This is a genomic window from Paenibacillus sp. FSL M7-1414 (genome assembly GCF_038003195.1).
GTDB classification, from domain to species: Bacteria; Bacillota; Bacilli; order Paenibacillales; family Paenibacillaceae; genus Paenibacillus; species Paenibacillus amylolyticus.
Window position 1 is genome coordinate 5,363,447 of the sequence record NZ_JBBOOS010000001.1, and the last position, 115,343, is coordinate 5,478,789.

A 115,343-nucleotide genomic window follows, 5' to 3' on the forward strand; every position below is an offset into this window, starting at 1 on the left:
ATATTCAGGCAATTCTTTCAACAGTTCGTTGGACATCAGATTAGTCATGGATACATACACACGCGCCTGATGTTTGGCTGCAATGGCAACCACCTCTGCTGTCTCTTCCACGCTAAAGCTGCCTGGAAGACGCATGCCGAATCGATCATCTCCAATGACCAGAGCATCTGCTCCAGCCTGGAGCAGCACTTCTGCCTCTTTCACATTCGCTGCTGTAACGAGCAGTTCATGTTTCTTACTCATATAATCCCCTCCGCTTATTGCGCAGCCTTACTTTTGGCTATATTTTGCTGGTGTTCCTTATACGTTTTGGCAAATAGATGTCCAGACGAGCCATCCTTTTTTGTCACATAGAACAGATACTCCGAAGCTTCCGGATTTAGCGCTGCCTCAATGGACGGAAGACTTGGACTGGCAATTGGACCGGGTGGCAAGCCTTTGTTCAGATACGTATTATAGGGACTTTTCACCTTTAGATCCTTGAAAAACAATCGTTCCTTCGGTCTGTCGAGCAGATATTGCACGGTAGCATCAATCTCCAGCTTCATATCCTGATTGATCCGATTGTAGATTACACCTGCAACCAGAGCACGTTCCTCGTCCACTACAACTTCTTTCTCCACGAGTGACGCGATCGTCAGCAGTTCATGTAGGGAAAGGTTCTTTTCCTGGAGCTTGGCTTCCAAATCAGGAATGGAATTAATCTTGGTCTGGAATTCTTCCAGCATCCGTTGCATCACATCATGCGTGGAACTTCCCTTTTTCAGCTCATACGTCTCCGGGAATAGATACCCTTCCAATACGTAGCGAAGTTCTTCATCCACTGGAATGTCTTTGATGATATCTACATCAAAGGCCGAAGGATCATTGGCCAGCTTGATGAATTCATCCCGATCTACAACATGCTCATAAGAAAGCTTACCCGCCATTTGCAGAACGTTATAACCCTCCGGAATCGTAAATTTCACCATTTCTTCCGGTACAACTTCACCACTACTCAGCTTGCTAACAATCTCATCATATGTCACGCCAGGATTCATTGAATATGTACCCGCCATGAAATTAGAACCTAGTTTCTTCCACTTTAAATACCCTTTGAAGGTTAACCCGCTTCGGATAAGGCCTTCTTCTTGAAGCTGATCCGCGATTTTCGAAGTTCCCGATCCGCTCTTAATCTCGAATACGACCGGTTCTGTAGAAGCTTCCACAGGACGCATCATACTCCACACGTAACCGCCTGCGCCTCCGACAAGAACTACAATGATAAGCAGTATGACTACAATTGCTTTCCCTTTCAAAAAAGAAACAACTCCTTTACACAACCAAAAAGAGCGGACTTCTCCGCCCTCCCGGTTTCTTCAATTTGAAGCTGATTTAATCTTCGTCAATGGGGAGTGTACACTCATCATACAGTTCCGAGATGTTCTCCCACTCATCATCATCGTCGATCGTAACTAACTCTGGCATGATCTGGTCTTCACTTCCAGGTGATACCCGCAGAAGTTCAACCTCGTCATAAGGTCGCAACGAACTGCGGAGCACCGCGTACTGCTGACCGTTCACTTCGAACTCAGCCAACAAGTCATACGGTTGTGATTTACCGTTCTCTTCCTCGAGCTCAACATGAGCACCGAATGCCAGACGCAGTGAATCTGTCCATTTCAGGTCTTTGCGGCTATATTCCGTCATTTAGTTCGCTTCCTCTTCATCTTCAGCAAGAAATGTATTAAACGTCTCCTCGACGATATCCCATTCGGCATCATCTTGGATGACGAAAAGTTTAATATCGTCGCCCTCTTCTTCATAACGGAATGCATATACATCCGTTTCGCCATCTTCAGGTTCAACCGGAGCAACCATCATGTACTTGGCCTCCGAACCATCTACTTCAAACTTCATGATGACTTCAAATTCCTCTTCATTACCCTCGTCATCCGCAATGTAAATAATTTCCGCTTCTTCTTCCATACCCAGTTGATCTTCAGCCATTGTTGATCCCCCTCACCTTCTACTATTGGCATCCAAATAATTTTGCAAAATCAAGCTTGCGGCCATTTTGTCCACAACCTGCTTGCGTTTTTTCCGACTGACATCCGCTTCAATCAGCGTACGTTCTGCTGCCATGGTTGTCAGCCGTTCATCCCAAAGGTGAACAGGTAAATTCAGTTCATCCCGCAGGCGATCGGCAAAAGCAATGCATATCTCACCGCGCGGTCCTACGGTGCCGTTCATGTTTTTGGGAAGTCCGACTACGATCTCACTAATCTCATGCTCACGCACAAGTTCGGCAATCCGAGCGAACTCGCCTTCATCACGGCGGCGTTCTAGCACTTCCAATCCCTGGGCAGTCCAACCGAAGGCGTCACTCGCGGCAACTCCGATTCTTCGGTCCCCATAGTCCAAACCTAATATTTTCATCCATGCTCTCCCATCCTGGGGCCTGCTCAGGTCGATTACGAATAATCGCCTTCTCAAGCTTCAGGCTGTCTTCTGTCGGTTCATTTCCCGCTGCCTGCAAGGCTGCAACACAGCGGAAGCGGCGTACATTACCGGTGATTGGCCAGATAGGAACGTACAAGCTCTTCAATCAGCTCATCGCGCTCCTTTTTACGGACCAGACTACGTGCGTTGTTGTGACGAGGAATGTATGCCGGGTCTCCGGAAATCAGATACCCAACAATCTGGTTGATCGGATTATACTCCTTATCGACCAATGCATCATATACCGTGAGAAGAATCTCTTTGGATGATGCTTCCTGTTCGTCACCTTTCACATTAAATTTAACCGTCTTATCCATGGAGTCCATTGATGACACCTCGCTCCTGCATGAACATGGGGACCATGTCCTGCCGAATTGATTTCTGTTTATATAATAACATATTCTGACTGCCACAAGTAAACAAAGGATAAGGCAATTGTGTTTTTTGCTTGTCCTTTACTGGCTTCAGCATATTGCATCATTCGATTCCACACGCTCTCGGGTACAAAAAATAAACGAACAGAACCATTTCGATTTATTTTTTGACGATTGAAAGCCACTCAATGGATTTATGCATTATGCCCGCTAACCAGCGAAACTGCCAGTTTCAGCGCTTCATCCAGCTTGGTCGCATCCTTACCTCCGGCTTGCGCCATATCTGGACGTCCACCGCCACCGCCGCCGCAAACTGCTGCGACTTCTTTGACGATTTTGCCTGCGTGTAATCCTTGTTTTACTTGTTCAGCAGGTACTGCTACAACAAAATTCACTTTGCCGTCCGCTGGAGCACCCAATACGAGTACCGCGTTAGGCAATTTTACTTTCAACTCATCTGCCACTGTACGCAACGCATCCATGTTCGGAGCATCTACGCGTGCTGCCAGCAATTGTGTATTTCCTGCTTGTACCACTTGATCGGTCAATTGACCCGCTTCCATGGCACTCAGCTTGCTTTGCAGGGATTCAGTCTCTCTGGCTGCTTCTTTAAGTTGTTGGTTCAGACCTTCAATCCGTTTAGGTACATCAGCCACATTTGCTTTGAGCAGTGCTGCTGATTGTTTAAGCAGTTCCAACTGGCTTTCCACATACAGATATGCGCCACGGCCAGTTACAGCTTCGATCCGGCGTACGCCGGAGCCAATTCCGCTCTCGCTCACCAGTTTGAAGATTCCAATCTCTGAAGTATTATTTACGTGACAGCCGCCACAAAGTTCCAAACTGTAGTCTCCAACTTGAACGACACGCACAATATCTCCATATTTTTCGCCAAACAGGGCCATCGCACCCATTTCTTTGGCTTCATCAATAGCTTTCAGCTCGATGTTCACGTTCAGACGATTCCAGATCTGTTCGTTCACTTGACGCTCAATTTCTGTCAACTCTTCCGGCGTAATGCTGCCGAAGTGAGAGAAGTCAAACCGCAGACGCTGTGGCTCTACGAGCGATCCTGCCTGGTTTACGTGTGTGCCGAGCACATCTTTGAGTGCCTTGTGCAGCAAGTGGGTAGCCGTATGGTTTTTGATAATGTCGCCACGTTTCGCTGAGTCTACTTCGGCATTGATCACATCGCCTACACGCAGTTCACCAGACTCCACAGTCACCAGATGTACATGTTGTCCAAGTGGAGCTTTGAACAAACCTTGTACTTTTGCTGTTACACCAGCACCTCGCAGCAAGCCCTGATCACTCACTTGACCGCCACTTTCCGCGTAGAACGGAGTCTTGTCCAGAACAACCTGACACGTCTGTCCTTCGCCTACAGATTCAACAAGGGCGTCACCAGCTACGATGGCTACCACTTTTGCTTCCGTCAACAGGTCAGTATAACCAACAAACTCGCTTTTAACCTCCAGATCAGCAAGTGGTCCGCCTTGAACTTTCATGCTCTCGTTCTCTTGACGCCCAGCACGTCCAAGCTCACGTTGTTTCTGCATGGAAGCATCAAATCCTTCTCGGTCCACAGTCAGACCATGCTCTGCTGCATAATCTTCTGTCAGGTCAAACGGGAAACCGTACGTATCATACAGCTTGAAAGCTTCAGGTCCGCTAATAACGGTGCGTCCTTCGGATTTGGCTGTGCCGCTGATATCAGCCAGAATAGCCAGACCATCTGTAAGTGTTTCGTGGAAACGCTCTTCCTCGGTTTTGATTACTTTGGCGATGAACTCCTGTTTGTCTACTACCTCAGGGTAGTACATGCCCATCACTTCACCAACGGTTGTTGTCAATTCATACAGGAATGGACGGTCAAGTCCAAGCACTTTTCCATAACGAACTGCACGGCGAAGCAAGCGACGGATGACATATCCACGTCCTTCATTACTTGGCAGAACGCCATCACCTACTGCAAAAGCAACCGTACGGATATGATCGGCAATGACTTTCAATGCAACATCAATCTCTACGCTGTCGTTATATTTCACACCCGCAAGAGCGGCTGTTCTTTGAATCATCGGTTGGAACAGGTCTGTGTCGAAGTTGGAATCCACATTTTGCAGAATGGAAGCAAAACGCTCCAAACCTGCACCTGTATCAATGTTTTTGTTAGGAAGCGGTGTGTAGCTGCCGTCCTTGTTATGGTTGAACTGGGAGAATACCAGATTCCATACTTCCAGGTAACGTTCGTTTTCCCCACCTGGATACATTTCAGGATCGCTCATGTCGTTTCCGTAAGCTTCGCCGCGGTCATAGAAAATCTCGGTACAAGGTCCACATGGGCCTTCGCCGATATCCCAGAAGTTTTCATCCAATTTAATGATACGCTCAGCAGGCAGTCCTACTTTTTCGTTCCACAGTTTGAAAGCTTCTTCATCTTCCGGATATACCGTTACGGAAAGACGTTCCGGATCGAATCCGATCCACTCTTTGCTGGTCAAGAATTCCCAAGCCCATGTTACGGTCTCCTCCTTGAAGTAATCTCCAATAGAGAAGTTGCCAAGCATTTCGAAGAACGTATGGTGACGACGCGTTTTACCAACATTCTCAATATCATTGGTACGGATACATTTTTGGGAGTTCGCTAGACGCGGGTTCTCCGGCTTCTCACGTCCGTCAAAATATGGTTTGAGCGGTGCCATACCTGCATTGATCCACAAAAGAGAAGGATCGTTGTGAGGTACGAGCGATGCGCTTGGCTCGATTTTGTGACCTTTACTTGCAAAAAACTCTATCCATTTGGACCGGATTTCACTGGCTTTCATACTGGATGCCCCCATTAAATTATAATAGTCCGTTGCGTATTCGCTCCGGTTGGTCAACATTGTTTTTGTAAAAATAAACACAAAAAACGCCCCTGAATAATCAGGGACGATGTTATCGCGGTACCACCCTGGTTATTGCTGTTTATCCCTTGCTGCCCGGACAAACAAACAATCTCCTCGTTCATGCGAAATAACGGTCGCTCCCGGCAGGGTTGTCCTGCACTCCGAAATTAGCTTTCCGCCGCTTCATCTTTCAAGACTCTTCCAGCCATCAGTTCAGGCTCACCCTGATCCGATGAAGTCTATTCTCTGAGGAAAGGAACCCTCGGCGTACTTTATTTCATCATCGATTTCATGTTCTCAACATACACACTCATTATATCGGTAGCACAAGCGGGTGTCAACGCGGCCTCGTTGATGTTTTAACCCTGCTATTTAGTCGGTCCTTCGTTTGATGTAATAGGCGAAAAAGTGTTGCACAATCACCTTCAGCACGGCAAAAACAGGTACTGCCAAAATTAAACCTACAATGCCTGCCAATTCACCTCCGACGAGCAGTGCAAATATAATCGACAGTGGATGCAGATGCAACGTACGTCCCACCACCTGAGGAGAAATAACGTTACTCTCCAACACCTGGCACAGTGTGTTCACAATGGCAACAAGTAGTACCATTTTAAACGATACGGTTGATGCCATGACCACAGCAGGAGCAGCTCCAAGGAACGGCCCCAAGTAGGGCACAATGTTAAACACAGCTACAATGCTTGCAAGTAGCAGGGCATACGGCATATCAATGATGATATAACCAATGTAGGCAAAGATACCAATAATGACACAGACAATAAACTGTCCCCGAATGTAGTTTCCCAGTGCAGTATCAATCTCTTTCATCACCGAGACAATCGCTTTACGACGTGAACGCGGAAGATACGCCACAATGGTGCGCTCAAACACCTCAAAGTCTTTTAACATATAAAAGATCAGAAATGGCACGATAAACACATTGAATAACACATTAATGGTCGCCCCGATATTGTCCATGAGCACGGTAATCCCCTGAGTTAGTCGATCCTCCATCTGAAAAAACCAGCTGTTCATGCCTGTTCGCACACTTGGCGGCATTAATTTGTGATCCATATTGTTCATCAGGCTCTGGGCACGCATGGACAGTTCCGGCATATGCTCGTTGAGTTCTCCCAGCTGTTCAATCAATACCGGAATGACATTCATCAGAATGACACCGAGGCAGGTCAGGAAAAAGGCATATATGAGTAGTACCGCAATCGTACGCGGCACCTTGCGCCCTCCCAGCATGCTGACAATCGGATTAAGTACATAGGATATGATAAGGGCTACGATAAAGGGTGCCAGCACTGTTTTCAGGAACGCATATATGTTAAGCAGTAAAGGCCGCAGCAGCCAGATAAAATATAAAATAATTAATCCGAGCAGTAGCCAGATGGCGTAACGGAACAGCTTGTTTTTGGTTAATTGCTCCACTTGCATCTCTCCTTTTGGACTGGCTCTGAGAGTCAGTATATGTAGGAAAGGTAATATTTATTAACACAGCGCAGAAGTGGAAAGGAGCAATCCGAACATTTTTTTCTTGAACCCAAAAAACGCCTCCTTCATTAGAGAAGGAAGCGCATTTTGCAGTACGGGTTAGCATATAATCATACATACACCAGCCGAACCACTATGTAACCGCATCTATATACATCTGCCAACAATTAACGACAGCCTCCCATGACAGACATTGTCATGAAACCGCATATAGAGGAAGTTATTCTGCTTATTAAGAAGAAGCGTGAAGATGAGGGAAGTCTTGTGGCAGCTCGTCCCCGAAAAACAGATCATCCAGGGAACTCAGCGTACCGTCTTCTTCCACCTGATATACAGACATTTTCTCACCGTTCACCGTTAATTCGATAAAGCATCCCCAGCAATAAAACTGGTGGGAACCAATTTTCCCGATATCTTTGGAACTACAGTTTGGACATTTCATATTCATTCACCTATCCATTAACAGAATGAATGGCATTTTCCAAGCGTTGTTCACTCAGAGACGGCACCATAATGGCACTTTCCCCGATGGACATATCGCTTGTACATGGCAGCCATTTGCGGCCCTCGATCAGATCGGACACAAAACCGTCCGTAATTTCAATCCCTATTATTGTATTTCCCAACTCTTGGTCAAAATAAACATCGGAGACACGCCCAAGCAGCAAACCTTCTTCGGTGAGCACGGACATCTCCTTCAATTTAGACCGACCGAGGAGGTACGTGTATTTTATGTCGTCGGCTCCCGTCTTGCGGACAGCCTGTTGATTACGGATCATGACGGCATCTTCGCCGTAGGCAACGATATCTTGCCACTGCACGATTTTGACATGATTGGTAAACAGACCTTTGTTCTCAAGCTCAATGCCTTCGATCTCCCAATCATCATTCACAATGAAATCCTGGATTTTACCGACCTGCTTCCCGTCCTCAACATCAAAAACGGCAAGTCCGATCATTTCCTGAAGCTTCATCGCTGGGTCCCCCTCATCTTCTTATCATTAAATAGGCGCGGCGCTATTGCTAGGTATGCCCAAAGTTGATGAGTGGCAATCAGACGCCGATCATCAAAACCGCTTCTATCCAACCGATGAAATGGAACTTCTTCCCTCCTTCTGTTCCATGTGTAAAGTTCCCCTTAGGGTCTATTACGCAGTCGTCCAAGAATGGTTCCAATTTTTTCGGCGGTTATCATGATTTCTTCCGTAGTATTACCCAATCCCCAGCTAAATCGAATCGCAGAGTGTAAAAATGTTTCAGGCAATTTCATCGCTTTGAGCACATGAGAGACTTCGAGTGAACCGGAAGTGCAGGCAGAACCGCTTGCAACAGCAATCCCTTCCATATCCAGATTCATTAACATCGTCTCTGTGGACACTTCCGGAAAGCTGATATTCAGGATGTTTGGCAGCGTATGCTCCAAGTGTCCATTCACGTGAAAGTGCTCCGTACCCACATGAATTTCAAGCTGTTCCAACAAAAGTTTACGCAATTCCGAATCATGCTGACGATGCGCCTCCGTCTGTGCTGATGCAATCTTGAGAGCCTCTGCAAATCCGGTAATACCTGCGATATTTTCCGTACCAGCCCGACGCTGACGCTCTTGCAACCCACCGTGAGCTCTTGCTTCCAGCACAATTCCTCGCCGTACATAGAGTGCACCCACGCCCTGAGGTCCGTTGATTTTATGCGCAGAGAAGCTGATCAGATCCACAGGCAGTTCCTTACAGGAAATATTCTGGCTGCCCAGAGCCTGAACCGCATCGGTATGGAAAAGGATATTATGCTGACGGGCAAGCTCACCTACCTCGCGAATCGGCTGAATGGTGCCCACTTCATTGTTGGCATACATCATGGTAATCAGCACCGTATCCGGCCGAATGGCCTCTTGCAACTCATCCAGATTTATTCGTCCATGACGATCCACAGATAGATAGGTCACTTCATAACCTTGCCGCTCCAATTCCTGACACGTATGCAAGACAGCGTGGTGCTCAATTGCGGTTGTAATGACGTGTTTCCCCTTATCCTGCCTGGATGAGACTGCTCCAAAGATTGCCAGATTGTCGCTCTCCGTGCCGCCTCCGGTGAATACCAATTCGTCCGGGAAACAGCCCAAAGACGCCGCAATGACATCCCTTGCTCCGCTGACAGTCCGTTTGGCCTCACGCCCAAAGGCATGGATACTTGATGCATTGCCAAATTGTCCTGTCATGACGTTCATCATCGCTTCTGCGACTTGTGGATGCATAGGTGTCGATGCGGCGTGATCCAAATAAATTCGTTTCATTTATCTTCACCCCGTTATATGTTAGATTTCTATCTCATGGCAGACTGTCAAAATTGGAAACTGAAACGGATGCTCTATTGTCACATCTTCGTGTATAATGTTATATATCCATTTCAAAAAGGAGAGAGAGACATGAGTGATCCCATTCTCGGGCAGATTCTGAATCAGCTTCAACAAATGGACAAACGATTCGACAGTATCGACGTACGTCTTGAAAAGATGGAAGACAGACTGAATACCATGGAAAGCAGATTGGACACCATAGAGGAACAAACTAAAAACATTCCGCTTCTTCAACAAGCTGTTCTGGAAACATTGACAGTTACGAAACGTCTTGACGCTTCCCAATCCGCCTCTGAACGCAAAGTAACTACCGAATTGAATACCCATCAGCACAGTATTGATATTTTGAATCGCCGTCAGTTACGCATGGAAGCTGATATAGAAACCTTAAAAAGTCGCTGATTCACAAGTGATCCAGTTAAGTTCACACTTGACCATCTTGTAAATCCCGCGGCTGAATACATAGCCCTGCTCAATTAAAATGATCTGTAGAAATTGAAGAACAAAGTACCCATTTGCATGTCTAAAGCCCCCAAGTTGGGGGCTTTATTGTGTCTTGTGTGATGCGAATTAGTGACCTTAAATGTAGAACATATAGCTATCTTTTTTGTCCTGATCCTGGAAGGTAATCAGGTCTTTCAGTGTTGTGGAATCCAATACTTCCGCAATCCCGTCACGAATACGCAACCACAGATCACGTTTCGCCGGATCATCTTCCTCTGTGAAATCTACTGGAGAGATTGGCCCTTCCAGTACACGGATTACATCGCCTGCAGTCACGGTTGCAGGATCACCCGCAAGGATATAACCGCCGTAAGCACCTCTAATGCTTTTCACCAGTCCTGCATTACGTAGTGGAGCAATCAGTTGCTCCAAGTAATGCTCCGAGAGCTGGTTGCGCTCAGCAATGCTTTTAAGTGATGTAGGGCCTTCGCCTATTCTGGCAGCAAGCTCCATCATGATTGTGAGGCCGTAACGGCCTTTTGTCGATATTTTCAAAGGAGTCACCTCTTTCAATTTTCAGAAACGATTGGAAACTTTATATTTAATCCTATGGTCCATGACCGTCTATTTCACGATCTGTCCACAGCGGAGATGCATTGAGATTAGCATAAACCTTCTAATCCTCCGTATTCCGATCATAACCCTCAGCTAATGTTAACATATCTGCATGCTTTATGGAAAAGAAAGATTGACGATATTCCAAAATGTGCGCCTGTGGTGGACACTATCCAAAATTGGCCGGGTGTATCGTATCTTGAGTCCGGTTATGCTAGAATAAGAAACGAAACACATTTATATATAGAAATGGTGATAACGATGTCCAAAACAATTGAAAATACACGGGTCGTCGTTGGCATGTCCGGAGGTGTCGATTCTTCCGTTACCGCACTGCTGCTGAAAGAGCAGGGGTACGATGTCATCGGCATTTTCATGAAAAACTGGGATGACACCGACGAGTTCGGCCACTGTACCGCTGAAGAAGATTCAGAGGATGTACGCCGCGTATGTGAACAGATCGGCATTCCTTACTACACTGTCAACTTCGAGAAAGAATATTTTGATAAAGTATTTACCTATTTCCTTGATGAATATAAGTCGGGTCGCACGCCAAATCCGGATGTCATGTGTAATCGTGAGATCAAATTCGGTGAATTCCTGAACAAAGCTCTGGATCTCGGCGCAGATTATGTAGCTACAGGACACTATGCTCGCCTGATTGAGGAAGATGGCACACTCAAGTTGCTTCGTGGTGTGGACAACAATAAGGATCAAACGTATTTCCTTAACGCACTCAATCAGAACCAGCTGTCCAAAGCCATGTTCCCGATTGGTCATCTGCCCAAACCCGAAGTACGCAAAATCGCAGAAGCGGCTGGTTTGTATACTGCCAAGAAAAAAGACAGCACAGGTGTCTGCTTCATCGGTGAGCGTAATTTCAAAGAGTTCCTGAGTAACTATCTGCCTGCCAAAGGCGGAGACATGGTTGATATCGCAACCGGTGAAGTCAAAGGTCGTCATGACGGTCTGATGTACTACACACTTGGACAGCGCCAAGGTCTTGGCATTGGCGGTTCCGGCAATGGTGAACCTTGGTTCGTTGCAGACAAGAATCTGGAGAAGAATCAACTGCTTGTTGTTCAGGGCGATGCCCATGCAAGCCTGTACTCCACAGGTCTAACCGCAACGGGTGTGAACTGGATTGCTGGTGCAGAGCACATGCCTAATGTGCCATACCGTTGTACTGCCAAATTCCGCTATCGTCAGCCGGATCAAGGTGTAACATTGACCTGGCAAGAAGATGGAAGTGTCGATGTCCAATTTGACCAGCAGCAAAAAGCCATTACACCAGGACAAGCCGTTGTTTTCTACGACGGAGAGGTCTGCCTGGGTGGGGGTACGATCGATCAGGTGCAAAAAGTACCTGTACCCGCAATGCAATAATAGAGCTTGTCCATTAAAATGCGGATTCGGATTATACACAATACCGTGTATCCCTATTAAAAAAGCCGTCTTTCATGTATACCATGATTTTTTTAGGTGTCCTATCTTACGAATAGCATCAAACAGCACTGTATGGCATTTTTGAAGCTGTCCTATCTTAATGTTTTTAACAATATTAGAAATGGTTATGTGGTCTAAATGTGGTCTTTGGTGGTCCGTCATTTGCCTGCTCCATACCATCTTTTACGCCCAGTCCGTAAGCCTTTGAAACAATTAAAGACTTGCGTTCATAAATAACATATAGTTCTTTAATAATTGCTTTATTTTCGTTACCCATCACACAAGATAACACGTCCATTGCATTAGCAAAATCTTCATCAATGTCCGATACAATTTCATTGTAAGTGATATCAGGATCGCAATTCAAATCATATACACCTAAACTGTAAGTTTGTTTTCTATCATTCATCATTAAATCTTCCCCCTGTCCAATTCTCTTGTTGTTTTTACTAGCGCTGTACAAGCGTGTTATAATTTTTTTGAAGCGCTATTTATAAAGGAGCAAAGATGAAGTGAATGTCTCCCGTGGGAGGTGTTTACTCGGTGATTTCATTGATTCACGAGGCTGGACGCAAGCGAAATACGCTGACTTAGTAGGTAGGCATCCAAGAGTTATATCGCATTTCTGTAAAGATGAACGTGTGATGCTACCTGAAGACTTGAAGATCGCCTCGCTTGTATTCAAATGTCCTATGGATGCCTTTTATGAATGGAAAATTGAAATCAGTAATATCGAGTAAACGGCGGTTTTTACCCCGCCCTTCCTCGGAGATTTAAGAGCAAATTGCTCTTAAACAGCGTCGCGTAATCACTTGTTTTCGCCAAGAAGTCGGTTTGGTAAAACCGCACTCCTTCCTTGATTTCCAAATAAATCATATCACATGAAATTTGTGGAATATGTCGAAGGATGTCACATTTTATATGTTCTTCCCATAAACCTATACTAGGATCGAAATTTCTTGACAATCTCAATTGTTTTATGATATAAGAAAGCCCGATTATCCACTGGATATCGGGCTTATCTCATTTTATCTCGGACAATCTCCATATGGATTTTGTTTTTTGCAATTTCCCGCTGCAAGCCACCACTAAAATGGGCCATGAGGCCAAATCTTGTTTCTTCTATTTTTTCCACTTGGTCCATGTTTACAAGCAACCCGCTATCTAATTGTACAAGATTGGGGAATAATTGTTTAGCGCCCTCATATTTGCGAGCATCTGTAAAAGATATTTTGCTTGTATGATAATGTGGAACCAAATAATTCTTAACTGGACTGAACATGTCAATATAACAGAGATCAGTCAAACTGTAGAAATCATATTCCCCTATCTCTTTGTCATTCATTGTTCTCGATCCAGCGATACGGTATTTTAGTTCATCCATAGATTCACACTACTTTTTCAACTTTTTAAGCGCCTCCGGCATTGGTTGTGAGCCGATGAACACTTTCATGCTATCTACATTATCGGCAGCTTCCTTCTCGATTTTTAGTGAAAGCATTTTAGCTTTTTTTTCATTCATGCTGTGCACCCCCTTTCATTCGTTGCATCCATACCAGTAATATCTGCGCGGCCAAAACAAATACAACCTCAACTGATAGGATGCTTATGTTAGCAAGACAGACAATAACTATTGACCAACGTGATAAATCGGCATTGATTATCATGTAAAAAATGGATAAGAGTATGCTTAATATTACCACAGTGAATATACTCATGGGAATTACAGGTGCCATGGAAAATAAAGACACAGATACGATGGTGCACATGGTCAAATTAAGGTGTAGACCGCCAGTAATTTTCCGAGCAAATGCAAATGTACTCATCGCAATGATCGAACCTATTAAATGTCCAGTGAACCAGGATAAAATCAGAGTTAAAATGATAGTGGAACGAAAATTTAATTTCCGGCCCACTTCATAGGCAATAACTTCCGCATTTGCTGGTGGATACGCTCTCTTTATGGACATAGCATACTTACGAGAGATTGTTTCAATCAATTTGCAAATCCCTCCGGTTTGAGAAGTAATAAGAAATACCGAAACTCAATAACGCTGCCGGCACCAACAAAACAATCATGTAATTAAGCAATAGCACCATGGCAAATGAAACGAAGATTAGTCCACCAATTGTAGTAATTAAAAGCCCTTTGTTTTTCTCATAATTGACTGCAATATTGAAATCATGTGGCGGTAAAGGTATGAACGAGAATCCCCAGCGGAACAGCGTCATCATAGATGCGACAATGTAGGCAATGCATATCGCTGTGATCTGTAGCAATTGCACCTTGTATCCATGTGTTTCCACAATGACTGCTTGGGCATTTCCGCCGATAGCCATGTAACCCATAGCTAACGCCAACTGAATAGCAACATACGCGCTCATTCCCGCGCTAGATATGAGAGCCGCGTAAAATAGCTTGATCTCCAGTACATAACGCATAAAAAGTATAACCAGGAGCATTAACACCGCAGTATCTATCATTGGCAAACCAATTACAATCCTAATAAAATATGAAGCTACTGCGGCCACAACAGAAAAGACAAGTTTCTCCCATAATCTGTCCCTTACTGGCAAACGATAAAGCCTTAACATTAAAGCCAGAACAGCAAATACATCAAACGCGCCGATTAAGATATAAGCAATTACCCCCACTTAAAACCCTCCACTTTAATAATGACTCAATTATAATAGATGGAGTGGCAATTACATAGCCAATTAAATACAAATGGCTATGTGGAGGCCGATATAATTTCAGCCAATGGAATATATCGAATATCGTCATCTAACATCAACTTAACTCGTCGTGCAGGAACGTCTAGACCCACAACCACACCGGATACATGCACATCATCGAACGGATTGAATACCACTAAATCAACGGTGCAACTACTGCTATAAGATTCGCCCAATGTAACACTGATCTGTTGTATCTCCTGCTCATCTAATTCCGGTTTCACACGTCTTTTCTGCTCCTTGATGTGAGCCAACCATGCTTCCCTGTGCTCGGGCAATATCATCCGCGAAGATTCAAACAATCCGTTTCCTGCCAACTTGATGCTCATGCTAACCCCTCCTTAATAATCAGTCCAATAACGTACATCGTTTGACCGTTCTGGCGCTTTAGGTATCTGCGGCTTATCGCCTTCACGCTCCCAGCCCTCCAGAATGACGATATTAGCCGTGTCCGGCTTATCATCCCATTGTATGTACCGCTCAGCTATGAGCACATCCAAAGCCGCCATAACGTCCGGCTGATCCTTACCTGTCTTGTTCATCAGATCGTGTATGGTAGGGAATACACGCCGTACACCTTTGTAGTTATATAAGATCCGTAATACCTTGCGTTGATAATCCGTAAGCATACAATCACCTCGGGTTTATTATATGCGAACAAACGTTCTTTTATCAATAACAAAAAAAGACATCTCCAGCGTTGTACCAGAAATGCCTTGCTCTCTATTCAATTATGAACTGTATCCGGGCACCGTCCGGATAATCACTGAGTTGGTGACCCACCCAACTTCCTGCGCCCCGGTTATCTTTTGGGCTTATATGCTTGATGTGTGCACCCTCTCCACCCTCGGCACACATCGCCATGGGCCATTCATCACGATCATAACCCTTCTTGGTGTCTACACCTCGCAACGACAGATCCCGGTTATTGTCTGCGCCATCTCTATCAATCGTACATGTGTCTGAGTGTCCAGCTGCCACAGCCTCTTTAATGTGTAGCGCTGTTTCGGGATAGCGTTCTGAAGGGAACGTAATGGTGAAGTCTGGTGCTTGTTGCTCGATTTGCGTTACCTCTGAGCGCGGCTCTACTTGGTAAACACCAAAAGCCACCGCTGCCGCAATAATTAAACCTATTATGTACTTGACCAACCTATACACCTCCACATGAATAATGCCCCGCCAGCTGTTGCGCTAACGAGGCATATTACCGATGCTTTCGGATTCTATATCTATAGTAATGCAATTCGACATTTTTGTAAATTGTTTCAATTAATTATAGAAACATTTTCCTAGGTCTGATAGACTATATCCATAATACATATATTGGAGGAATCACCTTGAAGAAAGCTTTATTACTACTCTCTGCACTCATGCTTACAGCAGCACTTACAGCTTGCGGAACAGAGACGGCAAGCACACCAGCTGCCGTAGAAACTAAAACGGAAGCTCCTGTAGCTGAAACAACGGTCGCCACAACAGAAGAAACGAAGAAAGATGAAGCAAAAACAGAAGAAGTGTCCAAAGAAGATAATGTACCACGGGAACATAAAGCCGCTTTAAGATCGGCCCAAACCTATGCAGAGACAATGCACATGTCCAAGGCAGGCATCTACGATCAATTAACTTCCGAATACGGAGAGAAGTTTGATAAAGAAGCAGCTCAATACGCTATGGATAACATTGAGATCGATTGGAAAGAGAACGCACTAAAATCAGCGCAGAATTATGCAGAGAGCATGAATATGTCAGATTCGGGTATCTACGATCAGTTGACATCAGAATACGGTGAGAAATTCACGAAGGAAGAAGCTCAATACGCGATTGATAATTTAAAATAACGGAGGCTCATTATGAAATTAGGATTCCGGAAGCCATCGCTTAAGAAGCGCCTGTCAGCCAGGACCAGTATCAAGCGTCAAATCATACATCGGTCCGGACTCAAAATGCCACGTGGTTATGGATGGCTCCGGAATCCGAAACGAGCTATCTATAACAAGGTGTACCGCAAGACTTCGTTTGATATTTTCAAGGTAATCAAAAAGCTGTTCAAATAAAAATAAGGCCCTGCCAGCTATGTGCTGATAGGGCCTTTTGTATTCCCAAGCGATTGGGATTATTTCTTGATGTTATTCAGCAAACGACTAACGACAACCGCCATTTCCTCGCGTGTGATCGGCGCACCTGGTCGGCTGCCATCAAAGTATCCCTTGTCTGTTAGATCCGCCCACACCACCTCTGCCCATTTACTTGGAACGTTGATATCTCTTTCCTGTGTCACTGGCTTGTCCTCCCCCGCTTTTCTTTTCAGGCCCAGGTATGAAGCAATCCCCTGTACATGACCATCAATGATTGCATTGATCACACTGGCCTGCTTGAGACGATCCGCATCCGCCGCAACATCAACAAACAAATTTTCCGTTAATACGGCAGGCATCTTGGATTCACGTACCATGTGCAAGTTCTGGGCCTTAATGCCCCGATCAATACCCCCAACCTCGCCTGTGATGGCCTTGTGTAGTGCGTTTTGAAGCTTGATACTGTTTTGGGATGCCGAAGTATACCGGAAAGATTCAAACCCGCCCTTGCCCCCACCAGCGTTGCAATGGATGGATACCAGGATATCAGCACCCGCAGTATTGGCTTTGCTTGTCCGCTCCTTCAATTCCAAGAATACGTCCGTGGATCTGGAAAGCAACACCTGAACATTCTCATATTCCGCTTCCAAACGATCCTTGATGCCAAGCGATACCTTCAGTGCAATATCCTTCTCTTGGACTCCATTTCCGACTGCTCCGGGGTCCTTACCGCCATGTCCTGCATCGATCCATACTTTAAACATCTGTACCAGCTCCCTTTTTAGCTTGCTTGATGAATTGATTACCGTAGACGGCCACAGCACCTACCAGGATGCCTTGTACCACGCTCTCCACGGTAAGTCCAAGGATCAAAAACACGAACGCGATAGCCACCGCTGTAACGATGAAGATAATCGTCCAGTCCGGTACCTTTGGTGTTTGCTTGAGAACGTACCCAATCACCCAACAGGCCGCCAACACGATCAGCAGCCTACCATCAATTAATCCCTGAATAATTTCCCATTGCATAATCTATGCGCCTCCAATATCTTCTTTTCGGTCAATCCGTTTATGGGCTTGCTTGGCCGATTCCTCAACCCGCGTGACCCGCTCCGACAATGCATCTACACGCTGCGCCTGAACCCTTTGTTCAAGTCGGATATCATCAACGCCGCGCTTTATGTAGTCCACATCTGCGCGTTGCAAGGCATCAGCTCCCGCCTCTTGGATAATGTCTTGTCTAAATGATCTGGTACGTCCAGACCACCCTAAGATGAGACCGCTAATAGCGGCGACTACACTGATCAGTACCGTCCATTCCATCCTGCTCCCCCGTCTCTATCTGAATATGAAAAAGACCCCTGACCACTCCAGAGGGCAAAAAAATAGCGCACCACTTGGGTACGCTTGCTAAATTCCTTCAGTTTTCTCTAAAATGTAATCCTCGACAGCTTGACGATAATCGGTATTGGTGATGTCATCAAGCAAGTAAACTTCACCAGTCTTAGGATTTAGTCCTTTATTCAAAATTCTTTCCGCCGCAATACGCACCACTACATCGTTCACCATTACAAAATCCCTCCTGTATTTTCATTGGCTAATAATAAAATTTGATCTTCCAATTCCCTCATTTTCTCTTCTGGAGTCAATTCGGGATGAATCCTTTTAATGACTGGCTTTTTGGTTTCTGGATCGACTTTCTCAATATAATAGATGTTAAGATCGATCTCATCATATTTTAAATCAATGTGCTCTAATTTTGTGATTTCTTTCCGCGGAGAACCGTCACTTGGCATGAAAGAAAGTACAATCTCCCCATCTTGGTCATATATGATTCTCATACCTGTTTGCATTGTGTTGTCACCCCCTTTCCTATCTCTATATATTGTAATTCCTAATTTATGGTGTGAGTTAATGTCGCAAGCTTTCCCGGCTCACAACGTCACAGCCTCCCTTTTAATTCCCTATCTAAAAAATTTCTAAACTCGGAAGGCCTCCCACGTCACGCTTGTACTCCAGTTAACTGGCAATCTAAAACCACCATCGTTAATATAAGCCTGGTTAGTGGTAGTAAGGGTTCCAGTAACTTCATATACCCAATAACAGTAATATAAATATCCTCCCTCATTAACAGATGACACGGTTTGGTTGAAATCTTCATAAAGATTGTAGTTTTGCCCACTCGTGCCGCTGTTTGCTACTGGTGCGGATTTTCTCGAATCGTAATTATAAATGGACTGCCTCATTCCGTAATTGGATGCACTCGCGTCCGTAGGAGTTACGATTATTCTGTTCGGCCTAAAACCCAACCCCGATACGGTTATGTGGTTTGAATTCCTAGCTCCGTAGTTGTGCGAAAATTGTATAGCGCTACTGGATGGAATCACTTCGCCCGTTGCAAATCTCTTAAAAACCTCTGGGTCAACTACAGGTCCATCCAATCCGTAATTATCCAATGAGTAACTATCTATCCCTGGCATTATGTCACCTCTTTGCCGCTGATGTAATAACTCACGTTAACAGCAGATGCAGTAGCTGTTATCGCCTCTCCCGCATGAAGGACCTGATCAAGAAAAGGGATAGTTATTGTGTCGTTTGCTTTTATGACATGTCCACCAATAACATAGGTGCCTCCAAATAGGAAACTAACTGTTATGTTTGATGTAGTATTATTACAAATGGTCAATGCCTTTACTATGGTGTAATTATTAGAGTTGTTTGAAGGAACTGTGTAGGCTACCGTTGACGAAGTACCGATCAAACCTCTACCTAATCTTTTTGTCACCGCCGCCATCTATAACGCCCCCCATAGGTTTTCTTCTGGTGTTTGTAGTACCCATGCAGTCCATGTTGTACCTATTTTTTGTCTGACATAAAATGTTGATGTGTTGTATTGTGTGGCTGTTTGCATTATCAAACCCGAAGCAGTTGGATTTTGGACTCTGACATCAACAAACCAGTTGTTGAAAGGTAAGTCTGTGGGCGAGTTGCTTGGCAAAGAGCAATAATATAGTCCAGGGCCTGTCAACGTGTTCAAGTTGACACCATTAGCCGGAGCTTTCAAAACTCCGTTGTCTTGGGTAAGTGGGAACTTTTGCCACGCCTTATCGTCTACATAAATCTGTGCTGCTAATCTCGCATCATTTAAAGCCTTTTCAGTAGGCGCAACACTTTGGGAATCTCCGTCAATTTTATTTGATAGTTGCACTTTACCTTTTACCGTAAGAGATGCATCCGGTATATCCGCATCTCCGATTTCCCCTCGAAGCTCTTCAACCAGATTATCCACATAGCTTTTTTCAGCCGCTTTCTCCTGAAGCTCTTTCAGAGCCAAGTAGCTCCAATTCAGGTGCCAGTTGAACCACTGAGCTGGTGGCTTCATGCCTGGCTGAAATCCCGTCTGTTTCTGTGTTGCTGAAGGTTCCACCCCAGGTGCGTTCCATTCAGGCAGTTTCTGTGTAAATGACACGTTATAGCCCCCTTTCTAAATCGGTAAATTCGTTTCCGTTCCTGCTTGGTATACGGCGCCAAGACTGCCGCCAATTGAATCATCGTTAACGTCACCAAACCCCGTTGCTGAATCATAAGATTCTGGAAGGCCTCCAAACTCGAATGTGCCCTGTAACTCAATACTCTGGACACTCACCCCGGCAGCTACCGTCTTGGCTATGATCTGCACGAACTGATTCAACTCAATGCCGGATGAGGCCAAGCGTTCAAGCGGAAGACGCATCAGGGATATTGCAGCCGGTTCCGGATCAAGTGGATCGTGGAACTTTTGAGTTATTTTGATATCCGAATAACTGGCACCCACGGCCAAGGCGATAACCCGAATGATTGTATTAACGTCACCTTTGCTCAAGTTCCGGGCTATTTTGGATTTGATCATGATCCGGTACACATCGTCAGAGGCCGCGCCGCGCTTCTGGCCCACGTTTCCGCCGATCAGATCCAGCGTTGTTCCCTTGGCCTTATCGATATCGCGCCAGTCCTCAATCTTTTCGAATCCCTCTTTTAAATCATTGATTGGTTCGCTCACGATCCGGAGAAGCTTTCCGATATTGCTATCAGGATTCTTCGTGAACACATCCGTTAACTTCCGGATTAGATCAGTTGATGAAATCATCTGTAACCACCTCAATCCAACCAGCTTCGGTCTGAGCAACTTGGGACGACTCAATTGGAATATTTCCCGTTGTATACGTTGTGCCATCCTGTGACATTTCCAAGGATACATCTTCAACCCCTGCAATCTTGTATAAGGTCGAAGCCAAGCGCATTAAGATAACGTCATCGTTCATGGACAATCCGGTATACACTGTGCCATCCATATCCTCGCCGCCGATAAACTGCACGAGTGCTGAAACCACCTGCTTATCTCCATCTGCCGGATATTCAGCTGATTTATATATGTGGGCTTTAATATGGATCGGTACCACCTCAGCACGAGAAAATGAAACAGGTTGTTCGTTCCCGCTCAGATCCTTTAAAACTACGGTTGTGTCACCATACGACTCTATTCCGGCTGATCCCACGCCATGAATGGCCGTTGCGATATCCACGTCTTCACCGCCAAGTACATAGGCCTGATAGGACTTCGGAGGCCGTCCGGTGGAATCAACATCCTTAGAGCTATTAATAATGACAGCCGCAGCACGTACACCAGCCACACGCAGGATAGCCCCTCTTATGCTATCCCCTGTAGCCGATCCACCTCCTGCTACAGACAGTCCGAACAGCTCCCGAAACTCAGGGTCCGTTTGCTTGGCTCGTCCGCCTGCCGTGGCCGTTACGTTGGTTACTGCCGTGACATCTGGGTTGGGATTAACGATCACGGAAATCTGTCCAGCAGCAACATTGCTACCTGTGCCTGACTCTAACGCCTCAATGGCTACAATCGCTTTGCCTGTAGAGTCAAACACAGCAGGATCAAGTGTTTCGAACTGGATATCTCCCTCAGTAGCAATCAGGAATCCTTCTGCTTGGGTGTATCCCGGCGTTCCTGTCAATGTCACGGTTCCAGTTGCATATTGGTCCAGAACACGGGATACGCCCACATATGGACCCAGACGGTCCAAACTATTACCTTCTGCTGTATTTACATATCCGCTGTAGTACACATTTTCAGCAAGGGCATGGACGATAGATAAGAACCAAGCAAAAAGCCGCAGGATGATACCCAGCGGCGATTTTTCAGAGGTATTCACTTTTTCGCCCCATGCTTCCTTGGCCTTATCTTCCATTTCTTCGAATAGATCCACGAAACGCTTCCTCTTGAAGCCCGTTTCATCCAACACCGATATCCACCCCCTCCTGCTGAACAATCTCACCATTGGTTCCGGTAGCCACGAACGAAACGCTCATTGTCCGCTCTTGCCGATTAATTTCAAAAGTTACATCCTCAACGCTCTCGATCCGTTCATCTGTAAGCAACGCTCGGATTAATTCGTCCCTGGCTGCTTCCTCATGAAAATCCTTCCCTAGAAACATATCAAAGTCTATCCCGACCTCCGGATTCAAAAACCACTCTCCTGTTCGGGTTCCGAGAGTAATCGCACAGCACTGTGCTACTTCTTCAGTCCCTTCCACAAGCAACAAATCTCCGTTTTCGAATTGAATATCACCATCAATAAGTTTTAGAGACTGCATGGAAACACCCCCACGATAACAGCGTCATTTCGGTCATGGGACCGTGTAGTGTTGGGCTTAGCCACAGAACCAGTTAAGGTATTCCGGAGCTCGCCATCCGCAAAGGATACAAACACAATATCACCTGAAGCCAGGTCTGGCTTACACACCTTTTTTGCCCCGTCAATATTTAGCTTCTGCCCCAGCGCCTGCACATTCAGGATCATGGCCGGTTCATCTTCTCCTGTCTTAATCAGAGGCAGAACATCAGCAGTACAAGAGGACTCGTCAAATGTGATAATCCTGCAAGGCAAACCCACATGAATATCAGACATGGCCTTATCAACTAAAGACTGCAATAGAGTCGCCATTGATGCCGCTGGGTCCAACTTGCTCATATAACCGCCTCCATGTCCGTCTTGAAATCTCCCGTCCGGCTAAATGTATGCGATCCGCTCCGGACGTACAGACGACCATTCCAAGCCCTGCTCTTTAAGTCAATGGCCGAAGCGGTTGTAATTCGATATTGTAGTTGGGATGACAAGTTATACCCCTTCGCTCCGCTTTGCTCAAATGCCGCTGGAGTACCGATTAATCCCGTATCCGAATTGAGTGCAAACAGATCATCCGCACCACGCCGCAGGCTTCGAACATACAACTTACCTTTGTTGATATAGCAACTCGTTCCGCAGTCTTTGCACACCTTGGATATGATGTCCGTTACCGCCCCTTTAGCGCTATATCCGTCCTGGTATCTGTAATCCTGGTTTAAATCCATTTGAGCAATTGGAAGACCGATATAGGCCGCCATTTGTTTAATGATCTTGCTGCCCAAAGTGTTTTTCGCAAAAGCAATTTCTTTAACCTGTCGTTTGGACAAGTCGTACCCGTCCAAAACCCTGATATTGGTGATTTTGTCCACGCCTGACCATGCGGTGGCAACTTGGGATATGTAGCCGTGAAGAATCACCCCAATGTCACCCTTGTAGCCTGCATTGATCATCAAAACATTGTTCCTCTTGATATTGTTCAAGGTCGTATCTGACAGGTTCCAGATTTTTATTTCGGCTTCGTTGGGCAGTGGATCGTTATCAAACGGAACCACTCCTTCGATGTTGTAATCTGCCATTGAAAACTTCATATTTTCAGTCATGACCTCAAGCACACGGCCAAAATTCTTATTCATCTTCTTCACCTTCAGTGTTGATCAAATATAAAAAGACGCTCTCAGAGAGCGTCCGCCAGTTAACAATGCTTTCAGTTTCGGATTGATCGTATGGAACGATCGGAACCCTTGGGAATCGGTTATCAATGACGTCATAAAATAAAGTCATACCATACACCAACTTCTCGCCAGTGGTGAGCACTTCCCCGTCCTTCTCCAGATCCACCGTGAAATAATCAAATTGTTCATTATAGTGGACCTCGAACGTGAAAATCTCATCCTCAAGTGAGATATCAAAGCGATAGGGAATCAAATCCTTTTCAATATCAACGTATTCCATAGACCCTCCTACGCCCAAGGGCTACCAGCTTTGAATTTAACCTTCTTCACTGGTTCTTTTTCCTTTTTCGTCTTTTTGTCCTTATCTTTTTTTGGTTTCGAACTGGCCGTAGAACTCTTTCCCTTGGACGTCTTGCTTTTATCTTTCTTCTGCTTCGTGCCTGAATTGACGATTTTAATTGCCTGAGCCTTGATCGGCGTAGGCAACTTTTCCACGTAAGAAGACTTCGCAACTCGGACCTCATTGAGGGTGAATGATATCGTGAATCCGTCCGCGATTTTGTAAGAGTGACCTGTTGCCAAACCGGAGATAGTGCCCATGAACGCCACACGGCCAACATACTTTACGATTATCCCCTTGTCAGACACCGACTTAAGATACGTAAGCATGGCGGCGGCTCCCGGCCCAGATACTTGTCCTGTAATCCCCATTGTCCGGGCCTTGCGCTGCACATGATCGGCCATATCAATATCTTTTTCCACAGGTTGCGTGGTTATATCTACATCAAACGTTGGACTCTCTTGTTCTACCAACAAATACTTGCCATCAATCGTTGCCATTATGCCCCCTCCATTTCAGGAGCCTGTAAGCCCATACGGCGTAGCGTCTCTTCCAAGATTGCTTGTACTTGGCGTTTAACTTCAGCGCCTACATCTGACGCAACAGAAGCTGAAGCGCCATCGGCTTTCAAATCAATCTTTATGTCAAAATTAAATGATCCGCTTGGAGCACCACTTGATGCAGCGGCTCGCGCAGGTGCAAGACTCTTAGCTGGTGCCAATGCGGCCTTCTTGGTGTTACCCGGAACAATTTCGTCCGTGACATCGGCTGATGCAGCAGAAACACGATCTTGTGTGCCCTCGATCCCTTGCGCAAGTCCCTCGCCAGTGAAGAATCCGACTTCCATCATCACCCTGGATGGTGAGTGAATACCCAGAATGCCCTTGATCTTGTCGGTGATGCTGTTACCGATGTCTTTGACTTTATCGACCACGGCGTTTGCCATACTGCCGATACCGTTCACCATACCCTCGATGATATTGCGGCCGATATCAAACAGGTTGATCCCAGATAGGAATCCTGTAATCCTATCCCATATCGACTTGATTCCATCCCACATGGCCGTGGCTTTAGTCTTTACAGCCGTAACTAGCCCTGTGAACATGTTCTTAATGAAATTCCCAATCGATTGGAATATTGAAACAGTTCCAGCTTTAAGAGCCTGCCATCTTTCGGTCAACCAGCTACTTATAGCTCCCCAGTTCTTAAATATAACAATGGCAGCAACAATAACAGCTATAATCGCCGCAACAATCCAGGTAATTGGATTAGCCCAGAACGCCGCATTAAGCGCCCATTGTGCTGCTGTAAACGCCCAAGTCGCAACTGTTGATATGCCCATAGCGACCTTTTGGGCCGTCCATGCTACTACGGTCGCTGTGATTGATGCCACAGCTAGCCACCCCTGTGCTACGTATCTAACCATTGCTACAATCATTTGCCCGGTCATAATTGCCGCATTAGCAGCAATCTGGATCTTGGACAACATGAAAGCTCCTGCCATCCTAGCTCCAGCGATGGTGCCCTGAATCCCAGAACGTACTAAAGCCGGAATTAAGATTGTGGTAATCACTGAAGCTATGGTCATGATTGTGCCTTTGTTATCCTCGATAGCTCCGGTGAAATCTTGGAATGCAGCCACACCATTATCCTTGAACTCAAGCACTTTAGGGATGAATTCATTGAATTTGTCATAAACAAAGGCAACTGCATCCCCTGTCCAATCTAACGCAGCGCCTAGACCGTCACCAATCGCGTTACCAACTGCCTCAATCTGTGGTTTGTGATCCGCCATCCATTGCCCGAACTGGTTGAAATACGGAAGAAGCTTTTCGCCAATTGGAATCAGGATACTGGTTTCAATCTGCCGTCCAAACATAGCAAAGGCTTCACCTGGCTTCTCGAACTTAATCTTGTTTAACTCAGCCATGGCTTCGCCTGTTGAATTGAACTGACTTGTGGACCTACCCATCCCCGCAACAACATTCGCCTCGAGATCCTCGAACTGAGTACCCAAAAGGGATACGCCAATTTGGTTCTTGAGAACAGGGTCCTCAACATCTGAGATCATTTGTAATATCTGAGAAAATGCCTCCTTGGCCTGCGGACCACCCTTTGCGAACGTATGCATCATCGTGTCCGCATTGAGTCCCAACATTTCAAACGCTTCTACGGACGCCTTACTACCGTCCTTGGATCGGATATTAAATTCTTTAACCGCGTCCCCAACCTTGTCCAGTTGGAAAACACCCTCTGCCGAACCGGCTGCGAAGACGTCAAACATTTCTTCAGCAGAGAATCCGAGAGACTTAAATTGGTTGGCGTATTCATTCGCGCTATCAATGAGTTCATCAGACTTATTCAAGCCCTTTTGTGTGCCTTGCGCCAATAAGTCGTAAGCCTGTTCAGAGGTGATTCCGAATTGTTTCATCATCGTATCCACGGATTTTATGGACTCGTTGATCTCATACCCAAATGCATCTCGTAACAACAATGCGCTCTGAGTTGTCGATTCCAATTCGTTACCTGTCTGCCCCGTCACTTGTTGAACAGTTGATATCGCACTACCAAGATCGTTCCAATCCTCACCAAAGTTCTGCGAGTACAGATTCTTGGCGATATCTCTAGTCGCCTCCATCTGATCGGCAGCCATACCCGTTGCGCTCTGTATGTCGGACATGGATCTTTCAAATTCGGTCGCTGCTGCTATGCCAGCAATACCCAGCCCAGCCATTGCAGCTACACCAGCTGCGCCCAAACCGACAACACCTTTTGTCAGAGTGGATATTTTCTTGTTACCCTCATCCAAACCTTTGGTATTGAGTTTGAATCCCACGGCAAACATGAGGTTGCCAATGATACCTCCTGCCACCTCAAATCACCCCATTTAAAAGAAAAAAGCGCCCCGATGGGACGCTATTTCTTCTTCTTATTCTGTTTTTCCATGTGCTCCATATGAATATCCAACGCCGCGTTTGCCTCAGCTATGTCGTCAAAATCCATGTTGTCGAGGTCGCTATAGGTAATGCTCATATCAGACAGCAGCAATCGCCAAAAGGGCCATCTTTCCGTGGCGCGCTTTCTCGCCTCAGATTTACTCAGCGGCATCCGATTCACCTTCAGATTGTTCTTGATCATCTTTATCATCGTTACCAGTAATAAAAGCGTAAGCAGAGCTTACAACTTCTACAAGTTCCTTATATCCTGATGGACCCTTGAAATCATCCACTTTTTGTTTGGGTTCAACGACAACATGCGAAAGCATTTCTTCAATTAATCGTTCATCCTGAGCAACACCATGTTTATTCTTAATACGGTCACCGATTTTGGCTACTTGGCGAACACCAGGAAACTGAAAAGTAAATTCGTTCCCTACTTTAGATGTGAATTTTTTTTGTGCAAAGTTAGACATGATAAATCATCCTTTTCTTGTTATATTTTTTATTCAAACTGAGCATCGATAAGTTGCAATTCGAATTCTCTATCTTCAAGTTCAGTACCATATGTTCTTGTTGGTTGCTTTTTGACGTAAGCCTCTGTGGCTGTGACGTTTTCATCCATACCCGCATCAATCAAAGAAAACGGGAATAATTCTCCCGTATTCGCCAAATTATTCATGAATTTAATTTGTGGGCTACTTCCCAAAAGCGTAATTGTAACCGAAGCTAGTGGGTTGTTGATTTTATTTCTTTGAGCATCCCCTTGCGCACCAACTTTGGTCTCGAAGTTCTCTTCGTCTTTCTCGATTTCCACCATGTCCTCACTGAATCCAGTTAAGTACACACCTTTGATAGTCACAGTAATATCCTTGGGATCATACGTTTTCATCTACTATACCTCCTTACTTGCGGATAACTCCGCGAATAGTTGTTTCATGGATCGCACCCGCCAGTTCAAACCAAAATTCGCCCCCGTTATATTTCCGTTGGGCGCGATCCGCCGGATCAACTTCGGAACGTCTTTTAAAATTCGTCCCATACAGTGGCAATGCATCATCATCTTGTGCAATCATCTTTTGAAGGAAAGCCTGTCGCAACACATTTCGAGTAACGCTCTCAAGCTGCGCAATTCCTGTGTTATCAAAGCTAACCTTGTCCGTATCAGCAAACAAAATCTGAATGCCATACTCTATGTTCGCCTTGATGTAGTCTTTGGCATGAATGACGTCAATCCACTCACCAGACAAAGTTTTCCCTTCGGAAGTCTGGTTCCGTCCAGCTTTGGTCACATACGTAATAGCTCCAGCTGCGTGTATTTCCCGCAACTCCGTATCTGTAATATCAAGAGGAACAATGCCTTGCAAGAATTTGAACTTCCAGGTTACTGATCCAACAGGAGCCGACCCCACTCGACCAATCAATGCAGCCTCTGGATAATTAGAAATATCAGTATGATAGAAAACTGTTGTCCGGCTATAATTTTTAGCCAGCAACAAGGCAACATCTGCAAGCGTGGAAGAACGTGTGAAATACTCTCTTGAGTTGTTCTGTTCAATGGCTGCCGCAAAAGCGTCTACATCCGCTTGCAGTGTGGTTGTGGTAATAAGGAAATACCAGTCTTCTTTCCACAGTCTCTCTAGTACATCAGCAATAGTTTCTGGCTCAGAGCCGGTCTTTTGACGGGCAATAGCGATTTCCGCTGGTGAATCATCACCTTGATTCAACAAAGCGTATGCCGCCTTATATTCCTCAGTCGTTTCCGCATAATCCAGCTTGACACTTGATAATTCTGTGTATGTTTTGTACGGCTTTCCCGTTGCTGCTGAACCCAGAATCAACGGCTTACCAAACCCCAGGCGTGGCGTGGGTGTTTCAATCTCAATAATTACATTTACGTCTTTAGCCAAGTGGCTCAACTCCTTCCACATTTACCGATTCAATCGGTATGTAGTTTTCTTCGATTACGTTTTTGGTTCGAAGCTCGATTTCAAAACCGTTACGGCGCTCCCATTCCGTCCCTAGCTGAACATCATTGTTGACAGACTCGCCAATCGTCACGACAACTGTGTTGACCTCATCCTTCAGGAGTTGATGTCCGGCCGTAAGGAACCAATCTCGCGCCCGGTTAGCCAGAACGACAGCGCCCAGACGATCATGGGCATAGCTTTGAAACGTCACGCTAAGCGGAACGTCTCCTGAATGAACCATTTTGTTGCCTTCAAGTGTCACGGCCATGTGACCGCGAACACTGCCTTCATCCGAAAAGTTATACGTCATGAACGGGACAGGCGGAACCTTGTTCACGCCATCAATCTCAATGACTCGCACACCCAATGCCCCAGACAAACCCTCAATCATACTTTTCCGGATCGCTTCAAACTGGATCATGAGCGCTCACCCGCTTTAACCGATATTCGTTAACGTTGCTGTACTGATTCCAATCCGAGTCCGTTTCCACGGTGTACTGTTTGCCTTGATGCTCCACGACGTCACCCGCATCATGCTGAAACGTTGTCAGTAACAGCCTGTCGTCCACTGTGTACCGTCCGCCGTCCGTCTGGGTCAACTTATCACCTAACGGTTGTATCGATCCTCTCAGGTCAATCCTCTGCGTCTCAGGAGGTTGATAGACTCCAACAGAGTTCCAGTCCCCCTCACCTTCTCGGATAAGGGTGTATGGACGCTCATACTTGCGCAGGATACGCGCTTGGTTGAATCTCATATCTAACCTCCTTTAGCCCGGACACGGAAGACGATAGAATCTCGCAAATCCATGTCGGACTGCAACAAGCGTTTTCCTTTTTTATAACGGGCATAGATTGCAGATAATCCCGGCTGCTTAATCCGGTCAAAGTTCTTGACCACACGCTGCTGCCCGACCTCGCCAATCTCCTGCAAGAGAGATTCAACCGTCTTGTTACCAAGCGCGATTTCAATGACCCCTGCACGAACCAGTTTTCCTATAGCCGCCTGAGCCTTCTTTTTCCCTGTGCCAATAAAGGAACGGGCCGGAATATTCATCTTGGCTGAGCCGAATTCATGGACCGCTGCAATCATAGCCAGCTCCGCATTACCCTGAACACCGATAACCACTTCTTGGTCCATCAATGGTCGGACCCGATCAACCAATAAAGACAAGTCCATATCTCCGGTGTATTGCACATTGGCACGCCTTACACTTCTCCTAGCCATCCAACCACCTCACAACTGAATAAGAGCCTTGACTGCTCCTGGCAGGCTTCGGCCCTCATCCTTGTATGTTACGGATATGTTTCCGACCTTCTCACTAGTGACACCTTGCTCCCTCATGAGCGTTTGGGCAAGTAATACACAGGCCAGCTCGTATTTTTGTGGCAATGTGGACGCCGGAGCGTCCGTCTCATCACTTGGCAGGATGTATCCTGCTAAATATTCCACATCAATTATACGCGCCTCACAGGGCCAACCAGAGCGTTTAAATAACATCCCGTTTTCGGACTCAATCTTGAAAGAGTCGGTTTGCTGCTCCTTATCGTGAATGCTCAGCTTTGACACTGAATGGATAGGGAAGTTTCGAAGCCGGAGGAACTGGGTTCCAGGACCGTCCAGCGTCTGTTGGTATGTCTTGTATTCAAAGCTTCGATTACATTCCCGCTCTATCCACTCTGAAGCGGCACCCAAGGCTGTGAGCAAGGAAAAATCCTGGGATATATCATCCAGTGGAATGGACAACATTCCTTTAGCCCTTCGTAGTGTCGTCAGCATCAGGATCACCGCCCGTAGTAGCCGTAACCTCAGCAGCCTTTGCTTTTTCCTTATCTGAATCTGCCGCTTTTGATGTTTTTGGCAAGGCTTGTCCTTCGTCATCCTCAGCAATCACGCCCGCAGCCCTCAGTTTGTTGGCACGTTTCTGATCCGCAGGGTACAACTCGCCCGGTTCAATCACTGTGTTCGTTTCCTGATCATTGAAAGCGGAAATAACCGTGTAATTCAGTTCTTCACTTTTAGAAGCCATGCAAGTTTCCCTCCTGTTAAGCCCGGAACCCCGGGCCACATGATTTATTTAATTAAGGTGTTGGGATACCCAACTTAATAAATGGCGACACTTTATAACCGTTCTCCATTTCAAACGGACCATTAACCCAAGGCTTGCCATCCACGTTCCAGAAGGCTTTGATAATTGTTTTATTTTGTTTGAACAATGGATGTTCAGAAGCTTGGATGAAGATACCGGAACCGTCTTTAATAAGGTAGTAACCCATATCTCCAAGTACCAGGTCACCTGTTGACCCAAGGATAGGCGCGTTCTCCTTAAATCGGATTGGATATCCAAGAAGCGTCCCTGTCATCTTGTCAGCAACATTTGGTTGGAAGATCAAATTACCTGCCTCATCTTTCATAGTCAAAAGTTGCGGCAAAATGGATTGAGATGCGGCCCAGATCAAAGAACCACCAAGTTTAGCTTGAGCAATCAAGGCAACAACGTCAGGATAAGTGATCAGGTTCGCCGTTTCGCGCGGCACTGTAATGGATGCTGGAGATACCATGGCCCCGCTTGGCTTGCCGACTCCATTACCGTAGAGGAAAGCATCATCCTCAGCTGCAGCAATCGCACCTCTGAATAATTTTGTAATGATGGTGTTCACAGCTGGAGCATTCCGCAAAAGCTTGTCTGTGACAACGATATGAGCAGCGACCTCATGAGGCGTCAAAGTCAGGTCTCTGAACTTAGCGCTTGTCTCAGGTTTTTCGTCACCTTCACCGATCCAGTTCACCTCAACTCCACCATACATGTTGGAACCAGCGCCCTGATCGAGCGCAGGGAATGTAGTGCTGGAATCCGGAGCGTTTTCATCAGCAGGAATAACCAAAGCACGTGGACGAACCACTGCTTCTTCTGGCGTAATTTCAAACAGTTGCGCCGAGAACTTAGGAGGTACGAAAACCCCGCCTGAAGCTTTAGTTCCCGCGGCCATTTCCCGGTACTCTTTCAACCGTGGATCATACGGGTCCGAACGATAGCAAGAAATCAACTCGCCCAAGCTACGGAACTCACTTTCATGGGCTGGATCTTCAGGTGTATGTTTTGCTCCGCTGCCACCCATGGCAAACTGTTGGGCACGTTCTTCGAGTTTGATTTCATCTTCCAAGGAACGGGCCTCTGCTTCCATGGTTGTAAAATTGGTTTCTTCGTCATCAGTAAAGCCGCGCTTCTCTGTCTGAGCCAACACGATAAGTGAACGCATTTCCTCTTTCTTTGCAGCCAGTTTTTTTCTCAATTCGATAAGATTTTTCAAACAATCCATCTCCCTTATAGGTTCAATTTTCTCATCCTCATGTCATGTTCAAGCATGATCATGTCTAACTCTTCGTCGCTCAGTCCTAGTAAATCGTCGTCGTCATCGCCAATTCTTTCATGGAACACTTCTTCAGCAGACCTAACGCCTACCGTAGATTGTGGATATGCCGGAGACGTCACCGGACTTACCTCATATAGTTCAGCTTCAACCACCGTACGGATTGGCATATCTTCATTTGTCTCGTCCCATTCTTCTTTAGTTGGGCGAAAAATAAAAGACGATCCTCGCACGTCTCCGCGCTCAATCGTCTCCACATACTTTTCCGCCCAGCTTGGCGGTGTGATTTCATATCTCAGACCAATGTCGTCCTCAGCAACAAGCAATGTTCCTGGTGTTCTCCCCAGAATTTCCCTCGCATCATGCTGCCATGCTGCATAGACATCCGGGTTAATCAAACTGGCCGTGAATGCTCCACGCTTGAATCGCTCCTGAAACATGCCATAAATCGGGTGTGATAACTGATCCCATCTCACGGCATAACCAATGATCTTTGTCGGCTCACCCTCAACTTTGCGAACCTCCAATTTGCTCTCCTGCAGGATCAGTTCCCGTTGTTCCTTCGTCTTTTTCTCCATCTTTGTTATCACCTCCCCCAGGTGGAATCGGATTAGCTTTGTTCTGATTTTTGTAATACTCATCGACCATATCCAGCGGCAACATGTTTAACGGTACCCAGTATCTGTCTCCACCTTCTATTGGGTTTTCGTTTTCTTTTTCCAAGATGTCGTTTTGAGAATAAGCACCCATGTTGAACATTTCCTTGTAAAAGGCAGCGCGTGCAGATGAATCACCTCGAAGCAATCCTTCAATGAGATGTTCAGCAAAGAACTTCTTTCGTTCGCTCTCTGAAAACAACTTCCAGCTGATCGTCTGTTCCCACCTAATAAGCCAAGGCCGGAGAGAATGAATGACAAAATCAATCGACTGTTGCTCTATGTTAGAAAACGAAGCACGTTCAAGGTCTGCCATCATGTGTGGAGGCACACGAAATACCCTTGCAATCTCAAGAATCTGGAATTTTCTCGTTTCCAAAAACTGAGCATCGTTGGGTGGAATTGTGTTCTTTGAAAAGGTCATGCCTTCTTCCAAGAGCATCAGACGATGAGCTTTACCAAGCCCTTCGTATTTTTCTCGAAGGGATTTTTGGAGCCGTTCAAATGCTGCATCGGACAAAGTACCGGGTAGCGTTGCGACTGCACCCACGTTTGTTCCATTCTCAAAGAAATCTGCACCGAATTGTTCAGTCGCTAGAGCTAATTCAACAGCCTGCCGTGCCCAATGAATGACGGATACGCCTTTGGTACCATCAAATCCAAGCCCTGGTATATGGAACATGGCATAAAACGGTACGTTATGCTGCTTACCATCTTTGGTTGAGACTCTGAAAAACGGATCTCCATCAGCTGTCTCCATGTGTTCAACTCTGTGAGGTGGGATCGGCCAAAGAGCAACTATTTCCCCTGCTAAGTCATATTCAATTTCCGCATAACAGTTCCCCCACAACAATATGTGAGCCATCATCGTTTCCCGGAAGGTGAATGCCGTCATCCTTGGATTGGGCTGATTTTGAAGAAGATAACCAACCCTATGTGTTGTTCTGGATTTCCCTCTAGGATTTAACCTTTTGTATACTGGCAACGGAAGAGATGCTACCGACTCTGCAAGTATCCTGACACATGTAAGGACGGCCGTTGAACGCATGGCCGTTGATTCTGTGACATTAGCCCCCCGTCCTGTGAGAGCGCCGAACGCTTTATACATCCACCGTTTCGGGTTTTCCAAATCACTTGTATCGCTTGACTCACTTGGTTGACTTCGCTTCTCCAACAACTTTGAAACAAATGGTATCCGCAGTGTGTACACCCCCTTTCATTAGATCGCTCTGACGCCTCGATCCTCGTAAACAGACCTCTTTGGCTTGGCCGAATTAGAAAGCGTCAACTTGTGAGCATCAATGACGGCGTCCACCGGGTCAATCCGCTTCGTCTTAGAAGAAGGGTCTTTGTCGATCTTGATTTCTCCAAAACTGTTACTGACCGTCTTGGCATTCGCCATGCTCCATGTCAGCAGCTTATTTCTTCGGTCATAAATGACGTTCCTGGCCTCTGCCTCCAACTTGAAATCAACCGTAGCATCATTCAAACTCTTGGCGCTCTGAACAATCTCAACCAGATCCACTCCAAATTCCTCAAGGTCAGACAAAAAGGCATCTGCGTTATGTGGATCATACGCAATGCCCAGCAGCTTGAGGTTATGTTTTTTGATCAAGTCTCGGTAATAAGACAGGATGTATTTGTAATCCGTCTTGACGCCGCCCATGGTCTCTGTCGGAGTTAACAACCCTTCCATAATCCACATGTCATACGGTGCAAAGTCACTCTTCACATGCTCATCGACACGGGCCGAAGGAATCCAGCTGTGTGAATGAATGTAATACTTGCGTTGCCCATCAATATCTAACGGGAATTCCAATGCACCACTCGTAAGGTCGCCGCCTGAAGACAAGTCCAGACCCAAGTAACATTCTTTGCCTTCCATGTCCTCAATGGTTGTATCGGATTCGCAATTAACCCAGTGTTCCATATTCATGTACTGAGTGTCTGAGAACTGCACCCATCTGTTCAGGGATTTGGTCAGGAAGTTACGAAGCTCTTCTCCTTGCTGAACCTTGGCTTTGATCGCTTCAGCTCGTAAGCTATCCAATGTTTCAGGAGTCCAGAGAGGATTTGCTTTAGGCCAGTTCGATTCGTCCCAAACATCGTCTTCCTTGTCCAGCTCACAAATGAATATGAACTGCGTGTCATCCGCATGAGCACCCGCCAGAACCATCTTGCAATATTTATACAGTTCGTAGCATGGACCGTTGATGTTAAACCCGGCCGTTGTGATAACGGAAATAAGACACTGCTTCAGCTTCTTCGTACCGTCTGCCAGTAGCTTGTACATCTGGTTATCCTTGTGCAAGTGATATTCATCGACACTCGCAAAGTAAGGCCTGAAACCGTCTATGGATTTTGTATCACGGCCAAGCGCCCTGATTTCACCTTTTGAAACGGTGCATAGGATTGTACTTTTATAATCCTTCACGTCAAAAAGACCGGATTCGTATTTATCCCCGGCCAGCTCTGGATCTGCATCAATAAACTTGATGCACTCTTTCAGTACAATTCGTGCCTGCGCTTCTTTTGTCGCTGTTACATACACTTGAGGATAACTGTACCCGTCAAAGTTTCCGTAAAACAGTGAAGGAACCGCGTTGCCCAATGACTTGCCATTCTGCCGAGCTACTTGGATGTACGATGTTCGAAAACGCCGATATCCGTCCATCTTCAGCCAGCCGTTCCAACTCCCAAAGATGAAGTCTTGAAACCCCCATAATTCAAGAGGCATCGGTTCCTCACCCTCAGCCAGTGTAAGGGACTCAGCAAATTCGATGATCTCATGGGCTTTATCTGGGTCAAACACGTAAGGAAACTCTTCCGTACCCTGTCGTTCTAAATCTCGAAGGTGCCTTTCACACGCCTGACGTTGGGCTTGTCCCGCTGTGATCCTGCCGGACGTGACTTCGAGAGCATAGGCCGTTACTCGGTCCGCCTCGCCAACTGTGTTGTAAGGATAAATCTGAGGACTAGCCACTTCGGTTCCCAAACTTCCCGAACTTGCTTACCTTCTCCTGCTGGGCCTTTGGTTTCGGTACGTTTTTTACTTTGGACAGCGGATTAAGGAACAAACGATCCTGCATTTTCAGCAGCATGTCCATTTTCTTGTTTATCGCTGTCTCTATCCGAAGCAATCCATCAACCGCAATCATGCTTCGTAATTGTTTCTTAACTTTCATGTTAAAATCTTCGGATTCTTCAATATATTCGTCCAAATCTTCAGAATCATAGGCGACTTTATCAATCGTTTGATATGATTTTTGAAGTCTTTCATACTCCGAATACGTCTTACAATACATGGCTAAAAGCCCCACATCTGAACTGCTTATCAGTTCAATATTCTGTGCGGCTGCCGCTTTATATTCTTTCATGCATTGCTTCCAGTGAGTAAAGGCAATTGGATCATTCTTCACGAATGCCGGAGGTTTCAGCTTGTCGAGTTCAGCTTTTCCAAGTTTGATCTCCCCTTCCTGTCGTGCCTTAATTTGTTCTTTTGTCAATCGATTCGGATTCCCCGCAGCGAGGTGCAGGGAAACTGGTTTTGCGTTCCTTCCCATTGGGTTCACCTGCCTGAGTCACTGAAAAATTAATAAAACGAGTTTTTACGCGAAATAAGTCCGACGCGGTCTATCAGCCGAAAGGTTTTTAGAGATTTGACCCCCCTACCCTACCTGAAGAAATAGTGAAGGCATAGGAAATAATTCGTTTGACCATCTCTTCACACTCTTTATGAGCCACTTGAACGGGCATACCTGCTTTGACTGCCTCTTCGAATGCTTTGGGCAGGCTCTGTATTAGAGTCTCTACCCATGGGGCCAGTTGAATGTTAAGCGTGATGTTATGTTCATTCGGACTCTTATGTGAGTGAGAAATATAAGACCCTTGACCATCGTAATATCCTACTGGTTGGGCATAGCCTCCACACTTATTACATGCAGTTCCGTCTTCATTCGTCCAGCCTGTCTGTTCATTCGAACACACTACACAGACTAACCTCATCTCCTTAGCCATTGCCAAACCCTCCATCCTCTTTAGCTGTCTTGATAGCGTGGCATTGCCTGCATAGAGCCTGCCAGTTGTTGCGGTCCCAGAACAGCGTCTTATCTCCCCTGTGTGGCTTGATATGATCGACTACTGTAGAGGCTTGCACATAGCCGTCCTTCCAATGAGTGACACACAGCGGATGCTTCTTCAGGAATCCAGTTCTGGCCTTACGCCATCGGCTGTCATATCCACGCTCAGCTGCTGTCCCTCTATCTTGGTCATAGCTATGTACTTGGTCTTGGTGGTCTTCACAATATCTGCCCTCTGTTATGGTCTCCTTACATCCCTGCTTACTGCAGAACCTTTTAAGCGGCATAATCAGCGCTCATTCCTTTCTGCACCTCGGTAACATACACATCTGCTTAGCACCCGCCCATGTCCCCCACACGCAACCTCTACATTGAACAGGCTGGAGATTAGACAGAACAGGTACAGGCCGTTCCTTAATCGCTACAAATCTCGGACTTCTAATCAATGAGCCTGCCACCACCTTTGGACATCCTCAAAACCTCCCTTCATATTTACAAGCGCTTGGGATTACACAAAAAAATAAGCCACCCGCTGTTGGATGGCTTTCAAAAAGGATATGAAGAAAACACCGTAGTTGGCCTTGCCGGGACTCGAACGCCAGCTGCTGCCTGTAGGCCATAATAGTATCCGTATTTATATCCCGCCCGGATGGAGCGGCTGCGGGGAATCTAACCCCATCCCCACACTGCACCCTTGACGATCCACGTCTAAGGAAACGCCTTCCCACAGCGCAGCCGAGTCCGCTGCGATAACGGGCAGGCACACCGGAGAGGGGTAAACCTCTCTATGTGCCTAGTGTATTGCTGTTTCACCGTCATTCGATTGCCAACATACCGTCAATTTACCGTCAATTTTCGGAGGGCCAAAGCATTCCACAATCCTTGAGTGTGTTGGCTATGCTTAGTAACCCCTTGCTGATCCGTCTATCAATTGTGCGTTCGCTTAGTCCGCGACCCTGGAATAGTGCAACTGTGTACTTGCGGCGGGTCGATTTGATGTACTGATGCATGATGATATCCCGAGCCTCTTTATCCATGATGACATCTATAGCGGCCTGCACTACATCAACCTGCATTTGATACGTTTCATACTTGGCCTGTTGGTCTGGAGTCAATACAGGCATTTTACTCAAAACTTTCATAGATGCCAACCATTGATGGTAATCATCAGTCAACAGTTTGACCAGTTGGGCAATGTCTCTTTCATCCGCGCTTGGTATCAATTCCATTTGGACCATCACCGCCCCCATGCTCTACACCCTCTCCTGATTGATTCTTCAATCGGTCATTTTCAACAAATAACAAGGTGCATCTATGCTGCCAATAAGCGACATCACGATTCAATGACTCTACCTTCTCTTGCTGAATGTCCATATGAGAAGCAAATTCCCTATCTTGGTTGTATAGTGCCTCTCTGTTGCTATCAGCCAAAGCTTTATACTTGTCCAACTGGTGAAGCAGAGCACAGAACAATTCATAATCGGATTCATCGAATCTTTCCTTCGCCAGAATATCCAACTTAGCTTGCACGTCCTCCAATGTCGGTGCTGTCATTTCCCCACCGCCTCAGACTGCTGCAACTCCTTATACACGCTCTCAGGTATCTGAGTAATAATTAGATCCCGCTGGGCACGTTTCTTATCTGCTATATCGGCAATGGCTCGGGCTGGATGGCTACTTTCGAACAGCTCAACCAGTTCCCCCGCCAACTCACTTTTAAAATATCTGATTCTCGCCATGGTGTTCCCCTCCATCACACATTGTTACATGTTCAAAATATAGGTCTGAATCGTCCAGCTCTTCGTCATCGATGCGGGTTATGGTGAACACCCGGCAACATACCGGACATTCTACTGTATCCCCCAATTCAAACTCTGTAGGCATGACAGCACCCCTCACCATTCATTCCGTGCTCTAACTTTATTCAATTCAGCCTGTGTCAGTATCACAGATACCGGCTCGTAATTATCCTTGATTGACTGGACATCGTTATTGAGTGGCAAATGAGTGATTAAACTAAAGAAGTCCTCAATGTCCTGCTCCCCTGGCTCAGCAAGATCCGGACGGATGATCATCATGGCATCGGACAAGACTTCTGTATCCAGATCCGTGTCTGACCAGTCACCACAATCCATACCGTCACACAGGTACCGCCCTTTCTTGCCCTTTGCTTTAAACGCTATTGCTTTGATCATCTTCAATCCCCCTATCCAGATTGACCCATATAACAGCGCCCTGCGGATGGTTGTATGTTATAGGTTCAGGGTATTTCACTGGATTTTCCAGTACCCACACCCATGGTTGGTTGTATCGCGCAAGCAATCCGTGATGCAGAATTCGATGTTTCAATTGATTTCTACCGAATAGCTCCAAGGTACAAGGGAAACAGTCTACCAGGTCAACTTCTCCCCATACCTTTCCGCTACCGCTCATGATAATCCCGATCTTTCCGCGCTTATGCGTTTGGCTACCTCGAATCTCCCAGGTCTTCTCCCCTGACAAGATCAAATTTCCCCAATATGGCTTTATTAAGAGTCCTTGCATCTTTATATCCCCCCACTATTCAAACTCAACCGAGCCTTCCTGTAGGAAGCACCCCATCCATCATCTTGCTTCGGGATCTCATTTGTAATATCAAGCATTTCCCGCTTGTACAATGATGTGAAGCAGGCGGGGTCAACATCTATGACCCACTTCCCGCGACTATTCAGACGACGAGTGACTGGTTTATTTTCATAGCACCAAAGCATATCCTCATCAACCTTATCAACAACCACCATTGTTCCTTCATTCAGTCCTCGATTAACTCGGCACACCATCCCTCGTTGGAACTCTTCGAAAAAGAAGAAGAGGAAGCGCATGGTTACAACTCAGCTTTCATCCGGTCAATGAGGCCGTTTGTAGCAGCCTTATACTTGGTATGCAATTCTTCATCCGTTTTCCCGACGATCTCCAGAGCACCGAGCAAATTAGCAAAGGCATCGTTCAGGTTCTTGAAGTGTGCTTTGAATATGGCCGCTTCCTCACCTGTGCCTTGTGCAACCTTTTTCCGCAACTCTTCCAACTCGGCCTCGATCTCTGGCGGTACCTTCTCAATCTCAATAGTGGCAGGAACAACATCAATAGGTTTTGCTTTCAGTTCCTGTTCGAGCTGCTTGATCTGTGCAAGCGATGCAGCATGTTGCTGTTGTGATTCCTCAAGAGCTTCTTGGAGTGCAGCAGCTTGTCCATCATCCTCACCAGATTCAGCCTTAGCCGCAGCTGCTGCCGCTTCCTCTGCTTGGGCTTGGAGCCGTTCAACAATCAACGCATGGTCCGCCTGCTGTGTCTCCAGCTTCTGGCGGAGCTTCTGTTCCTTCTCCATTTCCTTCTGAGCTTCTTTAAGTGCTTTCTCTGCTGCCTTCTGAGCTTTTTCGGCATCCTTCCGAGCCTTAACCGCTTCCGCCAGCTCACGAGTAGACATGTTGTCCACATCATTTTCCTGAACGAACGCTTCCCGTTCCTCAGCAGGGATTCCAAGTAAGGCCACAGCCTGCGTATAGTTCAAACTTCCAAGCGCTTGGGAATCGGCGTTATCTCCAAACAAAGTAAGCTGATCTGATCCGTACTCTTTGAATATTTTCATGAGGTTATTGGCTGTAGATTGTTTATAATCAACAGAATCAGCCAGCCAGTTCATCCACTCACCATGAGGCATCATTTCTTTGGCTTCTGTGAGTCGTCTTCCAATCTCAATGGAACTGTGAAGTACGATCTGCTTTGTGTGATCCTTAATGCTGTTAATCTCAATGGCGATTGTCTCGATAGTGCGGATGGCTAATTGGCTCATACGGCTACCCCCTCGTTATTTTTTGATCCACGAACACGTTTCTGTTTTTTAATCACAAGCTTGGTTTCCACAAACTTATCAACAAAACTCTTCACCTCTGGAGTCATGTTGCAATTCTTAAAACCCCGACATTGCATTACCTTACTCCCCACAAGCTCCATAGTGTAAAAGGGGGTTTCAGGCTTGCTTTCTTCCCTTACACAAAAGAGAATCACTTGTCCTTTAGCATAATCTTCTGCATACCTACCCACACAATGGTTAAGCTCCGTACCTTCATCGTATAACTCTTCAAGTGATGCTATAGGACGCATTAGGAACCCATCCATTTGGAACATGTATTTTTTCAGAATGTCCGCTCGGCTACGGATCTTTAAATCAAGAGGCTTGTTGTTTTTTAGTTTGATTCGTTTGCTTAGCTCCGTATGAATCTTTCTCAGGTCATTAGGGAACAAGTAACGATCCTCTTCCAAGCTCATCCCCAATTCCTTACACTCTTTCCTGTAATCGCGCCAATCGGAAAGCATGCTGTATAGACGATCATCCCGATAATGGTCCTTCTTCATTTGCTTAATGACGTATTTGATTACCACATCTTCAGGAGCATAAGTACAAGCATCTTTGAAATACTCCTTCTCTTGTCAGTCATACATTTCACCTATTAATTTTGCATCCTGAAGGGTCACAGGAAGATCGCGTTTACGAGCGTATTGATAGAACCTTAGTTCCTTTGGAGTTAATACAATCTTAGAATCTCTGATTTCTCTTAAATCCACTTTACTGAGCCGCAGCACTTTCATCAGGCTGTTACCATGCCAGTAGATAGCCCCATAGGTCGGATCTCTGTAGAGCTTAGCCCATACAAAATCCTTGAACCCTATTTTGGACAGATACTCAACACATGGGTATCTGGCTGCTAGGTCAAAGAATTCAACCATGTCCGTTACATAACGGGGATTCTTGTACTCCGTGTACTGCTCCCAAGTTGAATACTGGAATGGAGTCCCTTTCACAGCTCTCTTAATATTCGAGATTGACATGAACCTCGGAAGCCCAGCTCCATATCGCGTAGCTATCTCATCAAAAGCAGACTTTACTTCTGCGCGTTGTCTTCCATAGTTGAAATAGATACTTTTACCAGTTTGGAATACATAATGCATATTGTTGCTGTATTCTGTTGCTACTTTTGTGTAATCCCCGCTGTAATCTCTTCTTACCTCTATGACTCTTGCGACTAAAGCTTTGTCATCCAAGACTGATTTTTCATACCAGACAATTACAGCACGATCTACCATGTATTTACGCCCCAAACCTGAGGCTCGTACTTTGCACTTAGATTTACAGTGAGGGCATTGTACCGGCAGAAGTTGCTTATGCTTTAGTTTCGCTTCTGGAAAATGTTGCTTAGCGCAATGCGTGCAGTAAGCAGACTGAATGCCTTTAGCTGATTTAATGAACAAGTATCTGCTACTTTTCAAGGCTGTTTCTGTTGCGAAACGAGTAAGTGAGCGACTGATTTTCTGAGGAAAATGCTTTAATGCCTCTTTGTACTCCAATTTAATGTCCTCCTTCAAAAGAAATCATCCAATTTGACATCAAAACGCGCAGTCTTTTGCTCAACTGGTGCGGGTGTTGCAGTAGGCGCACCCTGTAGACCAAAGTAATTCATCACAATCGGAAGCACTTCTTCATCTGTCAGCATAGCCATGCCTCCAACCGCCTTTCTCTTGGCTTCTGCCTCTATTGCCACCAAACTCTTGGCAATCGTCCTGTCAGCAACCATTACCTGATCCGCAGTACCAGGATTAGCCTGCACATGCTTAATCAAGAAATCCCCAATCACCTTGATATATGCGTTCGTACCTGTACCATCCATTTCAGCCCTCAACTTTGCTATTGCTGCTTCCATGTTCCTTCCTCCATTCATTGCGTTTTTTTACCCAAGCAAGCGCACGGTCCTTGCCAGTATCCTGTATCACATAAGACACGCCTTCCGGCACCATAATGTCTGGTGCCACAGTCAACATGCCGTAATCTGTTCGAACATCTTTATCAGCTGCTATCGGATCGAAGAGGGATATGACCAACTTGAGACGATCCAACGTATAGCCTTGATCGACTAGTGAAGCCACAGCCCTATCAATGCGCGCCCTCATTCCATATCCGGCATATGATTGGCGTAACTCAATGGCCCTCTGCTCTAATTTGGTGAGCTTGTCCGCTTCGAGTTGTTCCGCAGCTCGTGAAAACAATGGGATGTATCGATACTGATCCTTTACCTTTGCCGCATAAATGTATCCGGCTGGTTGCTCATCTTCAGCCACACCAGCGCCCAGCTCCCCGCAGCGCCTTTGCCCCAGCAAAATATCACCTATGGGCCGATCCATATTCCAGCGCCCACCCGTAACCCATTCACCGTTGACTTCAACCTGCCGCGGAACGAATACCGGAATACCGCAATTCGCCACTTCTTGCTTGTTCAACCATCGGTGTAGTGGGTTCATTAGCGTTCACCCGCCTTTGCAGCCTGCATAGCTGCTGCATTACGCATCATTTCGGCATACTCTTCATCGGATGGCCCTTCATCCTTACCAGATTCGTTTGAAACGATTGGAATTACTGGCTTTTGAGGCTTGCCGCCTCCCGCGCCGCCGGAACCCTTTCCGCCTTTTGCCTTATCCGAGCGCATCTCCAAAACCAAAGTGCCGAACTTTTCCCTGAATTTACTGCCAGATAGTACATTTTTCCGCCAAAACACGCTTTTCGGTAGCCAGTCCATCACATCACGAATGAGATTCTTGTCTTCCTGGCCGTCAACTTCGACCAGCAGCCGGAAATCATCTGCCCATGTCTGCATGTTCGAGCGTTTCGTCAAGTGCAAAACACCTTCTGCTTCCGCGAATCCATCAATTTTTTCTTTCAGATAGTTCGCCATTTTCAGAAACGCATTTCCTTCTTCGTAGACCCGCTTTACTTTTTTTTGGGAACCTTTTTCCGGTTTTTCGCCCGTTTGCGAATCCGGCGAGGCCGAGCTTTCGGCGGTCTGTTCGGATTTCGGGTTTTGACCTTGATCTTGGTTTGGATCTGGGTTTGGCTCTTTTTCTGGGTCTGGTGGTATATCTTTAATATCTTTCTTATTCTTAATCTCTATCTCTATCTCTGCATCGGATTTCGTTGGGATGTCCGTTGGACTTCCTTTGGACTTCTTAGGGACAGGGGTAGAAGAGGACTTTGCTTTCTTTTCCTCTTCTCGCTTCTCAGCCTTTCGAGCAGCGTCCTTTTCTTTGTTCTGAATGATCTTTCCGCCTATATCCATCCAGTTAACAATCCCGCGCCCCGCCTCAGTTTCTTCAATATACCCAGCTTCATTCAGAGCAGAAATAAGTTCCTCCGGATCTCCCTTGAAATGCATTACATCCGCAATGTCTGCTGCTTCAATTTCACTTATGTCTCCATCCGGTGCCCAGTCTACCGCCCACCACCAAAACATGTGTAATGCCCCTACCGCAGTCGGCCTATCCATACCTGTACGGCGGCAAAGTTTGCCTGTTTTGGGGTCTCTGTCTGTCGCTACGTAGCTTTTTATCCATAACATTTTTAGATTTCCACCGCCTTCAATCCGACATGGGCAGGACATCCGCACACCGTCCAGTGGATGTCCGTTGGACATCTTGCGGACATCCTATGCATGTCCTACTTCCAATATTGTTTGCCGTCTCCGACTGTGTAGTAAATGTAAAGCTCAGCCTGCTTGTTCACCTTCCATGCCCGTCCGTCGGTGGTTTCATCCACCCAGTTATGGCAAGTTCCCATAGCCGTTTTTGGACCACACAGGACAACGATATTCCACGGTGAACGTCCTGTACCGTACTGGCTTGCATTGATCATATGTGCACGTTCAAAACGGTAACGTGGTACACTGCAACCACAACGCTCACATTTCGTGTACCCCGCCTCGCTGGAGCGTCTGTATACTTCCTTATCCACCTTGGCAGTAATAGCCGTGTGCTGTCCCTGAGTAAGCTTACGGCGCTTATGCTTAGGCTTAGGAACAGGATTCAAACCAAACTCAGCCATGTACTCCGCCTCCTGTTATATGCATTTCAATCCGCACCCGTAGGCGCAGCTCATAAATCTTTTCTTTCACCGAATTTAGCTCGTTCTTCCAATAAGCCTTTTGCTCCAGTGCATCAGCTTCTATCATTCGCAGTTCAGCAGTTGCACGTGCAGCCGCTACTTCCTTCTCACCGCGCTTGGCCGTAGCCCGAGCTTCAGCGTCAACATTGTCACGCAATACGTGTATTTTGGCGTAATCTCCATCCTTCTGAGCCGAAACACGACCCATGATCATGTGAGCATCTGTAAGCAGACGAATCTTCTCTACCATTCCGCCTGGGGAGTACTCGTCGTACTGATCAGCTTCCTCGCGGAGTCGTTTGATCTGCTTGACGTACTCGCTCATTTGCTCAGCACTGGTACGTGATTCGTATAGTTCACGGAGATAATCGTTAATGTCCACCGCTTACCTCCTTGTGTTGTTATTTGAAATTTGATATGATTGCCGTAATTATTTTTGAATAGCTTTGAACCGAATGACTACGCGGACCAGGCGTGGTCATTTTTCTTTTAACAGTGCAATGTATTCCTTATGGTGACGATCGTTACAGAATGTCAACTTGCCTGCCTGAACATAACTGTCTCCGTATTCGATTTTCCGAAAGCATAGAGGGCAATTACCAATATGACGCTTTGGTTTCTTCTTACTCTTAGATACAACAGGACCGCCTTCGGTACGTTGAATCTTATCCTCAATCTTCTTCCTATCTGCATGTAACTGCTTGAGCTGCTTTCCATCTGTTGAATCCATGATCTTTCTGCAAATTTCGTTATGCTGTTTGCGTAGTTCCCGACGTTTGTTCTGCATCCCATTCCCCTCCTTCCATACTTAGAAATGAAAGTGAGTCATCAAACCAACTCGCTGTGTCAGGATGTTCAGATTGCATTTGCTTCAAAAGTTGAATGCGCAATTGTAACTGCTGATTCATGTGTCTGCCCCTCCTGTATTCCAAGATCCGTTTTTAAATCAGATATCTCTTTATCCAACCAGTCGTTTCCGGCATCCATTGTCTGCTCACTATCACGGAATGTGATGAGGCTCTGTAGATGGACCCATGCGAACCAATTCAGAGATACAAATTCAGACATGCTATATCCCCCCTTGTGTTTTCCTTTCCAACTTTCCAATACATTGTTGCACCGTCCGAATACATTGTTACATTCAGCAAACTGTTAAACCGCAGAATTTGAAGCTTCCTTTTTTTGATCTAGCCAACTGAAAAAATCTCTCTTATCTACCTTTCGGGAGATACCAATTGTAAAATTCGGTATCCCACCCGACTCTGGTTTGACATCAAAGAGTGAATAGACTGTGCTACGAGATAAACCAAGGTAGTTTGCGATTAACTGAGCAGACAGGATATCTGGCATCTCGCTAGCAGTAAGAATTTTAGCCATGTGTTTAACCCCCTAGGATACATATGTCTTTTTTGCTCGTTCACTAAAAGAGACCTCTTCGCCAAAAAAAATATAGTCTCTTGGAGTGTGGTAAACAGATTCAATCCTTTCAACATTCGTCCATTTTATTGCGGTCGAATCCTTTTCCCAAGACCTGAGCGTTGGAGGCGTTATCCCCAACAAATTTGCTGCTTCCGCTTGTGTATAGCCTAGCTTTACTCGCAATGATCTAAGAGTGTTTTTGAGGTTCAACGGGACATCTGCCAAGTGCAATCCCTCCTTTCATGTTTTTCATTTTAGTTCTCTTTTGGTGAACTGTCAACAATGTATTTCCTCTTTTAGAAAACTTTTTTGCTATTTTGTATTGTAAAAGTTCTCTAATGGGTATACTATTACAGAGGAAGCGATAATTCTTAGGAGGCGTTAAACTTTGGTTGAAAATGATGTAAAACATATATTTGGTAAGAACATTTTGAAGTTAAGGAAAAACAAAAATTTGTCTCAACAGGCATTAGCTGAAGCACTTAACTTAGGAAAGACTACTGTTTCCCAATGGGAATCAGCTCAAAAACTGCCTAATGCCGGAAGCATTGAGAAAATAGCATCTTTTTTCAATATTCCAAAGAGCGCTCTATTTGAAGAAGGATCTAGCCAATTCAGCACATTCGGCCGTATGGTAAGTGTACCTATAGTCGGGAAGATATCTTGCGGAAATGGCATCCTCGCATTCGAAGAAGTTGAAAATTATGAAGACACACCAGCAGATTGGGTGTCAGATGGTGACTATTTTTATTTGATTGCTAAAGGTGACAGCATGATCGGTGCACGCATACATAATGGAGACTTGTTGCTAATTAACAAACAAGAGACAATAGAGGATGGTGAAATCGCTGCGGTTCTAGTGAATGATGAAGTCTATTTAAAAAGGGTCTTTCGTCAAAATGGAAGCATAATATTGCAATCAGAAAATGCAGCTTATCCCCCTATTGTCGCTTCACCAAACAACGGTAATGAGATTTACATTATTGGGAAATTGAAAAAAGCTATAGTTAATTTTTAAGGAGGTCTTTTTGATGCCATATGTCAGACAGAAGGGTAAAGGATGGCAGTATACTGTAAACGTTGGGATTGATCCTGCTACAGGTGCTAGAATACAAAAGTCCAAGGGTGGTTTCAAATCCGATAAACTGGCTTATAAGGCTGGGGTTTTACTTGAAGAGGAAATTGCTAACGGTTTATATACTTCTGATAAAGGTATGACTTTTGAAGAACTTAAAGATGAATGGTTTGAAATGTACCGTACAAGCGGTAAAGTGAAAATTAGTTCTGTTAGAATCAGAGAATATGAGTCGAATAAGTTATTACCTTTTTTTGCAAAACTAAAAGTAAAAGATATAACTAAAAAGATGTACCAATCTGCCATAAACAAACTGCATGAAGAAGGACTCGCTCATATAACACTCAGTGGTATACAGAGCACAGGGAAGATGATTTTTAAAAGAGCTATGGAGAAAGATATTATAAAAGTTGATCCTACTCAATATTCATACATCCCCAAAACTCAAAAATCGGTAGAGGAAATCGAAGCCGAGGAAGAGGCGGTAAAGTATTTAGAGAAAGAAGAGCTTGCCCTACTCTTAAAAACTGCCGCTACCAAAGGTGGTCCCCAGGATTACGTTATTTTCATGTTGTTATCTTATACTGGAATGAGACTAGGTGAATTGATTTCTTTAAAATGGAGAGACGTAGACTTTGAAGAAGGCGTGATAAGCATTACTAAAACCTGCTACAACCCCAAAGGGAAGATTAAAGATTACAAGCTTATTCCACCAAAAACAATGAAATCAAAAAGAAAAATTGAGATAGATCTATTTGTTGTTCAAGAACTGAAGAACCACATGCACTGGCAAAAAGAAATAAAGATGGCCAACAGAAAAAGATACCATGACGAAGGATTTGTTATAGCTAGAACCGATGCTGAATTTGCTGGTTATCCTGAAATAGCAAAGGCGATCCAAGTTAAAATGAGAAGATTTATGAAGTCGGCGGGTTTGAATCCAAGTTTGACACCTCATTCATTGAGACATACGCATACCTCCCTCCTCGCTGAAGCAAGAGTAGACCTTCAAGAAATCATGGATAGGCTAGGCCACAAAGATGACAACACAACTCGGAATGTTTATCTACATGTAACCAAGACAAAAAAGAAAGAGGCTGCTCAGAAATTCTCTGACCTTATGAGTGAAATTTGATTTGTGGTCAAAAAGTGGTCAATGCAAAATAAATAGCAGAAAAAACCCTTTATATCGGGCTTCTATACGCATCACCCGTCATGTATACCATGAAGGATGGCTTTTTTCCTGCTTATTTTTGCAAAAAAATTAAAAATAGTTCGTTATGCAGTCAACCAGACCCCTGCCCAGGCGGCAAACACCCCAACTAGAACCGAACTTACAACGTAGAGCGCCGCGCTTGCGTATCGTTGTCGACCCATAAGTCCTAACGTCTCATAACCAAAGGTAGAGAACGTGGTGTACGCACCGCAAAATCCGGTTCCCCACATCACCCAGATTCCATCTGAGATCATTGCAGATTCATGCCACCCATATAACAACCCAAGCAACAGTGAACCACTGATGTTGATGATCCATGTTCCCCATGGAAAGGCCATTCCCAGCAAGCCAGAGACCCATTTTCCCAGACTGTAACGCAGTACCGCACCCAGCACACCTGCAAAACCAATCCACAGGATCATGAGGCATCACCCTCTTGTCTTTGTGCTCCCGACATACGATGTCCAAGGCTCATTCCCAGCGCACAAAGCAACAATCCTGCCAACAGACTCACGATCATATAAATAGCGGCACTGATCCATTCGCCCCCTTCGGATAAACGAACAATATCCAGTGTAAACGTGGAGAATGTCGTAAATGCGCCTGTAAAACCTGTACCAATCGCCAGTCGAAGTTGTGGTGTTATTTTGCCTGGAACAGCTATGGTAAAGAACCAACCCAAAAAAAGGCTGCCCATCGCATTGATTAACAGCACTGCCCATGGAAATCCCCCATGGACAGTTGGTATCGCTAACTGTATAGCATATCGGGTTAATGTGCCGAGAAATCCACCCGCCCCTATATACAAAAGCTCTTTCATGTTGTGTGCATCTCCCGAGTGATCTGACTGATCTTATAGATCTCTGCGCCGCTGTTGGTTCAGCCTGATCTTCGATTCGTTACCCTGCTCCGTTGCCTCATAGAATACTCTCCGTGAGAGCTGCTTTGGCAAATATTCTTGTTTCACGTAATGCCCCGGATAGTTGTGTGGATATTGATAACCCTCATGTCCAAGCTTCACGGCACCCGAGTAATGCGTATCTCGCAAGTGAAGCGGAACTTCTGCCGATTTTACCTCATCAATCGCGTTCATGGCTTTGGAAATGGCGGTGTACACCGCATTGGATTTTGGACTTTCTACTGCAAACAAAATCGCTTGTGCAATGTTCAGCTTGGCTTCAGGCCAGCCGTTATTTCGGTACGCATCAAGTGCTCCAATCGCCTGAGTCATGGCTTGCGGGTTCGCAAGTCCAATATCTTCACTACTTGCTGCAATCAGGCGCCGAATGAAGGTCATCGGGTCCATGCCGAGCTTCTCCACCGCGTATAGAAACCAGAACAACGCCGCATCACTGGAACCCCGAATACTCTTGTGAAATGCAGACAACACATCATACTGTGTCGATTCATCCGCCTTCACAATGGGACGCCGAATAGACTCTTCAGCTACGCCAAGCGTAATATGAATGGATCCATCCTTCTCCGGTGGCGTCGTCAACGCAGCCAGTTCAAGCGCATTAAGCGCACGCCGAATATCTCCGTTGGCCATCGTAGCAATATGTTCAAGCGCCTCATCGTCCGCCTGCAGTTCCATGAACCCCAGACCTTTGTCCGCATCACTCAATGCTCTGTGCATTGCAATTAGGGAATGATCCTTATTTAGCGATTCTAGCTGGAACAGAGTAGAACGGCTCATCAAGGCTCCATTGACATAATGAAAGGGATTCTCTGTTGTTGCGCCGATAAAAATAATCGTGCCCTTCTCTACCGCTGGCAATAACGCATCCTGACGTGAACTGTTAAACCGATGTACCTCGTCGAGGAACAGAATGGTTTTGGTTCCATACAGCTGTTTGTTCGTTTGCGCCTGTTCGATGACTTCACGCACATCCTTAACGGAAGCTTCCACTGCATTCAGACGTACGAACTGTCCTTGCGTTTGCTGGGAAATAATATGTGCCAAGGTTGTCTTGCCACATCCCGGAGGGCCGTATAACAAGATGGACGAAATCTGATCAGCCTCGATGGCGCGCCGGAGTAATTTCCCCGGTCCAATAATATGTTCCTGTCCAATATATTCATCCAGATGCTCTGGCCGCAAGCGGTCCGCGAGCAGTCTAGCTTGTGGTTTTGAGTCCTGTTGAAACGAAAATAAATCCATTGCTCATCACTTCCTTAACGGATTGCCTTGCCTTGAATACAATTACACTTCTGATGGTTCTCCACTCTCTATCATATCATACTCTCGCGGTAACATAGCCATAAATGCATGAAGTGCACTGCTGACAAAGGCATCCTTGCGAGTAATAAAATGAGTCATCATGCGATTCATACCTACGGGGAGTGTATGCGTGCGCAATAATCCATTTTTGATCTGATGCCTAATCACAATCTCTGGTAATAAGGAAATTCCCATACCGGACGTAACTCCACTAATAATCGCTTCAAGGGTTCCGAATTCCATAATTACTGGACGGGTAACACCACCCACCTCTAACCATTCCTCCAAAACCTGACGATAGGAACACCCCATGCTGTAGACAAGAATAGGTTTACTCTTAAGATCTTCATCCGTAGGACCCATACCAGAATAGACAACAAATAGTTCCTCATCAAATACGGGAATAGAAACGATATCAGGATGATCACAGGGACAGCCTATAAATGCTCCCTCCAATTCATACCCAATAACCTGATCCATAAGCATCTGCGAATTGCCAGTAACCAGTGACAAGGAGACATCTGGATACTGTTTGTAATATCTGACGAAAAGTTCAGGTAGCCGCACGGCCGCTGAGGTTTGTGTAGAACCTATTCGCATTGGACCCGATGGTGTGCTCGTCGCCCGAAGCGCCTTGGAAGCATCATTCAGCAAGCCAATAATTTTATCTGCATAGGTCAGTAGCATCTCTCCGGCTGGAGATAACGTCATGCCTCGGTTATGACGAATGAACAACGTTGTACCTACTTCTGCTTCCAGATGCCGAATTCGTGCCGTTACGTTGGATTGAACATACCCCAGTTTAGAGGCAGCTTTGGTCAGATTCCCTTCCTGTGCAACACACTGAAATATTCTAAGATCCCCGCTCTCCATGGTCCCTCCACTCTGACATCATTCAAAATGATATCCGCTTCATTACCAATCATTATACTTCATGTGTAAACCGGACTACAATTCATGTAGATCCCAAACCAGTCATCTGACTGGTTGATGATAAGGAGTGTTCAGCATGACATACTGGAAAAATAGAGTTGCTCTGATCACAGGTGGTGGAACAGGTATAGGACGTGCTGTAAGTGAGATGCTCGCTGAACGCGGAGCCTTGGTCGCTGTCAACTATTCCCGCTCACAAGATGCAGCAAGAGAGACTGTTCAACACATTTTGGATACGGGAGGCTATGCATTCGCCGTTCAAGCTAATGTTGCCAATGATCTTGATGTCCGGCGGATGGTCACTACAATAACTGAAACCTACGGCCCGATCACTGCACTTGTAAATAACGCCGGAATCACGCGTCATATCCCCATGCACGATCTGGAGTCTGTTACAGATGACGTCTGGAATGAGCTACTTGATGTGAATGTGAAAGGCATGTTTCATTGCGCTCGTGCAGTGACGGAAGGCATGAGACAGGCTGGCGGTGGTTCTATCGTGAATTTGGGCAGCATCGCAGGCAGTATGGGCTCGGGCTCCTGCCTCCCTTACGCCGTCTCCAAAGCGGCCGTTCACGGTCTAACTTTATCACTTGCGCACGCACTCTCACCACACATTCGGGTGAATGCTATCGTCCCTGGCGCAGTTGCTACAAGGTGGTGGGCTGGAAACGAGGAGCGAATGTATCGTCTTGGTGGAGAAGTGTTATTACAGCATATTGCCTCACCTGAAGATATCGCACACATGATCTGTGCTGCGCTGGAACAGCAATCCATGACCGGGCAACTAATTACTGTAGATAGCGGACAGACGTTATGAGCTCCAGTCATGATAAAGATACCCGGATCATCAAACCATTGAAATATACATTATTGATCATTTTGACAACGTTAATCATGGGCACTTCTTTTCCAGTTGGCAAGATCGGCATGTTATATGCCCCACCTTTCCTGCTCATGGGCATACGTTATATACTGGCAGGTGGCTTGATGGCCTTGTTCCTTCGTAAACGTCCTTTGCCTACTGGATGGCAGTCTTGGTTGAAAATAATCCTTATTGGCCTGTTCCAATCCGCAGGAGTGATGGGCTGCGCCTACTACAGCATGAACTGGATTACATCCGGTGAATCCGCCATTATTACGTTTACCAATCCGCTACTGGTCATTATCCTCAGTGCTCTCTTATATAGAGTGACCTACCGTTTCAGTCAGTGGATCGGTGTTATACTCGGTTTCATCGGGATTATGTTAACCTTTGGAATGCAAATGAGCTTTAGCCCCGGAACCTGGATTGGATTTGGTGGAGCGATCTCCTTTGCCGTGTCCACATTGCTCATCAAACGCTGGGGCAATGGCTACGATACTTTTGTCTTAACAGCCTATCAGATGCTTGCTGGAGGTGCTGCGTTGCTTCTGCTGAGCGTATGGACTGAACAGCCTCACTTTACGATCAATACCACCTCGGTTATGGCGCTGCTCTGGTTAACGCTTGTTTGCTCCATCATTCAGTTCTCACTCTGGTTTTATCTGCTGCAGAATAGTGACCCAGCCCAAACCAGTTCGTATCTGTTTCTGGCGCCGTTCTTTGGTGTACTATCGAGTTGGATTTTACTAGGAGAGCACGTTCAGTGGTTTGCATTAGCAGGCGGTTTATTTATTGGTGTTGGCATATTCCTGGTGAACCGTCGCTCATCCAGAATGAGAAATAGCGTAACATAAACTTGAACTCCCCATCGTTCTTCCTTGGAAGATTAATCATTTCTCGCACAAAAGCAAAAAAGGCATGCGCTTATGGGACTCTCCATAAACGTCATGCCTTTTTCTGTATAAATAAACTTTATCTAGCCAAGCTCTGGCCAACCCTGAATGGTTACGGACTCGCCATCGGGATTATGTGTTGCAGCCGCATAGATCGGCAGTACACCGTCATGGAACAACCACAACTCGTGCAAGGCCCGTGTACAACCAACGTACAACAGCTTTGCATCACCCGCATTTGGCAAATAATGCTTCTGGTCTACGTCTGCCACAATAACGGCATCAAACTCCAACCCTTTGGACAAGTAGACCGGTAAAACGGAGTGTCCACCCGTGTACTGCTTTTTGCCACCATCGATCAGGTTTAGATCCCAGCCTGCGTCCTGAAGTTCACGATGAAGTTCCTCTGCTTCATGCAGTGTACGGGTCAGGATGGAGACCGTTCGGTAGTCTTTGACCGTTAACTGCTTCAAAGCCTGCTCCAGACTCGCCGTCCGCCCTTCGCCTCCATAAGCCAACGTCCGAACCGGATCACCACTACGGAAAACAGGAATCGCCGTAATCCCGCTCTTGACGCCCCGTTCCAGAATCGTGTTGGCATAATCGATAATTTCCATCGTTGAACGATAACTTCGGGTCAATGCAAAGTATGCATTCTGTTCCTCAGGAAATAGAGAACTCACCTCTTCCCACGCATGAACACCACGGTACTCATGAATGCCTTGAGACAAGTCACCCAGTATGGTGAAGGAATGCCCTTTGACGAACTGATCCAATAACGCCACATGAAAAGGGGAAAAGTCCTGCGCTTCATCAATTACGACATGATCAAACCGCTCCGAACCCTCAATATCATGGACCAATGTATGAATGTATACCAATGCAGGCAGATCCTCTTCACGGACGATATCCTGTTTCAGATCTGCTGCGGTTTGTTTCATGACTAGTTTTGGAATAAGCCCGCTGAGCGAGGCTGGCACAGACCCACCCTTTGTAGCTTTGAACAACTGTTTGTATAGCGTAAGCGGCTCGTATTGAGGCCATTTTTTGGCATAAGCTTTCTCACGAGTAGACGCTTTTTTCTTGCGTTCTTTGCGCACAGCTTCTGGCATCGGTTTCTTAAGTTCCATCTCAATCCAGCGGTGAACTCTCGCCATGACCCGTTCTTTGCGTTTGGCTAGTGGATAATGTTTATATTCCTCACCGAACCAGTTCTCGATCTCCGTCTTGCTGAGCACCTTACCATCCCATGGACTGAAGTCCATATCCGGTACGGAATCCGCTTCCATCCCCGACAACCATTCTCGAATAAGCTCCATGAAACGGTGTGATCCTTTGTAACGCCCAGGTACATCATCATTCAATTCAGGTCGTGCATCAGGTTTTTCGAACCAGGTGTTCAATGTATCCGACGTATTCGCCAAAGGCATATCCAGCCCCAGCAGGTTCATCGCCCAATCCGGGAATGTCCGCTGTTGAATGTCCCCTACTCCAAGTTCCGGAAGCACATCCGAGATGTAATCCAGAAACATGTGGTTGGGCGCAAAAATAACCATTTTCTCTGCAGATACCTGCTCCTTGTACTGATATAGCAAAAAGGCAAGCCGATGCAGGGCAACCGTCGTTTTCCCGGATCCAGCTACACCCTGAATGATCAATGCGGTGTTTCTCGCCGCACGAATAATCAGATCCTGCTCCGCTTGAATCGTAGATACGATATCACGCAGTTTGTTATCCTTGTTCTCTCCCAAACGATAAACGAGGAATTCATCAGATACCGCTGGCTGGTCGCTGTCACGGTTATATGTATCCGCCACACGTTCCAATATCCGCTGCCGAATGACAACGTTTCGTTTCAGATATACGAGACCTTCAATAAGCCCTTCCGGGGCTTCATACGTAGCGGAGGCTTCCCCTCCCGTAAATGAGTAAAACAGGCTTGCGACAGGAGCACGCCAGTCGATGACGAGCGGATGCTCTCCCACCTCTTCGCGGTCTACGCCAATTTTGCCAATATACAGCGGTTTCCGTGCACCACTGCCCTGTTCTTCGAAATCCAAGCGTCCGAAATAGGGTTGCTGCGCGCTCTTGGACAAGGCGGTGCGGCGCTCTTCGCGTCCAGCTTCCAGCACTTGTTCTGTGAAGTCGTGGCCGGTGTATACCGGAATGTTCTGCAGTCGTTCCAGCTGACTATCCACTTCCTCCATCGTTCGCTCTAACCTGTACTCTTCTTCTTGATAGGCACTTTGAAAGCTGTCTGACATGTTTCAGTTACCTCCTAAGAATATGTTTTGCTCTGCATCGCCTAGATCTGGCAATACAAAAGGATACTTACTATATCACATAGGGCAATTGAAAGCCACATCCGTTTTTGTAGGCTTACTTTTGTAATATATGAGGCTCATCTGAATTGATAATTAATGATGGCACTGACAAGCGCACAACAACCAAACAGAATAAACCACCAGGCCCACTTGTTTCTGGCCAGCCTGCGCCTGCTGTTTAATGCGCCGTAAATCCCGATTAGCAGTACGATGGTGGAAAAACTAATCCCTAAAATCCAACCAGCCATTATACCTACCGCCCCCTTTGTTTTCAGTACACACGAACAGTCTCTCATTTCCTGGATTTTAGATGAAAAGCTCCTCCTCGAATATCCACTTGGAATTCACTTTTTCCACTTTTGTGTATTAGACAGTTGCTGTCCCCATGAAGGGGAGTCAAATCAAATTCGCTTTTTAACGCTCCTGATCTTCTTTTAAGTAAAATTCGGAAACCTTCGTTATCTGGAATGGAAACCACTACTTTTGATCCTGTGGATACGGAATGCAAGCTCTCCGGCATCTTGAGACAATCCATATTCAATCCTCTGCCTGTAGTTGTATACTGCAAGTGACGGAATTCCCCTGATATGTCGATCTTGGCTGAACTGGATTGAAGATTGAATTTATCTGCACTAAGGTGCTGCCCTTTCACTATCGATGCCAATGCGCACAGTTCAAGCTCATCCATCCTCCCTGATAGGTCTACACTACCTGAGGTGATCTTACATTGACAGCGAGTGGCCAGAAGCCGATTCAACCGGAGTTGTCCTCCTGTGGAGTTTAGTAAAATACGATCAAAAACCCGATCAGGAAGCTGAATCTCCAATGCTGTTCTAGCAATATTTATTCCAACGAGGCCTCTCCTTTTTCTCCCGTCCACAATGCTTAAGGTATCCCCTCGTATGTTAACTTGCATCAGCCTTCGCTTGGAAAAGCACGCATCCGCATATTGCATAACGTGAATCAGTTCATCCACACTCGGAAGAACTCTGATATCTCCTGACAACCAATTTAACTGTATATCATGAATGGGTTGATCAATGTCTATGCTCTTGCATATGGCAAGCTCACTACTTTTCAACATCTTTTCCCTCTCCATTTCAAACAATCAGGTATATGTTTATTCCGCCTCCGCATAGCCTCCTGTGCTGGCATGGCGATTCGTAATTCGCTGAATGAGCTGTTCGCTAACGATATCTGCTCCCAAGAGCTTCATCATGTGTTGCAAAAACTTAAGCCTTTCCAATGTCTGCTCCTGATCTCTGCCAAAAAGAAGAGGGTTAATCCAGATATTAACGAGCAACATGAAGATTTCAGCACACTCCAGCGGATATTCGACTGAAATGGACCCATCTTCCTTGCCTTGTTCCATAATATTGGAAATAATTCGTGCATCCTTCAGAACACCTTTTCTGATCCCTCCAAGAACAAACTGCGGATTCTTGATCTGAGTGCTTAGAACCTGATCAATTGAGTTGGACTGGATTCCAGGATCAACGATAATATTTTCCAAAATACTGATGAGCTTCTGCCTGGCATTCGGAGCATGCGTGTTCTGGATGAGTTCCATAAACATTTCTTCTGCCCGCCCAAGCTCCTTCTCCATCACAGCACTAAGGATATCCTCCTTGGATTTGAAATGATGATATATTGCACCTTTGGACATACCTAATTCATCTATAATGTCTTGAATACTGGTCTTTTCATATCCCTTTTCGGTAAACATTTGAGTTGAGACAGTCAGAATCAGGTCCAGTGTCTGCTCAGGATATTTATTTCTGGCCATAAGTTCCTCCTTATACATACCAACGGTCGGTATCTATAATATAGAGTATGTTGGTCTTATTGTAAATATGAGGAATTTAAAGGATGAGCAAAAAGGATCTCCGTTGAAATACCTCATGGGTATTTCAATGGAGATCCTGCATTAATGAGAATTACTCTTCGTTTTGTACTGTAGTTGCATTGCCTTCCTGTGCCACAAACTGTTTCTGCGCTAATTCACGGTATACCGGATGATTGCTAATTAATTCCGTATGAGTTCCTGTTCCGGTAACATGCCCATGCTCCAATACAACAATCTGATCGGAATCCACCACTGTGGACAATCGGTGCGCGATCACGATCGTAGTTCTTCCTTCCATCAGATTGGACAATGCTTGCTGTACTTCATACTCCGAGGTGCTGTCCAGACTGGATGTCGCTTCATCCAACATAAGAATATCCGGACTGCGCAGTAAGGCACGAGCAATAGCAATCCGCTGACGTTGGCCCCCGGATAACTTGATTCCCCTCTCGCCCACTTCCGTGTCATAGCCCTGTGGCAGCTTGTCGATAAAGTCGGCAGAATAGGCCATCTCAGCAGCTCGCCGGATCTCATCCATCGTGGCCTCACGACCTAATCCGTACGTGATGTTGTCTTTGATCGTACCCGCCATAAGTGGACTTTCCTGAGATACATACCCAATCTTGCTGCGCCAGGAGGCCAAAGAATAATCTGTTATGGCTTGTCCCCCATATGAAATATGGCCTGAATCGGGCATATAAAACTGCTCCATCAAAGAGAACAGTGTTGATTTGCCGCTACCGCTTGGACCGACAATGGCTGTCACTTTTTGTGTAGGTACCGTCAAATTGATTCCGTGCAACACTTCCTCACCTGTAACATAGGAAAAATGTACATCATGGAATGCAATCGTCTCATTTCCTTTTGGCGCTACCTTAGTGCTGTCATGTGGCTCTTCCTCATCGGCAAGGATCGCTTGTATGCGCTCCGTTGCACCTACGACTTTTTGCAAACGAGAGTATAACGTCGTGAATTGTCCCATTGGCATAATGACCTGGAACAACAGTAAAATGAACGCAACCAGTTCACCAGGCGACAACAGTCCAGACGCTACGCGCATTCCCCCCACACCCAGAATAACGACTAGAACGGCAGTCATGACAAATGTAAACAAAGGACCGATCAGAGCAAGAATGCGCGCTTCCTGCAAGCCAAAAGCAAACATTTTACGAATCCGGGAATCTCCTGCTTCCACTTCCTGTTTCTCCGTTCCGTAAGCTTTCACCAAACGGATCTCGCCAATAACCTGACTGAGCACGGACGTAAGACCAGCCATCTCATCCTGCTGCTTCTTGGAGATCTTGTACATTTTCTTCCCGACCGGCAACAGAATCAACAGCGTAAGCGGCACCAGACTCAGAATAATGAGCGACATCACCCAATCCAAGTAAAATAGTAATGCCACGCCACCCACAACAGCAACGATGTTGGATACAAAGGAAACCAGATAATCCGCGATCAACGTCATGATCTGGCTTGTATCATTCGTAATCCGGCTCATCGTATCGCCTGTACGATTCCGATCGAAATACGGCATTCGCAGCGACAATACCTTGTTCCACAGCTTGGTGCGAAGTGTTGCGACCACCCGTTGTCCGGCGTAATTTAACATATAAATGCTAATACCCGAGGCAATCGCCTGAATCACAAATGCCCCAAGCAATAACAAAATAACAGATTTGTTCAATGCCGAAGTGGTTAATCCATCAATCAGACCTTTGGTCATCAATGGCACGATCAGTCCGGCTGTTGTTTGAATCAGGGTTAAGATGAGGGCCAGAATCAAGATCAGTTTTGGCGGGTTCGTGGAGGCGATAAGCTTGACGAAGTCCTTAAATCCCTTTTTTCCTACCTTCGGTTCATTCTGCCCTGCTTGTTGCTGCTCTTCCATTCCCGTTCCTCCCGTTCTCCATCTGCTCACCAGAGATCATACGTATGAACTTACATGACGTTGCCTTTTGTTATTACAAAACTCCATGCAACACAAAGTTGGCTAAAAAGAGGATGGAAATGCCATACATGACCACAGGCACCTGTTTACCTTGACCTGCTGCCAGCTTCGCTAATGGATAGGCAATAAATCCAAACGCCATACCGTCCACGATGCTATATGTAAATGGAATCATGACCATGATCAGAAATGCTGGAAATGCCTCTGTGAAGTCACCAAAATCCATATCTTTCACACCTTGTACCATCAGGCCACCAATAATGATCAAAATGGGCGCAATTGCACTGTCCGGAATGTAACCGAGGAGCGGGATGAAGAAAAAAGTAGCTCCGAATAACACGGCTGTAACGAGCGGAGTCAAACCTGTGCGACCGCCTGCTGCAATTCCGGCTGTAGTCTCGGCTGCAGCAACTGGAGGGCTGCTTCCGAATACGCCTGCCAATACGGTACTAATGGATAGTGCGCGTAGACTTCCTTTGAACCGCTCTGGACGACCAATCATCTGTGTCTGAGCCGTAATTAATCCGATATTTTCGAACACCACTATTAGCAGTAGCAAAAATACCGCGATCCAGAACGCGACATCAGCCAGCTTCATCAAAGACAATTCGCCAAACAAGCCGCCGTATTGACGCAATGCATCCATCGCTGATACGGACTCACCCGGGTTCACTGCTCCAAGTACATAGGCAAGACCTGTCCCGACCAGAATACTGATCAGAAGTCCACCCTGTACGTTACGTATAAATAAAATCAAGGCAAGCACCAGCGTAACGCAGGCTGTAATGACATTGGGATCATTGAAATGCCCAATCGCAACAAACGTGGTCTGATGTGCGATAACGATTCCACTTTTTTGCAAACCGATAAATGTCAGAAACAAACCAATCCCGACCGTAATGCCATGCTGCAGATTTTTCGGGATTGCTTCGCTGATCATTTTGTATAGTGACGTAAACGCAACAATAGCAAACAGTACACCTGTAACGGTTACAACGGCCAGCGCCTCTTGCCAGCTCAATTTCATGGAATGTACAAGTGTATACGTAAAAAATGCATTAATCCCCATTCCGGGTACCACGATAATCGGTGATTTTCCGCCAAATGCCATGAGCAAACAGCCTGCAATGGACGTCAGCAGGGTTCCAACCATGGCCGCCTGCAAGGGCATCCCGGCATCGGAAAGAATTGTAGCATTGACCATAACGATATAGACCACGGCAAAATAGGAAATGGCTCCCGCCACAACTTCCTTTTTCCACTGGTCTCCTGGCTCCATGCCAAGACGTCTGGTCATCCATCCGTGTTTCATTTCGTTCTATTCCCCTCTCTGTAGCCGCAAATTCATTATGTATGTATCATCATTTCGCGCAGCAGTGAATATCATACACGGTTTTGACTTTGAAGTACATGACGTAACTCTGACATTTATCTAGGAATACAGTTCGGCTATCATAGAAGATTGGACGTCCCATCCGCTCCTCTCTTGCGAAGTATGATCACACAAAAAAGCGCAGATGCCCTATCGGCATCCACGCTTCTTCAGTTGGCAGCATGTTACTGCTGTTTGTTCTCTGCAATTTCTAACAAATCCTTAATCGCAACACTGACCATAATCAGTCCGGCTACCGGAGGCACAAATGAGTTACTCGCAGGTGGCTGTTTAGCCTTACGAATTTCCGGAGCATTCTCCGGAACGATTTTCTGTGTTACGTCCTCGCGCGGTTTCATCGGCTTTTCAGTCGAGAAGACCACTTTCACACCTTTTTTGATGCCGTCTTTACGAAGTGTCGTACGTACAACACGGGCAATCGGGTCCATGGTCGTTTTCGAAATATCCGCAACCTGGAATTTCGTTGGATCCATTTTATTCGCCGCACCCATGCTGGAAATCATCGGAATTTTACGTTTTAGGCACTCTTTAATGAGATGGATTTTATAGATAATCGTATCGGATGCATCCAGCACATAATCCAGTTCATATTTGAACAATTCCTCATACGTTTCTTCCGTGTAAAACATATTCAGGGCAATCGCATCACATTCCGGATTGATCAGTTTCACACGTTCCACCATCAGGTCCGCTTTTTTCTGCCCTACTGTCGTGGTCAGCGCATGAATCTGGCGGTTAATATTGGTGATGTCCACGACGTCTTTATCAATCAGGATAATGCGCCCAACGCCGCTACGGGCAAGAGCTTCTACAGCAATTCCACCTACGCCGCCAATACCGAGCACAGCGACTGTACTATTCTTTAATGCATCCAGACCTTCAGGTCCGATCGCAAGTTCTGTTCTTGAAAATTGATGGAGCATTGAGAATCGATGCCTCCTTTATTTCTTTTCCGCTACCGGTTTACGGGCTACGCGGATGTGAAGTTGTTCCAATTGAGAGTCATCCACTTCGGAAGGTGCATTCATGAGCAGATCCGTTGCACTTGCCGTTTTCGGGAAGGCAATCGTTTCACGCAGATTCGTGCGGCCCGCCAGCAACATCACAAGACGGTCCAAACCAAAGGCAATACCACCATGCGGTGGAGTTCCATATTCGAATGCTTCCAACAGATAGCCGAATTTCTCATTCGCTACTTCTGGTGAGAGTCCAAGGGCAGCAAACATTTTCTCCTGAACATCACGTTTGTAGATACGCATCGAACCGCCACCTACTTCATAACCATTGAGAACAAGGTCATAGGCTTGAGCGCGGATCGCACCCGGATCTGTGTCAAACAGATGTACATCTTCATCTTTTGGACGTGTGAACGGATGGTGTTCTGCCACATAACGTTTTGCATCTTCATCATATCCGAGGAGTGGGAAGTCTACAACCCAAGCAAATTTGAATTTGCTGTCATCAATCAGTCCAAGTTGACGGCCGATTTTCAGACGCAGTGCGCCCAGAACGTCAGCAACCACTTTTTTCGTGTCTGCGGAGAAGAGCAGCAAGTCGCCATCTTCAGCACCAGTGCGCTCTTTGACAGCTTCGATTTCTTCAGGCGTGAAGAACTTCACGATTGGCCCTTTGAACTCGCCGTCTTTCACTTGAATCCAAGCCAGACCTTTCGCACCGTAACGTGCAGCAAATGGTCCAAGATCATCAATCTCTTTACGGCTCCATGTGCCACAGCCTTTAGCGTTCAGCACTTTCACTTCTCCACCTTTTTCGATGACAGAAGCAAATACTTTCACACCACTGTTTGCTACGATATCGTTCATTTCAACCAATTCCATACCAAAGCGCAGATCTGGTTTGTCTGAACCGTATTTGCCCATTGCATCTGCATACGTAATCCGTTGGAAAGGCAGTTCCAGCTCAATACCTTTGGTTTCACGCAGCAATTTGGCCATCAGTTCTTCCATCATTGGCAGCAGGTCATCCTGTTGCAAGAAAGAAGTCTCGATGTCGACTTGAGTGAATTCTGGTTGACGGTCTGCACGCAGATCCTCATCCCGGAAACAACGAGCGATCTGATAATAACGCTCAACGCCACCCACCATCAGCAATTGTTTGTAGATTTGTGGGGATTGTGGCAAGGCGAAGAATTCACCTTCATGCACACGGCTTGGTACGAGATAATCACGCGCACCTTCCGGGGAGCTCTTGGTCAGGATTGGTGTTTCCACCTCAACGAACTCTTCTCCATCCAGGTAGTCACGGAACACTTTGGACGCTTTGGAACGCAGTTTCAGTGTTTCGAACATTTCCGGACGACGCAGGTCCAGGTAACGATATTTCAATCGAAGGGATTCATCAACTTCGACACCATCTTCAATGAAGAATGGAGGTGTTTTAGCTGCGTTCAGCACTTCGATTTCTGTAATTTGAACTTCAATTTCGCCAGTAGGCAGGTTTTTATTAACTGTTTCAGCATCACGTTTAACAACTTTACCCGTTACAGCGATAACATACTCGCTACGTACGCGATCTGCGATTTGCAGAGCTTCACCGGAATAAGCCGGGTTAAAGACAACTTGTACAATCCCGCTGCGATCACGCAGGTCGATGAAGAGTACGCCCCCCAAGTCACGACGGGTCTGAACCCAACCGTTCAATGTTACTGTTTCACCGATGTGTGCGGGTGTTAATGCGCCGCAATGATGACTTCTTTTCATAACCAAACTCCTCATTATGTGAATTTCCGTTCTGTATGGGCAGTTAGTGCCTGCTCTTCAACAGTCCGGTTACGTGTAGACCATGTATTCAAAAAGGCATGTTACCTCTGGCTCGCCAACTTCCGCTTAATTGGAATCGTCGGTGAACCACAGTACTTTTGCCGGATCAATTGTTTTACTCGAAAGTTTTGATCTTAATGTAACACTTCGTGCTTATTTACCTTCGCGAATTGTCGCTACCAGGTCATCAAGCTTCACGGTTTGTTGCTCACCCGTATCCATCGATTTTAGGGCGATCTCACCACGCTCCAGCTCGTCATCACCAAGGATGGCAGTGTAGCGGGATTTGAAACGGTCAGCTGATTTCATCTGTGCTTTCATCTTGCGCCCCAGATAATCACGTTCCCCAGACAGTCCAGACTGACGAAGTTTGAACAACAGACGGTTCACTTCACGATCAGCTGCCTCTCCCAGAGCAACAAAGTACACATCCAGTGGAGCCAGCGTAGTAACCTCAATGTTTTGGTGCTCCAGAATCAATTGAATACGCTCCAGACCAATACCGAAGCCGATGCCTGGCTGATCAGGTCCGCCGATATCTCCAACGAGACCATTGTACCGACCACCGCCGCCAACCGTATCTATTGCTCCAATACCTTGGGCTTTTAATTCAAAAGCAGTCAGTGTGTAATAATCCAAGCCCCGTACCAGACGATTGTTCACAGCATAATCTACTCCGAAATCATCCAGGTATGCCTGCAGCTTGGCAAAGTGATTCAAAGACTCTTCATCCAGGCTATCCAGTATGGACGGTGCCCCTACAAATTTGTCCTGGTCGACTTTGCAGTCGAGCACACGCAGCGGATTACGCTCCATGCGTGACTGGCAGTCCTTGCACAGGCTGTCTTTCATCGGTCTAAGGAATCCAAGTAACGTCTCACGATATTCTGCACGGCTGGTTGAGTTACCAACGGAGTTGATCTCCACTTTGACATCCTTCAAGCCTAGCTCGACACACAACTGGTAACCTAGTGCGATCACTTCCGCATCAATTGCCGGGTCCAGTGCACCGATGGCTTCTACACCAAACTGGTGGAACTGACGCTGACGGCCTGCCTGCGGACGCTCGTACCGGAACATCGGACCGATGTAATAGAGCTTGCTCACATCCGGTTCGCCGTAGATTTTATTCTCTACATACGCACGGACAACACCCGCTGTTCCCTCCGGACGAAGAGTCATGCTGCGATTGCCTTTGTCATCAAAGGTATACATTTCTTTCTCAACGATATCGGTAGTCTCTCCTACACCGCGTACAAATAAAGAAGTCTGTTCGAAGATCGGTGTACGAATCTCACGGTAATTAAACCGTCGACACAGATCTCGTGCTTTTTCTTCTACGTACTGCCATTTCTCGACAACTCCAGGCAGTAAGTCCTGCGTTCCAGTCGGTTTTTGAAAAGCCATCTTGATCCCTCCAGCATTGATTTTTTTCTCTAAAAGTTAAAAAATTCTACACGTGATCACTGCGCGGGCAGAACAACCTTACAATCGCTGTTATCCCCAGATTTTTCGAATTAATTTTATAATGTGGAAATCCGGTGATAAAGGCGAACGCTTCGCTTTTACAGGTTTTTTCTGCCCTCTCCGTTTTCGTGTATTTCTTTTAAATCAACTTATATAACAAAAAAATCCCTCGCCCTGTCGCTGTGTATACAGCAAACAAAGGGACGAGAGATTGTGTAATATACATTCACCCGTGGTACCACCCACATTCCGGAAACCTGACACTTTAGCCGTTCAGGTGATCTCTGATGATTCAACATTGCATAAGGCACTGTGATCAGCAGATATTCCGCTCTACGTGTAACGCACGTCCTGCGCAGGCCAGCTACTGGTCAACAGATCATATCTGCTGTGTTCGCCGTCTGTTCTCGGGGAAGTCATTCGTCCGCTCATCAAGAGAATCCTTACAGCCTGGGGATTCCTCTCTGGTCATGTGGGCACGGAGTACTTGGTCCCGTCATCAAATCAGTAATATAGTTCAAAAATCGACTTGTATTGACTATAGTCAACGTATTATTTTCTGATTGTAATGAACCGCAGTGCTAAAGTCAAGGGTTAACACGAAAAGATAGCTCTAAAAAAAATTTGCTAACACGCTGCACCGGATGGGGGAGTGACAGAAATCACGGATAATAGAAGCTGGATTCATCATATGAATTCCAACTTCTATTCGCTTCTTATTCCTCTATTGTTGCAGCATCCACTTCAACAGATCCGGCGCGCTCGCCCATAAACGGGAATGCATAATGACATATTCAATCGCTTCGTCGGAGTCGCCCATGCCGACAAAGTCAGGGAGGTTATGCGGCAGCCGTTTCAAACCCAACAGGTAATCAGGCACATGTTTGTTCACACCCCGGGCCACACGGTACAGCATTTTGAGCTGGGAGGTGATTCCGTTTTTCTTATACTCCAGAATGATCTTGTCATAGGCAAAGGCCGTTGCGGCGTCACCTCTTCCATACTCCTCCAGCAATTGCTCTGCCTGATCCAATTGGTTGCTGTACAAATACACAGCAGCGAGCAGGTAACGTGCTCCGGTATTGTCTTCCGTATTAAGCTCTAGCATATGCTCCAAGATCTGTGCTGCTTCTTTCGTATCTCCACCAAACCAACAGGATTCGGCATAACTTTTGCATATCCGGATATAGGGACGAGTCTCATGAAGCCCCCAGAAGTCCCCTTTGTTCTCCACAAAGAACAGTTCGCCCAGTTCACGTTTGCCAGCAGCGATTCCTTCCTTGAGGTAAGATCTTGCATCATTCTCATTGTCCGATTCCTCAGCTAGAATAAGATACGCATCAGAGCTGTCAGGATACATCTCCAGCGCTGTTTCCGCCAGATGTACTCTCCGTTTGGAAGAGCTCGCTTCCCTCGCCTTAGACAGCAGAGCCTGTGCTTTGTCTTTCGATGTGCCTGGACCGTTCAACATCAATAGCTCGTCCGTTTCACCGCCCATGCCGTATTCTTCGATGTAACCATTCATCTCCTTAACCTTCCGGGAGATCGTGCCTGTCGTTACCTCATATTTCTCAGCCAGCTCAGCCTTTGAGACATTGAAGCCGTATTCCTCGGACAGCAAATACTCAATTGCAGCAGAGAACGAGCCTGTCTTCTTCACAGTAGGGCGGGTCTGACGGGAGTAGCCGTTCCATAACACCAGAGCTTCCAAAATTACCTCTGGCTCGTATTGGTTCCTCATGTTCTCAATAGTCTGCAGGGCCAGCTGTTCGTGAGCCGGATGCTCCCATTTCAAATCGCTTGCCACCATCTTTTTCAGCTTGGTCAAGGTCAGTTTGCTCTCAGGCTGAATGGAGGCTTCCCGAACCGGTTGCTCCGTTGATATTATCCCCAGTATGGATTCTACTGCAGAGGACTCCTTGTTCAGACAACATTTCTTATATTTTTTCCCACTACCGCATGGGCATAAATCATTTCTTCCAACCTTACTCAAAACTAATTCCCCCTTAAATCTGTCTCTAGCCATTCGCATGAGAACTCTGTTGCTTTAGCATTGTAGATGTCATTTCTCAAACGAGGCATTCTATATAACTTTCAAATTCCATCGATCAAGCAGAAACGGCTGCCCCGTACTTATATAAAAAAGGCGGGGCCGTTTCAGCGAGTATATGTTCATCTGGAATATGACGGATCACTCTGGCGATGAGTTCCTCATACTCTCTGTCATAGGATTGGATTCGTCTGAACCCAATCGCTGGAGCTAGATTTACCGTCCAATGTAGCCCAACTATGAAAACAATTCGCTGTAGAATATATAAACCCATCTCTCTATTCTAGCAAAAATTGAATAAAGGGGTAAGCTCTGCCCAAAACATACACATTCACATCTCAAAAAAAATAGCCTGCACACGGTGTGCAGGCTCAAAGGATATATAAAAAAAGGGGGTCATGTGTGTTATTATAAGCCCACTATGTTAAAGGCTTATGTATCTAATATTACAGTAATATTACAAAAATGATATCGCTTTATAAATTAGCTTTTTAATATCCTCCTGATTAAAAAGCCCTTGCACATCACTCGACTGTGTGGTCGAGCAGTGCAAGGGCCAAGAAGTATCTACACGTTAATTCAAATCTTCCACATAGGCATGGTTGGAACGAAGCTTATGAACAATCTCGTCATAATCTTCATCTCTTACTTTGGCAGACAGAACATAATGCAGATCATCATAATCGGCCGAAGACACATCTGCAGCATTCAGCAGGTCTCCATCCTCATTCACTCTGTCACGAGTATCCCGTTCTGCATCACGGTCCACATTGGCTACTACAGGGATCACATTTTCGCTAGCTGGAACACCAGGGGCTGCACCTACACCCATTGCTCCGTTGGTGCCTACGCCACCTGCTGTATTATAAGGCACCAGTGGCACCATAACACGCGTGTCTCTACCTACCGCACTGTCCAGTTGACCTACTTCCAAATGCTCTGTACGGAACGTCTGAAGTGAAGTTCTTGCTCCCTCTGCCTCGTCCTCGGTTCGAAAATACGCCTGAATATGTTTTGTCATGTCAAACCCTCCTTTTTCGGAATGAAATGCAACGTGAAGTTTCGTAACCCCACGATGTAACGTAGTTAAGATACATCAATATATGTCAGTTGCACTAACTGAAGTTATATAACTTTTAGCAGTTCACGTACAAACGCTGGCTCATCTTCAGGTGTTCGGGATGTAATATAGTTTCCATCCACAACGGCCTCATGATCCTTGAACTCTGCTCCTGCGTTTACCATATCATCCTTAAGTGGTGGATAGGATGTAATGGTACGGCCTTTCAACAGACCGGCACTAGCCAAAATTTGCGGACCATGACAGATCGCAGCAATTGGTTTCTTCGCACTGTTGATCTCGGTGACAAACTTCAAGATATGCGCATCACTTCGCAAATTCTCAGGGGATGATCCACCAGGAATCACGACTGCATCATAATCTGAAGCGGATGCATCACCAATCGCCTTATCTGTGGTATAGGAGGCCTTTCCTCCTTTACCTTTAAGGGTCTCACCGGCTTTTAATCCGATAATCTCCACTTCATGTCCAGCTTTTTTTACTTCGTCATACGGGACCTGCATCTCCGAATCTTCAAAGTCATTCGCCAATAAAAAAGCAACTTTACTCATAACGTATGTTCTCCTTTCCGTGTTCGAACTTTCTTTATAAAATCGGGTCTTGCAGTACATTGGCACTTCGTTGTGCCTCGTTTTGTTATTACCCTCACCAGAGCAATTTATAACAATTCAATGTAATTTCATTTTGTAACGAAGTCTTCAAACGAATAGTTAAAAAGATCAACTCACGACAAAAAGTCCTGATTCGGGAAGGAATCAGGACTTTTTCAAAATCTGTATAATCCAAATATCGGATGTTTATATCCCTGTGTAAACATTCAAGATCGCGGAAGATGACTCTGCTTCCCTTTGTCCGAATCCTGAAGTGCCCAGATCGTTGCAACATACTCAGCAGCCGAACGGGCAAGGTGCAATGATTCATACAGGTTGCCAGGGAGTAACAAAGGTTCTGAACGGGTACGTGTTTCTTTCGCAGATTGGCGCATAATTGGATGGATACTCCTTTGATCATGAAATGGTCATCAACGAATTATCCCTTATTATGGCCTGAACCTCATGGAATTATGCACGTGGTTCCTGACGAACCGGACTTTCAAGCATCAAAGTCACGGGTCCCCAGTTGGTAAATGTTACATCCATCATCGCTCCGAAACGCCCGGTTTCAACCTGGATACCTTTATCCCGTAGTAGTTGATTAAACGTTTCATATAACAGTTCTGCTGCTTCAGGTCGGGCCGCAGCCGCAAAGCTCGGACGCTTTCCTTTGCGACAATCTCCGTATAGGGTGAACTGGGAAACAGACAATACAGCACCGCCTACATCAAGCAGACTGAGATTCATCTTCTCCTGATCATCCTCAAATATCCGCAACCCACTAACTTTGTCAGCCAGATACTGGGCATCCTTCTCGTTGTCCTCATGATTAATGCCTACGAGCAGCATTAATCCGGATTCGATCTTACCTGCCAGCTCGTTTCCCACGGTCACCTGAGCCTCTTTACAGCGTTGTACAAGCACCCTCATCTTACAGGCTCCTTACTGCATAATCCGATGCACCGAATAGACATCTTTCACACGTTTGATCCGTTCTACAACGGATTGCAGATGATCCGTATTACGAATCAGAATTGTGACGTGCACCAATGCTAATTTATTTTTATCTGTCCGTCCTGTAACGGCAGATATATTGGTTTTACTTTCAGATACAGCCTGAAGTACCTCGTTGAGCAAGCCATTCCGATCATGGCCTGTAATCTCAATATCCACACTGTAACTTGCTTCGATATTCTCTTCCCACTCGACCTCAATAACACGTGCTGCTTCTTCACCGTCTGCACTTGTCGGGATATTCGGACAGTCACTACGGTGTACGGAAACGCCGCGTCCGCGTGTAACATATCCGATAATGTCATCCCCAGGTACAGGATTACAGCATCGTGCGAATCGAACAAGCAGATTATCGATGCCTTTAACACGAATACCGTTGGTTGGACGATTTCTGCGCTCAGGCGCAGGTTTCAGCTCGCGCATCTCGGAATTTAATTCCAGCAAACTGGACTCTTCCTGCTCTTTACGCAGTTTTTCGGTTGCTTTGGTTACAATCTGTGCAGCAGTAATCCCACCGAATCCAACAGCCGCAAGCATGTCATCTATATCGTTAAATGCATATTTTTTGGCAGCTTCCATCAACTTGTCATCCGTCATCCACATAGAAGGATCAAGCCCCATGCGTTTCAGTTCACGCTCACAGCTCTCCCGACCTTTTTCAACGTTTTCTTCACGGCGTTCCTTCTTGAACCATTGCTTGATCTTCGCTCGTGCATGAGAAGATTTCGCAATTTTCATCCAGTCCTGGCTCGGTCCGTAAGAATGTTTGGACGTCAAAATTTCGATGATATCACCTGTCTTCAGATGATAATCGAGCGGAACAATCCGACCGTTCACTTTGGCACCAATGGTCCGATTACCAACCTCCGTATGGATGCGATAAGCAAAATCCAAAGGTACAGAGCCGATCGGCAATTCGATGACTTCTCCTTTTGGCGTAAATACAAATACCAGATCCGAGAAGAAATCCATTTTGAGTGACTCTACGAATTCTGATGCATCCTGTGCTTCGTTTTGAAGTTCAAGAATTTCACGGAAGAACGTAATCTTGTCTTCAAAATGATTTCCGTTCGCAGCGCCTTCTTTGTAGGCCCAGTGGGCAGCAATACCAAATTCAGCAGTCCGGTGCATATCCCATGTCCGGATCTGTACTTCCGTTGGTTCGCCATTGGGACCAACTACCGTTGTATGCAGCGATTGATACATATTCGCCTTTGGCATCGCAATGTAGTCTTTGAAGCGTCCAGGCATCGGTTTCCATAGCGTGTGTATAATTCCCAAGGTAGCATAACAATCCTTGATATTATCCACAATAATACGAATGGCAAGCAGATCATAAATTTCGTTAAACTGCTTGTTCTTGGTGGTCATTTTCTTGAACACGCTGTAGATATGTTTCGGGCGGCCCGAAAGGTCTGCCTGAATTCCCATCTCATCGAGCTTGTTCGTAATTCCATCCATAACCGTATCAATATATTGCTCCCGTTCCGCACGTTTTTTGTGCATGAGGTTAGCAATTCGGTAATACTGCTGCGGATTCAAATAACGGAGGGCGATGTCCTCCATTTCCCATTTGATTGCAGAGATACCCAAACGGTTTGCAATCGGACAGAAAATTTCCAGCGTCTCATATGAAATCCGGCGCTGGCTTTCTTCCGACTGAAACTTGAGTGTCCGCATATTATGCAGACGGTCAGCCAATTTAATCACGATGACACGGATGTCCTGCGCCATGGCGATGAACATTTTGCGGTAGTTCTCGTTCTGCTGTTCTTCCTTGGAGCGAAACTGAATACGTTCCAACTTCGTCAAGCCGTCAACAAGCATGGCACACGTATTGCCGAAATGATTGCGGATCTCTTCAAGTGAGACCGTAGTATCCTCTACTACATCATGAAGAAGCGCTGCTATTATGGAGATGGTGTCCATCTGCATGTTCACAACAATGTCGGCAACCGCAAGCGGATGCAGAATATACGGTTCTCCCGATTTTCGCGTCTGTCCATGGTGGGCCTGATCAGCAAATTCGTAAGCTTCTCGTATGCGCACCAGATCGGGTTCTTTGATATATGCCCCGGCCTTCTCGAGTAATTGCTCTATGCCCATTCTGATCTGTTCCGTGTCCTTTCTATACCAAATGGAACCCGTGACAGTGCTGCAACACAGGTTCCCCGTAAAAGTAATTTCCTATAATTATGACGCTTCGCCCGTTTCCCGTCAACTGCTGACGAATAAGAGCGCTTATCCAATTTTTATATTGGTAATCTGAATTACTCTTAACCCGTAACCCTAGACCTCACAGGGGATTGGATGTATTTCTTATTTCTTATGTATTATTGCCGTTATTTGCTGAAATAGAAGGAAAATTCATGAAAATATAAATTTCATCGCTTTGCTACGTCAAAAATGTTATTGCTTAATTAAGAGAAACTCTGTAATCTATTGAAAGTTTGTGTTTCGGAAAAGGAGATGAAATTCATTGCAACGCGAAATTCAGGTTAATCAAAAGATGCCACTTGGCTCAGGTTCACTGCTTAGCCTTCAGCATTTGTTCGCCATGTTTGGCAGCACGGTGCTTGTACCGAACCTGTTCGGTGTCGATCCAAGTATGATCCTGCTGATGAACGGAATTGGAACATTGTTGTACATACTGATGTGTAAAGGTAAGATTCCTGCATACCTCGGATCAAGCTTTGCCTTTATTGCACCTGTCACAATGGTATTAAAACAACATCCAGAGAATGGCTACTCCATGGCACTTGGAGCTTTTATCATAACAGGACTTGTTTTCTGTCTCGTGGCCCTCATTATTAAATTTGCGGGTACCGGATGGATTAACGTTGTATTCCCACCAGCGGTTATGGGTGCCATCGTTGCTCTGATCGGTCTGGAGCTTGTACCTGTTGCAGCTGGTATGGCAGGATTGATTAACTCTGATCCTGTTGCTAACCCGAACTGGGTGCCGCAGGCCAAACCCATTATTTTATCCATGGCCACGCTTGGTATCACTGTCATTGGTGCCGTAACGTTCCGTGGATTCCCCAAAATTATTCATATTCTAATCGGAATTGTATCCGGATATGTATTAGGCTATTTTATGGGTCTGGTTGAAAAAAAAGCTATTGCAAACGCTGATTTCATCTCACTTCCAACCGTAACAACGCCTACATTTGACTGGTCCGTTATTTTCACCATTTTACCTGTAGCGCTTGTGGTTATCGTTGAACATATTGGGCATTTGCTTGTAACGAGCAGCATTGTAGGCAAAGATCTTTCGAAAGACCCTGGGCTTCATCGTTCCCTGCTTGGTAATGGGGTCTCCACCATTTTGTCCGGGTTTGTAGGATCTACTCCTAATACAACCTATGGTGAGAACATCGGTGTAATGGCCCTGACTCGCGTATACTCCACATATGTCATTGGTGGCGCAGCAGTCATTGCAATCGTACTCTCCTTCTCAGGAACATTCTCGGCGCTTGTAGCCAATATTCCTGTGCCCGTTATGGGTGGCGTATCCCTACTTCTGTTCGGGGTTATTGCAGCGTCTGGTCTGCGTATTCTGGTTGAACAGAAAGTCGATTTTGCCAAACCGACCAATCTGCTACTTACTACACTTGTACTGGTCATTGGGCTAAGTGGTACAGAAGTTACCTTCTACGGTATTCATCTGAAAGGGATGGCACTGGCAACCATCGTCGGAATTCTGATGAGCTTGTTGTTCAAACTGTTTGAAGTGCTAGGTTGGTTGAATGACGATTCGCGTAAACAGCCTATCACTGAAAAAACGCCCGATTAATTTCACCGTACCGTATATAAATCAAAAAAAGCCTGTTCTATCCAGCCTTAACGGCTGGATAGAACAGGCTTTTTTATAATCATTAATGCTGTATATTATTTCCCGGGAAAAGGGAAAATCAATTCACGTTTTTAATATCAACATTACAAGTGGAGATTTTAAACTTAGTAGTTCATCAATGTGAATACATCGATTTTCTCAGGCAATTTAGCACGACCATTCAGATCAGACAGCTCGATCAGGAATGCAGCACCAACAACGTTCCCACCCAATTGTTCAATCAAGTTGATGGAAGTTGCAATCGTTCCACCCGTTGCGAGCAGATCATCTGCGATCAGGACATTTTGACCTTTTTCAATCGCATCTGTGTGCATCGCGAGTGTATCCTTGCCATACTCGAGATCATAACCAACTTCAATCGTCTCTCCAGGCAGTTTTCCACTTTTGCGAATCGGAGCAAAACCGACACCAAGAGCGTATGCCAGAGGGGCGCCCACAACGAAACCACGTGCTTCAGGTCCAGCAATAACGTCAATTTTGAGATCAGAAACCATCACTTTCAGTTCATTGATCGCATTGCGGTACATTTCTCCATCCTTCAACAATGTTGTAATGTCCTTAAAGCTGATTCCCGGTTGTGGAAAGTCAGGGATGACACGAATATAATCTTTAAAATCCAAAATAATCTCCTCCTAAAATAAATACACAAACTTCCATCTAAGATACGCCCTTCATCCGGGATATCATCCATTGTGTCAGTTGCGGTGTGGCTGCATCCAGCATCACCTGTTCTATCTCGGCCATATTTTCGAGCGCCTGATAGTGACGTGAAGCGGTTAGTTCACGCTTAGGCGGGTTATCCACAAACGCAATTTTGCCGTTATCACGGGTAATGAAGGATAACTCTTCGAATACATCCAACATCATCGTAATCATGCGCGGCGAACAACCACACTGACGACTGAGCACAGGAGTAATCTCTTGTTCCTCCACGGGTTCAGCTTTCCATTTCAACACCTGCATATAAATACGCTTAAAGAGTTCTCTGGAAGGCATCTGAAGGCGATCTCGGCGGTTGCCTGATCCGTGCAAAAGGATGATATTCTCAGCTCCACTGAACAAAGCCAGCATGGCATTAAGTTGTTCCGGGGTTTCCGGCGTATCAAACACAAATAACGTCCGGACTTGTTCCTGTCCATAATGCTGTGCAGCAGCATTACACGGAAATAACCCGACCTTTCTATCATATACCCAAAGGCAAGGTTCATACAATGAATTTCCCTCGGAAACATCTGTTTCTTTCCGAACAATAGCACCAACAGAACCAGATTTATATCGCAGATGCACCTCAAGTGAGCTCAAGAAATGTTTCATCGCATTTAATGGCTCGGCATTACCGCGCAAATCAAACACTTGGACCTGAGGAACATGAATGTCCTGAAGCATCAATTGAGGTTTTCTCATCCCATTCCATTCATTGATGGACAGTTCTCCCATCACATCAATAACGGAACCTGGGAGAAGGAACTCTGCTAACGCTCCCTTGCCAAAAGCAACGGTTTCCAGTTGCTGACCATCCTGTTCCAGAACCAGTTTCAGATGGCGTTTCTCTCGTCCCATTGTTCTGGTTTCCTTCACAGTCACACTTCTCAATACAAACCGTGGCGAAGGATTGCTCATCCCAAAAGGCTGCAATCTGTCGATCTCCTGGATCACTTTCAGCGGAACATCACTGATTCTGCATTCATCATCCGCAAGACGTTGAGGTACAAAGTCCTCTTCAGTTAATACAGATGCAGCAAACTCATTCAAACCAGCCTCAAGTTCTTCCAGCTGTTCCCGATGCAAGGTCATACCTGCTGCTGCAGGGTGTCCCCCGTAGTGGTCCATAGTGTGTTTATTGACTGTGAGTGCCTGATAGATATCCAAGCCCTCAATGGAGCGCGCAGAGCCCTTGCAGACACCGCTCTCTGGATCGATCCCAAGGATAAGTGTAGGTCGGTAATAACGTTCCAGTAATTTGGAAGCCACAATACCAACCACTCCGACGTTCCAGCCCTCACCAGCCAATACGATTACATCTGGAACGGATCCTGAACGAAGCTGTATCTTTTGTTCCAACTGTGCCGTTGCTTCTTGTAATATGCCCTCTACGACTTGCTGCCGCTCCCGATTCAATAGATCAAGCTGACCGGCTAGCGTATGAGCTTCATCCAGATTCTCAGTTGTGAGCAGCGACACCGCTCGTCCTGCATGATCCAAACGTCCACTGGCATTAATACGAGGTGCCATGGCAAAGGCAATATTAATCGAAGTCACCTGACTCTGATCCACACCACTGATTTCCAGCAATGCACTTACACCGGGAAGACGTGAACCACGCATCGATTCTATTCCATAACTGACGATAACCCGGTTCTCCCCTTCCAAAGGCATCAGATCGGCAACGGTGCCGATGGCGGCAATCTCCATCCATTCACCGGGCACTTCCCCGATTAATGCCTGAGCGAGCTTCAAGGCTACTCCCGCTCCTGCCAAACCTTTAAAAGGATACGGGCATCCTGGAAGTTTCGGATTAATAAGTGTAAAGGCTTCGGGCAAAATTTCAGGCGGCTCGTGGTGATCTGTCACAATGACTTCGATGCCCAGCGTGGCCGCATAGGCAATCTGTTCAACAGCACTGATTCCGGTGTCCACGGTAATAATCAATGAAACGCCTTGTTGATGGGCCCAATCCAATGCATGGTTGTGCAATCCATACCCTTCATTCGAGCGATGAGGGATATATATATCGTACGAAGCTCCAAGATGACGCATCAAATGGATCATGAGCGATGTGCTGGATACGCCATCAGCGTCATAATCCCCGTAGATCAAAATATGTTCTTCCCGCTCCAATGCCAGCTTGATACGTGGCACAGCTTCATTCATGCCAAGGAGCAGATAGGGATCATGCATCTGATTCAGGTCAGGATGCAAAAAACGTTCGGCCTCCTTCTCATTGTGCACTCCTCGACTCACAAGCAAACGTCCAACAAGGGGTGAAACGGAAAGCGCCTGCGAGAGTCCCGCAGCCGCCTCCAAATCGATATTCGGTGTATTCCACCGGTATTGCGAATAAAGCAATGATAACGCTCCTTTCCTGATCTACTGGACCCGCGCTTCACTACTGAATTAATGTCGCTTCGTGATCGGGCAGTTCATGATTGGATTTATAGGGATAACCTGGATCATAAGGTATCGCTTGAATCTGTACTTCTTTCACATGACTGAAACGGGTGAGCAGTAATGTCTTGGCACGATTTGCAATCTCCTGTGCTTCCAGTATCGAGATCCTCGGATTCACACTAATGACCAGCTCAATCGTAACGTCATGTTCCTGTTCACGTGCAACCAAATGCTCAATGGTAATGATGCCATATACCCGCTGTACGGTCTCTTTAAAATCTGAGGCTTCTTCCTGCTCCAGCTCCTGAACGAGTGAACCATAGACTGTGTCCACAATCATTCGGTAACCCTTGTGAAGCACAAAACAGGAAGCAATCAACGCAGCCGTGGGGTCTAGGTAGAGCAGCATGCTCAATCCCGTCTCTTCACCAGCCATCGATCCTATAATGCCGATTAACACGGTGAGCGAACAATAGAGTGCACGGCGATGTTGCTGTGCATAGGCCAGCGCCTGAGACTGGTTCCGTTTACGGAAATATCTGTACTGAAATTGAAAAATCGCTTCTTTCACAGCCAAAGCTGCAACAGCCACCAAAAGTACCGACTTGCCGGGTGCTTCCGGTTCACTTCCGGAGAGACTACCCAATGCGGAGATGGCAAGCTGTAATCCACCCATGAGAATCAGCACAGATAACAATACTGAGATTCCGGGTCTAGCAACACTTGAATGTTCTTTAAACCGTCCCCTGCGAGCCTTGCTCTTATCGCGTACAGACTTGGAGGGAAAGAGACCAGCCAGGGCAGAACCAGCTTCAGAAGCAGAATACAAGCCGTCAGCGAGCAATGATTTGCTGTTTGCCATATAACCGACTCCCGCTTTGATCACCGCAAGTCCCATATTACCGGCAATACCGCTCCATGTGGCAGCCTGAGCAGATGGGATATGTTCTCTGGTCATGAATATTCCCCCTTAATTCTGTACATAAAGTTGCAAAACCGCGCCTGGCAGACGCGGCTTCACAATAAGATGTTTAGTTAGATTCTTTAGCTACTGTTTTTGGCTTATCCACTTGTTTACCTTTGAGCATCAGCCATAGTGGAGCGGCGATATAGATTGAAGAATATGCACCGAACAGTGTTCCGATAACCATCGCAAGCGAGAACATGCGAATGGATTCTCCACCAAATATGAACAAACAGATTGAAGCTGCAAACACGGTGAATGTTGTATTCAGGGAACGTGTCATCGTTTGAGCCAAACTGCGATTGACTACCTCGCGTAGGTCGGCTTTGGTTGTCTTTTTGGCAAAACGCAGATTCTCACGAATCCGGTCAAAGATAACGATCGTATCGTTAATCGAGAACCCGACAATGGTCAATACTGCAGTAATAAAGGTCAGATCGACTTCCAACCGGAAGATAGAGAACACACTTATTACAACAAATGCATCATGGAAGAGTGCGATAACCGCAGCCAAACCAAAGCGCCACTCAAACCGTATCGCAACATAGATCATGATCCCGATACTTGCAATGAGTACCGCGTAGATCGCGTTGCGCTCCAATTCTTTGGCCATCTCTGGATCAACGGTATTTACTTCATAGGAAGCCGATGCATCCAGTTTGGTAAATTCCTGTTTAAATTTGCTCTCTTGGGTCTCATCCAGTTCATTGGAGAAACGAACATTTACACGGTCAGCCCCCGGCGTAATGGTAACATCACCCTCATCAACACCGATGTCCTTAACGATAGGTTTAATCTGTTCCGCTGTGATTGCTTTGGATACCGAGATATCCACATTCGATCCAGCACGGAAATCAACTGCATAATTCAAACCCAAAGCCAGAATGCTGATGATCCCCGTAATCGTCAGAATAATCGAGAAGATATAGGCAATCTTACTACCTTTAACATAATCAAAATTCCAATTAAAGCGCACGAATTTCACTCTCCTTCACTCCGAAGTACTTAGGCTTCTTCAACACGTTACCCCGTACAAGCAGGGTCAACAGGAAGCGGGAGAAGAAAATATTCGTGATAATACTGGTGACAATATCAAAAATCAGCACGAGTGCAAAACCTTTTACCGCACCTGTTCCCAAGAAGAACATAACAGCCGCAGCAATAATGGTTGTGATGTTAGAGTCAATGATTGTTCGGAAGGAATGTTTACCACCCGCTTTAACCGAAGACAAGATCGACTTACCACTGCGCATCTCTTCTTTAATCCGTTCGTACGTGATGATATTGGCATCCACCGCCATCCCTATACCCAGGATAAACGCCGCAATACCTGGAAGAGTAAGCACGAATTCTCCTAAATAGAAGATTGCAAGTACCAGCCACGTATGTGTGATCAAGGCAAAACTCGCGATAATACCAGGAATGCGATAAAGCCCAATCATGAACACTAGAATAATAACGGAACCAATCAATCCCGCTTTAATGGTCTGATCCAGAGAAAGTTTACCAAGTGTTGCACCAACACTTTGTGAATACTTCTCTGTAAGTTTCAGTGGCAATGCACCCAGATTAATGGTGTCACGAAGCTGGTTTGCTTCGTCACGTGTGTAAGCACCCGAAATCTGAGCGGAACCATCTGTCAACTGTTGTCTAACGGTTGGAGCAGATAACAGCTCATCGTCCAAATAAATAGCGAGAGGTTGTCCGATCAAACGTTTGGTAATCTCGGAAAATTTAGCTTTGTCTTTCACTTGAATGTCAATCATAGGCTCATTCAATTGAGTGAACACAACTTTGGCTGCATTCTCAACAAATTCATTTCCGCGAAGTTCGATTTTGGTGTACTCGCCTTCCTTGTCGTTCTCAGCTTTACTACGGAAGGTCAAAACAGCCGGTTCTTTCATTTTGGCTCTAACTTCAGCCTCATCCGTAACCCCTGCCAACTTCAAACGAATCCGGTTGCTTCCTTCTGTGGTTACCTCCGGTTCGCTTGTTCCGAGCGCATTGGCGCGGCTTTCAAGGCTTTTGGCCGTTTGCACCAAAGATGCTTTGGTGACTTGTTGACCTGCTTCGAGCGGCTCTGCTTCATATAAGATCTCGTAGCCTCCCTTTAAATCAAGGCCCAAGCGTATATTTTTGAGCAGTTCCGGGCTTGTTCCCACCATTACCCCTGTGGTGACAAGCACGACCAGAATGAAACTGATAATTCTTTTCATGCCGTTCCTAGATCCCCTTTCGTTCTCAATATTCCTATTATAGCGATGCCGTAAAAAGCAGTCAATTTTCAACAAAAAAGATCCCTTTCGTCTAGAAAGAGGACCCCCGGTATGCAGACACGGTCATAAAGTTCATAAAGCTTGTTGCTTTCAGTGACAAAATGTCGTTCACCAGCTGGTGAAGCGGTGGAATGCCCTGTTTTTCATATTTATGACTGACGCAATTCCAGACATCTTTGCTGGTGACATATTCGTAACCGACAAGCCTTAATTCCTCCGCTTTGCTACGGCAGAGCATCTCTATTGACTGTTCCAACTCCACATCATTCATTTCTTCCAACGGGGAGCCTCCCTTCGTACATCCAAGCCTTTATGCGGCATCAATATTACATGATTCGACTTCGCCTGATCATATTCCTTCTTGCTGAATATGGTTCTTTTTGTTAATCGTGTCCAAGTTGTCATGAGAAGATAAAGGACTGGCATAGGATGAAGAACAACGGCTTTGTCCCGTTTATGTTGATAGCCTGTACTTTCAACTGGGAAAGAGGGGTAGTCTTGAAGAAACAGACATTTATTCAGGGGGCCATGATCCTGCTCGCGGCAGGCATAATTAATCGAATACTTGGTTTCATCCCGCGCATTGCGCTGCCACGAGTCATTGGTGCAGAAGGTGTTGGCATCTACCAATTGAGCTATCCCTTTTTTATCGTACTGGTGACATTAATTACGGGTGGTATTCCGCTCGCCGTAGCCAAGCTCGTAGCCGAAGCTGATACCGGTGCCAATCGTTATTCCCCCCAGCGAATCCTGCAAGTAAGCTTAAGCTTTACGTTGACCCTGGGTGTTGTATTCATGTTTTTGTGCATCCTATTTGCACCCTGGGTTACCAAGTACGTGCTCACAGATGAGCGGGTATACCATACGTTCGTTAGTATGAGCCCCATGATTGCCATTATCGCCGTATCTGCTGTCTACAGAGGGTATTTCCAAGGTAAGCAAAACATGATGCCTACTGCCATTTCATCCATTGTTGAAACCATCATTCGTATCGTCTGTGTCATTTGGTTTGCCTGGCTTCTCCTCCCCCACGGTATTGCCCAAGCTGCTGCTGGTGCCATGCTGGGAGCGCTCGTTGGAGAATTCGGCGGTATGCTTGTACTCTTGTGGAAGTATAACAGGCAGAAGAAAGAGTTACCGCTCGCTAACCAACAGAACATGTCCAATCTCACAGCCAAACCTTTAAACCCAATACCTTCAGTTCTGAAAGAAACGGGTACTCCACAGCCGGGATTAATCCGGCGTTTGCTTGCAATCTCTATTCCTGTTACAGCAGGCCGATTGGTTGGCTCCTTATCCTACTTGGCCGAAACCATCGTTACTGCCCAGAGTCTGGCTCTGGCAGGCATATCCAAAGGGCTCGCTACAGCACAATATGGTGCATTACAAGGTATGATTATTCCTTTGCTGCTGCTGCCGGGGGCACTAACCTCATCGCTCGCGACATCACTTGTGCCTTCACTGTCCGAAGCTTCTGCTCAGGGAGATCGCGCTCTGATTCACAAAAGAATGCATCAGGCCTTACGTTTGGCACTTGTGACAGGTGCTCCGTTTTCCGTGTTTATGTATGTGCTTGCCGAACCGATGTGTCTTGTTCTGTATAATGATGCATCGATCGGAAGCATGCTGAAACTAATGGCTCCCTTTGCTTTGTTCATTTATATTCAAGCTCCTCTTCAAGCTGCATTACAAGCTCTTGACCGTCCGGGTAAAGCATTGCTAAATACGTTTATCGGTGCTGTTATCAAAATCACGTTGATTTTAACGCTTGCTTCCCGGCCTGAATATGGCATCTTCGGTGCAGTCATCGCCATCTGTGTGAATTCTACTGTAGTTACCCTGTTACATGCCCAAAGCGTACGTAGCCTGCTACAGTTCCGCTTCAAAATGATGGATTGGGTCAAGACGGGTGCAGGAATGTTTATCATGGGAGCAGCGACCCTACTCGTATACGAAGAGACTGCCATGATATTGCCTTTTTGGGTGAGGATGCTTCTCGCTCCTTTTGTCGGGCTTATCGTGTATTTCATCGTCATGGGCTGGACCAAAATGATTGACTTTCATGATCTATCCCGTGCTCCTTTGATTGGTTCATGGTTCAAGCGCCGCTCAGGCAAATGATTTTCATTTTTTATCATCTTTTGGACTGACATATATCTTTCCATTGTGGTCAATGGAGCATATAAATACATCCTTGAAATCCAGAATTCCATTATGTTGAATTTGATTTTTCAGCCAAAATCTCGTTTTCTGGATGATCTCCAGATTCTGATCCTGGACCTTTCCATCCATAATTAAGGGGAGTGGCAGACCTTCATATTTGATATTTGGAAATTTGATATTTGGAGATCCGTCAATCTGGTTTTTTCCCGTTTTGGATTTATTGGAAGAAGAATCCTCTGAGTCAGAACCCGAAGAATTACTATCGTTAGAAGTATTCTCATCCTTGGGAAAAACGGTCAGCTTGCCTGTGGTCTCCAAAATAGCGAAATCAACCTCACCGATACTGTCTACATTCTGTTCACGGAGTTGTTGCAATAGATCATCCAGATTATATCGTTGCTTCCGCATCTCATCCCGGTGAAGAACGCCTTTGGAGATCAAAACAGTAGGTTTGCCATCAATTATGAGGCGAAGACGCCGACTTTTAAGACCTATAAAGGCCATTCCAATCTGTACAATGATCAAGGTAAGCATGGGGGCAATCCCATAAGAGAGTGGTTTATCAATATCTTCAATGACAAAAGCAGCCATTTCAGCAAGCATAATGGACACGACAAGATCAAACATGGATAGCTTACCAATCTCACGTTTACCCATAACCCTCATTGCACAGTACACCAGAAAGTACATGAGAATGGTTCGAAAGATATGTGATCCGACATCTGGGAAGTTCACAACAGGGGTCCTCCTTCGAAACTGAGTTTTTAACAGTTAGCTGGGTAGTGCAATCCCTATTTTGACCTGAACCTTACATGCTCATGCAGAAATAATCCGTTCATTTAATGGAAAACAGTTCATAAGTCCGAAGGCTTGACCATACACTGTATTAACTTATAACTTGTACAAGGGGGTTGCTTCATGCAATTGATCCGCCGCTTGGTTTCGTTTCGAGTGTCCAATCCGATTCTGTCAGGCCTCTGTCAGGCTTTTGTATGGATGTTTATCGGAGCATTTATTCTCTCCTTGTTTCTCTGGATGAGCGGAATGCGGGAACAGGACCTCTCGTTGTATACCTATGTTGTTCATGGCTTGTCATTATTGGTTGGTGGTTTTGTCGCAGGCAAACGTTCTGGTGAAAAAGGATGGTACTACGGAGGGATTACCGGAATCGTATATGGACTGCTTGTGCTGTTGATCGGATTTCTCGCGCTGGATGCTTCGTTTAATTGGAAGGATAGTTTACAACTGCTTAGCGCGTTCTTCATTTCAGCTCTCGGTGGCATGTTCGGTGTTAATACGCATCGCTCCTAACTGACTCGTAAAGAACATCGACCTTCCCTCATAAATCAAAAAAGAGAACCAGGTCTCCAAGGAGATCCGGTTCTCTACTAGGGAATACGCCACAAACGCACCCTCGTTATTCTATGTTACAGTAACTATTCAACAGCCGTATCACGAGCTACAGCCGTGCTGATTGCATTACGGTCAAATGTAAGCTTAGTTACATCGTTTACACGCAATACAACCACATCGTCCGTAATCTCAGCGATCGTACCGTGAAGGCCACCAATCGTTACAATTTTATCGCCTTTTTTCAATTGGCTTAGCATGGAATTCCGTTGCTTTTGCTTTTTGTTCTGTGGACGAATCATTAAGAAGTAGAAAATCGCAACCATGAGTACTAAAGGTACAATCAAAGATACGATCCCACCGCCTTGCGCTCCTGCTAGAGGCATTCCTTGAAACATTCAAACTCCCCCTTATCGACTATACATACAGATATTGCTTGTTACGCTGGTTTCCTCAAAAACTCAATCAGAAACCTTTGTCATTGTCATGAAGACCATATTGATCGAAAAATTCATCCCGGAAATCAAGCAAACGATCTTCCATAATGGCTTTACGTACATTACGCATCAAATTCTGCAAGAAATGAAGATTATGGATCGTTGTCAAACGCAGGCCAAATGTTTCATCTGCTTTGATCAAATGACGCAGATAAGCTCTGGAATAGTTACGACAAGTGTAGCAATCACATTCAGGATCTAATGGTCCAAAATCGGTTGCAAACTTGGCATTACGAACTACCAGACGTCCTTGACTGGTCATCGTTGTTCCGTTACGGGCAATCCGAGTAGGCAGAACACAATCGAACATGTCCACTCCACGAATAGATCCCTCAATCAATGCATCGGGCGAACCTACCCCCATCAAATAACGTGGTTTATTGGACGGCAACAAAGGTAACGTATAATCCAATACACCATACATCAAATGTTTCGGTTCTCCAACACTCAGTCCACCAATAGCATACCCCGGGAAATCCATGGAAGTCAAATCTGCGGCGCTCTGACGGCGAAGATCTTCATGCATGCCTCCCTGTACGATGGCAAACAGACCTTGGTCATGCGGACGAGCGTGACTTTCGAGACAACGTTCTGCCCAGCGGCTTGTTCTTTCGAGTGATTTTTTTACATATTCATATTCAGCCGGATACGGTGGGCATTCGTCAAACGCCATCATAATATCGGAGCCAAGTGCATTCTGGATTTCCATCGCCACTTCAGGAGAAAGGAACTTTTTGTCTCCATTTAGATGAGAACGGAAGTTAACGCCTTCTTCCGTAATCTTGCGCATCTCGCTAAGAGAAAACACTTGGAATCCGCCGCTGTCCGTCAGAATTGGACGATCCCAGTTCATGAATTTGTGCAATCCGCCAGCTTCACGGATGATTTCATGTCCTGGTCTCAGAAACAGGTGATAGGTATTACTCAAAATAATCTGAGCATCCATTTCTTTCAATTCTTCAGGGCTCATTGTTTTGACAGTCGCCTGTGTACCTACAGGCATAAAGGTTGGTGTCTCAATAATACCGTGAGGTGTATGTACACGTCCCAGACGTGCACCGGATTGTTTGCAAGTTTTGATATGTTCATACGTAATTGCTGCCATTGGTTTTAATCATCCTCTAAAAGTTAATCGTTATACTAATATATCAACATGGCATCGCCGAAGCTGAAGAACCGGTATTTCTCTTGGATGGCTTCCTCATATGCCTGCATAATATGTTCCCTGCCTGCTAGTGCACTGACCAACATAACCAACGTGGATTTCGGGAGATGAAAATTCGTAAGCATCCCATCGATCACTTTGAAGGAATAGCCCGGATAGATGAAAATGCTGGTCCATCCGCTGCTCGCTTGCAGTATTCCATTTTCAAATTTACTGCCTACCGTTTCCAAAGTCCGGCAGCTCGTAGTCCCAACCGCAAAAACACGGTGTCCATTCTCTTTGGTCTGGTTAATCAGGTCTGCTGTTTCTTGTGACAAGGAGTAATACTCCTCATGCATGACATGATCTTCAACAACGTCAACAGACATTGGTCTGAATGTTCCCAGTCCTACGTGAAGCGTAATGAAGGCCACATTAACACCTTTGGCACGAATCTGGTTCAGCAACTCATCTGTAAAATGTAATCCTGCTGTAGGTGCAGCCGCCGATCCTTCATGCTTGGCATACACGGTTTGATACCGTTCGCGGTCATCCAATGTCTCCTTGATATAAGGTGGCAACGGCATCTCACCAAGACGATCCAGAATCTCTTGGAAGATTCCATCATACGTAAACGTAAGTGTACGTGCCCCCATCTCGCCCTCTTCTTCAATGATTGCCTTGAGTTCATCACCAAATACGATGACCGAACCAGCTTTCAGCTTTTTACCCGGCTTAACCAGTGCTTCCCACCTGTCGCCTTCCACATTTTTGAGCAATAACACTTCCGCTTTTGCTCCGGTATCTTCTTTTGTACCGAACAGACGGGCTGGTAGAACACGTGTATCATTCAGAATCAATGTATCACCGGGATTCAGAAAATCGATAATATCAGGAAACGTTTGATGATTAATCTCACCACTATCTTTGTTCAAGGTAAGCAAACGGGATGCCGTGCGATCAAGCAACGGCGTCTGTGCTATCAATTGCTCCGGTAGTTCAAAATCATATAAGTTCACATTCATTTAGTTTCATTCCTTAACAATAGTCGCATTTTGATAATAGTGTTTCAATATTGCCTGGTAATCATACCCTTCATCTGCCATGCCTTTGGCTCCCCATTGGGACAAGCCCAATCCGTGGCCATTGCCCTGACCGATGAACATGAAGGTCTGACCCTGCGTCACCGCTCTCGCTTGACCATCACCACTCATAACCACAAGTGCATTACCGGATGATGTTCCTGCGCCAGAAGAAGACAATACAGAGGCACCATTTGAGCCGGTTTTACTGGCTGTTTTGCCGTCAGCGCCTAATACAGTATAACTTCCGGTCCCTGCAATATCAAATAGAGTGCTCGGTAATCCACCGAGCGCAGAGCGGTATGTATCGGCATATTTCACCGTCATAGCCTGTCCGTTGGCAGTGACTTCAAGTGCTCTTCCGGAAGGTCCACGCTTGGTCACTTCCAAGGTTGAGATTGAAGCAGGAACAGACGCTGTTGTTTTACCCTGAAGGGATTTAACCAACTGGGCAGACGTGAAAGGTCCTCTCACCCAAGCATAATCGTTGGATTGAGCCACTTTTGCCAACACAACAGCTTCGTTGCCTGGATTCATTTTGGCTACAGGTTCAACGGTGGATTGAATTAACGGCACGGCACGCACATTGGTGTTCTGAGCCGTTACCGTCACTTTTGCCAGTCCTGCATTGGTCTTGGTCGTTAATTCTTTGATGTTGTCCTCACGAATGTACCCGCTAACGCCTGTACCCAGCAGCACATGGTACCACGTATGTAATCCTGCCTGGGCTGATGTATCCCCTGAGCTGACCACATTGGTGAACACACCTGCTCCGCCGTTCCATACCTCAGAAGGATGAGCCGTCTGGCCGCCAGCATTGGAGGAGAATACAGCTTCGATGATTTTCCCACCGCTCTTGACCACTTCTCCAGCCGTTGCATCCACTGCACTGGTTACTTTATCGTTCTCCGAACCAATCCCGTTATAGGCTTGGCTGAGCGTTGTATCCACAACATTCGCAATTTTGAAACGTTCACCCTGTTGAAGCGCGTAGGATCGAGCAGCTACGGCTTGAACTTTCAGAGCTTCAGCAGGCCAGGAGGAATACACCTCTGCCCCTACGACAGAGTACAGGTATTGCTCCAGTGGAACGACGTTGACCAACGCCAGATCACCGCTCACGATGCTGATTTCCATATCTCCACGATACGTTCGCTGGGAACGCTCCACTACTTTGATACCATTGCCATTCCCTTGTACTAATGCTTTGGATTCAGTACCTGCAATAGTGTAATGCGGAGCTGTTTTGAGTGCATCCGTACTTAATCCTGCATCCTGGCGGATGATGAGCCCTGCACTATTGTTGACAGGTGAAAGGCTTACCCCCGGAGCTTTGGCTTCCAGACTGTTCTTCAATGCGGTTAATTCCGCATCCGTTGAAGCTTCACCCACCCATACCGCGTATGCTTGGCTTCCTCCACTCAGTTGAAGGACTGGATAGACACTACTAACTCCTGTTGATAAAAGATTGGCTTGTGCTGCCTCTGCTTCCTGAATCGAACCATAGGTTCCAGCAGACAGGCGTTTACTTCCCGTTACAGCTGGCTTTTGACCAGCCAATTGAGCTGCTGCTACCTTTTGTACTCGTGTAACAGCTTGTCCTGCCAGTGCCTCCGTTGCATAGTTGCCTGTGTAGAGCTGGTAAATGGCATTTCCATTCACAGACGTTGTGAACAGCAACGGTTTATCTGCGGTTGCCTGCAACAATTTTGCTGCTGCAGATGCTGCCTTAAAGTCCGCTGTTTCCAACACCTTTACTCGGAATCCATCTGCACTGAAACGGACTTGTCCTGCCGGAAGGTTTACATTTGCGCCGCTCTCCGATTGGATGCTCCATTGTCCTGTCGATTCAAGCGTGATGAGTGGTGTAGTTGATTTATACGTACTGCCCAGATTCGCAAACATGGCTACCCGGATCGTCTGTCCATCATTTGCTGCTGCATACGCAGGCACTTGCAAACAACCCACTGTCAAAAGAGCTGCCGCCAGTACCTTCAATCGACGACTCCACTTCTTCGTTCGTATTGCTTTTCCCACAATCAGACTCCTCTCCATGCATTTCTTTCATTTTATATCGGGTTAACACGTGATTATTTCAATGTTTATGATGAATGTTCAAATGAGCATGTTCAACAGATTTGATTATTTACCGTCTCTTGGTGGAATAGGTAGACCCAAATGATGATAGGCGAGATCTGTTACGATCCTGCCCCTTGGTGTACGCTGAATCATACCAATCTGAAGAAGATACGGTTCATAGACATCCTCTATCGTCTGACTTTCTTCACCAATCGTAGCAGCAATGGTATCCAGCCCTACCGGGCCTCCCCGGAAGCTATTGATCATCGATTTGAGCATCTTGTGATCAATCTCATCCAGGCCACGCGGATCAATCTGGAGACGTTGCAGCGCTTCTTCCGCGAGTGTCTGCGTTATAATCCCATCACCACGCACCTGTGCAAAGTCGCGTACTCGTTTTAACAAACGGTTCGCGATCCTCGGTGTCCCACGTGAGCGCAATGCAATCTCTTGCGCAGCATCTCCCACAATCTCCACACCCAAAATTTCGGTAGAGCGTGAGACGATATAAGCCAGCTCATCAACCGTATAGAATTCCAAGCGACTGATAACACCAAATCGGTCTCGAAGTGGAGCAGACAGCAAGCCAGCGCGCGTTGTAGCCCCAATCAGAGTGAATGGCGGCAGATCCAGCCGAACAGAACGTGCACTTGGACCTTTACCAATCATAATATCCAATGCCGAATCTTCCATAGCGGGGTACATGACTTCTTCAACTGTACGATGCAAACGATGAATCTCATCAATAAACAGGACATCGCCTTCCTGCAGATTGGTTAACAATGCTGCAAGATCACCCGGGCGTTCAATAGCCGGGCCTGACGTAGTTCTTAGGTTAACACCCAATTCGTTGGCAATAATGTTGGCAAGTGTCGTTTTACCCAGTCCAGGTGGGCCATATAACAAAACGTGATCCAATGCCTCATTACGAAATTTGGCAGCTTCAATATATATCTTTAAATTTTCCTTCACCTGATTCTGCCCGATATATTCATTCAGATACCGGGGACGAAGACTCAACTCAACATTTTGGTCCTCCATCATCAGGTTCGCGGAAATAATCCGATCATCCATGTTCATCCCTACCTTTTTTTGCAGGCTACAGCTATATTATAATATGCAATTTGTATTATCCCGTAAACAGCATTTGCAGCGCCTTTTTCATCAACACATCAACGGAATCCGCTGTAGTAACATCCTTTTTCAATTTGAGCCATACTTTATCAAGCTCACTGTCAGTATACCCAAGTGCCTTGAGACCTTCACGTGCCTCATCCCAGGCTGAACCACTTCCCGACTCTTCCGATGGAGGAGCGAACAAACCTGTTGCATACGCTGCCGCGCCAAAACTATCCAGCTTATCCTTGAGATCCAGAATCATGCGTTGTGCAGTCTTCTTGCCGATGCCTGGCAACTTGGTCAAGAACGTAAGATTCTCCTGGTAAATCGCCGTAACCACATGTTCTGGTGTACCCCCAGCGAGTATGCCCAGAGCTACTTTTGGACCAATACCAGATACTTCAATCAGTTTACGGAACAAACGTTGCTCATCCCGTGTCACAAACCCAAACAGCAACATCGCATCCTCACGCACATGATGGTGAGTGTACACCGTAATTTCGCCTTCTTGCTTCGCAAACGCAAATGGATTTGGACAGAATACGCGATACCCCACACCATGAACATCCAGCACAATATAATCATTCTCTACATGAATGAACTGTCCTCTTAGAAAATCAATCATTTTCGCAATACCTCATTCAACTTGGAATTTAATGTATAAGAGTGTGCGTGGCACACGGCTACAGCCAATGCATCCGCTACGTCATCCGGCTTAGGAACGACCTGAAGACGCAAGAACATTTTGACCATCTCCTGTACTTGCTTCTTCTCTGCTTTACCGTACCCCACAACAGCCTGCTTGATCTGCATTGGCGTATACTCTGCAATAGGCAAACCCTTCTGTGCGGCAGCGAGTACCATAACGCCTCTCGCCTGACTGACAGACATTGCTGTTGTAACGTTCCGATTGAAAAAAAGTTTCTCCAGCGCTACTGCGTCCGGTTTGTATTTATCAATCAATTGCACCATACCTTCATATACATGAAGCAACCGTTCCTCTTCAGGGGTATGAGCTTCCGTCTGAATACATCCATATTGTACGGGTACCACCTTACTGCCGATTTTATCCACAAAACCAAAACCAACAATCGCAATCCCCGGGTCAATTCCCAAAAAACGCAAAACCATCTCTCCCTCACAAAAGCGAACATATGTATCGTTCATTTCATTATAACAAAAGATAGACCCTGCGGCAGGAAAAACTTTGTCTAACTGATTACTCGTCTTTATTCGTGAATTTTTTACATGTTTATTCGTATTTTCAACTATTTTAGTATAAACGACAAAAAGGACATCTCTTCGATGTCCTTCATCACATTCCACGTATTTTAGATTCTATCGCTTGGTTACGTAAACCACCAATGTTATTGCTATTGCCACCATCGTTTCAGTACTTCACAATTTTAATACCGTAGGTGAGGACGTTTGGATTACCCGCCATTACGGATTAAATGATGGTCTTCATCCACGGCATAGTCACTGAACGTAGAGATTACGCTATCATATTCATCCTTGTCCTGAATCCGAATACCCTGCTGTAATTGCTCGAGCACCCCTTCAGGCAAAGAACTTTCCAACGTCCCAACATCCAATTGAAAGAACGTACGAATAACCTTCTCTTCTGCAGGCTTACCCTCGTACAAATTAAGGTTCCCTACAGCATCTATGCTGATATAAGCCTGCTGTTTACAAAGCGGTGAAAGGTCATCTACACGTTGCTTCAGATGCAACTCATCTGATGTTCCAACGGTAGCATCCCATTCCGGATGTTGAGCTAGTAACATCTTCAACTGCGGTCTAGCCATCTTGCCTAACTGCTCTGTCTCCACTCCGCAGATGTACTGTGTTTCCAAAACCACACTTGTTAAATGATCCGGATCAGAATCAAGTTGCTCTACTAACGCCTGAATCTCCTGTTCAGATCTTGTTTCCTGCGTAACAGGCCCCAACACACTGGTTGCCTCACTAAAATTAGTTGTCAGCAAACGCTCAATCGCCGATGAGATGGACAACCCGCTGTAAGCCAATATCGTAACTGCAAGCAAAGCCGCCGTCATCCATACTGTTCGTTTCCACCTTCGCCAGCGTCTCTTGAATTGTTTTCTGAAGTTAAACGTGTTCACATGAACCCCTTCTATCACTTTTTAAACCTATTGTGACCTAAAGATTGAGACTTTATGCACAACTAACTTGTTGACTGAAGAAGGAACACGCATGTGTTAGCTTAGAGAATTTGTCATAGTTAATATCGAACCTGCATTTATAGAATCTTATATAGATAAATATAAAAAACACTATCTATAATTAGATAGTGTTTTTAGAGATCGGGATGACACGATTTGAACATGCGACCCCCTGGTCCCAAACCAGGTGCTCTACCAAGCTGAGCTACATCCCGTTATATATACCGGCGAGAGGACTCGAACCTCCACGGTTTCCCACTCGATTTTGAGTCGAGCGCGTCTGCCATTCCGCCACGCCGGCAAATTTGAAGTTATAATGGCGCGCCCTGAGAGATTCGAACTCCCGGCCTTTTGATTCGTAGTCAAACGCTCTATCCAGCTGAGCTAAGGGCGCAAATATTGGAGCGGAAGACGGGAATCGAACCCGCGACCCTCGCCTTGGCAAGGCGATGCTCTACCGCTGAGCCACTTCCGCACACGGTATTATTAATATAAAAATGGCGGAACCGACGGGATTCGAACCCGCGATCTCCTGCGTGACAGGCAGGCATGTTAGGCCAACTACACCACGGTTCCAGATCACTTTCTCAAAGGAAAGTATAATTGCGGGGGCAGGATTTGAACCTGCGGCCTTCGGGTTATGAGCCCGACGAGCTACCGGGCTGCTCCACCCCGCGTCGTTATAAAGTTTATATGGTGGAGGCTGAGGGGATCGAACCCCCGACCCTCTGCTTGTAAGGCAGATGCTCTCCCAGCTGAGCTAAGCCTCCATAATATGACCCGTAGGGGATTCGAACCCCTGTTACCTCCGTGAAAGGGAGGTGTCTTAACCCCTTGACCAACGGGCCTTAATGGCTCCCCGAACAGGGCTCGAACCTGTGACAACTCGATTAACAGTCGAGTGCTCTACCAACTGAGCTATCAGGGAATATATGCATATGCATTTGCAGTGCAAATGCAATTCATCGTACAACATCAACATGCAGAGCCTGTTTTCTATGTATGATGAAAGAGTTCGCTTGGCGGCGTCCTACTCTCCCAGGACCCTGCGGTCCAAGTACCATCGGCGCTAGAGGGCTTAACGGTCGTGTTCGGGATGGGTACGTGTGGAACCCCTCCGCCATCGCCACCAAACGCGTAGCTTACATTTCAGAGATCGTTCTCTGAAAACTAGATTCGAAACGAAACATGCGAATTATCACTTGCTATTGGATAAGCCCTCGACCGATTAGTACTGGTCAGCTCCATGCATTGCTGCACTTCCACCCCCAGCCTATCTACCTCGTCGTCTTCAAGGGGTCTTACATACTGGGAAATCTCATCTTGAGGGGGGCTTCACGCTTAGATGCTTTCAGCGTTTATCCCGTCCGTACATAGCTACCCAGCGGTGCTCCTGGCGGAACAACTGGTACACCAGCGGTACGTCCATCCCGGTCCTCTCGTACTAAGGACAGCTCCTCTCAAATTTCCTACGCCCACGACAGATAGGGACCGAACTGTCTCACGACGTTCTGAACCCAGCTCGCGTACCGCTTTAATGGGCGAACAGCCCAACCCTTGGGACCTACTTCAGCCCCAGGATGCGATGAGCCGACATCGAGGTGCCAAACCTCCCCGTCGATGTGGACTCTTGGGGGAGATAAGCCTGTTATCCCCAGGGTAGCTTTTATCCGTTGAGCGATGGCCCTTCCATGCGGTACCACCGGATCACTAAGCCCGACTTTCGTCCCTGCTCGACTTGTAGGTCTCGCAGTCAAGCTCCCTTATGCCTTTGCACTCTTCGAATGATTTCCAACCATTCTGAGGGAACCTTTGGGCGCCTCCGTTACTCTTTAGGAGGCGACCGCCCCAGTCAAACTGCCCACCTGACACTGTCCCCGCACCGGATTACGGTACCAGGTTAGAACCTAGATACGATCAGGGTGGTATCCCAACGTTGCCTCCACGCAAGCTGGCGCTCACGTTTCAAAGGCTCCCACCTATCCTGTACAGATCGTACCCAAATTCAATATCAAGCTGCAGTAAAGCTCCATGGGGTCTTTCCGTCTTGTCGCGGGTAACCTGCATCTTCACAGGTATTAAAATTTCACCGGATCTCTCGTTGAGACAGCGCCCAAGTCGTTACGCCATTCGTGCGGGTCAGAATTTACCTGACAAGGAATTTCGCTACCTTAGGACCGTTATAGTTACGGCCGCCGTTTACTGGGGCTTCGGTTCACAGCTTCGGATTGCTCCTAACCACTCCCCTTAACCTTCCAGCACCGGGCAGGCGTCAGCCCGTATACTTCGCCTTACGGCTTCGCACAGACCTGTGTTTTTGCTAAACAGTCGCTTGGGCCTTTTCACTGCGGCCCCCTCGTGCTATTCACACTACCGGGGCACCCCTTCTCCCGAAGTTACGGGGTCATTTTGCCGAGTTCCTTAACGAGAGTTCTTCCGCGCGCCTTAGAATACTCTTCTCGCCTACCTGTGTCGGTTTGCGGTACGGGCACCTTCACCTGGCTAGAGGCTTTTCTTGGCAGTGTGAGATCATGACCTTCGCTACTATAATTTTCGCTCCCCATCACAGCTCAGCCTTACAATGTGCGGATTTGCCTACACATCAGCCTTACTGCTTAGACGGACATCCATCAGTCCGCGTCACTACCCTACTGCGTCCCCCCATTGCTCATAACGGCTTACGGTGGTACAGGAATTTCGACCTGTTGTCCTTCGACTACGCCTTTCGGCCTCGCCTTAGGTCCCGACTTACCCTGAGCGGACGAGCCTTCCTCAGGAACCCTTAGGCTTTCGGCGGATCAGATTCTCACTGATCTTTTCGTTACTCATACCGGCATTCTCACTTGTATAATGTCCAGCGCTCCTTACGGTACACCTTCAACCCTTATACAACGCTCCCCTACCCCTGATGCAAAGCATCAAGCCATAGCTTCGGTGGTGTGTTTAGCCCCGTTACATTTTCGGCGCAGAGTCACTCGACCAGTGAGCTATTACGCACTCTTTCAATGGTGGCTGCTTCTAAGCCAACATCCTGGTTGTCTGTGCAACTCCACATCCTTTCCCACTTAACACACACTTGGGGACCTTAGCTGATGGTCTGGGCTGTTTCCCTTTTGACAATGGATCTTAGCACTCACTGTCTGACTCCCGGAAGTAAGTCTATGGCATTCGGAGTTTGACTGAGCTTGGTAACCCTTGCGGGCCCCGCACCCAATCAGTGCTCTACCTCCACGACTCTGTTTTCCGAGGCTAGCCCTAAAGCTATTTCGGGGAGAACCAGCTATCTCCGAGTTCGATTGGAATTTCTCCGCTACCCCCACCTCATCCCCGCATTTTTCAACATGCGTGGGTTCGGGCCTCCAGTGCGTGTTACCGCACCTTCACCCTGGACAGGGGTAGATCACCCGGTTTCGGGTCTACGTCCACGTACTACATCGCCCTATTCAGACTCGCTTTCGCTGCGGCTCCGGCTCTTCACCTTAACCTTGCACGGGAACGTAACTCGCCGGTTCATTCTACAAAAGGCACGCCATCACCCCTAAAACGGGCTCTGACTTTTTGTAAGCACACGGTTTCAGGTTCTATTTCACTCCCCTTCCGGGGTGCTTTTCACCTTTCCCTCACGGTACTGCTTCACTATCGGTCGCTAGGAAGTATTTAGCCTTGGCAGATGGTCCTGCCGGATTCATACGGGGTTTCACGTGCCCCGCACTACTCGGGATCCGTCTCGGAGGGAACCAACTTTCAACTACAGGGCTTTTACCTTCTTTGGCGGGCCTTTCCAGACCTCTTCGCTTAACCGGTTCCTTTGTAACTCCATGTGAGACGTCCCACAACCCCAAAGAGCAAGCTCTTTGGTTTGGGCTTCTCCGCGTTCGCTCGCCGCTACTGACGGAATCACTATTGTTTTCTCTTCCTCAGGGTACTTAGATGTTTCAGTTCCCCTGGTATGCCTCTGCATAACCTATGTATTCAGTTATGAGTAACTGGAAATTACCCCAGCTGGGTTTCCCCATTCGGACACCCCCGGATCAAAGCTTGCTTACAGCTCCCCGAGGCAGTTTCGTTGTTCGCCACGTCCTTCATCGGCTCCTAGCGCCTAGGCATCCTCCGTGTGCTCTTAGTAGCTTAACCTCGTGCTCCGGTTTCGACTGCTCGCTTCCCTTGTTTTGCTTGCGCAAAGCCAAAAGTCGCTCCCATTCGATACCATCGTACGTGCAATCTACCTTATAAAAACACTTCACTTGTTTACACAAGATCAGCTTAAAGGAATGTTCTAATTCGCGTTTGTTTCGTTTCGATATCTAGTTTTCAAAGAACAAGCTCCATGCAAAAGCAAGCTGTTTTGAGAGTTTGAGCTCTCAAAACCGAACAACGAGTGAGTGTTTTGCAGCTAAGCTGCGTATTTGAATGTTTCCGTTGCAGGAAACGATTCTCCATAGAAAGGAGGTGATCCAGCCGCACCTTCCGATACGGCTACCTTGTTACGACTTCACCCCAATCATCTATCCCACCTTCGGCGGCTGGCTCCTTGCGGTTACCCCACCGACTTCGGGTGTTATAAACTCTCGTGGTGTGACGGGCGGTGTGTACAAGACCCGGGAACGTATTCACCGCGGCATGCTGATCCGCGATTACTAGCAATTCCGACTTCATGCAGGCGAGTTGCAGCCTGCAATCCGAACTGAGACCGGCTTTGTTGGGATTGGCTCCATCTCGCGATTTCGCAGCCCGTTGTACCGGCCATTGTAGTACGTGTGTAGCCCAGGTCATAAGGGGCATGATGATTTGACGTCATCCCCACCTTCCTCCGGTTTGTCACCGGCAGTCTATCTAGAGTGCCCACCCGAAGTGCTGGCAACTAAATATAAGGGTTGCGCTCGTTGCGGGACTTAACCCAACATCTCACGACACGAGCTGACGACAACCATGCACCACCTGTCTCCTCTGTCCCGAAGGAAAGATACATCTCTGCATCGATCAGAGGGATGTCAAGACCTGGTAAGGTTCTTCGCGTTGCTTCGAATTAAACCACATACTCCACTGCTTGTGCGGGTCCCCGTCAATTCCTTTGAGTTTCAGTCTTGCGACCGTACTCCCCAGGCGGAGTGCTTAATGTGTTAACTTCGGCACCAAGGGTATCGAAACCCCTAACACCTAGCACTCATCGTTTACGGCGTGGACTACCAGGGTATCTAATCCTGTTTGCTCCCCACGCTTTCGCGCCTCAGCGTCAGTTACAGCCCAGAGAGTCGCCTTCGCCACTGGTGTTCCTCCACATATCTACGCATTTCACCGCTACACGTGGAATTCCACTCTCCTCTTCTGCACTCAAGTCACCCAGTTTCCAGTGCGATCCGGGGTTGAGCCCCGGGATTAAACACCAGACTTAAATGACCGCCTGCGCGCGCTTTACGCCCAATAATTCCGGACAACGCTTGCCCCCTACGTATTACCGCGGCTGCTGGCACGTAGTTAGCCGGGGCTTTCTTCTCAGGTACCGTCACCTTGAGAGCAGTTACTCTCCCAAGCGTTCTTCCCTGGCAACAGAGCTTTACGATCCGAAAACCTTCATCACTCACGCGGCATTGCTCCGTCAGGCTTTCGCCCATTGCGGAAGATTCCCTACTGCTGCCTCCCGTAGGAGTCTGGGCCGTGTCTCAGTCCCAGTGTGGCCGATCACCCTCTCAGGTCGGCTACGCATCGTCGCCTTGGTGAGCCGTTACCTCACCAACTAGCTAATGCGCCGCAGGCCCATCCCCAAGTGACAGATTGCTCCGTCTTTCCAGTTCTCTTCAGGCGAAAAAAACAATTATTCGGTATTAGCTACCGTTTCCGGTAGTTGTCCCAAACTTGAGGGCAGGTTGCCTACGTGTTACTCACCCGTCCGCCGCTAAGTATCAAGAAAGCAAGCTTCCTATCAACTCCGCTCGACTTGCATGTATTAGGCATGCCGCCAGCGTTCGTCCTGAGCCAGGATCAAACTCTCCAATAAAGTATTGAAAAGAGCGATAAGCTCATTTTGAATCTGACGAGATTAAAAATCTCATTTGTGCTCCAGTCGATTCAAGCCAAGGCTTGTCTCAAACTTTCGCGTTCATTCTGCAAGCAGAATGTTTACTCACTCGTTGTTCAGTTTTCAAAGATCAAACTTATTTCATTATCTCTTGTGTTTCTCGTGTCAGCACTGTGTTTCAGCGGCGACTTAAATAATATATCATACGGCTGAATGTAATGCAACAGTTTTTTTCATTTCTTTTCTTTAGTAGTTTTACATTAGCTAAAGCTATCATATCCGTACCCTATCTTGTCCTTTCATATTAGGTCATGCTAATAGGTACAAATATTTTAACACATTGATGAAAGGGTTTACAATAACTTCTTAATAAAATGCTTTTTATCATTTCCTGAGCAACTATATCTCCGTTATGCGTACCTCAATGTTCACTCAGGTAAGCGGGAAGCCAGCTCTCTATTACAGAGCAGGCTTCCCGCTTGTATAACAGGTACCTCACTTATTCATCAATCGCAATTTCCAGGTTAGTTCTGTATCCATGGATTACGACGCTTTTTATCGGATTTCCTTTGGCCGGAAGTAGCTGCACCCTCTCTGGATGTTTTCCCGGACACGGATACCTTGGATTTATTCTTCAGAGGAGCCTTGCTTGTTCTGCGTTTTGCAGCGGCCGGCTTACTCCCTGCTTGCTTGGACTTCCCTTCCGAATCTGATCCAACCTCTTCAATTGCTACCTGACTTAGGTTAGCGTCTTCACGCCCCCCTTTTTTACCACCCTTCCCTTGCCCTTGAGGAGGATACATTTCACCAAATGCTCCAAGCGGGGACGGCGGAACCATGTTCTGAGTAGGGTACGGATTCTGATAAGCATACTCAATAGGCTGGTTTGGCATCGTTGATGTGGACATTTCAGGCGGCATACCGTACGAAGGACCGTACATATTCCATGCCGGATCCTGATAACCATGAGAAGGATAAGTATACTGAGGCATATGTGTATGTGAGCCACATCCGCATGGAGGGTACGGAAGCATTGAGTATGGAGATATGAAAGGCGGCTGATGATTCATATGACTAGGTGCTACATACGTTGGGAATGGACTATTCACTTCGCCAGCTGGAGCAATCGGAAATGAGTTGTTTTGCATTTCTGCGGACAGATTCGGCATAACGTTATTGTGGTTATAACCCTGCTCCGCGCCAGTCCACGGACTGTTAGGCAGATCACTGCCACTATAAGGACTAACTTCCAGAATCCCTGGAAACGCCGCATTGTTACTCGCTCCAGCCGTGTACATGTCTTGCTGAGCACCATACACCTCTTGTACAGGAACCGGGATTTGAACATAAGGGTGCTCGGCTGGCGCATGATGCAACTTATTACCACAACCACAAGGTTTTTTCGTTGCTGGTGCAACCTCAGTTGGAGACTTTGTATTAGGCATTACAGGCAAAGGCATAATTTCAGGCGAAAGATTAGGCATTGTGTATTTCTTGGATTCTGCTACCGGTTTTACATAAACTTCGGGTTTAACCTCTTCTTTTTTGTGCGTTTCCTTTTCAGGTTTCACTTCAGGAAGCTCCGGTAACTGCGGCAGTACCTCCAGTTCAGGCTTCACATTCGGCTTCTCCGTATTGGCTGGTGGTGGAGCAGGCACTTGGACCGGAACAGGAACCTCTGCTACCGGAGCAGGGGGAGTTGGCGCTACTGGAGCCGGTGGTTCCTGCTCTTTGACTCCCGTATATTCCTTACCTTCAGGTGACAACTTTTCTTGAGCAGCAATGTTGCCGGCACCCGAATTAGATGTGCTGTTTCCTTGTGCGTGCATAGATGGAATATAAACTGTCTCCCCCACCAGCAGAGCGTTCGGATTTTTCAACTGTGGATTGGCATTGACCATATCTTTTAAAGGAACTCCCCAGGCTTGTGCCAACTTCCATAACGAATCTCCTTGCTGCACCTTGTGACTGTGGAGCACACCCTCCGGCTTCGGTGTTACTGGCTCTGCAGGGATTTTGACCTTCATACCAATATCCAACTTGTCGGGATTTGTGATTTGCGGATTAGCCGCGATCAATTTGTCCAGCGCTACATTGTATTTTTGGGACAGCAGATATAATGTGTCGCCTTTTTTCACCATGTGTATTTTCACAGGGAACTAACCTCCTAGACGTCATACTTGGGCAGTACATTCGCCCATACCGTTACTACATCCTATGCAGAAACCGGGCTAATGACATCAACTAAACAAAAAAAATCCTCCTGTCTCTAAAATCCCCATACGCCAGGTATGCAAAATTTTATCGGACAAGGAGGATTCCTGTTCCCTATGTTATGCAATTCTAACTTAAGATTCCCACACTTTATATCCATCTTTGTCAACAATCTGACGGAATGCTTCCAGCAGTCTCAGCGTTACCGGACCTGCTACCCCCGTGCCAATTGTTCTTCCATCCACTTCATATGCAGCGATAACTTCTGCAGCTGTCCCGGTGAAAAAGACTTCGTCTGCGATATACACATCATGCAGGGTGAATGGCACTTCTTTTAACTCAAGCTCCAGTTCGCCGCATAGATCGATAATCGCTTGACGTGTAATCCCTTCAAGTGCTCCGAGATAACAAGGCGGCGTGTACACTACACCATTTTTGATGATGAAGATGTTATCACTTGAACCCTCAGTTACGTAACCTTGGGAGTTCAGCATAATCGCTTCACCGGCACCTGAATAGTTAGACTGGATTTTAACCAGGATGTTATTCAGATAGTTTAACGATTTAATTTTCGGATTCAATGCGTCCGGAATGTTCCGGCGTTGGGATACAGAAACTGCTTTCAATCCAGTAAGATAAGCTTCCTCCGGATAGATCGCCAATTGCTCCACGATGATGATTACGGATGCCTTAGGGCAACGTAACGGGTCCAACCCCAGATTACCAGGGCCACGCGATACAATAAGACGAATATAACCATTACGCATATCATTGCGGCGTACCGTTTCAGCCATGACTTCCAGCATCTCATCAATGGACAGCGGAATGTTCAAACTAATGGATTTTGCCGAATCATACAAACGATCCAAGTGGGCCTTACATCTGAAAATATTTCCGTTATAGATCCGAATACCTTCGAAAATCCCGTCTCCATACAAAAATCCATGATCATACACCGAAACGGTTGCGTTCTCCTTGGTCACATACTGACCATCCAAATAGATCCATTGTTCTGCCACTGATGACTGCACCTCCATAAAATATCCATTCCCTGTACTCCGAAACGTTATTAACCCGTCCATTGTACACCAAATGACAAGCCATTACTCGCTCATTCTACCCCGACTTATGACAACCTTCTAACATTCCCAAACACCATCAGGTCAATTATCTCGAAGGATATGTATAACAAGGATAGCTACCCAGAACACGCACCTGACAATTCAATGCTTCAATCTCTGCCATGGCTGCGGTAAGCAATACCGAATCGACCGTTTCCACAACATCAATGTAAAAATAGTAACTGCCCAATCGTTTCTTCGTTGGACGAGATTCGAGACGGGTCAAGTTCAGCTTCCGCCATGCAAAAGCTGACAATACCTGATGCAACGCACCCGGTGCATCTTCTGGCAACGTCACCAGCAAGCTGGTTTTTACATGATCCGGTTCACGTGGAATGTTTACAGGTTCATGGCCGATGAGCACAAAACGAGTGTAGTTGTTGTCATGATCTGTAACCCGCTCAGCCATAATGTCCAGACCATGCTTCTGAGCAGCAAGCTTTGTACCGATCGCCACCCAGCCCTTACCCGGATTTTTTTTCACAATTTCTACAGCTTCGGCTGTACTGTTCACACCTTCAAGATCCGCCCCGGGTGAATGCAACTGAATAAAATTCTGACACTGCGGAATAGCCACAGGGTGAGACATAATCTTGGTGATTCTACCAAAGTCATAATCGCCACTCTCTGTCTTAAATTCCGAACCATGTCCAATCACATTCTGGATGGATGGGTATACCCACTCCGCTTGCATTGGAATATCCACTTCATTTACAAGCCAGTCCATATGAAGACTAACGGAACCCTCAATGGTATTTTCAATCGGAATGACACTGTATTGTGCATTCCCGCTATCCGTTGCTCTAAACACATCCGAAATCAGCTTGGAATGAAGCAAATCTAATGGTTCCCCGTTGAAAAGGAAATCAATTGCCTCATGAGAGACTGAGCCTTCAGGTAATACTGCAATTCGTTTCATGCATTAACTTCCCCTTTGATTCTGTCCAGAAAAGGACGTTCGTCTTGATCAGGCAGCACGGTTACACCGTCCAAATCCGGATCGAGCCACAGTGCAGAAGCAGATATGCCCTCCCGCTCCATAGTGTCCAGCAAATATTGTTCCAATCCCGCTTTCCGGGTGTCATGACGATCTACCAAAGTCAATACGGTCGGGCCAGCTCCGCTCAAGGCAGCTCCCAACGCTCCATGATCAACAGCATGTTCCAATATCTCAGCCATGCCTGGCACCAATAATGCCCGATATGGTTGGTGAATTCGATCTGACATCGCCTTCTGAATCATATCCAGTCGTCCACTCGCCAAAGCGGCAACGAGCAGTGAAGATCTGCTAATGTTATGCACCACATCAGACATGCCAAATTGCTCTGGAATTACATTCCTTGCTTTTGAAGTAGACAGCTGGAATTCAGGTACAATAACCAAAGCCTGCAGATCCTGGTGTGGTTCAATACGTATATGATCTACCTGTTGACCATTCCATGCAGCCGTAATAATACCGCCATACAGAGATGCTCCCACATTATCAGGATGCTTCTCGAGGGATGTGGCCATATCCAGAAGCTTGGCATCAGATAAAGGAGCACCAATTAATGCATTCGCTGCTGCCAATGCACCAACGATGGCTGATGCACTGCTCCCAAGTCCCCGCGTAAGCGGAATATCGGAATACATGGAAATCTCCAATTCAGGGATGGATACCCCAGCTTTATTGAATACCATCTGTGCAACTTCGTAAATCAAATTCGATTTATCTGTTGGCAGACCTGTCAAATGATTGCCGTGAAGATGAAATGACGTCTGCTCGGCAGGTTTCATTTCCAACCAGGCATACAAAGACAATGCCATGCCCAGGGTATCAAACCCCGGACCGAGATTGGCTGTGCTTGCAGGTATTTTTACGGTTACCTTTTCACGCAAACTCATACAGATTGCTGCTCCAGTTGTGCAATAGCTGCCATTACCGCTTCTTCGGTATCTTCAACAACAAGTGGCTCAGTCGCTACTGTTTTGATCGCAATATTAGGATCTTTCAGGCCATTACCTGTCAGTACACAAACTACAGTCTCTCCGCCTTTAAAGTACCCTTCACTCTTCAGTTTGTATACACCGGCAAGGGAAGCCGCAGAAGCAGGTTCAGCAAAAATCCCTTCCCGAGAAGCAAGTGTACGATACGCTGTCAGGATTTGTTCATCCGTTACATAATTGATCTGTCCACCAGATTCCTCAGCTGCAGCTACCGCCGTTTTCCAGCTCGCAGGATTACCGATTCGAATTGCTGTTGCTACCGTTTCAGGTTCAAGGATCGGCTCACCTTTGACAATGGCCATCGCACCTTCAGCTTCGAAACCAACCATACGTGGAAGCGTGCTGGACTTGCCTGCCTCTTTATATTCTTTGAAACCTTTCCAATAAGCCGAGATATTTCCCGCATTACCGACTGGAATAGCCAGAACGTCAGGCGCTTCGCCAAGTTGTTCAATTACTTCAAACGCCGCTGTCTTCTGTCCTTCAATCCGGAACGGATTCACAGAGTTTACAAGCGTGATCGGATGTTTGGCTGTGATCTCACGCACAATCTCCAGTGCACGGTCAAAGTTACCATTGATCGCAATCACCTTAGCTCCATAGATCATGGCTTGGGCCAGTTTACCCAGTGCAATGTTGTTATTCGGGATCAGTACGATACAATTGAGGCCACCACGTGCGGCATAGGCCGCTGCAGCTGCTGACGTATTACCTGTGGATGCACACATGATCGTACGGCTGCCCTCTTCCATCGCTTTGGCAACAGCCATAACCATACCGCGGTCTTTGAAAGATCCCGTAGGGTTCAAACCTTCATACTTGAAATAAACATTCAAACCGAGTTCCTCAGACAGATTCTCTGCATGAATCAACGGTGTATTTCCTTCCTGAAGCGTAAGCAGGGGTGTATTTTCATTAACTGGAAGGTGCTCTCTGTACGTTTGCAAAAGTCCTTGATATCTCATTGTGGGTAAACTCCTTTATGTTTTAATAATCTGAAATGATGACCTGTTGAACCGGATATGATTAACTTGTACGTTATAACTGAAATAATTGAGATGCCGTATGGGATAAGGACAATTATCCTTCGACCCGGTAGACACTCTTAATGCGGCGAATGACGCTGAGTGATTCAAAATGTTTTAACACTTTATCCATGCTTGCCTTACTTGCATTATGTGTAACGATAATGATCTCGGCATCCGGGTTGTGCTCATTCGGCTGTTGAACAACCGACGCCAGACTGACATCATATTCTGCGAAAATTTGTGTGATTTGTGCCAATACACCGGCCTTGTCGTCTACGTGTAGTAAAATAAAGTTTTTCGACACGATCTGCTCGTCGCTTTGTAGTCGCTTAATCTTATAAGGCACAATTGCTTTGAGACCATTCACGCCAAGTTTAAGGTTTTTGGTAACCGCCACAATGTCAGCTACAACCGAAGTTGCCGTTGGGAGTTCTCCCGCACCCGCACCGTAGAACATCGTCTCCCCTACAGCTTCACCGTGTACATATACTGCGTTGAACACACCGTTGACTGAAGCAATCGGGTGATTCTGTCTAACCATTGTCGGCTGAACGCTGATCGTGATCTCATCGCCAATACGGTCCGCAATACCAAGTAACTTCATCTCATAGCCCAATCTTTTGGCATACATAATGTCTTCACGAGTTACGGAGGATATCCCTTTAACGGTTACATCCTTCAACTCCACATTGGTGCGGAAACCGAGTGTACTCAAGATCGCCATTTTGCGAGCTGCGTCAAGTCCCTCCACATCGGAAGTTGGATCGGATTCGGCGTATCCCAGAGCCTGTGCTTCAGCCAGTACTTCTTCATAGGATGCACCTTCCTGACTCATTTTGGTCAGAATAAAGTTCGTTGTTCCGTTCACAATCCCCATAATGCGGGTAATCCGATCAGAAGAGAAACCTTCAATCAGCGTACGAATGATCGGAATCCCTCCAGCAACACTCGCCTCATAGAACACGTCACATTGTTTTTCCTGTGCCTTCGCCAAAATCTCTGTACCATGCAGTGCCATGAGATCTTTGTTTGCTGTTACGATATGTTTCCCACGTTCCAACGCTTCAAGAATATACTCCTTCGTCTGATCAATGCCGCCCATGACTTCAACGATAACATCAATATCCGGATGACGAATGACTTCCCAAGGATCTTCCGTAAGCTTGGCACGGTCTACAGCAATAACACGTTCTTTCTCTGTATTTTTCACTGCGATCTTCTCGATGACAATCGGCGATCCAACCTGACTGCTCAGATCCTCCTGATTCCCTTCCACAATGCGAACGACTCCCGTTCCGACAGTTCCCAGACCCAACAATCCGACTTTTACCGGTTTCACTAACGATCTACCCCCTAATGTCTATTCTTGTCCGTCAGTCCTGTATGTTAAAGCCTAATTACCCTTGGCCTACAATACGTGTACGTCTTACTCCAGGCATATCTTGCATTCGATCCAGCATTTCACCGATTTCGCCATGAAGATGTGTTGTTTCCACCGAAATGACAACATTGGCTCTTCCTTGAAGCGGGATACTCTGATTAATCGTGAGTACATTAGCTCCATAACCAGCTACATGTCCAAGCACACGAGACAAGATACCCGACTGATGCTCTAGATCAATGGAGATCGTTACAATTCTCTCGCGCTCAAGCTGGTTGATCAGATGAATCCCATCCTTGTACTTGTAAAAGGCACTCCGGCTTAATCCGACCTGTTCAACCGCCTCATGCACTGTTTTAACATCACCAGAAGCCAGTAGTTCTTTTACCTGCATGGTCTTCACCACTGCCTCTGGTAAAATATCTTCCCGTACTAAGTAATAGCGTTCGTTCACAGAACGTCCTCTCCTCAAAGACTCATGTATTCATATAGTGGACATTATATAGGATCTATGACAAAAGGGCAATACATGACACGCCTATTTTTTGAAATACGTTCCTCACAGTATACAAGTTTATCCCTCTCCCATGTCAGGAAAAAACAAAAAAAACGCAGAGTTGCGGGTCAGCTTCCCACTTCTCTGCGTTCCTATATAGATCTCTCTCTCCACGGAAGACGACTACTTAGTAGTAACTGCTGCCTTCCACGAATTCGAATTCAAAGTCTCCAATACGAACTATGGTGCCTTCTACAGCTCCGCGCTTACGCAACTCAGCATCCACACCCATATAACGCAGTGTACGTGCGAGTTTCAGTATAGCCTCGTGCGAGTTCAGTTGCATCCGTTTCATCATGCGGTCAATCTTGGCACTTTCGACAACGAACATTTCATTCTCACGCACAATTTTGAAACCATCGTCTTCTTTTTTGTCCAGACTATATACTTTACGTTCAGATACATCTACTACCTCTTCAACCACTCGCTCGTCTGGAGCCTGATCCAGCAGATCAGCTGCACGATACAGAAGTTCTTGAATCCCTTTACGAGTCAAGGATGAAATTGGCATCACTTCAATATCAGGTTGCACTTCACGAACTTGCTGTAAAAATTGCTCCAGGTTCGCTTCAGAGTCTGGCATATCCATCTTGTTAGCTGCTACAACTTGCGTTCTCTCGGCGAGAAGCGGATTGTACAACTTCAATTCGTCATTGATTTTCTGCCAGTCTTCAAAAGGATCGCGTCCTTCAGAACCCGACATATCTACGACATGAACAATAATCCGAGTACGCTCGACATGACGCAGGAACTCATGTCCCAGTCCGACCCCTTCATGCGCACCTTCAATCAGTCCAGGCAAATCGGCCATGACAAAGCTTCGGCCTTCTCCTACACCGACTACACCCAGATTCGGTGTAATGGTTGTGAAATGGTATGCCCCGATCTTTGGCTTGGCTGACGAAACGACAGAAAGCAATGTGGATTTCCCGACACTCGGGAAACCAACCAGACCAACATCTGCCATAACTTTCAGTTCGAGTACGATGTAACGCTCTTGTCCTTCTTCACCGTTCTCAGCAAGTTCAGGTGCAGGATTGTTCGGTGTAGCAAATCGGATGTTACCTCGTCCGCCCCGACCACCACGAGCAATAACAACCTGTTGACCGTGACGTGTCATATCCGCCAGTACTTCTCCACTGTCTTCATCCAAGATGATAGTTCCTGGTGGAATGCGCACAATCATGTTCTCCGCGTTTGCACCATGCTGACTTTTGTTACGTCCCTTCTCACCACGTGGGGCCTTAAAGTGACGCTGGTAACGAAAATCCATCAACGTCCGCAAACCTTCATCCACGCGGAAAATGATGTCAGCTCCTCTGCCTCCATCGCCCCCGGCAGGTCCGCCGTTTGGTACATACTTCTCACGACGGAACGAAATAATTCCGTCCCCTCCATCTCCGGCTTTTACATAAATCTTCGCTTTATCTACAAACATTGGTTAACCCCTTCTTCCTATATTCCACACGGCATTCTGAATTGTATAAACGTATCCTCAGACGGAAACTGCTCCGTTCTGACTTTTTTTCCTTTGAGTACGGCAGTAAGCTGCCGCAGTGTTTCCGGATCGGGTGTTTGATCCCCATCCAGTCGGACAACCACATCTCCATGATCCTGTCCGAAGTTTAAGGTCAGTTTGCGAACCTCTCCCCAAGAAGACCGGCCGCCGCCATATTGATAGGCCCTGATTGCATCAGCAATCGCCCCGGTAAGTGACTCGCCATCCTCGGGAGAGACCAGAGCACTAAGCTGCAACTCATCTTCTATTTCCACATGCAAGTCCAGCGCAATTCCACTGGCACGAAAAGACTGAAGATAAAATACGAGGGAAGGAATACCTAATCTGGAGATTCGGCTTTCTTCTGTAACCCGCTCTTTTATTCTTTCCACACATTGCAAGGATTTATCAAGTTTGCCCAGCCGAAGATATCCATATAACACCTGAAGGTCGTTCATCCAGTCGTGTCGATGATGATTTAATGAAGCAATTGCTGTTTTTTCCATGGATTGTATGATGGCTCTGCGTTCCGCCTCCGCCTGTTTCTTCATCGCATTCACAGAAATGAGCAATACTGCGACGGACCACAATGCGCACACGACGTTTGAGATCATCGCCGGATACAACATAACGAAAACCAAAGGAATCAGAAGTGAACATGCCGCAATCCACGGCACTCTTTTCCAAGATTTCATGGCTTCTCCCCGTTCTACAAAACTCGGTTGGTCTACACCCACCGTAACCAAGTATAACATGTCTTTTCTGCCAGTTCATTATCGAATAACCGTTGAATACAAAAAACCTTCGGCAAAAATGCCGAAGGCTCCTTAGGCGGAATGCCGATATTACGCTTCTACTGCAGCTGCTACAGGAGCAACATTAACAGGATAGATGCTTACTTTTTTGCGATCGCGTCCCCAACGTTCGAATTTTACAACGCCGTCGATTTTCGCGAACAAAGTGTCATCTTTACCGATGCCAACGTTAGTTCCTGGGTGAATTTTCGTTCCGCGTTGGCGAACGAGAATGCTACCACCAGTTACAGTTTGACCATCAGCACGTTTAACACCCAGACGTTGAGCATTACTGTCACGTCCGTTCTTCGTGGAACCTACACCTTTTTTCGATGCGAATAACTGAAGATTTAATTTCAACATGATTGGTTGTCCTCCTTCTTTGCTTATTTGAATTGCTGTATTTTAATATACTTCCCGTATGACTCTGCAATATTAGAGAGCATAACCACCATGGATTCGAGTAACAATTGTACCTGGGACCAAGTTTCCCCTCTCTCTAACAAAGGTAAAGAACCACTTAAAAAGCCATTCTTCATCTTGGCATCCATTTCGACACCGGTCAATGTTTCAATCGAGTTCACCGTACCCACTGTAACAGCGGATACCCCGGCACATACGATGTCTTCTCCCCGCTTGGCAAAATTAGCATGCCCTTCAATGGAAAAACGTTCGATGTTCCCGTCCTCATCACGAAAGATTTGAACGATAATCACTTATCGCACCTTCTTTACGCTTTGATTGTTTCGATAGTTACTTTAGTGTACGGTTGACGGTGACCTTGCTTCACATGGTAGTTCTTTTTAGGTTTGTATTTGTATACGATAACCTTTTGTCCTTTGCCATGTTTCTCCACTTTAGCCGTTACAGTAGCTCCAGAAATCAATGGTGTACCTGCTGTCAAACCTTGATCGTTAGATACAGCCAGGACACGGTCGAACGTTACGCTTTCGCCATCGTTCGCAGTCAATTTCTCGATGAACAGAACATCGCCCTCTTGGACTTTGTACTGTTTGCCGCCTGTTTCAATAATTGCGTACATTTGCCTTGCACCTCCTCATGTCTCAGACTCGCCCGTTCTCAGGTGACAGTGTCCTTGCGGAACTGTTCTTATACCCGGCCAGTGCGGTTACAGCATGTGCAAGACCATTAGGCTAAACACATACTTGAAGATTATATCACGCAATATATCAAAAATCAATGCAATGGTGAAATATATCTTTTTCCCGTTCCATGGCAGGAAGAACACGGCTCCACATAGGGCAACGTACTTTCTTCCCGCACTTTCTTACGGGTAAGTTCGAGCAAACCCAGTTTGGTCCAACCCATTACAAACGCTTTGGTCCGATCCTTCTTGAGCTCACCCTCCAAGGTTGCTGCGACTTCATGCCGATTCGAAGCTTCCTCCATATCAATGAAGTCGACAATAATCATGCCACCGATATCCCTCAGGCGCATTAGACGGGCAATCTCCACTGCTGCCTGTATGTTGGTCTCTGTCACGGTCTCTTCCAGACTGTCACCGCCAGCTCCCGTATATTTACCCGTGTTCACATCCACTACAGTCAGAGCTTCGGTATGATCAATAACAATGTATCCGCCTCCGGGCAACCACACTTTCCGAGCAAAATCCTTATTCAACTGTTCCTGCACACCATAGGCAGCAAAGATGGATTCTGTTCCCCGATACACCTGTACTTTGGGTTGATGACCAGGACTAATCTCTTCGAGCAATGCTTTTACCTCACGGGCTTGTCCTTCACTATCAGTGATGACTTCGTCACTCCCTGGCGTATACACATCTCTGATGATTCGCTGTACCATGCTATGATCCCTATGCAAGAGGCTTGGTGAAGGCAAACTGTCCGCTTTTTCACGAATCAGATACCACTGCGCGCGTAATGTTTCCAAGTCCGACTTAATGGCTTCATGCTGCTCTTCTCCAGATACGGTCCGAATAATAAGTCCTTCTTCATCCCGCCTCAGTTGCTCCCCAAGTGCCTTAAGACGGGAACGATCCCCTTCACGGGCAATTTTCTTGGATACCGCTACATAGTCAGCAACAGGCATGTAGACAAGCCAACGGCCCGGGAGTGAATAATGAGTCGTCACCCGGGCTCCCTTGCCTCCTACCGGTTCTTTCAGAACCTGAACAATGACTTCCTGACCCGGACGAAGCAACTCCGAGATGGAAGGCTTCACCTTGGGCTGTTTCTCCAGATGGGGATGCAACACATCGTCCACATAGAGAAACGCATTCTTTTTCTGACCAATATCCACAAAAGCAGCTTGCATACCTGGTAACACATTCACGACCCGTCCCTTGAAAAAGGAACCCAGCAGTCCACGATCACGTGTACGCTCTGCCGTAAATTCCACAGCTTTGCCTTCTTCCAGAAGCGCCATTTGCATGAGGTTATGTTCATTATGTACTATCATTTGTTTCATGGCTTCACCTCTAGAAGACAATTCAAATCATCCACATCCATTTCAGTATCTTTTCAATTCTCATTGTACATATATTAACCCATTTCAGAACAGGTCCACCAGAACACTACAATTTATCACCATTTTGTTGAAAATAGGAACCGATTATCCGTTGCTCAGGCAAGACGGCCATAATTCGCCCCTGTCTGTTCATCACGTATACCATATGGTATCTTTCTCTCTTTAATAGACGCAAAATAGTGTCCAAAGGTTTCGCCGGAAATGAGATTATTGGCTGCGCCAAACTGCCAGTAGCCGCGTGACGAGTAAACGCGCCTTCCCGATTCATGAGAAAACGGATGAAGCGATAGGGCACATTTCGGTAATCCGTTACGTTCGAATAGAACAAAAAAAGGCCGATTAACAGAATGTTGAGCGGTAGGCCGTAGTCTCCAGTAAACCATCGGCTGATAGCATATAAAATAACCCCTGCGCTACACAGAATGCTAATTCTGTAAGTCCACATTAATGTTGTATAGTAGGGTGCCCACAGACTGACAAGCGCCTGAACAATTTTACCTCCGTCCAGAGGAAGTACAGGCAGCAGATTAAAGAGAGCAATGAGCAGGTTCCCCTGAATGATATAATTGAGAAATACCGGATCGCCCAGATTGCCATACTGCAACAGCATAACCACGCCAACCATCAGGATGTTTTGTAATGGACCAGCCAGAGCAATCATGATTTCCCGGTAGGCCGTGATCGTACCTCCATCTTCGATAACCGCTACTCCTCCAAAAGGAAGCATCTGGATCGACAAGACACGATAGCCCAGAAGTGCCGCCGCCGCAGCATGTCCACATTCATGAATGAATACGATAGCAAACAACGTAATAAGTTCAATAAAATGTCCAGTCAGAAGGGAGGCCATCATGATAATTACAAAAAACGGATGAAACGTAATACGGACTCCCCACACCCTAATCAAGCGCAACAACTTCCGCCGGGTCTACGTACTCCTCCCCCTCTTTGACTGCAAAATAGAGCGTGGCCGGTTGTTCACCACCCGTAGCCTTGAGACTCCCCACTGGATTCCCCGCTTCCACCCAATCATTCACGCTCACTTCACTTTCGTTCAACCGACCGTATATTGCCGTGACATTGCCTGTATGTTGGATGACAACTGTGAATCCACTTGCTGCATCTCCGATAACCTCCATGACACGCCCAGCATCAGAACTTGCGACCTGTATAAGTTCTGCACCTGCGGCATCCGGAACGATCTCAATTCCCTTCATGCTCAGCGCAAATGGCTGAACCACTGTGCCTGAGATCGGTTTGCCCAGTAACTGCCGAATGCCTGAACCATTGACAGCATCCGTCGTATGTCCGAGGACCGGAAGAAACGAAGGCGTTCCTCCAAAATGCCGTTCATACCAAGCCGCTGCTGAGGCAAAATCCATATCTCGATGGAGTGCTTCCGCAATTACTGTTTTGGGTGATGTCGTCCACGATGTATCCAACTGAAATAGACCCCATACTCCGCCAAATATCAAAGCGCTAATAACCGTCCGTTTGAGAAGTGACTTGAACAGGTTAAATCTCGAATGCCCCCCTGGAACGAAATGACCATTCTCTTTTTTCCACAACCATTCCGGATCTCTTTCCTGTGTCCCCTCATTAGGCGTAAATGGTTTTGGGTGTATGATCTCATTCTTGTCCAACAGTGAACCTAATTTCTGCTCCTGTAAGACCTCCACAGTGGCACCATCCATCAGTCGCCGAATGCGTTCTTCTCGTCTCTGCTTGATTCTGAGTTTCGTGTTCATGGAATGTCCTCCCGCCGAGGCTTGTTTACTACATCCTATGAAGAGGCGGTTGATAATATGAACAAGCCTGCCCGCAGGTAACAAAAAAAGCCGGGCTATAAGCCACGGCTGTCATGTAATCAGATAATGAATAAGTCCATTTAAATGAGTTAACCCATTCCCAAGAACTTTTTGAAACGAGTAAAAGCGCCCTTTTTCTGCTCCAGCTGCATCAATGGAACCGTATCTCCCAGAATGCGTCGTGCAATGTTGCGGTACGCAATCGCCGCAAGTGAATCCGGATTCATGACCGTAGGTTCTCCTGAATTGGCCGCTTTGATGACCAGTTCATCATCAGGCACGATGCCAATCAGGTCAATATTAAGTACTTGTAAAATACCATCGATATCTAACATGTCACCCGATTTAACCATATTATTGCGAATTCGATTCACCACCAGCTTTGGTGATTGAATGTGCGAACTCTCCAGCAGGCCGATGACACGATCCGCATCACGCACTGCAGCATTTTCCGGTGTAGTGACCACGATGGCCTGATCTGCTCCTGCTACCGCATTTTTGAATCCCTGCTCTATGCCGGCTGGGCAATCAATAATGACGTATTCAAAATCTTTTTTCAATTCAAGGATAATATCCTTGACCTGTTCTGGCGATACTGAGTTTTTGTCTCTCGTCTGCGCCGCAGGCAACATATATAATTCTTCGAAACGCTTGTCTTTGACCAAAGCCTGATTCAGACGGCAGCGGCCGTCCGCAACGTCGCACAGATCGTAAATAATACGGTTTTCGAGTCCCATCACGACATCCAAATTACGAAGGCCGATATCGGTATCTACCAGACAAACCTTTTTGCCGAGCAGCGCCAGCGCTGTCCCGATGTTTGCCGAGGTGGTTGTTTTACCCACGCCGCCTTTACCCGAAGTGATCACGATCGCCTCTCCCATGAGCTACACTCCTTTAAACACATTAAAATCTCGGCGTAACCGAACGATATTGCTCATTTTGTCTATCTGCATCTGATTGTCCTGTAAGTAAGCAAATTCCATTCCGGTCTCTCGGCTCTCCCATTCATCGGGAGGACGACTGATGATATCCGCAATCCGTAGCTGCGTCGGTGCAAATACCGAAGCGGCAATAATCGCTTCCTCGTCCCCGCCAATTCCGGCATGAGCCATACCTCTGAGTGAACCCAACACATATATATCTCCGGTACACGTCACTGTGCCCCCCGGATTGATATCCCCAAGAAACAGGAGATTTCCTTCATGATGAAGCACCTGACCTGAACGCACCATACCACACATGGTTACAATCGGCGGTGGTCCTTTAACCTCCGGTTGGAGTGCAGGTGAGTCGATGGATCGAATAAGCAAATTCCCTTTTTGCTTCAATATATCGAGGATTGCTTCTTTCTGGTCCTCTGTCACTTCGCGGGCACCCAACTTGATATCCACATGAACAATCGGTCCGGTCAAAATATTTTGATGGCTGTGTTCCAGCTTATAGCGGAGCTCATAGAGCAATTCCTCGAATTCACATTGATCGTCCAACAGGAAAACCAGGCCGTCTCGGATGCCTTTAATCGTTACGTGATTCGATTTTACCGTCATAAGCCTGTCCCTCCCATCTCATTACATTTCGTGCCCGGGGCCCCAAGTTCCTGCTTTGCGCTCCATAAATGTATTTAGGAAGCTTCTTCTGTCTTGCTCCGTCTCTTGCCGATCCGCTCCAGTTGTTTCCGAAGGGGGACATAAATGATCAAGGCAAACACAAAATGAATGAACAAATTAGGAATCATGTATTCAATCAACGCCCAGTCAAAGGTCACGTGGTTAAGTTGGAAGAGCTTGTACAGGAAAAATAGCATGGTGTCATTAAGCAGACTTCCCAAAATGACAACCGATACCATAACCGGCAAGGGTGCACGAGGTGCTTGAAAAATGAGTCCCATCATATATGCCGATAATCCCATCGAGAATCCATAAGGTCCAATCATCTCGCCGTAGAATACAACGTCATGCAATAGTCCAAAAAATATACCGAGTACTAGTGCCGTGTGACGATGATGATATACAGCGATAAACAAAATTACGATATAGACCAGATTGGCAGAAATACGCATCTGCCAGCCAGAAGGGATGAGCAGTGGCAAAATTGTGCCTTCCGCAATGAACAAAAGGAATAGTAACAGGAACAAAACTTGCTTACGTGTTACCATTATTCTTTTACCTCAGGCGGGATAATGACAATCAGCTCTTTCCAATCAAGGAAGCTTGCGTATGGTTTGATAATCGCAGTTCGCGTTAAACCGTACTCCCCAACTTCAACCTTTTCCACTTCACCAATCCGCATGTACTTCGGAAAGTTATTGATGATCCCCGAAGAGATGATCTCATCACCCTTTTTGATGTTTGAATCCTCCGAGATTTTGGTCATCTTGAGCATGCCCGTCTTCGGATCGTAGCTC

The 115,343-nt window shown here is 46.3% G+C and carries 133 protein-coding genes, 9 tRNA genes, 3 rRNA genes and 1 other annotated feature (2 of these 146 running past the window's edge); of the genes, 11 read left to right on the forward strand and 134 right to left on the reverse strand.

The window, feature by feature from the left end; all coding sequences use genetic code 11:
• The 11 genes from MHH92_RS23255 to MHH92_RS23305 form a co-directional block, all read right to left on the reverse strand.
• Positions 1-243 carry the beginning of a peptidase U32 family protein gene (locus tag MHH92_RS23255; RefSeq protein WP_222215759.1) on the reverse strand. Its footprint begins 687 nt before the window's first position, so 243 of the gene's 930 nt are visible here — the first part of the coding sequence; its start codon is at positions 241-243; its stop codon lies off the left edge, out of view.
• 14 nt (positions 244-257) lie between these two features.
• Complete coding sequence (gene mltG, locus MHH92_RS23260; RefSeq protein WP_243391439.1) at positions 258-1,298, reverse strand: endolytic transglycosylase MltG; 1,041 nt, start codon at positions 1,296-1,298, stop codon at positions 258-260.
• 76 nt (positions 1,299-1,374) lie between these two features.
• On the reverse strand, positions 1,375-1,689 hold the full coding sequence (locus MHH92_RS23265) for a DUF1292 domain-containing protein (RefSeq protein WP_047844066.1): 315 nt from the start codon (positions 1,687-1,689) through the stop codon (positions 1,375-1,377).
• Entirely contained in the window at positions 1,690-1,989 is a 300-nt protein-coding gene (locus MHH92_RS23270) for a DUF1292 domain-containing protein (RefSeq protein ID WP_017686820.1), read from the reverse strand.
• Between the two features lie 12 nt (positions 1,990-2,001).
• Positions 2,002-2,418, reverse strand: coding sequence for a Holliday junction resolvase RuvX (ruvX, locus tag MHH92_RS23275; protein WP_036616953.1), 417 nt, complete (start codon positions 2,416-2,418; stop codon positions 2,002-2,004).
• 128 nt (positions 2,419-2,546) lie between these two features.
• Positions 2,547-2,807 (reverse strand): IreB family regulatory phosphoprotein, encoded by a 261-nt coding sequence (locus MHH92_RS23280; RefSeq protein ID WP_036616950.1) that lies wholly within the window; start codon positions 2,805-2,807, stop codon positions 2,547-2,549.
• Positions 2,808-3,049: 242 nt separating this feature from the next.
• Positions 3,050-5,680, reverse strand: coding sequence for an alanine--tRNA ligase (alaS, locus tag MHH92_RS23285; protein ID WP_105601814.1), 2,631 nt, complete (start codon positions 5,678-5,680; stop codon positions 3,050-3,052).
• A gap of 435 nt (positions 5,681-6,115) precedes the next feature.
• The gene (locus tag MHH92_RS23290; protein ID WP_340906658.1) at positions 6,116-7,183 is read right to left on the reverse strand and encodes an AI-2E family transporter; all 1,068 of its coding nucleotides are present in this window, start codon (positions 7,181-7,183) and stop codon (positions 6,116-6,118) included.
• A 295-nt stretch (positions 7,184-7,478) separates the two neighbouring features.
• Positions 7,479-7,688: a hypothetical protein gene (locus MHH92_RS23295; RefSeq protein WP_017686815.1), complete on the reverse strand. Its 210-nt coding sequence runs from the start codon at positions 7,686-7,688 to the stop codon at positions 7,479-7,481.
• A gap of 10 nt (positions 7,689-7,698) precedes the next feature.
• A complete protein-coding gene (locus tag MHH92_RS23300; RefSeq protein WP_017686814.1) occupies positions 7,699-8,220 on the reverse strand; it encodes a PRC-barrel domain-containing protein in 522 nt (173 codons plus the stop codon).
• A 164-nt stretch (positions 8,221-8,384) separates the two neighbouring features.
• Entirely contained in the window at positions 8,385-9,536 is a 1,152-nt protein-coding gene (locus MHH92_RS23305; RefSeq protein ID WP_340906663.1) for a cysteine desulfurase family protein, read from the reverse strand.
• A 132-nt stretch (positions 9,537-9,668) separates the two neighbouring features.
• Here MHH92_RS23305 and MHH92_RS23310 point away from each other — a divergent pair, with 132 nt between their 5' ends.
• On the forward strand, positions 9,669-10,001 hold the full coding sequence (locus MHH92_RS23310) for a hypothetical protein (RefSeq protein WP_340014162.1): 333 nt from the start codon (positions 9,669-9,671) through the stop codon (positions 9,999-10,001).
• Positions 10,002-10,178: 177 nt separating this feature from the next.
• Here the strand turns inward: MHH92_RS23310 and cymR are convergent, their stop codons facing one another.
• Complete coding sequence (gene cymR / locus MHH92_RS23315) at positions 10,179-10,598, reverse strand: cysteine metabolism transcriptional regulator CymR (protein WP_017686811.1); 420 nt, start codon at positions 10,596-10,598, stop codon at positions 10,179-10,181.
• 321 nt (positions 10,599-10,919) lie between these two features.
• Between cymR and mnmA the strand changes: the two genes are divergently transcribed.
• Positions 10,920-12,044 (forward strand): tRNA 2-thiouridine(34) synthase MnmA, encoded by a 1,125-nt coding sequence (gene mnmA / locus MHH92_RS23320; protein ID WP_036616942.1) that lies wholly within the window; start codon positions 10,920-10,922, stop codon positions 12,042-12,044.
• Positions 12,045-12,219: 175 nt separating this feature from the next.
• Here the strand turns inward: mnmA and MHH92_RS23325 are convergent, their stop codons facing one another.
• The 8 genes from MHH92_RS23325 to MHH92_RS23360 form a co-directional block, all read right to left on the reverse strand.
• The gene (locus MHH92_RS23325; protein ID WP_340906666.1) at positions 12,220-12,516 is read right to left on the reverse strand and encodes a hypothetical protein; all 297 of its coding nucleotides are present in this window, start codon (positions 12,514-12,516) and stop codon (positions 12,220-12,222) included.
• Between the two features lie 606 nt (positions 12,517-13,122).
• On the reverse strand, positions 13,123-13,488 hold the full coding sequence (locus MHH92_RS23330; protein WP_340906667.1) for a dipeptidyl aminopeptidase: 366 nt from the start codon (positions 13,486-13,488) through the stop codon (positions 13,123-13,125).
• Between the two features lie 9 nt (positions 13,489-13,497).
• Complete coding sequence (locus MHH92_RS23335; RefSeq protein WP_340906669.1) at positions 13,498-13,626, reverse strand: hypothetical protein; 129 nt, start codon at positions 13,624-13,626, stop codon at positions 13,498-13,500.
• On the reverse strand, positions 13,619-14,104 hold the full coding sequence (locus MHH92_RS23340; RefSeq protein ID WP_340906671.1) for an accessory gene regulator B family protein: 486 nt from the start codon (positions 14,102-14,104) through the stop codon (positions 13,619-13,621). The genes MHH92_RS23335 and MHH92_RS23340 overlap by 8 nt, the downstream gene beginning before the upstream one ends.
• The gene (locus MHH92_RS23345; RefSeq protein ID WP_340906672.1) at positions 14,097-14,759 is read right to left on the reverse strand and encodes a hypothetical protein; all 663 of its coding nucleotides are present in this window, start codon (positions 14,757-14,759) and stop codon (positions 14,097-14,099) included. The genes MHH92_RS23340 and MHH92_RS23345 overlap by 8 nt, the downstream gene beginning before the upstream one ends.
• A gap of 77 nt (positions 14,760-14,836) precedes the next feature.
• Positions 14,837-15,169, reverse strand: coding sequence for a YolD-like family protein (locus MHH92_RS23350; protein ID WP_340906673.1), 333 nt, complete (start codon positions 15,167-15,169; stop codon positions 14,837-14,839).
• Between the two features lie 12 nt (positions 15,170-15,181).
• Entirely contained in the window at positions 15,182-15,469 is a 288-nt protein-coding gene (locus tag MHH92_RS23355; protein ID WP_340906674.1) for a hypothetical protein, read from the reverse strand.
• Between the two features lie 94 nt (positions 15,470-15,563).
• On the reverse strand, positions 15,564-15,998 hold the full coding sequence (locus MHH92_RS23360; protein ID WP_445744715.1) for a hypothetical protein: 435 nt from the start codon (positions 15,996-15,998) through the stop codon (positions 15,564-15,566).
• Positions 15,999-16,177: 179 nt separating this feature from the next.
• Between MHH92_RS23360 and MHH92_RS23365 the strand changes: the two genes are divergently transcribed.
• Together MHH92_RS23365 and MHH92_RS23370 are read left to right on the forward strand one after the other, a co-directional pair.
• Positions 16,178-16,678 (forward strand): Ltp family lipoprotein, encoded by a 501-nt coding sequence (locus MHH92_RS23365; RefSeq protein ID WP_340906677.1) that lies wholly within the window; start codon positions 16,178-16,180, stop codon positions 16,676-16,678.
• Between the two features lie 12 nt (positions 16,679-16,690).
• Positions 16,691-16,894, forward strand: a complete 204-nt coding sequence (locus tag MHH92_RS23370; protein ID WP_340906678.1) for a hypothetical protein — start codon at positions 16,691-16,693, stop codon at positions 16,892-16,894.
• A 59-nt stretch (positions 16,895-16,953) separates the two neighbouring features.
• On the opposite strand, the gene MHH92_RS23375 is transcribed toward MHH92_RS23370, so the two are convergent.
• From MHH92_RS23375 to MHH92_RS23615, 49 genes are all read right to left on the reverse strand, one after another.
• On the reverse strand, positions 16,954-17,679 hold the full coding sequence (locus MHH92_RS23375; protein ID WP_340906680.1) for an N-acetylmuramoyl-L-alanine amidase: 726 nt from the start codon (positions 17,677-17,679) through the stop codon (positions 16,954-16,956).
• Positions 17,672-17,944, reverse strand: coding sequence for a phage holin family protein (locus MHH92_RS23380; RefSeq protein ID WP_340906681.1), 273 nt, complete (start codon positions 17,942-17,944; stop codon positions 17,672-17,674). Before MHH92_RS23380 ends, MHH92_RS23375 begins: the two co-directional genes overlap by 8 nt.
• Before the next feature lie 3 nt (positions 17,945-17,947).
• Positions 17,948-18,238 carry a hypothetical protein gene (locus MHH92_RS23385; RefSeq protein ID WP_340906683.1) on the reverse strand — a complete coding sequence of 97 codons (291 nt, stop codon included), beginning with the start codon at positions 18,236-18,238 and terminating at the stop codon, positions 17,948-17,950.
• An 87-nt stretch (positions 18,239-18,325) separates the two neighbouring features.
• A complete protein-coding gene (locus tag MHH92_RS23390) occupies positions 18,326-18,484 on the reverse strand; it encodes a hypothetical protein (protein ID WP_340906684.1) in 159 nt (52 codons plus the stop codon).
• Positions 18,484-18,768 carry a hypothetical protein gene (locus MHH92_RS23395; protein WP_340906685.1) on the reverse strand — a complete coding sequence of 95 codons (285 nt, stop codon included), beginning with the start codon at positions 18,766-18,768 and terminating at the stop codon, positions 18,484-18,486. The genes MHH92_RS23390 and MHH92_RS23395 overlap by 1 nt, the downstream gene beginning before the upstream one ends.
• A gap of 626 nt (positions 18,769-19,394) precedes the next feature.
• Positions 19,395-19,709: a hypothetical protein gene (locus MHH92_RS23400; protein ID WP_340906687.1), complete on the reverse strand. Its 315-nt coding sequence runs from the start codon at positions 19,707-19,709 to the stop codon at positions 19,395-19,397.
• A complete protein-coding gene (locus MHH92_RS23405; RefSeq protein ID WP_340906688.1) occupies positions 19,710-20,384 on the reverse strand; it encodes a tail fiber protein in 675 nt (224 codons plus the stop codon).
• A 15-nt stretch (positions 20,385-20,399) separates the two neighbouring features.
• The gene (locus MHH92_RS23410) at positions 20,400-21,041 is read right to left on the reverse strand and encodes a hypothetical protein (protein WP_340906689.1); all 642 of its coding nucleotides are present in this window, start codon (positions 21,039-21,041) and stop codon (positions 20,400-20,402) included.
• Positions 21,025-22,212, reverse strand: a complete 1,188-nt coding sequence (locus tag MHH92_RS23415) for a baseplate J/gp47 family protein (RefSeq protein WP_340906691.1) — start codon at positions 22,210-22,212, stop codon at positions 21,025-21,027. Before MHH92_RS23415 ends, MHH92_RS23410 begins: the two co-directional genes overlap by 17 nt.
• On the reverse strand, positions 22,202-22,564 hold the full coding sequence (locus MHH92_RS23420) for a DUF2634 domain-containing protein (RefSeq protein WP_340906692.1): 363 nt from the start codon (positions 22,562-22,564) through the stop codon (positions 22,202-22,204). Before MHH92_RS23420 ends, MHH92_RS23415 begins: the two co-directional genes overlap by 11 nt.
• Positions 22,552-22,941, reverse strand: coding sequence for a Gp138 family membrane-puncturing spike protein (locus MHH92_RS23425; RefSeq protein WP_340906693.1), 390 nt, complete (start codon positions 22,939-22,941; stop codon positions 22,552-22,554). The genes MHH92_RS23420 and MHH92_RS23425 overlap by 13 nt, the downstream gene beginning before the upstream one ends.
• Positions 22,938-23,729: a phage protein gene (locus MHH92_RS23430; protein ID WP_340906694.1), complete on the reverse strand. Its 792-nt coding sequence runs from the start codon at positions 23,727-23,729 to the stop codon at positions 22,938-22,940. Before MHH92_RS23430 ends, MHH92_RS23425 begins: the two co-directional genes overlap by 4 nt.
• Positions 23,722-24,048, reverse strand: a complete 327-nt coding sequence (locus MHH92_RS23435; RefSeq protein WP_340906695.1) for a phage baseplate plug family protein — start codon at positions 24,046-24,048, stop codon at positions 23,722-23,724. The genes MHH92_RS23430 and MHH92_RS23435 overlap by 8 nt, the downstream gene beginning before the upstream one ends.
• An 8-nt stretch (positions 24,049-24,056) precedes the next feature.
• The gene (locus MHH92_RS23440; protein WP_340906696.1) at positions 24,057-24,608 is read right to left on the reverse strand and encodes a phage baseplate protein; all 552 of its coding nucleotides are present in this window, start codon (positions 24,606-24,608) and stop codon (positions 24,057-24,059) included.
• Entirely contained in the window at positions 24,608-26,980 is a 2,373-nt protein-coding gene (locus MHH92_RS23445; protein WP_340906697.1) for a phage tail tape measure protein, read from the reverse strand. Before MHH92_RS23445 ends, MHH92_RS23440 begins: the two co-directional genes overlap by 1 nt.
• Before the next feature lie 44 nt (positions 26,981-27,024).
• Positions 27,025-27,216: a hypothetical protein gene (locus MHH92_RS23450; protein WP_340906699.1), complete on the reverse strand. Its 192-nt coding sequence runs from the start codon at positions 27,214-27,216 to the stop codon at positions 27,025-27,027.
• Positions 27,203-27,520 (reverse strand): hypothetical protein, encoded by a 318-nt coding sequence (locus MHH92_RS23455; protein ID WP_340906700.1) that lies wholly within the window; start codon positions 27,518-27,520, stop codon positions 27,203-27,205. The genes MHH92_RS23450 and MHH92_RS23455 overlap by 14 nt, the downstream gene beginning before the upstream one ends.
• A gap of 29 nt (positions 27,521-27,549) precedes the next feature.
• A complete protein-coding gene (locus tag MHH92_RS23460; RefSeq protein ID WP_340906702.1) occupies positions 27,550-27,936 on the reverse strand; it encodes a phage structural protein in 387 nt (128 codons plus the stop codon).
• 13 nt (positions 27,937-27,949) lie between these two features.
• The gene (locus MHH92_RS23465) at positions 27,950-28,954 is read right to left on the reverse strand and encodes a DUF3383 family protein (RefSeq protein ID WP_340906703.1); all 1,005 of its coding nucleotides are present in this window, start codon (positions 28,952-28,954) and stop codon (positions 27,950-27,952) included.
• Entirely contained in the window at positions 28,947-29,435 is a 489-nt protein-coding gene (locus MHH92_RS23470; RefSeq protein WP_340906704.1) for a phage neck terminator protein, read from the reverse strand. Before MHH92_RS23470 ends, MHH92_RS23465 begins: the two co-directional genes overlap by 8 nt.
• A complete protein-coding gene (locus tag MHH92_RS23475; RefSeq protein ID WP_340906706.1) occupies positions 29,422-29,769 on the reverse strand; it encodes a hypothetical protein in 348 nt (115 codons plus the stop codon). The genes MHH92_RS23470 and MHH92_RS23475 overlap by 14 nt, the downstream gene beginning before the upstream one ends.
• A gap of 2 nt (positions 29,770-29,771) precedes the next feature.
• Positions 29,772-30,239: a hypothetical protein gene (locus tag MHH92_RS23480; RefSeq protein WP_340906709.1), complete on the reverse strand. Its 468-nt coding sequence runs from the start codon at positions 30,237-30,239 to the stop codon at positions 29,772-29,774.
• 9 nt (positions 30,240-30,248) lie between these two features.
• Entirely contained in the window at positions 30,249-30,791 is a 543-nt protein-coding gene (locus MHH92_RS23485) for a hypothetical protein (protein ID WP_340906711.1), read from the reverse strand.
• Positions 30,766-31,041 (reverse strand): hypothetical protein, encoded by a 276-nt coding sequence (locus MHH92_RS23490; RefSeq protein ID WP_340906712.1) that lies wholly within the window; start codon positions 31,039-31,041, stop codon positions 30,766-30,768. The genes MHH92_RS23485 and MHH92_RS23490 overlap by 26 nt, the downstream gene beginning before the upstream one ends.
• 52 nt (positions 31,042-31,093) lie before the next feature.
• The gene (locus MHH92_RS23495) at positions 31,094-32,323 is read right to left on the reverse strand and encodes a phage major capsid protein (protein ID WP_340906714.1); all 1,230 of its coding nucleotides are present in this window, start codon (positions 32,321-32,323) and stop codon (positions 31,094-31,096) included.
• 14 nt (positions 32,324-32,337) lie between these two features.
• Positions 32,338-32,961, reverse strand: a complete 624-nt coding sequence (locus MHH92_RS23500) for an HK97 family phage prohead protease (protein ID WP_340906715.1) — start codon at positions 32,959-32,961, stop codon at positions 32,338-32,340.
• On the reverse strand, positions 32,891-34,147 hold the full coding sequence (locus tag MHH92_RS23505; RefSeq protein ID WP_340906717.1) for a phage portal protein: 1,257 nt from the start codon (positions 34,145-34,147) through the stop codon (positions 32,891-32,893). The genes MHH92_RS23500 and MHH92_RS23505 overlap by 71 nt, the downstream gene beginning before the upstream one ends.
• Before the next feature lie 111 nt (positions 34,148-34,258).
• Positions 34,259-36,022, reverse strand: a complete 1,764-nt coding sequence (locus tag MHH92_RS23510) for a terminase large subunit (protein ID WP_340906719.1) — start codon at positions 36,020-36,022, stop codon at positions 34,259-34,261.
• Positions 36,015-36,602 (reverse strand): terminase, encoded by a 588-nt coding sequence (locus MHH92_RS23515; RefSeq protein WP_340906720.1) that lies wholly within the window; start codon positions 36,600-36,602, stop codon positions 36,015-36,017. Before MHH92_RS23515 ends, MHH92_RS23510 begins: the two co-directional genes overlap by 8 nt.
• 88 nt (positions 36,603-36,690) lie before the next feature.
• Positions 36,691-37,056, reverse strand: coding sequence for a hypothetical protein (locus MHH92_RS23520; protein ID WP_340906722.1), 366 nt, complete (start codon positions 37,054-37,056; stop codon positions 36,691-36,693).
• Positions 37,049-37,405 (reverse strand): HNH endonuclease signature motif containing protein, encoded by a 357-nt coding sequence (locus MHH92_RS23525; RefSeq protein ID WP_340906723.1) that lies wholly within the window; start codon positions 37,403-37,405, stop codon positions 37,049-37,051. The genes MHH92_RS23520 and MHH92_RS23525 overlap by 8 nt, the downstream gene beginning before the upstream one ends.
• 561 nt (positions 37,406-37,966) lie before the next feature.
• Complete coding sequence (locus tag MHH92_RS23530; protein WP_340906724.1) at positions 37,967-38,368, reverse strand: hypothetical protein; 402 nt, start codon at positions 38,366-38,368, stop codon at positions 37,967-37,969.
• Entirely contained in the window at positions 38,322-38,672 is a 351-nt protein-coding gene (locus MHH92_RS23535; RefSeq protein ID WP_340906725.1) for a hypothetical protein, read from the reverse strand. The genes MHH92_RS23530 and MHH92_RS23535 overlap by 47 nt, the downstream gene beginning before the upstream one ends.
• Positions 38,669-38,857, reverse strand: a complete 189-nt coding sequence (locus tag MHH92_RS23540; protein ID WP_340906726.1) for a hypothetical protein — start codon at positions 38,855-38,857, stop codon at positions 38,669-38,671. Before MHH92_RS23540 ends, MHH92_RS23535 begins: the two co-directional genes overlap by 4 nt.
• Positions 38,835-39,002 carry a hypothetical protein gene (locus MHH92_RS23545; protein WP_179263803.1) on the reverse strand — a complete coding sequence of 56 codons (168 nt, stop codon included), beginning with the start codon at positions 39,000-39,002 and terminating at the stop codon, positions 38,835-38,837. The genes MHH92_RS23540 and MHH92_RS23545 overlap by 23 nt, the downstream gene beginning before the upstream one ends.
• An 11-nt stretch (positions 39,003-39,013) precedes the next feature.
• The gene (locus MHH92_RS23550; protein WP_340906728.1) at positions 39,014-39,313 is read right to left on the reverse strand and encodes a hypothetical protein; all 300 of its coding nucleotides are present in this window, start codon (positions 39,311-39,313) and stop codon (positions 39,014-39,016) included.
• Positions 39,291-39,662: an ASCH domain-containing protein gene (locus tag MHH92_RS23555; RefSeq protein ID WP_340906729.1), complete on the reverse strand. Its 372-nt coding sequence runs from the start codon at positions 39,660-39,662 to the stop codon at positions 39,291-39,293. Before MHH92_RS23555 ends, MHH92_RS23550 begins: the two co-directional genes overlap by 23 nt.
• A gap of 319 nt (positions 39,663-39,981) precedes the next feature.
• On the reverse strand, positions 39,982-40,947 hold the full coding sequence (locus MHH92_RS23560) for a DUF3102 domain-containing protein (RefSeq protein WP_340906731.1): 966 nt from the start codon (positions 40,945-40,947) through the stop codon (positions 39,982-39,984).
• On the reverse strand, positions 40,944-41,510 hold the full coding sequence (locus MHH92_RS23565; protein WP_340906733.1) for a PcfJ domain-containing protein: 567 nt from the start codon (positions 41,508-41,510) through the stop codon (positions 40,944-40,946). The genes MHH92_RS23560 and MHH92_RS23565 overlap by 4 nt, the downstream gene beginning before the upstream one ends.
• Positions 41,511-41,585: 75 nt before the next feature.
• Positions 41,586-42,500, reverse strand: a complete 915-nt coding sequence (locus MHH92_RS23570; protein WP_340906735.1) for a hypothetical protein — start codon at positions 42,498-42,500, stop codon at positions 41,586-41,588.
• A 14-nt stretch (positions 42,501-42,514) separates the two neighbouring features.
• Positions 42,515-42,853 carry a hypothetical protein gene (locus MHH92_RS23575; RefSeq protein ID WP_340906737.1) on the reverse strand — a complete coding sequence of 113 codons (339 nt, stop codon included), beginning with the start codon at positions 42,851-42,853 and terminating at the stop codon, positions 42,515-42,517.
• The gene (locus MHH92_RS23580) at positions 42,822-43,448 is read right to left on the reverse strand and encodes a hypothetical protein (RefSeq protein ID WP_340906739.1); all 627 of its coding nucleotides are present in this window, start codon (positions 43,446-43,448) and stop codon (positions 42,822-42,824) included. The genes MHH92_RS23575 and MHH92_RS23580 overlap by 32 nt, the downstream gene beginning before the upstream one ends.
• Entirely contained in the window at positions 43,448-44,614 is a 1,167-nt protein-coding gene (locus MHH92_RS23585) for a hypothetical protein (RefSeq protein ID WP_340906740.1), read from the reverse strand. Before MHH92_RS23585 ends, MHH92_RS23580 begins: the two co-directional genes overlap by 1 nt.
• Positions 44,615-44,637: 23 nt before the next feature.
• A complete protein-coding gene (locus tag MHH92_RS23590) occupies positions 44,638-45,021 on the reverse strand; it encodes a hypothetical protein (protein WP_340906742.1) in 384 nt (127 codons plus the stop codon).
• On the reverse strand, positions 45,014-45,463 hold the full coding sequence (locus MHH92_RS23595; RefSeq protein WP_340906743.1) for a hypothetical protein: 450 nt from the start codon (positions 45,461-45,463) through the stop codon (positions 45,014-45,016). The genes MHH92_RS23590 and MHH92_RS23595 overlap by 8 nt, the downstream gene beginning before the upstream one ends.
• A gap of 96 nt (positions 45,464-45,559) precedes the next feature.
• Positions 45,560-45,868, reverse strand: coding sequence for a hypothetical protein (locus tag MHH92_RS23600; RefSeq protein ID WP_340906745.1), 309 nt, complete (start codon positions 45,866-45,868; stop codon positions 45,560-45,562).
• 68 nt (positions 45,869-45,936) lie between these two features.
• Entirely contained in the window at positions 45,937-46,149 is a 213-nt protein-coding gene (locus MHH92_RS23605) for a hypothetical protein (RefSeq protein ID WP_340906746.1), read from the reverse strand.
• An 84-nt stretch (positions 46,150-46,233) separates the two neighbouring features.
• On the reverse strand, positions 46,234-46,458 hold the full coding sequence (locus MHH92_RS23610; RefSeq protein ID WP_340906747.1) for a helix-turn-helix domain-containing protein: 225 nt from the start codon (positions 46,456-46,458) through the stop codon (positions 46,234-46,236).
• Between the two features lie 12 nt (positions 46,459-46,470).
• A complete protein-coding gene (locus MHH92_RS23615; protein ID WP_340906748.1) occupies positions 46,471-46,725 on the reverse strand; it encodes a helix-turn-helix transcriptional regulator in 255 nt (84 codons plus the stop codon).
• 163 nt (positions 46,726-46,888) lie between these two features.
• Between MHH92_RS23615 and MHH92_RS23620 the strand changes: the two genes are divergently transcribed.
• Complete coding sequence (locus MHH92_RS23620; protein WP_340906749.1) at positions 46,889-47,518, forward strand: LexA family protein; 630 nt, start codon at positions 46,889-46,891, stop codon at positions 47,516-47,518.
• Between the two features lie 13 nt (positions 47,519-47,531).
• Complete coding sequence (locus MHH92_RS23625) at positions 47,532-48,710, forward strand: tyrosine-type recombinase/integrase (RefSeq protein WP_340906750.1); 1,179 nt, start codon at positions 47,532-47,534, stop codon at positions 48,708-48,710.
• Between the two features lie 143 nt (positions 48,711-48,853).
• On the opposite strand, the gene crcB is transcribed toward MHH92_RS23625, so the two are convergent.
• Genes crcB through MHH92_RS23645 form a run of 4 tightly spaced genes read right to left on the reverse strand, consistent with a single transcriptional unit; the run spans position 48,854 to position 51,885 of the window.
• On the reverse strand, positions 48,854-49,213 hold the full coding sequence (gene crcB / locus MHH92_RS23630; protein ID WP_340906751.1) for a fluoride efflux transporter CrcB: 360 nt from the start codon (positions 49,211-49,213) through the stop codon (positions 48,854-48,856).
• Positions 49,210-49,611: a fluoride efflux transporter FluC gene (locus MHH92_RS23635; RefSeq protein ID WP_340906754.1), complete on the reverse strand. Its 402-nt coding sequence runs from the start codon at positions 49,609-49,611 to the stop codon at positions 49,210-49,212. Before MHH92_RS23635 ends, crcB begins: the two co-directional genes overlap by 4 nt.
• Positions 49,612-49,644: 33 nt before the next feature.
• A complete protein-coding gene (locus MHH92_RS23640; protein ID WP_340906756.1) occupies positions 49,645-50,952 on the reverse strand; it encodes a replication-associated recombination protein A in 1,308 nt (435 codons plus the stop codon).
• Positions 50,953-50,994: 42 nt separating this feature from the next.
• Positions 50,995-51,885: a LysR family transcriptional regulator gene (locus MHH92_RS23645; RefSeq protein ID WP_237176949.1), complete on the reverse strand. Its 891-nt coding sequence runs from the start codon at positions 51,883-51,885 to the stop codon at positions 50,995-50,997.
• 136 nt (positions 51,886-52,021) lie between these two features.
• Between MHH92_RS23645 and MHH92_RS23650 the strand changes: the two genes are divergently transcribed.
• Both MHH92_RS23650 and MHH92_RS23655 read left to right on the forward strand, forming a co-directional pair.
• The gene (locus MHH92_RS23650; protein WP_253502834.1) at positions 52,022-52,765 is read left to right on the forward strand and encodes an SDR family NAD(P)-dependent oxidoreductase; all 744 of its coding nucleotides are present in this window, start codon (positions 52,022-52,024) and stop codon (positions 52,763-52,765) included.
• Positions 52,762-53,664 carry a DMT family transporter gene (locus MHH92_RS23655; protein ID WP_076252952.1) on the forward strand — a complete coding sequence of 301 codons (903 nt, stop codon included), beginning with the start codon at positions 52,762-52,764 and terminating at the stop codon, positions 53,662-53,664. Before MHH92_RS23650 ends, MHH92_RS23655 begins: the two co-directional genes overlap by 4 nt.
• Positions 53,665-53,786: 122 nt before the next feature.
• Here MHH92_RS23655 and MHH92_RS23660 read toward each other — a convergent pair whose 3' ends face one another.
• The 15 genes from MHH92_RS23660 to MHH92_RS23730 all read right to left on the reverse strand — a co-directional run bounded on the left by MHH92_RS23660 (position 53,787) and on the right by MHH92_RS23730 (position 72,308).
• Positions 53,787-55,967 (reverse strand): HelD family protein, encoded by a 2,181-nt coding sequence (locus MHH92_RS23660; protein WP_340906758.1) that lies wholly within the window; start codon positions 55,965-55,967, stop codon positions 53,787-53,789.
• A 137-nt stretch (positions 55,968-56,104) separates the two neighbouring features.
• Positions 56,105-56,275, reverse strand: a complete 171-nt coding sequence (locus MHH92_RS23665) for a hypothetical protein (protein ID WP_340906759.1) — start codon at positions 56,273-56,275, stop codon at positions 56,105-56,107.
• 44 nt (positions 56,276-56,319) lie between these two features.
• A complete protein-coding gene (locus MHH92_RS23670; protein WP_340906760.1) occupies positions 56,320-57,111 on the reverse strand; it encodes a DUF4097 family beta strand repeat-containing protein in 792 nt (263 codons plus the stop codon).
• Positions 57,112-57,147: 36 nt separating this feature from the next.
• Positions 57,148-57,813, reverse strand: coding sequence for a TetR/AcrR family transcriptional regulator (locus MHH92_RS23675; protein WP_340906761.1), 666 nt, complete (start codon positions 57,811-57,813; stop codon positions 57,148-57,150).
• Positions 57,814-57,964: 151 nt separating this feature from the next.
• Entirely contained in the window at positions 57,965-59,764 is a 1,800-nt protein-coding gene (locus tag MHH92_RS23680) for an ABC transporter ATP-binding protein (RefSeq protein ID WP_340906763.1), read from the reverse strand.
• Between the two features lie 73 nt (positions 59,765-59,837).
• Positions 59,838-61,136, reverse strand: a complete 1,299-nt coding sequence (locus MHH92_RS23685; protein ID WP_127551056.1) for an NCS2 family permease — start codon at positions 61,134-61,136, stop codon at positions 59,838-59,840.
• Between the two features lie 245 nt (positions 61,137-61,381).
• Positions 61,382-62,140: a tRNA threonylcarbamoyladenosine dehydratase gene (locus MHH92_RS23690; RefSeq protein ID WP_091020457.1), complete on the reverse strand. Its 759-nt coding sequence runs from the start codon at positions 62,138-62,140 to the stop codon at positions 61,382-61,384.
• 18 nt (positions 62,141-62,158) lie between these two features.
• Positions 62,159-63,937, reverse strand: coding sequence for an aspartate--tRNA ligase (aspS, locus tag MHH92_RS23695; RefSeq protein ID WP_076329184.1), 1,779 nt, complete (start codon positions 63,935-63,937; stop codon positions 62,159-62,161).
• A gap of 213 nt (positions 63,938-64,150) precedes the next feature.
• A complete protein-coding gene (gene hisS / locus MHH92_RS23700; protein ID WP_036674544.1) occupies positions 64,151-65,404 on the reverse strand; it encodes a histidine--tRNA ligase in 1,254 nt (417 codons plus the stop codon).
• 784 nt (positions 65,405-66,188) lie between these two features.
• On the reverse strand, positions 66,189-67,457 hold the full coding sequence (locus MHH92_RS23705) for an SEC-C metal-binding domain-containing protein (RefSeq protein ID WP_340906767.1): 1,269 nt from the start codon (positions 67,455-67,457) through the stop codon (positions 66,189-66,191).
• A 631-nt stretch (positions 67,458-68,088) separates the two neighbouring features.
• Positions 68,089-68,535, reverse strand: coding sequence for a hypothetical protein (locus MHH92_RS23710; RefSeq protein WP_036616903.1), 447 nt, complete (start codon positions 68,533-68,535; stop codon positions 68,089-68,091).
• Between the two features lie 104 nt (positions 68,536-68,639).
• Positions 68,640-69,146, reverse strand: coding sequence for a type 1 glutamine amidotransferase domain-containing protein (locus tag MHH92_RS23715; RefSeq protein ID WP_036616900.1), 507 nt, complete (start codon positions 69,144-69,146; stop codon positions 68,640-68,642).
• Between the two features lie 266 nt (positions 69,147-69,412).
• A complete protein-coding gene (locus tag MHH92_RS23720; RefSeq protein ID WP_017686784.1) occupies positions 69,413-69,580 on the reverse strand; it encodes a hypothetical protein in 168 nt (55 codons plus the stop codon).
• Between the two features lie 76 nt (positions 69,581-69,656).
• A complete protein-coding gene (gene dtd / locus MHH92_RS23725) occupies positions 69,657-70,118 on the reverse strand; it encodes a D-aminoacyl-tRNA deacylase (RefSeq protein ID WP_340906768.1) in 462 nt (153 codons plus the stop codon).
• A gap of 12 nt (positions 70,119-70,130) precedes the next feature.
• Entirely contained in the window at positions 70,131-72,308 is a 2,178-nt protein-coding gene (locus MHH92_RS23730) for a RelA/SpoT family protein (RefSeq protein ID WP_211082497.1), read from the reverse strand.
• Positions 72,309-72,681: 373 nt separating this feature from the next.
• Here MHH92_RS23730 and uraA point away from each other — a divergent pair, with 373 nt between their 5' ends.
• A complete protein-coding gene (gene uraA, locus MHH92_RS23735) occupies positions 72,682-73,998 on the forward strand; it encodes a uracil permease (protein WP_340906770.1) in 1,317 nt (438 codons plus the stop codon).
• A 164-nt stretch (positions 73,999-74,162) separates the two neighbouring features.
• On the opposite strand, the gene MHH92_RS23740 is transcribed toward uraA, so the two are convergent.
• From MHH92_RS23740 to MHH92_RS23765, 6 genes are all read right to left on the reverse strand, one after another.
• Positions 74,163-74,678, reverse strand: coding sequence for an adenine phosphoribosyltransferase (locus MHH92_RS23740; RefSeq protein WP_091020472.1), 516 nt, complete (start codon positions 74,676-74,678; stop codon positions 74,163-74,165).
• A 37-nt stretch (positions 74,679-74,715) separates the two neighbouring features.
• The gene (gene recJ, locus MHH92_RS23745; RefSeq protein WP_036616889.1) at positions 74,716-77,124 is read right to left on the reverse strand and encodes a single-stranded-DNA-specific exonuclease RecJ; all 2,409 of its coding nucleotides are present in this window, start codon (positions 77,122-77,124) and stop codon (positions 74,716-74,718) included.
• Positions 77,125-77,164: 40 nt separating this feature from the next.
• Positions 77,165-78,124 (reverse strand): cation diffusion facilitator family transporter, encoded by a 960-nt coding sequence (locus tag MHH92_RS23750; RefSeq protein WP_091020475.1) that lies wholly within the window; start codon positions 78,122-78,124, stop codon positions 77,165-77,167.
• A gap of 73 nt (positions 78,125-78,197) precedes the next feature.
• A complete protein-coding gene (gene secF / locus MHH92_RS23755; RefSeq protein ID WP_074096230.1) occupies positions 78,198-79,106 on the reverse strand; it encodes a protein translocase subunit SecF in 909 nt (302 codons plus the stop codon).
• Positions 79,096-80,346, reverse strand: coding sequence for a protein translocase subunit SecD (gene secD / locus MHH92_RS23760; protein ID WP_051447453.1), 1,251 nt, complete (start codon positions 80,344-80,346; stop codon positions 79,096-79,098). Before secD ends, secF begins: the two co-directional genes overlap by 11 nt.
• Before the next feature lie 91 nt (positions 80,347-80,437).
• On the reverse strand, positions 80,438-80,677 hold the full coding sequence (locus tag MHH92_RS23765) for a post-transcriptional regulator (RefSeq protein ID WP_036617497.1): 240 nt from the start codon (positions 80,675-80,677) through the stop codon (positions 80,438-80,440).
• 227 nt (positions 80,678-80,904) lie between these two features.
• Between MHH92_RS23765 and spoVB the strand changes: the two genes are divergently transcribed.
• A complete protein-coding gene (spoVB, locus tag MHH92_RS23770) occupies positions 80,905-82,527 on the forward strand; it encodes a stage V sporulation protein B (protein WP_127551042.1) in 1,623 nt (540 codons plus the stop codon).
• Between the two features lie 3 nt (positions 82,528-82,530).
• Here the strand turns inward: spoVB and MHH92_RS23775 are convergent, their stop codons facing one another.
• On the reverse strand, positions 82,531-83,259 hold the full coding sequence (locus MHH92_RS23775) for a YetF domain-containing protein (RefSeq protein WP_445744716.1): 729 nt from the start codon (positions 83,257-83,259) through the stop codon (positions 82,531-82,533).
• Positions 83,260-83,487: 228 nt separating this feature from the next.
• On the opposite strand from MHH92_RS23775, the gene MHH92_RS23780 reads away from it, so the two are divergent.
• Positions 83,488-83,880 carry a TIGR04086 family membrane protein gene (locus MHH92_RS23780; protein WP_036616878.1) on the forward strand — a complete coding sequence of 131 codons (393 nt, stop codon included), beginning with the start codon at positions 83,488-83,490 and terminating at the stop codon, positions 83,878-83,880.
• A gap of 125 nt (positions 83,881-84,005) precedes the next feature.
• On the opposite strand, the gene yajC is transcribed toward MHH92_RS23780, so the two are convergent.
• The 39 genes from yajC to mreC form a co-directional block, all read right to left on the reverse strand.
• The gene (gene yajC / locus MHH92_RS23785) at positions 84,006-84,317 is read right to left on the reverse strand and encodes a preprotein translocase subunit YajC (protein ID WP_036616875.1); all 312 of its coding nucleotides are present in this window, start codon (positions 84,315-84,317) and stop codon (positions 84,006-84,008) included.
• Between the two features lie 67 nt (positions 84,318-84,384).
• Entirely contained in the window at positions 84,385-85,521 is a 1,137-nt protein-coding gene (gene tgt / locus MHH92_RS23790) for a tRNA guanosine(34) transglycosylase Tgt (RefSeq protein ID WP_036616872.1), read from the reverse strand.
• A 35-nt stretch (positions 85,522-85,556) separates the two neighbouring features.
• Positions 85,557-86,585: a tRNA preQ1(34) S-adenosylmethionine ribosyltransferase-isomerase QueA gene (gene queA / locus MHH92_RS23795; RefSeq protein WP_340906777.1), complete on the reverse strand. Its 1,029-nt coding sequence runs from the start codon at positions 86,583-86,585 to the stop codon at positions 85,557-85,559.
• A gap of 6 nt (positions 86,586-86,591) precedes the next feature.
• Positions 86,592-88,679: a SpoIID/LytB domain-containing protein gene (locus tag MHH92_RS23800; protein WP_340906779.1), complete on the reverse strand. Its 2,088-nt coding sequence runs from the start codon at positions 88,677-88,679 to the stop codon at positions 86,592-86,594.
• Between the two features lie 105 nt (positions 88,680-88,784).
• On the reverse strand, positions 88,785-89,795 hold the full coding sequence (ruvB, locus tag MHH92_RS23805) for a Holliday junction branch migration DNA helicase RuvB (RefSeq protein ID WP_340906781.1): 1,011 nt from the start codon (positions 89,793-89,795) through the stop codon (positions 88,785-88,787).
• 55 nt (positions 89,796-89,850) lie between these two features.
• Positions 89,851-90,465, reverse strand: a complete 615-nt coding sequence (gene ruvA / locus MHH92_RS23810) for a Holliday junction branch migration protein RuvA (protein WP_036616866.1) — start codon at positions 90,463-90,465, stop codon at positions 89,851-89,853.
• Positions 90,462-90,965 carry a crossover junction endodeoxyribonuclease RuvC gene (ruvC, locus tag MHH92_RS23815; protein ID WP_017686765.1) on the reverse strand — a complete coding sequence of 168 codons (504 nt, stop codon included), beginning with the start codon at positions 90,963-90,965 and terminating at the stop codon, positions 90,462-90,464. The genes ruvA and ruvC overlap by 4 nt, the downstream gene beginning before the upstream one ends.
• A 308-nt stretch (positions 90,966-91,273) precedes the next feature.
• On the reverse strand, positions 91,274-91,966 hold the full coding sequence (locus MHH92_RS23820) for a BofC C-terminal domain-containing protein (RefSeq protein WP_340906784.1): 693 nt from the start codon (positions 91,964-91,966) through the stop codon (positions 91,274-91,276).
• 201 nt (positions 91,967-92,167) lie between these two features.
• Positions 92,168-92,241 (reverse strand) — tRNA-Pro (locus MHH92_RS23825).
• A gap of 7 nt (positions 92,242-92,248) precedes the next feature.
• Positions 92,249-92,327 (reverse strand) — tRNA-Leu (locus MHH92_RS23830).
• 16 nt (positions 92,328-92,343) lie between these two features.
• A tRNA-Arg gene (locus tag MHH92_RS23835) sits at positions 92,344-92,420 on the reverse strand.
• A 6-nt stretch (positions 92,421-92,426) separates the two neighbouring features.
• A tRNA-Gly gene (locus tag MHH92_RS23840) sits at positions 92,427-92,501 on the reverse strand.
• A 23-nt stretch (positions 92,502-92,524) separates the two neighbouring features.
• Positions 92,525-92,602 (reverse strand) — tRNA-Asp (locus MHH92_RS23845).
• 27 nt (positions 92,603-92,629) lie between these two features.
• Positions 92,630-92,703, reverse strand: a tRNA-Met gene (locus MHH92_RS23850).
• A 17-nt stretch (positions 92,704-92,720) separates the two neighbouring features.
• Positions 92,721-92,796: transfer RNA gene (locus tag MHH92_RS23855), tRNA-Val, on the reverse strand.
• A gap of 6 nt (positions 92,797-92,802) precedes the next feature.
• Positions 92,803-92,874 (reverse strand) — tRNA-Glu (locus tag MHH92_RS23860).
• Positions 92,875-92,878: 4 nt separating this feature from the next.
• Positions 92,879-92,954 (reverse strand) — tRNA-Asn (locus MHH92_RS23865).
• 89 nt (positions 92,955-93,043) lie between these two features.
• Positions 93,044-93,160 (reverse strand): 5S ribosomal RNA (rrf, locus tag MHH92_RS23870).
• Positions 93,161-93,234: 74 nt separating this feature from the next.
• Positions 93,235-96,160 (reverse strand): 23S ribosomal RNA (locus tag MHH92_RS23875).
• A gap of 308 nt (positions 96,161-96,468) precedes the next feature.
• Positions 96,469-98,021: ribosomal RNA gene (locus MHH92_RS23880) — 16S ribosomal RNA — on the reverse strand.
• The 16S, 23S and 5S rRNA genes sit together here with 9 tRNA genes alongside, the layout of an rRNA operon.
• Before the next feature lie 545 nt (positions 98,022-98,566).
• Complete coding sequence (locus tag MHH92_RS23885; protein WP_340906786.1) at positions 98,567-100,195, reverse strand: LysM peptidoglycan-binding domain-containing protein; 1,629 nt, start codon at positions 100,193-100,195, stop codon at positions 98,567-98,569.
• A 195-nt stretch (positions 100,196-100,390) separates the two neighbouring features.
• The gene (ilvE, locus tag MHH92_RS23890) at positions 100,391-101,275 is read right to left on the reverse strand and encodes a branched-chain-amino-acid transaminase (protein ID WP_017692630.1); all 885 of its coding nucleotides are present in this window, start codon (positions 101,273-101,275) and stop codon (positions 100,391-100,393) included.
• 148 nt (positions 101,276-101,423) lie between these two features.
• Positions 101,424-102,296: a prephenate dehydratase gene (gene pheA / locus MHH92_RS23895; RefSeq protein WP_340906792.1), complete on the reverse strand. Its 873-nt coding sequence runs from the start codon at positions 102,294-102,296 to the stop codon at positions 101,424-101,426.
• The gene (gene thrB, locus MHH92_RS23900) at positions 102,293-103,261 is read right to left on the reverse strand and encodes a homoserine kinase (protein ID WP_340906794.1); all 969 of its coding nucleotides are present in this window, start codon (positions 103,259-103,261) and stop codon (positions 102,293-102,295) included. The genes pheA and thrB overlap by 4 nt, the downstream gene beginning before the upstream one ends.
• On the reverse strand, positions 103,258-104,328 hold the full coding sequence (thrC, locus tag MHH92_RS23905) for a threonine synthase (RefSeq protein WP_036673546.1): 1,071 nt from the start codon (positions 104,326-104,328) through the stop codon (positions 103,258-103,260). Before thrC ends, thrB begins: the two co-directional genes overlap by 4 nt.
• 115 nt (positions 104,329-104,443) lie before the next feature.
• Positions 104,444-105,730: a homoserine dehydrogenase gene (locus tag MHH92_RS23910; protein ID WP_017692626.1), complete on the reverse strand. Its 1,287-nt coding sequence runs from the start codon at positions 105,728-105,730 to the stop codon at positions 104,444-104,446.
• 58 nt (positions 105,731-105,788) lie between these two features.
• Positions 105,789-106,226 (reverse strand): ACT domain-containing protein, encoded by a 438-nt coding sequence (locus tag MHH92_RS23915; RefSeq protein ID WP_017692625.1) that lies wholly within the window; start codon positions 106,224-106,226, stop codon positions 105,789-105,791.
• A gap of 229 nt (positions 106,227-106,455) precedes the next feature.
• Positions 106,456-107,766 (reverse strand): GTPase ObgE, encoded by a 1,311-nt coding sequence (gene obgE, locus MHH92_RS23920; protein ID WP_340906798.1) that lies wholly within the window; start codon positions 107,764-107,766, stop codon positions 106,456-106,458.
• Between the two features lie 17 nt (positions 107,767-107,783).
• Entirely contained in the window at positions 107,784-108,581 is a 798-nt protein-coding gene (locus MHH92_RS23925; protein WP_340906799.1) for a Spo0B domain-containing protein, read from the reverse strand.
• A gap of 90 nt (positions 108,582-108,671) precedes the next feature.
• Positions 108,672-108,983, reverse strand: coding sequence for a 50S ribosomal protein L27 (gene rpmA, locus MHH92_RS23930; protein ID WP_017692622.1), 312 nt, complete (start codon positions 108,981-108,983; stop codon positions 108,672-108,674).
• A 23-nt stretch (positions 108,984-109,006) separates the two neighbouring features.
• Positions 109,007-109,336 carry a ribosomal-processing cysteine protease Prp gene (locus MHH92_RS23935; RefSeq protein WP_036605912.1) on the reverse strand — a complete coding sequence of 110 codons (330 nt, stop codon included), beginning with the start codon at positions 109,334-109,336 and terminating at the stop codon, positions 109,007-109,009.
• Between the two features lie 14 nt (positions 109,337-109,350).
• A complete protein-coding gene (gene rplU / locus MHH92_RS23940) occupies positions 109,351-109,662 on the reverse strand; it encodes a 50S ribosomal protein L21 (RefSeq protein WP_017692620.1) in 312 nt (103 codons plus the stop codon).
• Positions 109,663-109,676: 14 nt separating this feature from the next.
• Positions 109,677-109,761 (reverse strand) — a sequence feature (ribosomal protein L21 leader region).
• Between the two features lie 56 nt (positions 109,762-109,817).
• Entirely contained in the window at positions 109,818-111,068 is a 1,251-nt protein-coding gene (locus MHH92_RS23945; protein WP_036605911.1) for an Rne/Rng family ribonuclease, read from the reverse strand.
• A gap of 106 nt (positions 111,069-111,174) precedes the next feature.
• Positions 111,175-112,035 (reverse strand): M50 family metallopeptidase, encoded by an 861-nt coding sequence (locus MHH92_RS23950; protein WP_340906807.1) that lies wholly within the window; start codon positions 112,033-112,035, stop codon positions 111,175-111,177.
• Positions 112,028-112,876, reverse strand: coding sequence for a M23 family metallopeptidase (locus tag MHH92_RS23955; RefSeq protein WP_340906808.1), 849 nt, complete (start codon positions 112,874-112,876; stop codon positions 112,028-112,030). Before MHH92_RS23955 ends, MHH92_RS23950 begins: the two co-directional genes overlap by 8 nt.
• A 149-nt stretch (positions 112,877-113,025) precedes the next feature.
• Entirely contained in the window at positions 113,026-113,820 is a 795-nt protein-coding gene (minD, locus tag MHH92_RS23960) for a septum site-determining protein MinD (RefSeq protein WP_017692616.1), read from the reverse strand.
• 3 nt (positions 113,821-113,823) lie between these two features.
• Positions 113,824-114,486, reverse strand: a complete 663-nt coding sequence (minC, locus tag MHH92_RS23965; protein ID WP_017692615.1) for a septum site-determining protein MinC — start codon at positions 114,484-114,486, stop codon at positions 113,824-113,826.
• Between the two features lie 74 nt (positions 114,487-114,560).
• The gene (gene mreD / locus MHH92_RS23970; RefSeq protein WP_036673543.1) at positions 114,561-115,094 is read right to left on the reverse strand and encodes a rod shape-determining protein MreD; all 534 of its coding nucleotides are present in this window, start codon (positions 115,092-115,094) and stop codon (positions 114,561-114,563) included.
• On the reverse strand, positions 115,094-115,343 hold the end of the coding sequence (gene mreC, locus MHH92_RS23975; protein ID WP_047841182.1) for a rod shape-determining protein MreC. It continues 623 nt past the right edge of the window; 250 of the gene's 873 nt are visible here — the last part of the coding sequence; the start codon falls outside the window, past its right edge; its stop codon occupies positions 115,094-115,096. Before mreC ends, mreD begins: the two co-directional genes overlap by 1 nt.

Bases quoted from the DNA above. Each gene is read 5' to 3' on its own strand.
- MHH92_RS23390 (WP_340906684.1), bottom strand. From the start codon at position 18,484: ATGGTGAACGATGTAGTGGTGCGTATTGCGGCGGAAAGAATTTTGAAT.
- MHH92_RS23655 (WP_076252952.1), top strand. From the start codon at position 52,762: ATGAGCTCCAGTCATGATAAAGATACCCGGATCATCAAACCATTGAAA.
- MHH92_RS23280 (WP_036616950.1), bottom strand. From the start codon at position 2,807: ATGGACTCCATGGATAAGACGGTTAAATTTAATGTGAAAGGTGACGAA.
- MHH92_RS23505 (WP_340906717.1), bottom strand. From the start codon at position 34,147: ATGTATAAAGCGTTCGGCGCTCTCACAGGACGGGGGGCTAATGTCACA.
- minD (WP_017692616.1), bottom strand. From the start codon at position 113,820: ATGGGAGAGGCGATCGTGATCACTTCGGGTAAAGGCGGCGTGGGTAAA.
- ruvX (WP_036616953.1), bottom strand. From the start codon at position 2,418: ATGAAAATATTAGGTTTGGACTATGGGGACCGAAGAATCGGAGTTGCC.
- MHH92_RS23470 (WP_340906704.1), bottom strand. From the start codon at position 29,435: ATGATCCAGTTTGAAGCGATCCGGAAAAGTATGATTGAGGGTTTGTCT.
- MHH92_RS23775 (WP_445744716.1), bottom strand. From the start codon at position 83,259: ATGTACTTTCTGGTGTACTGTGCAATGAGGGTTATGGGTAAACGTGAG.
- MHH92_RS23305 (WP_340906663.1), bottom strand. From the start codon at position 9,536: ATGAAACGAATTTATTTGGATCACGCCGCATCGACACCTATGCATCCA.
- MHH92_RS23350 (WP_340906673.1), bottom strand. From the start codon at position 15,169: ATGAGCATCAAGTTGGCAGGAAACGGATTGTTTGAATCTTCGCGGATG.
- MHH92_RS23680 (WP_340906763.1), bottom strand. From the start codon at position 59,764: ATGGAAGAGCAGCAACAAGCAGGGCAGAATGAACCGAAGGTAGGAAAA.
- hisS (WP_036674544.1), bottom strand. From the start codon at position 65,404: ATGGCTTTTCAAAAACCGACTGGAACGCAGGACTTACTGCCTGGAGTT.
- MHH92_RS23355 (WP_340906674.1), bottom strand. From the start codon at position 15,469: ATGCTTACGGATTATCAACGCAAGGTATTACGGATCTTATATAACTAC.
- MHH92_RS23575 (WP_340906737.1), bottom strand. From the start codon at position 42,853: ATGGAAGCAGCAATAGCAAAGTTGAGGGCTGAAATGGATGGTACAGGT.
- MHH92_RS23750 (WP_091020475.1), bottom strand. From the start codon at position 78,124: ATGACCAGAGAACATATCCCATCTGCTCAGGCTGCCACATGGAGCGGT.
- obgE (WP_340906798.1), bottom strand. From the start codon at position 107,766: ATGTTTGTAGATAAAGCGAAGATTTATGTAAAAGCCGGAGATGGAGGG.
- MHH92_RS23420 (WP_340906692.1), bottom strand. From the start codon at position 22,564: ATGCAGTCTCTAAAACTTATTGATGGTGATATTCAATTCGAAAACGGA.
- MHH92_RS23585 (WP_340906740.1), bottom strand. From the start codon at position 44,614: ATGTCCAACGGACATCCACTGGACGGTGTGCGGATGTCCTGCCCATGT.
- MHH92_RS23450 (WP_340906699.1), bottom strand. From the start codon at position 27,216: ATGCCGCTGAGTAAATCTGAGGCGAGAAAGCGCGCCACGGAAAGATGG.
- MHH92_RS23310 (WP_340014162.1), top strand. From the start codon at position 9,669: ATGAGTGATCCCATTCTCGGGCAGATTCTGAATCAGCTTCAACAAATG.
- MHH92_RS23515 (WP_340906720.1), bottom strand. From the start codon at position 36,602: ATGGGAAGGAACGCAAAACCAGTTTCCCTGCACCTCGCTGCGGGGAAT.
- MHH92_RS23400 (WP_340906687.1), bottom strand. From the start codon at position 19,709: ATGGCGGCGGTGACAAAAAGATTAGGTAGAGGTTTGATCGGTACTTCG.
- MHH92_RS23625 (WP_340906750.1), top strand. From the start codon at position 47,532: ATGCCATATGTCAGACAGAAGGGTAAAGGATGGCAGTATACTGTAAAC.
- pheA (WP_340906792.1), bottom strand. From the start codon at position 102,296: ATGAAACGAATTGCAGTATTACCTGAAGGCTCAGTCTCTCATGAGGCA.
- minC (WP_017692615.1), bottom strand. From the start codon at position 114,486: ATGACGGTAAAATCGAATCACGTAACGATTAAAGGCATCCGAGACGGC.
- MHH92_RS23565 (WP_340906733.1), bottom strand. From the start codon at position 41,510: ATGAAGAAGGACCATTATCGGGATGATCGTCTATACAGCATGCTTTCC.
- ruvB (WP_340906781.1), bottom strand. From the start codon at position 89,795: ATGGATGATCGGATTATTTCCGCGAACCTGATGATGGAGGACCAAAAT.
- MHH92_RS23535 (WP_340906725.1), bottom strand. From the start codon at position 38,672: ATGACAGCACCGACATTGGAGGACGTGCAAGCTAAGTTGGATATTCTG.
- mreD (WP_036673543.1), bottom strand. From the start codon at position 115,094: ATGGTAACACGTAAGCAAGTTTTGTTCCTGTTACTATTCCTTTTGTTC.
- MHH92_RS23945 (WP_036605911.1), bottom strand. From the start codon at position 111,068: ATGAAACAAATGATAGTACATAATGAACATAACCTCATGCAAATGGCG.
- MHH92_RS23295 (WP_017686815.1), bottom strand. From the start codon at position 7,688: ATGAAATGTCCAAACTGTAGTTCCAAAGATATCGGGAAAATTGGTTCC.
- MHH92_RS23955 (WP_340906808.1), bottom strand. From the start codon at position 112,876: ATGAACACGAAACTCAGAATCAAGCAGAGACGAGAAGAACGCATTCGG.
- MHH92_RS23675 (WP_340906761.1), bottom strand. From the start codon at position 57,813: ATGGCCAGAAATAAATATCCTGAGCAGACACTGGACCTGATTCTGACT.
- thrC (WP_036673546.1), bottom strand. From the start codon at position 104,328: ATGAGATATCAAGGACTTTTGCAAACGTACAGAGAGCACCTTCCAGTT.
- MHH92_RS23780 (WP_036616878.1), top strand. From the start codon at position 83,488: ATGCAATTGATCCGCCGCTTGGTTTCGTTTCGAGTGTCCAATCCGATT.
- MHH92_RS23300 (WP_017686814.1), bottom strand. From the start codon at position 8,220: ATGAAGCTTCAGGAAATGATCGGACTTGCCGTTTTTGATGTTGAGGAC.
- MHH92_RS23430 (WP_340906694.1), bottom strand. From the start codon at position 23,729: ATGAATAAGAATTTTGGCCGTGTGCTTGAGGTCATGACTGAAAATATG.
- MHH92_RS23690 (WP_091020457.1), bottom strand. From the start codon at position 62,140: ATGCTCCATCAATTTTCAAGAACAGAACTTGCGATCGGACCTGAAGGT.
- MHH92_RS23325 (WP_340906666.1), bottom strand. From the start codon at position 12,516: ATGATGAATGATAGAAAACAAACTTACAGTTTAGGTGTATATGATTTG.
- crcB (WP_340906751.1), bottom strand. From the start codon at position 49,213: ATGATCCTGTGGATTGGTTTTGCAGGTGTGCTGGGTGCGGTACTGCGT.
- MHH92_RS23720 (WP_017686784.1), bottom strand. From the start codon at position 69,580: ATGCGCCAATCTGCGAAAGAAACACGTACCCGTTCAGAACCTTTGTTA.
- MHH92_RS23500 (WP_340906715.1), bottom strand. From the start codon at position 32,961: ATGGAGAAAAAGACGAAGGAACAACGGGAACTGATCCTGCAGGAGAGC.
- MHH92_RS23560 (WP_340906731.1), bottom strand. From the start codon at position 40,947: ATGAGCCAATTAGCCATCCGCACTATCGAGACAATCGCCATTGAGATT.
- MHH92_RS23715 (WP_036616900.1), bottom strand. From the start codon at position 69,146: ATGAGTAAAGTTGCTTTTTTATTGGCGAATGACTTTGAAGATTCGGAG.
- MHH92_RS23525 (WP_340906723.1), bottom strand. From the start codon at position 37,405: ATGCCGCTTAAAAGGTTCTGCAGTAAGCAGGGATGTAAGGAGACCATA.
- tgt (WP_036616872.1), bottom strand. From the start codon at position 85,521: ATGGCAGCAATTACGTATGAACATATCAAAACTTGCAAACAATCCGGT.
- MHH92_RS23555 (WP_340906729.1), bottom strand. From the start codon at position 39,662: ATGCAAGGACTCTTAATAAAGCCATATTGGGGAAATTTGATCTTGTCA.
- MHH92_RS23455 (WP_340906700.1), bottom strand. From the start codon at position 27,520: ATGTCTAACTTTGCACAAAAAAAATTCACATCTAAAGTAGGGAACGAA.
- MHH92_RS23530 (WP_340906724.1), bottom strand. From the start codon at position 38,368: ATGGGGGCGGTGATGGTCCAAATGGAATTGATACCAAGCGCGGATGAA.
- MHH92_RS23590 (WP_340906742.1), bottom strand. From the start codon at position 45,021: ATGGCTGAGTTTGGTTTGAATCCTGTTCCTAAGCCTAAGCATAAGCGC.
- MHH92_RS23685 (WP_127551056.1), bottom strand. From the start codon at position 61,136: ATGAAACACGGATGGATGACCAGACGTCTTGGCATGGAGCCAGGAGAC.
- rpmA (WP_017692622.1), bottom strand. From the start codon at position 108,983: ATGTTGAAATTAAATCTTCAGTTATTCGCATCGAAAAAAGGTGTAGGT.
- MHH92_RS23440 (WP_340906696.1), bottom strand. From the start codon at position 24,608: ATGGCAACGATTGATGGCAAGTATTTGTTGGTAGAACAAGAGAGTCCA.
- MHH92_RS23545 (WP_179263803.1), bottom strand. From the start codon at position 39,002: ATGCCTACAGAGTTTGAATTGGGGGATACAGTAGAATGTCCGGTATGT.
- queA (WP_340906777.1), bottom strand. From the start codon at position 86,585: ATGAATGTGAACTTATATGATTTTGAACTACCGGAGCAATTGATAGCA.
- MHH92_RS23425 (WP_340906693.1), bottom strand. From the start codon at position 22,941: ATGAGCAAGTTGGACCCAGCGGCATCAATGGCGACTCTATTGCAGTCT.
- MHH92_RS23380 (WP_340906681.1), bottom strand. From the start codon at position 17,944: ATGCAATGGGAAATTATTCAGGGATTAATTGATGGTAGGCTGCTGATC.
- MHH92_RS23265 (WP_047844066.1), bottom strand. From the start codon at position 1,689: ATGACGGAATATAGCCGCAAAGACCTGAAATGGACAGATTCACTGCGT.
- MHH92_RS23335 (WP_340906669.1), bottom strand. From the start codon at position 13,626: ATGAATGAAAAAAAAGCTAAAATGCTTTCACTAAAAATCGAGAAGGAA.
- mnmA (WP_036616942.1), top strand. From the start codon at position 10,920: ATGTCCAAAACAATTGAAAATACACGGGTCGTCGTTGGCATGTCCGGA.
- MHH92_RS23475 (WP_340906706.1), bottom strand. From the start codon at position 29,769: ATGAGATTCAACCAAGCGCGTATCCTGCGCAAGTATGAGCGTCCATAC.
- MHH92_RS23330 (WP_340906667.1), bottom strand. From the start codon at position 13,488: ATGGATGAACTAAAATACCGTATCGCTGGATCGAGAACAATGAATGAC.
- yajC (WP_036616875.1), bottom strand. From the start codon at position 84,317: ATGTTTCAAGGAATGCCTCTAGCAGGAGCGCAAGGCGGTGGGATCGTA.
- MHH92_RS23650 (WP_253502834.1), top strand. From the start codon at position 52,022: ATGACATACTGGAAAAATAGAGTTGCTCTGATCACAGGTGGTGGAACA.
- MHH92_RS23460 (WP_340906702.1), bottom strand. From the start codon at position 27,936: ATGAAAACGTATGATCCCAAGGATATTACTGTGACTATCAAAGGTGTG.
- MHH92_RS23710 (WP_036616903.1), bottom strand. From the start codon at position 68,535: ATGACAAAACATATTCAGGCGTATTTTCGAACCGAGGACGAGGCAGAG.
- MHH92_RS23370 (WP_340906678.1), top strand. From the start codon at position 16,691: ATGAAATTAGGATTCCGGAAGCCATCGCTTAAGAAGCGCCTGTCAGCC.
- MHH92_RS23410 (WP_340906689.1), bottom strand. From the start codon at position 21,041: ATGATTTCATCAACTGATCTAATCCGGAAGTTAACGGATGTGTTCACG.
- MHH92_RS23635 (WP_340906754.1), bottom strand. From the start codon at position 49,611: ATGAAAGAGCTTTTGTATATAGGGGCGGGTGGATTTCTCGGCACATTA.
- MHH92_RS23605 (WP_340906746.1), bottom strand. From the start codon at position 46,149: ATGTCTGAATTTGTATCTCTGAATTGGTTCGCATGGGTCCATCTACAG.
- MHH92_RS23550 (WP_340906728.1), bottom strand. From the start codon at position 39,313: ATGATCAAAGCAATAGCGTTTAAAGCAAAGGGCAAGAAAGGGCGGTAC.
- aspS (WP_076329184.1), bottom strand. From the start codon at position 63,937: ATGAAAAGAAGTCATCATTGCGGCGCATTAACACCCGCACACATCGGT.
- MHH92_RS23375 (WP_340906680.1), bottom strand. From the start codon at position 17,679: ATGTTTAAAGTATGGATCGATGCAGGACATGGCGGTAAGGACCCCGGA.
- MHH92_RS23925 (WP_340906799.1), bottom strand. From the start codon at position 108,581: ATGTTATACTTGGTTACGGTGGGTGTAGACCAACCGAGTTTTGTAGAA.
- MHH92_RS23765 (WP_036617497.1), bottom strand. From the start codon at position 80,677: ATGAATGATGTGGAGTTGGAACAGTCAATAGAGATGCTCTGCCGTAGC.
- MHH92_RS23670 (WP_340906760.1), bottom strand. From the start codon at position 57,111: ATGTTGAAAAGTAGTGAGCTTGCCATATGCAAGAGCATAGACATTGAT.
- MHH92_RS23385 (WP_340906683.1), bottom strand. From the start codon at position 18,238: ATGGAATGGACGGTACTGATCAGTGTAGTCGCCGCTATTAGCGGTCTC.
- MHH92_RS23540 (WP_340906726.1), bottom strand. From the start codon at position 38,857: ATGGCGAGAATCAGATATTTTAAAAGTGAGTTGGCGGGGGAACTGGTT.
- MHH92_RS23640 (WP_340906756.1), bottom strand. From the start codon at position 50,952: ATGGATTTATTTTCGTTTCAACAGGACTCAAAACCACAAGCTAGACTG.
- MHH92_RS23395 (WP_340906685.1), bottom strand. From the start codon at position 18,768: ATGCAAACAGGTATGAGAATCATATATGACCAAGATGGGGAGATTGTA.
- MHH92_RS23270 (WP_017686820.1), bottom strand. From the start codon at position 1,989: ATGGCTGAAGATCAACTGGGTATGGAAGAAGAAGCGGAAATTATTTAC.
- MHH92_RS23490 (WP_340906712.1), bottom strand. From the start codon at position 31,041: ATGGCTTCTAAAAGTGAAGAACTGAATTACACGGTTATTTCCGCTTTC.
- MHH92_RS23660 (WP_340906758.1), bottom strand. From the start codon at position 55,967: ATGTCAGACAGCTTTCAAAGTGCCTATCAAGAAGAAGAGTACAGGTTA.
- ruvA (WP_036616866.1), bottom strand. From the start codon at position 90,465: ATGATTGATTTTCTAAGAGGACAGTTCATTCATGTAGAGAATGATTAT.
- thrB (WP_340906794.1), bottom strand. From the start codon at position 103,261: ATGAGTTTGCGTGAAAAGGTAACCGTAAAAATACCTGCAAGCACAGCC.
- MHH92_RS23730 (WP_211082497.1), bottom strand. From the start codon at position 72,308: ATGGGCATAGAGCAATTACTCGAGAAGGCCGGGGCATATATCAAAGAA.
- secD (WP_051447453.1), bottom strand. From the start codon at position 80,346: ATGAAAAGAATTATCAGTTTCATTCTGGTCGTGCTTGTCACCACAGGG.
- MHH92_RS23600 (WP_340906745.1), bottom strand. From the start codon at position 45,868: ATGCAGAACAAACGTCGGGAACTACGCAAACAGCATAACGAAATTTGC.
- MHH92_RS23580 (WP_340906739.1), bottom strand. From the start codon at position 43,448: ATGAACCCACTACACCGATGGTTGAACAAGCAAGAAGTGGCGAATTGC.
- MHH92_RS23480 (WP_340906709.1), bottom strand. From the start codon at position 30,239: ATGGCTAGGAGAAGTGTAAGGCGTGCCAATGTGCAATACACCGGAGAT.
- MHH92_RS23520 (WP_340906722.1), bottom strand. From the start codon at position 37,056: ATGGCTAAGGAGATGAGGTTAGTCTGTGTAGTGTGTTCGAATGAACAG.
- alaS (WP_105601814.1), bottom strand. From the start codon at position 5,680: ATGAAAGCCAGTGAAATCCGGTCCAAATGGATAGAGTTTTTTGCAAGT.
- rplU (WP_017692620.1), bottom strand. From the start codon at position 109,662: ATGTACGCAATTATTGAAACAGGCGGCAAACAGTACAAAGTCCAAGAG.
- MHH92_RS23610 (WP_340906747.1), bottom strand. From the start codon at position 46,458: ATGGCTAAAATTCTTACTGCTAGCGAGATGCCAGATATCCTGTCTGCT.
- MHH92_RS23665 (WP_340906759.1), bottom strand. From the start codon at position 56,275: ATGGCTGGTTGGATTTTAGGGATTAGTTTTTCCACCATCGTACTGCTA.
- MHH92_RS23435 (WP_340906695.1), bottom strand. From the start codon at position 24,048: ATGGAATACGTTGATATTGAAAAGGATTTGATTCCCTATCGCTTTGAT.
- MHH92_RS23485 (WP_340906711.1), bottom strand. From the start codon at position 30,791: ATGCTGACGACACTACGAAGGGCTAAAGGAATGTTGTCCATTCCACTG.
- dtd (WP_340906768.1), bottom strand. From the start codon at position 70,118: ATGAGGGTGCTTGTACAACGCTGTAAAGAGGCTCAGGTGACCGTGGGA.
- MHH92_RS23645 (WP_237176949.1), bottom strand. From the start codon at position 51,885: ATGGAGAGCGGGGATCTTAGAATATTTCAGTGTGTTGCACAGGAAGGG.